The organism is Streptomyces sp. NPDC031379 (assembly GCF_055569615.1).
The window spans coordinates 57672-173014 of sequence record NZ_JBVIIT010000024.1 but is presented as its reverse complement, the minus strand read 5'-3'; the positions used below and the strand labels follow the sequence as shown (position 1 = coordinate 173014).

The 115343-nt window shown below is 71.7% G+C and carries 103 protein-coding genes and 1 riboswitch (1 of these 104 only partly in view); of the genes, 81 read left to right on the top strand and 22 right to left on the bottom strand.

The genetic code is table 11. From position 1 onward, the window contains the following. The first annotated feature begins 10 nt into the window (after positions 1–10). The 8 genes from ruvC (at position 11) to relA (ending at position 9270) form a co-directional block, all read left to right on the top strand. A complete protein-coding gene (gene ruvC, locus ACZ5CW_RS31135) occupies positions 11–550 on the top strand; it encodes a crossover junction endodeoxyribonuclease RuvC (protein ID WP_468607225.1) in 540 nt (179 codons plus the stop codon). Then, a complete protein-coding gene (gene ruvA, locus ACZ5CW_RS31130; protein ID WP_468607223.1) occupies positions 547–1152 on the top strand; it encodes a Holliday junction branch migration protein RuvA in 606 nt (201 codons plus the stop codon). Before ruvC ends, ruvA begins: the two co-directional genes overlap by 4 nt. A 27-nt stretch (positions 1153–1179) precedes the next feature. Next, positions 1180–2250, top strand: coding sequence for a Holliday junction branch migration DNA helicase RuvB (gene ruvB, locus ACZ5CW_RS31125; RefSeq protein ID WP_468607221.1), 1071 nt, complete (start codon positions 1180–1182; stop codon positions 2248–2250). Positions 2251–2440: 190 nt separating this feature from the next. Further along, complete coding sequence (gene yajC, locus ACZ5CW_RS31120) at positions 2441–2962, top strand: preprotein translocase subunit YajC (RefSeq protein WP_468607219.1); 522 nt, start codon at positions 2441–2443, stop codon at positions 2960–2962. A 142-nt stretch (positions 2963–3104) separates the two neighbouring features. Then, positions 3105–4892 (top strand): protein translocase subunit SecD, encoded by a 1788-nt coding sequence (secD, locus tag ACZ5CW_RS31115; protein ID WP_468607217.1) that lies wholly within the window; start codon positions 3105–3107, stop codon positions 4890–4892. A 3-nt stretch (positions 4893–4895) separates the two neighbouring features. After that, complete coding sequence (gene secF, locus ACZ5CW_RS31110; protein WP_468607215.1) at positions 4896–6005, top strand: protein translocase subunit SecF; 1110 nt, start codon at positions 4896–4898, stop codon at positions 6003–6005. Beyond that, positions 6002–6541, top strand: a complete 540-nt coding sequence (locus tag ACZ5CW_RS31105; protein WP_468607213.1) for an adenine phosphoribosyltransferase — start codon at positions 6002–6004, stop codon at positions 6539–6541. Before secF ends, ACZ5CW_RS31105 begins: the two co-directional genes overlap by 4 nt. Before the next feature lie 191 nt (positions 6542–6732). Continuing rightward, the gene (relA, locus tag ACZ5CW_RS31100) at positions 6733–9270 is read left to right on the top strand and encodes a GTP pyrophosphokinase (RefSeq protein ID WP_468607211.1); all 2538 of its coding nucleotides are present in this window, start codon (positions 6733–6735) and stop codon (positions 9268–9270) included. Positions 9271–9350: 80 nt separating this feature from the next. On the opposite strand, the gene ACZ5CW_RS31095 is transcribed toward relA, so the two are convergent. Continuing rightward, a complete protein-coding gene (locus tag ACZ5CW_RS31095; protein ID WP_468607209.1) occupies positions 9351–10580 on the bottom strand; it encodes a DUF349 domain-containing protein in 1230 nt (409 codons plus the stop codon). Between the two features lie 155 nt (positions 10581–10735). After that, complete coding sequence (locus ACZ5CW_RS31090; protein ID WP_468607207.1) at positions 10736–11566, bottom strand: peptidylprolyl isomerase; 831 nt, start codon at positions 11564–11566, stop codon at positions 10736–10738. Between the two features lie 168 nt (positions 11567–11734). Here ACZ5CW_RS31090 and ACZ5CW_RS31085 point away from each other — a divergent pair, with 168 nt between their 5' ends. The 5 genes from ACZ5CW_RS31085 to rpsD all read left to right on the top strand — a co-directional run bounded on the left by ACZ5CW_RS31085 (position 11735) and on the right by rpsD (position 17104). Further along, a complete protein-coding gene (locus ACZ5CW_RS31085) occupies positions 11735–12448 on the top strand; it encodes an MBL fold metallo-hydrolase (RefSeq protein ID WP_468607205.1) in 714 nt (237 codons plus the stop codon). A 13-nt stretch (positions 12449–12461) separates the two neighbouring features. Then, a complete protein-coding gene (gene hisS / locus ACZ5CW_RS31080; RefSeq protein ID WP_468607203.1) occupies positions 12462–13724 on the top strand; it encodes a histidine--tRNA ligase in 1263 nt (420 codons plus the stop codon). A 379-nt stretch (positions 13725–14103) separates the two neighbouring features. Beyond that, the gene (locus ACZ5CW_RS31075; protein ID WP_468607201.1) at positions 14104–14760 is read left to right on the top strand and encodes a vitamin K epoxide reductase family protein; all 657 of its coding nucleotides are present in this window, start codon (positions 14104–14106) and stop codon (positions 14758–14760) included. Positions 14761–14831: 71 nt separating this feature from the next. Then, entirely contained in the window at positions 14832–16187 is a 1356-nt protein-coding gene (locus ACZ5CW_RS31070) for a replication-associated recombination protein A (protein WP_468607199.1), read from the top strand. Between the two features lie 302 nt (positions 16188–16489). Next, positions 16490–17104, top strand: coding sequence for a 30S ribosomal protein S4 (gene rpsD / locus ACZ5CW_RS31065; protein WP_018570215.1), 615 nt, complete (start codon positions 16490–16492; stop codon positions 17102–17104). A gap of 21 nt (positions 17105–17125) precedes the next feature. Here the strand turns inward: rpsD and ACZ5CW_RS31060 are convergent, their stop codons facing one another. Beyond that, on the bottom strand, positions 17126–19306 hold the full coding sequence (locus ACZ5CW_RS31060; protein WP_468607197.1) for an ATP-binding protein: 2181 nt from the start codon (positions 19304–19306) through the stop codon (positions 17126–17128). Positions 19307–19460: 154 nt separating this feature from the next. On the opposite strand from ACZ5CW_RS31060, the gene ACZ5CW_RS31055 reads away from it, so the two are divergent. From ACZ5CW_RS31055 to nusB, 13 genes are all read left to right on the top strand, one after another. Continuing rightward, positions 19461–19916 carry a DUF948 domain-containing protein gene (locus ACZ5CW_RS31055; RefSeq protein WP_468607195.1) on the top strand — a complete coding sequence of 152 codons (456 nt, stop codon included), beginning with the start codon at positions 19461–19463 and terminating at the stop codon, positions 19914–19916. Positions 19917–19930: 14 nt separating this feature from the next. Next, positions 19931–20278, top strand: a complete 348-nt coding sequence (locus ACZ5CW_RS31050) for a hypothetical protein (RefSeq protein WP_468607193.1) — start codon at positions 19931–19933, stop codon at positions 20276–20278. After that, positions 20278–22950, top strand: a complete 2673-nt coding sequence (gene alaS / locus ACZ5CW_RS31045; RefSeq protein ID WP_468607191.1) for an alanine--tRNA ligase — start codon at positions 20278–20280, stop codon at positions 22948–22950. Before ACZ5CW_RS31050 ends, alaS begins: the two co-directional genes overlap by 1 nt. Positions 22951–22963: 13 nt before the next feature. Beyond that, a complete protein-coding gene (gene ruvX / locus ACZ5CW_RS31040; protein ID WP_468607189.1) occupies positions 22964–23428 on the top strand; it encodes a Holliday junction resolvase RuvX in 465 nt (154 codons plus the stop codon). Positions 23429–23550: 122 nt separating this feature from the next. Further along, complete coding sequence (gene mltG, locus ACZ5CW_RS31035) at positions 23551–25209, top strand: endolytic transglycosylase MltG (RefSeq protein WP_468607187.1); 1659 nt, start codon at positions 23551–23553, stop codon at positions 25207–25209. Continuing rightward, on the top strand, positions 25209–26036 hold the full coding sequence (locus tag ACZ5CW_RS31030; protein WP_468607185.1) for a shikimate dehydrogenase: 828 nt from the start codon (positions 25209–25211) through the stop codon (positions 26034–26036). The genes mltG and ACZ5CW_RS31030 overlap by 1 nt, the downstream gene beginning before the upstream one ends. A gap of 165 nt (positions 26037–26201) precedes the next feature. After that, complete coding sequence (gene aroC / locus ACZ5CW_RS31025) at positions 26202–27386, top strand: chorismate synthase (RefSeq protein ID WP_468607183.1); 1185 nt, start codon at positions 26202–26204, stop codon at positions 27384–27386. A 32-nt stretch (positions 27387–27418) separates the two neighbouring features. Further along, positions 27419–27901 carry a shikimate kinase gene (locus ACZ5CW_RS31020; RefSeq protein ID WP_468607255.1) on the top strand — a complete coding sequence of 161 codons (483 nt, stop codon included), beginning with the start codon at positions 27419–27421 and terminating at the stop codon, positions 27899–27901. Continuing rightward, positions 27898–28989, top strand: coding sequence for a 3-dehydroquinate synthase (gene aroB, locus ACZ5CW_RS31015; protein WP_468607181.1), 1092 nt, complete (start codon positions 27898–27900; stop codon positions 28987–28989). Before ACZ5CW_RS31020 ends, aroB begins: the two co-directional genes overlap by 4 nt. Positions 28990–29212: 223 nt before the next feature. Then, positions 29213–30121, top strand: coding sequence for a Pro-rich N-terminal domain-containing protein (locus tag ACZ5CW_RS31010; RefSeq protein ID WP_468607179.1), 909 nt, complete (start codon positions 29213–29215; stop codon positions 30119–30121). Positions 30122–30212: 91 nt separating this feature from the next. Beyond that, positions 30213–31319, top strand: coding sequence for an aminopeptidase P family protein (locus ACZ5CW_RS31005; protein WP_468607177.1), 1107 nt, complete (start codon positions 30213–30215; stop codon positions 31317–31319). Positions 31320–31364: 45 nt separating this feature from the next. Continuing rightward, a complete protein-coding gene (efp, locus tag ACZ5CW_RS31000; RefSeq protein WP_030048852.1) occupies positions 31365–31931 on the top strand; it encodes an elongation factor P in 567 nt (188 codons plus the stop codon). Positions 31932–31933: 2 nt separating this feature from the next. Beyond that, a complete protein-coding gene (nusB, locus tag ACZ5CW_RS30995; RefSeq protein ID WP_468607175.1) occupies positions 31934–32368 on the top strand; it encodes a transcription antitermination factor NusB in 435 nt (144 codons plus the stop codon). 107 nt (positions 32369–32475) lie between these two features. Here nusB and ACZ5CW_RS30990 read toward each other — a convergent pair whose 3' ends face one another. The 3 genes from ACZ5CW_RS30990 to bldD all read right to left on the bottom strand — a co-directional run bounded on the left by ACZ5CW_RS30990 (position 32476) and on the right by bldD (position 36963). After that, complete coding sequence (locus ACZ5CW_RS30990) at positions 32476–33171, bottom strand: hypothetical protein (protein WP_468607173.1); 696 nt, start codon at positions 33169–33171, stop codon at positions 32476–32478. After that, complete coding sequence (locus tag ACZ5CW_RS30985; RefSeq protein ID WP_468607171.1) at positions 33171–36290, bottom strand: CHAT domain-containing protein; 3120 nt, start codon at positions 36288–36290, stop codon at positions 33171–33173. The genes ACZ5CW_RS30990 and ACZ5CW_RS30985 overlap by 1 nt, the downstream gene beginning before the upstream one ends. A 169-nt stretch (positions 36291–36459) precedes the next feature. Next, a complete protein-coding gene (gene bldD / locus ACZ5CW_RS30980) occupies positions 36460–36963 on the bottom strand; it encodes a transcriptional regulator BldD (protein ID WP_014671524.1) in 504 nt (167 codons plus the stop codon). A 252-nt stretch (positions 36964–37215) separates the two neighbouring features. On the opposite strand from bldD, the gene pyrR reads away from it, so the two are divergent. The 14 genes from pyrR to ACZ5CW_RS30910 all read left to right on the top strand — a co-directional run bounded on the left by pyrR (position 37216) and on the right by ACZ5CW_RS30910 (position 53847). Then, the gene (gene pyrR, locus ACZ5CW_RS30975) at positions 37216–37788 is read left to right on the top strand and encodes a bifunctional pyr operon transcriptional regulator/uracil phosphoribosyltransferase PyrR (protein WP_468607169.1); all 573 of its coding nucleotides are present in this window, start codon (positions 37216–37218) and stop codon (positions 37786–37788) included. 91 nt (positions 37789–37879) lie between these two features. Continuing rightward, on the top strand, positions 37880–38860 hold the full coding sequence (locus ACZ5CW_RS30970) for an aspartate carbamoyltransferase catalytic subunit (protein WP_468607167.1): 981 nt from the start codon (positions 37880–37882) through the stop codon (positions 38858–38860). Between the two features lie 5 nt (positions 38861–38865). Then, entirely contained in the window at positions 38866–40152 is a 1287-nt protein-coding gene (locus tag ACZ5CW_RS30965) for a dihydroorotase (protein ID WP_468607165.1), read from the top strand. Further along, complete coding sequence (locus ACZ5CW_RS30960) at positions 40149–40709, top strand: PH-like domain-containing protein (RefSeq protein WP_468607163.1); 561 nt, start codon at positions 40149–40151, stop codon at positions 40707–40709. The genes ACZ5CW_RS30965 and ACZ5CW_RS30960 overlap by 4 nt, the downstream gene beginning before the upstream one ends. After that, on the top strand, positions 40706–41848 hold the full coding sequence (gene carA / locus ACZ5CW_RS30955; RefSeq protein WP_468607161.1) for a glutamine-hydrolyzing carbamoyl-phosphate synthase small subunit: 1143 nt from the start codon (positions 40706–40708) through the stop codon (positions 41846–41848). The genes ACZ5CW_RS30960 and carA overlap by 4 nt, the downstream gene beginning before the upstream one ends. Further along, positions 41841–45149: a carbamoyl-phosphate synthase large subunit gene (gene carB, locus ACZ5CW_RS30950; RefSeq protein WP_468607159.1), complete on the top strand. Its 3309-nt coding sequence runs from the start codon at positions 41841–41843 to the stop codon at positions 45147–45149. The genes carA and carB overlap by 8 nt, the downstream gene beginning before the upstream one ends. A gap of 54 nt (positions 45150–45203) precedes the next feature. After that, positions 45204–46310: a quinone-dependent dihydroorotate dehydrogenase gene (locus ACZ5CW_RS30945; RefSeq protein ID WP_468607157.1), complete on the top strand. Its 1107-nt coding sequence runs from the start codon at positions 45204–45206 to the stop codon at positions 46308–46310. Next, positions 46307–47152 (top strand): orotidine-5'-phosphate decarboxylase, encoded by an 846-nt coding sequence (gene pyrF, locus ACZ5CW_RS30940; protein WP_468607155.1) that lies wholly within the window; start codon positions 46307–46309, stop codon positions 47150–47152. Before ACZ5CW_RS30945 ends, pyrF begins: the two co-directional genes overlap by 4 nt. Before the next feature lie 268 nt (positions 47153–47420). Continuing rightward, positions 47421–47744 carry an integration host factor gene (locus ACZ5CW_RS30935; protein WP_003977346.1) on the top strand — a complete coding sequence of 108 codons (324 nt, stop codon included), beginning with the start codon at positions 47421–47423 and terminating at the stop codon, positions 47742–47744. 60 nt (positions 47745–47804) lie between these two features. Then, a complete protein-coding gene (gene gmk, locus ACZ5CW_RS30930; protein WP_468607153.1) occupies positions 47805–48398 on the top strand; it encodes a guanylate kinase in 594 nt (197 codons plus the stop codon). Between the two features lie 65 nt (positions 48399–48463). Next, positions 48464–48736, top strand: coding sequence for a DNA-directed RNA polymerase subunit omega (gene rpoZ, locus ACZ5CW_RS30925; RefSeq protein ID WP_005319902.1), 273 nt, complete (start codon positions 48464–48466; stop codon positions 48734–48736). Positions 48737–48867: 131 nt separating this feature from the next. Then, positions 48868–50073, top strand: coding sequence for a bifunctional phosphopantothenoylcysteine decarboxylase/phosphopantothenate--cysteine ligase CoaBC (coaBC, locus tag ACZ5CW_RS30920; RefSeq protein WP_468607151.1), 1206 nt, complete (start codon positions 48868–48870; stop codon positions 50071–50073). A gap of 282 nt (positions 50074–50355) precedes the next feature. Beyond that, complete coding sequence (gene metK / locus ACZ5CW_RS30915) at positions 50356–51564, top strand: methionine adenosyltransferase (RefSeq protein ID WP_468607149.1); 1209 nt, start codon at positions 50356–50358, stop codon at positions 51562–51564. 135 nt (positions 51565–51699) lie between these two features. Continuing rightward, positions 51700–53847, top strand: coding sequence for a primosomal protein N' (locus tag ACZ5CW_RS30910; RefSeq protein ID WP_468607147.1), 2148 nt, complete (start codon positions 51700–51702; stop codon positions 53845–53847). 299 nt (positions 53848–54146) lie between these two features. Here ACZ5CW_RS30910 and ACZ5CW_RS30905 read toward each other — a convergent pair whose 3' ends face one another. Then, positions 54147–54689, bottom strand: coding sequence for a hypothetical protein (locus ACZ5CW_RS30905; RefSeq protein WP_468607145.1), 543 nt, complete (start codon positions 54687–54689; stop codon positions 54147–54149). A 275-nt stretch (positions 54690–54964) separates the two neighbouring features. On the opposite strand from ACZ5CW_RS30905, the gene fmt reads away from it, so the two are divergent. The 14 genes from fmt to ACZ5CW_RS30835 all read left to right on the top strand — a co-directional run bounded on the left by fmt (position 54965) and on the right by ACZ5CW_RS30835 (position 70756). Then, the gene (gene fmt / locus ACZ5CW_RS30900; RefSeq protein WP_468607143.1) at positions 54965–55897 is read left to right on the top strand and encodes a methionyl-tRNA formyltransferase; all 933 of its coding nucleotides are present in this window, start codon (positions 54965–54967) and stop codon (positions 55895–55897) included. A gap of 423 nt (positions 55898–56320) precedes the next feature. Continuing rightward, positions 56321–57739, top strand: a complete 1419-nt coding sequence (locus tag ACZ5CW_RS30895; protein WP_468607141.1) for an RsmB/NOP family class I SAM-dependent RNA methyltransferase — start codon at positions 56321–56323, stop codon at positions 57737–57739. 154 nt (positions 57740–57893) lie between these two features. Then, entirely contained in the window at positions 57894–58580 is a 687-nt protein-coding gene (rpe, locus tag ACZ5CW_RS30890; RefSeq protein WP_468607139.1) for a ribulose-phosphate 3-epimerase, read from the top strand. A gap of 90 nt (positions 58581–58670) precedes the next feature. Beyond that, positions 58671–59714 (top strand): sugar-binding transcriptional regulator, encoded by a 1044-nt coding sequence (locus tag ACZ5CW_RS30885; RefSeq protein ID WP_468607137.1) that lies wholly within the window; start codon positions 58671–58673, stop codon positions 59712–59714. A 74-nt stretch (positions 59715–59788) separates the two neighbouring features. Further along, complete coding sequence (locus ACZ5CW_RS30880; RefSeq protein WP_468607253.1) at positions 59789–60214, top strand: guanyl-specific ribonuclease; 426 nt, start codon at positions 59789–59791, stop codon at positions 60212–60214. After that, on the top strand, positions 60211–60540 hold the full coding sequence (locus tag ACZ5CW_RS30875; RefSeq protein ID WP_468607135.1) for a barstar family protein: 330 nt from the start codon (positions 60211–60213) through the stop codon (positions 60538–60540). Before ACZ5CW_RS30880 ends, ACZ5CW_RS30875 begins: the two co-directional genes overlap by 4 nt. 132 nt (positions 60541–60672) lie before the next feature. Then, entirely contained in the window at positions 60673–62115 is a 1443-nt protein-coding gene (locus ACZ5CW_RS30870) for a GuaB1 family IMP dehydrogenase-related protein (RefSeq protein ID WP_468607133.1), read from the top strand. A gap of 367 nt (positions 62116–62482) precedes the next feature. After that, positions 62483–63970 carry an amino acid permease gene (locus tag ACZ5CW_RS30865; protein ID WP_468607131.1) on the top strand — a complete coding sequence of 496 codons (1488 nt, stop codon included), beginning with the start codon at positions 62483–62485 and terminating at the stop codon, positions 63968–63970. A 27-nt stretch (positions 63971–63997) separates the two neighbouring features. Then, on the top strand, positions 63998–64450 hold the full coding sequence (locus ACZ5CW_RS30860) for an Lrp/AsnC family transcriptional regulator (protein ID WP_067046378.1): 453 nt from the start codon (positions 63998–64000) through the stop codon (positions 64448–64450). Positions 64451–64559: 109 nt separating this feature from the next. Further along, positions 64560–67058 carry a sensor histidine kinase gene (locus ACZ5CW_RS30855; RefSeq protein ID WP_468607129.1) on the top strand — a complete coding sequence of 833 codons (2499 nt, stop codon included), beginning with the start codon at positions 64560–64562 and terminating at the stop codon, positions 67056–67058. After that, positions 67048–67485, top strand: coding sequence for a roadblock/LC7 domain-containing protein (locus ACZ5CW_RS30850; RefSeq protein ID WP_468607127.1), 438 nt, complete (start codon positions 67048–67050; stop codon positions 67483–67485). The genes ACZ5CW_RS30855 and ACZ5CW_RS30850 overlap by 11 nt, the downstream gene beginning before the upstream one ends. A 7-nt stretch (positions 67486–67492) precedes the next feature. After that, the gene (locus tag ACZ5CW_RS30845) at positions 67493–67873 is read left to right on the top strand and encodes a DUF742 domain-containing protein (protein ID WP_468607125.1); all 381 of its coding nucleotides are present in this window, start codon (positions 67493–67495) and stop codon (positions 67871–67873) included. Positions 67874–68206: 333 nt separating this feature from the next. Beyond that, positions 68207–68995 (top strand): carbon-nitrogen hydrolase family protein, encoded by a 789-nt coding sequence (locus ACZ5CW_RS30840; protein WP_468607123.1) that lies wholly within the window; start codon positions 68207–68209, stop codon positions 68993–68995. A 63-nt stretch (positions 68996–69058) separates the two neighbouring features. Beyond that, positions 69059–70756 carry a flavin monoamine oxidase family protein gene (locus ACZ5CW_RS30835; protein WP_468607121.1) on the top strand — a complete coding sequence of 566 codons (1698 nt, stop codon included), beginning with the start codon at positions 69059–69061 and terminating at the stop codon, positions 70754–70756. 35 nt (positions 70757–70791) lie between these two features. Here the strand turns inward: ACZ5CW_RS30835 and ACZ5CW_RS30830 are convergent, their stop codons facing one another. Next, positions 70792–71724 (bottom strand): LLM class F420-dependent oxidoreductase, encoded by a 933-nt coding sequence (locus ACZ5CW_RS30830; protein WP_468607119.1) that lies wholly within the window; start codon positions 71722–71724, stop codon positions 70792–70794. Between the two features lie 94 nt (positions 71725–71818). Continuing rightward, positions 71819–72505, bottom strand: a complete 687-nt coding sequence (locus ACZ5CW_RS30825) for a DUF5995 family protein (protein ID WP_468607117.1) — start codon at positions 72503–72505, stop codon at positions 71819–71821. Positions 72506–72675: 170 nt separating this feature from the next. On the opposite strand from ACZ5CW_RS30825, the gene ACZ5CW_RS30820 reads away from it, so the two are divergent. Then, positions 72676–73803 (top strand): glycoside hydrolase family 6 protein, encoded by a 1128-nt coding sequence (locus ACZ5CW_RS30820; protein WP_468607251.1) that lies wholly within the window; start codon positions 72676–72678, stop codon positions 73801–73803. Here ACZ5CW_RS30820 and ACZ5CW_RS30815 read toward each other — a convergent pair. After that, entirely contained in the window at positions 73770–75161 is a 1392-nt protein-coding gene (locus ACZ5CW_RS30815) for a uracil-xanthine permease family protein (RefSeq protein WP_468607115.1), read from the bottom strand. The two genes, ACZ5CW_RS30820 and ACZ5CW_RS30815, sit on opposite strands and share 34 nt — an antisense overlap. Before the next feature lie 131 nt (positions 75162–75292). On the opposite strand from ACZ5CW_RS30815, the gene ACZ5CW_RS30810 reads away from it, so the two are divergent. Together ACZ5CW_RS30810 and ACZ5CW_RS30805 are read left to right on the top strand one after the other, a co-directional pair. Then, entirely contained in the window at positions 75293–76549 is a 1257-nt protein-coding gene (locus ACZ5CW_RS30810; protein WP_468607113.1) for an alginate lyase family protein, read from the top strand. A 99-nt stretch (positions 76550–76648) separates the two neighbouring features. Then, positions 76649–77107: an acyl-CoA thioesterase gene (locus ACZ5CW_RS30805; RefSeq protein WP_468607111.1), complete on the top strand. Its 459-nt coding sequence runs from the start codon at positions 76649–76651 to the stop codon at positions 77105–77107. On the opposite strand, the gene ACZ5CW_RS30800 is transcribed toward ACZ5CW_RS30805, so the two are convergent. Further along, positions 77067–78281, bottom strand: coding sequence for an MFS transporter (locus ACZ5CW_RS30800; protein WP_468607109.1), 1215 nt, complete (start codon positions 78279–78281; stop codon positions 77067–77069). The genes ACZ5CW_RS30805 and ACZ5CW_RS30800 overlap by 41 nt on opposite strands. A gap of 165 nt (positions 78282–78446) precedes the next feature. Here ACZ5CW_RS30800 and ACZ5CW_RS30795 point away from each other — a divergent pair, with 165 nt between their 5' ends. Continuing rightward, positions 78447–79658 (top strand): ROK family transcriptional regulator, encoded by a 1212-nt coding sequence (locus ACZ5CW_RS30795; RefSeq protein ID WP_468607107.1) that lies wholly within the window; start codon positions 78447–78449, stop codon positions 79656–79658. A gap of 143 nt (positions 79659–79801) precedes the next feature. Next, positions 79802–80491: a class I SAM-dependent methyltransferase gene (locus ACZ5CW_RS30790; protein WP_468607105.1), complete on the top strand. Its 690-nt coding sequence runs from the start codon at positions 79802–79804 to the stop codon at positions 80489–80491. Between the two features lie 61 nt (positions 80492–80552). On the opposite strand, the gene ACZ5CW_RS30785 is transcribed toward ACZ5CW_RS30790, so the two are convergent. Together ACZ5CW_RS30785 and ACZ5CW_RS30780 are read right to left on the bottom strand one after the other, a co-directional pair. Further along, positions 80553–81305 (bottom strand): SDR family oxidoreductase, encoded by a 753-nt coding sequence (locus ACZ5CW_RS30785; RefSeq protein WP_468607103.1) that lies wholly within the window; start codon positions 81303–81305, stop codon positions 80553–80555. A 104-nt stretch (positions 81306–81409) separates the two neighbouring features. Then, a complete protein-coding gene (locus ACZ5CW_RS30780; protein WP_468607101.1) occupies positions 81410–82300 on the bottom strand; it encodes an RNA polymerase sigma-70 factor in 891 nt (296 codons plus the stop codon). Positions 82301–82581: 281 nt separating this feature from the next. Next, a riboswitch (FMN riboswitch) is annotated at positions 82582–82712 on the top strand. A 161-nt stretch (positions 82713–82873) separates the two neighbouring features. Here ACZ5CW_RS30780 and ACZ5CW_RS30775 point away from each other — a divergent pair. The 9 genes from ACZ5CW_RS30775 to ACZ5CW_RS30735 all read left to right on the top strand — a co-directional run bounded on the left by ACZ5CW_RS30775 (position 82874) and on the right by ACZ5CW_RS30735 (position 90232). Continuing rightward, positions 82874–83479 (top strand): riboflavin synthase, encoded by a 606-nt coding sequence (locus ACZ5CW_RS30775; RefSeq protein ID WP_468607099.1) that lies wholly within the window; start codon positions 82874–82876, stop codon positions 83477–83479. Beyond that, on the top strand, positions 83476–84117 hold the full coding sequence (locus ACZ5CW_RS30770) for a nicotinamide mononucleotide transporter family protein (protein ID WP_468607097.1): 642 nt from the start codon (positions 83476–83478) through the stop codon (positions 84115–84117). Before ACZ5CW_RS30775 ends, ACZ5CW_RS30770 begins: the two co-directional genes overlap by 4 nt. After that, complete coding sequence (locus ACZ5CW_RS30765; protein ID WP_468607095.1) at positions 84114–85421, top strand: bifunctional 3,4-dihydroxy-2-butanone-4-phosphate synthase/GTP cyclohydrolase II; 1308 nt, start codon at positions 84114–84116, stop codon at positions 85419–85421. The genes ACZ5CW_RS30770 and ACZ5CW_RS30765 overlap by 4 nt, the downstream gene beginning before the upstream one ends. A 30-nt stretch (positions 85422–85451) precedes the next feature. Further along, a complete protein-coding gene (gene ribH, locus ACZ5CW_RS30760; RefSeq protein ID WP_468607093.1) occupies positions 85452–85937 on the top strand; it encodes a 6,7-dimethyl-8-ribityllumazine synthase in 486 nt (161 codons plus the stop codon). Between the two features lie 33 nt (positions 85938–85970). After that, on the top strand, positions 85971–86243 hold the full coding sequence (locus ACZ5CW_RS30755) for a phosphoribosyl-ATP diphosphatase (RefSeq protein ID WP_392200296.1): 273 nt from the start codon (positions 85971–85973) through the stop codon (positions 86241–86243). A gap of 49 nt (positions 86244–86292) precedes the next feature. Continuing rightward, the gene (hisG, locus tag ACZ5CW_RS30750; protein WP_468607091.1) at positions 86293–87141 is read left to right on the top strand and encodes an ATP phosphoribosyltransferase; all 849 of its coding nucleotides are present in this window, start codon (positions 86293–86295) and stop codon (positions 87139–87141) included. 15 nt (positions 87142–87156) lie between these two features. Further along, positions 87157–87609: a PH domain-containing protein gene (locus ACZ5CW_RS30745; RefSeq protein WP_468607089.1), complete on the top strand. Its 453-nt coding sequence runs from the start codon at positions 87157–87159 to the stop codon at positions 87607–87609. Between the two features lie 203 nt (positions 87610–87812). Further along, on the top strand, positions 87813–89147 hold the full coding sequence (locus ACZ5CW_RS30740) for a hemolysin family protein (protein ID WP_468607087.1): 1335 nt from the start codon (positions 87813–87815) through the stop codon (positions 89145–89147). Next, complete coding sequence (locus ACZ5CW_RS30735; protein WP_468607085.1) at positions 89144–90232, top strand: hemolysin family protein; 1089 nt, start codon at positions 89144–89146, stop codon at positions 90230–90232. Before ACZ5CW_RS30740 ends, ACZ5CW_RS30735 begins: the two co-directional genes overlap by 4 nt. A 76-nt stretch (positions 90233–90308) precedes the next feature. Here ACZ5CW_RS30735 and ACZ5CW_RS30730 read toward each other — a convergent pair whose 3' ends face one another. After that, positions 90309–92171: an AAA family ATPase gene (locus tag ACZ5CW_RS30730; protein WP_468607083.1), complete on the bottom strand. Its 1863-nt coding sequence runs from the start codon at positions 92169–92171 to the stop codon at positions 90309–90311. Between the two features lie 430 nt (positions 92172–92601). Further along, complete coding sequence (locus tag ACZ5CW_RS30725; protein WP_468607249.1) at positions 92602–93222, bottom strand: uridine kinase family protein; 621 nt, start codon at positions 93220–93222, stop codon at positions 92602–92604. Positions 93223–93492: 270 nt separating this feature from the next. Here ACZ5CW_RS30725 and ACZ5CW_RS30720 point away from each other — a divergent pair, with 270 nt between their 5' ends. The 5 genes from ACZ5CW_RS30720 to ACZ5CW_RS30700 all read left to right on the top strand — a co-directional run bounded on the left by ACZ5CW_RS30720 (position 93493) and on the right by ACZ5CW_RS30700 (position 98649). Next, a complete protein-coding gene (locus ACZ5CW_RS30720; protein WP_468607081.1) occupies positions 93493–94449 on the top strand; it encodes a hypothetical protein in 957 nt (318 codons plus the stop codon). Between the two features lie 43 nt (positions 94450–94492). Beyond that, the gene (locus tag ACZ5CW_RS30715; RefSeq protein WP_468607079.1) at positions 94493–96034 is read left to right on the top strand and encodes an amino acid permease; all 1542 of its coding nucleotides are present in this window, start codon (positions 94493–94495) and stop codon (positions 96032–96034) included. A 225-nt stretch (positions 96035–96259) separates the two neighbouring features. Continuing rightward, positions 96260–97630 (top strand): peptidase C39 family protein, encoded by a 1371-nt coding sequence (locus ACZ5CW_RS30710; RefSeq protein ID WP_468607077.1) that lies wholly within the window; start codon positions 96260–96262, stop codon positions 97628–97630. 107 nt (positions 97631–97737) lie between these two features. After that, on the top strand, positions 97738–97878 hold the full coding sequence (locus ACZ5CW_RS30705; RefSeq protein ID WP_362161557.1) for an SCO1431 family membrane protein: 141 nt from the start codon (positions 97738–97740) through the stop codon (positions 97876–97878). A gap of 78 nt (positions 97879–97956) precedes the next feature. Continuing rightward, positions 97957–98649: a TetR/AcrR family transcriptional regulator gene (locus ACZ5CW_RS30700; protein WP_468607075.1), complete on the top strand. Its 693-nt coding sequence runs from the start codon at positions 97957–97959 to the stop codon at positions 98647–98649. Between the two features lie 59 nt (positions 98650–98708). Here ACZ5CW_RS30700 and ACZ5CW_RS30695 read toward each other — a convergent pair whose 3' ends face one another. Continuing rightward, positions 98709–99962, bottom strand: coding sequence for a glycoside hydrolase family 18 protein (locus ACZ5CW_RS30695; protein ID WP_468607073.1), 1254 nt, complete (start codon positions 99960–99962; stop codon positions 98709–98711). Positions 99963–100296: 334 nt separating this feature from the next. Between ACZ5CW_RS30695 and ACZ5CW_RS30690 the strand changes: the two genes are divergently transcribed. From ACZ5CW_RS30690 to ACZ5CW_RS30680, 3 genes are all read left to right on the top strand, one after another. Beyond that, positions 100297–101469 carry an acyl-CoA dehydrogenase family protein gene (locus tag ACZ5CW_RS30690; protein WP_468607071.1) on the top strand — a complete coding sequence of 391 codons (1173 nt, stop codon included), beginning with the start codon at positions 100297–100299 and terminating at the stop codon, positions 101467–101469. A 348-nt stretch (positions 101470–101817) separates the two neighbouring features. Next, complete coding sequence (locus ACZ5CW_RS30685) at positions 101818–102918, top strand: Rv3169 family protein (protein WP_468607069.1); 1101 nt, start codon at positions 101818–101820, stop codon at positions 102916–102918. A 59-nt stretch (positions 102919–102977) separates the two neighbouring features. Further along, positions 102978–104072 (top strand): phosphotransferase family protein, encoded by a 1095-nt coding sequence (locus ACZ5CW_RS30680; protein WP_468607067.1) that lies wholly within the window; start codon positions 102978–102980, stop codon positions 104070–104072. 22 nt (positions 104073–104094) lie between these two features. On the opposite strand, the gene ACZ5CW_RS30675 is transcribed toward ACZ5CW_RS30680, so the two are convergent. After that, the gene (locus ACZ5CW_RS30675) at positions 104095–104529 is read right to left on the bottom strand and encodes a hypothetical protein (RefSeq protein ID WP_468607065.1); all 435 of its coding nucleotides are present in this window, start codon (positions 104527–104529) and stop codon (positions 104095–104097) included. 244 nt (positions 104530–104773) lie between these two features. Between ACZ5CW_RS30675 and ACZ5CW_RS30670 the strand changes: the two genes are divergently transcribed. The 4 genes from ACZ5CW_RS30670 to fxsA all read left to right on the top strand — a co-directional run bounded on the left by ACZ5CW_RS30670 (position 104774) and on the right by fxsA (position 108872). Continuing rightward, on the top strand, positions 104774–105214 hold the full coding sequence (locus ACZ5CW_RS30670; protein ID WP_100825104.1) for an Lrp/AsnC family transcriptional regulator: 441 nt from the start codon (positions 104774–104776) through the stop codon (positions 105212–105214). 75 nt (positions 105215–105289) lie between these two features. After that, positions 105290–106903 carry an amidohydrolase gene (locus ACZ5CW_RS30665; RefSeq protein ID WP_468607063.1) on the top strand — a complete coding sequence of 538 codons (1614 nt, stop codon included), beginning with the start codon at positions 105290–105292 and terminating at the stop codon, positions 106901–106903. 537 nt (positions 106904–107440) lie between these two features. Then, a complete protein-coding gene (locus ACZ5CW_RS30660) occupies positions 107441–108271 on the top strand; it encodes a polyprenol monophosphomannose synthase (protein ID WP_468607061.1) in 831 nt (276 codons plus the stop codon). A 46-nt stretch (positions 108272–108317) separates the two neighbouring features. Beyond that, positions 108318–108872, top strand: coding sequence for an FxsA family membrane protein (gene fxsA, locus ACZ5CW_RS30655; protein WP_468607059.1), 555 nt, complete (start codon positions 108318–108320; stop codon positions 108870–108872). An 80-nt stretch (positions 108873–108952) separates the two neighbouring features. Here fxsA and ACZ5CW_RS30650 read toward each other — a convergent pair whose 3' ends face one another. The 4 genes from ACZ5CW_RS30650 to yczE all read right to left on the bottom strand — a co-directional run bounded on the left by ACZ5CW_RS30650 (position 108953) and on the right by yczE (position 112332). Next, complete coding sequence (locus tag ACZ5CW_RS30650; RefSeq protein ID WP_003977404.1) at positions 108953–109327, bottom strand: RNA polymerase-binding protein RbpA; 375 nt, start codon at positions 109325–109327, stop codon at positions 108953–108955. A gap of 266 nt (positions 109328–109593) precedes the next feature. Next, a complete protein-coding gene (locus ACZ5CW_RS30645; RefSeq protein WP_468607247.1) occupies positions 109594–110958 on the bottom strand; it encodes an MFS transporter in 1365 nt (454 codons plus the stop codon). Continuing rightward, positions 110906–111673 (bottom strand): glycerophosphodiester phosphodiesterase, encoded by a 768-nt coding sequence (locus tag ACZ5CW_RS30640; RefSeq protein ID WP_468607245.1) that lies wholly within the window; start codon positions 111671–111673, stop codon positions 110906–110908. Before ACZ5CW_RS30640 ends, ACZ5CW_RS30645 begins: the two co-directional genes overlap by 53 nt. Before the next feature lie 5 nt (positions 111674–111678). Continuing rightward, on the bottom strand, positions 111679–112332 hold the full coding sequence (gene yczE / locus ACZ5CW_RS30635) for a membrane protein YczE (protein ID WP_468607057.1): 654 nt from the start codon (positions 112330–112332) through the stop codon (positions 111679–111681). 102 nt (positions 112333–112434) lie between these two features. On the opposite strand from yczE, the gene ACZ5CW_RS30630 reads away from it, so the two are divergent. Further along, positions 112435–113943: an SCO1417 family PLP biosynthesis transcription factor gene (locus ACZ5CW_RS30630; protein WP_468607055.1), complete on the top strand. Its 1509-nt coding sequence runs from the start codon at positions 112435–112437 to the stop codon at positions 113941–113943. Positions 113944–114054: 111 nt separating this feature from the next. On the opposite strand, the gene ACZ5CW_RS30625 is transcribed toward ACZ5CW_RS30630, so the two are convergent. Then, positions 114055–115343: the 3' portion of an ATP-binding cassette domain-containing protein gene (locus ACZ5CW_RS30625; protein WP_468607053.1), read on the bottom strand. 343 nt of this gene lie beyond the right edge of the window; the window shows 1289 of its 1632 coding nt (coding positions 344–1632); its start codon lies off the right edge, out of view; it ends in the stop codon at positions 114055–114057.

Sequence of the window (115343 nt, the reverse complement as noted above, 5' to 3'; positions counted from 1 at the left end):
GGAGGGGCGCGTGCGCGTACTGGGGGTGGACCCTGGGCTGACACGCTGCGGCGTCGGTGTCGTCGAGGGGGTCGCGGGGCGCCCGCTCACCATGGTCGGCGTCGGGGTCGTACGCACCCCCGCGGACGCCGACCTCAGTCACCGCCTGCTCGCCGTCGAACAGGGCATCGAGCAGTGGCTGGACGAGCACCGGCCCGAGTTCGTCGCCGTCGAGCGCGTCTTCAGCCAGCACAACGTCCGCACCGTCATGGGCACCGCCCAGGCCAGCGCCGTCGCCATGCTGTGCGCCGCCCGGCGCGGCATCCCCGTCGCCCTGCACACCCCCAGCGAGGTCAAGGCCGCCGTCACCGGCAGCGGCCGCGCCGACAAGGCGCAGGTCGGAGCCATGGTCACCCGGCTCCTCCGGCTCGCCGCGCCGCCCAAGCCGGCCGACGCCGCCGACGCCCTCGCGCTCGCCATCTGCCACATCTGGCGCGCCCCCGCCCAGAACCGGCTCCAGCAGGCCGTCGCCCTGCACACCGCCCACGCAACGAAAGGCCGTACGGCATGATCGCCTTCGTCAGCGGCACGGTCGCCGCGCTCGCCCCCGACGCCGCGGTCGTCGAGGTCGGCGGCGTCGGCATGGCCGTCCAGTGCACGCCGAACACGCTGTCGACGCTCCGGATCGGCCAGCCCGCCAAGCTGCACACCTCCCTCGTCGTCCGCGAGGACTCGCTCACCCTGTACGGCTTCGCCGACGACGACGAACGCCAGGTCTTCGAGCTGCTGCAGACCGCGAGCGGCGTCGGACCGCGCCTGGCCCAGGCCATGCTGGCCGTGCACACCCCGGACGCGCTGCGGCGCGCCGTCGCCACGGGTGACGAGAAGGCCCTCACCGCCGTGCCCGGTATCGGCAAGAAGGGCGCCCAGAAGCTGCTGCTGGAGCTGAAGGACCGCCTCGGCGAGCCCCTCGGCGCCCCCGCGGTCGGCGCCCCGGTCAGCCAGGGCTGGCGCGACCAGCTGCACGCCGCCCTCATCGGCCTCGGCTACGCCACCCGCGAGGCGGACGAGGCCGTCACCGCCGTGGCGCCCCAGGCCGAGGCCGCCGGCGGCACACCGCAGGTGGGGCAGTTGCTGAAGGCCGCCCTGCAGACCCTGAACCGCGCCCGCTGACCTGCGCCACCCCGCTAGGAGAACCTCGTGAACTGGGACGACACGACCGACACCTCCGCCGCCGAGCGGCTCGTCGGTGCGTCCGCCGACCGGGAGGACCAGGCCGTCGAGGCCGCCCTGCGCCCCAAGGACCTCGGCGAGTTCATCGGCCAGGAGAAGGTCCGCGAACAGCTCGACCTCGTCCTGCGGGCCGCACGCGCGCGAGGGGCCACCGCCGACCACGTACTGCTCTCCGGCGCGCCCGGCCTCGGCAAGACCACCCTGTCGATGATCATCGCGGCCGAGATGGGCGCCCCCATCCGCATCACCTCCGGCCCCGCCATCCAGCACGCCGGCGACCTCGCCGCGATCCTCTCCTCCCTCCAGGAGGGCGAGGTCCTCTTCCTCGACGAGATCCACCGCATGTCGAGGCCCGCCGAGGAGATGCTGTACATGGCGATGGAGGACTTCCGCGTCGACGTCATCGTCGGCAAGGGCCCCGGCGCCACCGCCATCCCGCTGGAGCTGCCCCCGTTCACCCTGGTCGGCGCCACCACGCGCGCGGGGCTGCTGCCGCCCCCGCTGCGCGACCGCTTCGGCTTCACCGCGCACATGGAGTTCTACGAGCCGCACGAGCTGGAGCGCGTCGTACACCGCTCGGCACACCTGCTCGACGTCGAGATCGACCCGCAGGGCGCCGCGGAGATCGCCGGCCGCTCCCGCGGCACGCCCCGCATCGCCAACCGCCTGCTGCGCCGCGTCCGCGACTACGCCCAGGTCAAGGCCGACGGCCTGATCACCCGTGACATCGCCGCCGCCGCCCTCGCCGTGTACGAGGTCGACACGCGCGGGCTGGACCGGCTCGACCGCGCCGTGCTGCAGGCCCTGCTGAAGCTGTTCGGCGGCGGCCCGGTCGGCCTGTCCACCCTCGCCGTCGCGGTGGGGGAGGAGCGGGAGACCGTGGAGGAGGTCGCCGAACCGTTCCTCGTCCGGGAGGGACTGCTGGCCCGCACTCCGCGCGGCCGGGTCGCCACGCCCGCCGCCTGGGCACATCTCGGCATGACCCCGCCCCGCTCGGCGTCGGCGGGAAACGGACAACAGGACCTCTTCGGGACGTGACGGCGACGTGATCATCCTGTGACGGCGAGGCCATTGGCCGGGGCAGGAACTCAGGTGCCATGCTGAGCGTTGTTCCATGCGCGCGGACTCGCTTAGACTCCGCCGATGCCGCCTTTGCGGGCGGCGCCGATACACACCCCCATCCCAAAGGCCGCTCTCCGTCGCGGTCGCGCGAAGGAAACCCCGTCCCGTGAATGCCTTTACCCTTCTCCCCTTCATCGTGCTCATCGCGGCCATGTTCCTGATGACGCGCTCGGCCAAGAAGAAGCAGCAGCAGGCTGCCACCATGCGGAACGAGATGCAGCCCGGCTCCGGTGTCCGCACGATCGGGGGGATGTACGCGACGGTCAAGGAGGTCAACGAGGACACGGTCCTCCTCGACGCCGCGCCGGGCGTCGACCTCCTCTTCGCCAAGAACGCGATCGGCGCCGTGCTCAGCGACGACGAGTACAACCGCATCGTGCACGGCATCGAGCACGACCTGAAGTCCGACGCCGACGTCGTCCCGGACGACGCCTCCTCCCTCACCGAGACCGACGAGACCGACGGGCCTGCCGCCGCTGCCGCCGCCTCCGACGACAAGATCGACCTCGGTAAGAAGGACGCCGCCGAGCGCGGGACCGACGCGGTCCAGGCCGCCGAGGACAAGGCCGAAGCGGCCCAGGCGAAGGACGAGTCGAAGAAGACCGACGGCGACTCCGACGCGAAGTAGTCGCGCCCCGGGGTGCACGGCGGCGGGATGATGACGCCCTGCGCACCCCGGGCGCGTCTGTTTCCCGCACGGGAACCCGACACCATGTCATGGCCGACCGCGCCGACCGGGCGCGGGGCGGCCCGAGAGGGAGTACGAGAAGGTGGCAGCACCTAAGAGGGGCCGAAACGCGGGCGCCCAGAGCAAGCCAGGGCGCTCGCTGGCCCTCATCCTGATCGCCATCGTGGCGCTCACCGGAGGGATGTTCGCCTCCGGGCACAAGACTCCGCGTCTCGGCATCGACCTCGCCGGTGGTACGAGCATCACGCTCAAGGCGGTGGCCGACCAGGGGTCCGCGATCAACAAGGCCAACATGGACACCGCGGTCGACATCATGAACCGCCGTGTCAACGGCCTCGGCGTCTCCGAGGCGGAGGTGCAGACCCAGGGGAAAGACAACATCATCGTCAACATCCCCAAGGGCACCAACTCCAAGGAGGCCCAGCAGCAGGTCGGCACCACCGCCAAGCTCTACTTCCGCCCCGTCCTGGCCAGTGAGCCCAGCGGCGCCGCCTCGCCGACCCCCTCGCCGAGCGCGTCCTCCAGCGGAAGCTCCTCGCCGAAGCCGGGATCGAGCCCGTCGGCGAGCGCCTCCTCCGGGCAGAAGGCGTCCTCCTCCGGCTCCGCGTCCCCCACGGCCACGGCGACCTCCCAGGGCCGCGCCGTCACCGACGCGCTGAAGGCCGACTCGACCCCGTCGCCGAGCGGCTCCGCCTCCGGTGGCGCCAAGCCGTCGGGCACCCCCTCGGCCTCCGCCGGCAGCGGCGCCGACGCCTCCAAGCTCCAGGCCCAGTACGCGGCCCTGAACTGCGCCAAGCCCGCCGACCGCAACAACGCCGGCAAGAAGGCGAAGCCCGGCGAGTCCACCGTGGCCTGCGGCGAGATCGACGGGGCGTGGTACAAGTACGTGCTCGGCCCGGCCGCAGTGGACGGAACCGAGGTGAAGAAGGCGCAGGCCGTCTTCGACACGCAGGGCGCCGCCGGCTGGCAGGTCCAGATGACCTTCACCAAGAGCGGTGCCAAGAAGTTCGCGGACATCACCGGCGAGCTGGCCAAGAACCAGCGGCCGCAGAACGAGTTCGGCATCGTCCTGGACGGCGAGGTCGTCTCCAGCCCGTTCGTGCAGCAGGCCATCACCGGCGGCCAGGCGGAGATCTCCGGCAGCTTCAAGCAGGAGGAGGCGCAGAGCCTCGCCAACATGCTGTCCTACGGTGCGCTGCCGCTGTCCTTCAAGGAGGACACCGTCACCACGGTGACCGCCGCGCTCGGCGGTGAGCAGCTGCGCGCCGGTCTGCTGGCCGGTGCCATCGGTCTCGCGCTGGTCGTGATCTACCTGGTGATCTACTACCGCGGCCTGTCGATCGTGGCCATGGCCTCCCTGCTGGTCTCCGCGATCCTCACCTACCTGATCATGACGCTCCTCGGCCCGGCCATCAATTTCGCGCTGAACCTGCCGGCCGTCTGCGGTGCCATCGTCGCGATCGGTATCACGGCGGACTCGTTCATCGTGTACTTCGAACGCATCCGGGACGAGATCCGCGAGGGCCGCACGCTGCGCCCCGCCGTCGAGCGGGCCTGGCCGCGCGCCCGGCGCACCATCCTGGTCTCCGACTTCGTGTCGTTCCTCGCCGCCGCGGTGCTGTTCATCGTCACCGTGGGCAAGGTGCAGGGCTTCGCCTTCACGCTGGGCCTGACCACCGTCCTCGACGTCGTCGTCGTCTTCTTCTTCACCAAGCCGCTGATGACGATCCTCGCGCGCCGCAAGTTCTTCGCGAACGGCCACAAGTGGTCCGGACTCGACCCGAAGAGCCTCGGCGCCAAGCCGCCGCTGCGCCGCACCCGCCGTCCCGCCGGTCCCGCCGCCGGCCCCGTCGACCCGAAGGAGGCCTGAGCGATGTCGAAACTCGGCAACCTGGGCGCACGGCTGCACCGCGGCGAGATCTCTTACGACTTCGTCGGCAAGCGCAAGATCTGGTACGGCATCTCCATCCTGATCACCATCACGGCCATCGTCGGCCTGGCGGTGCGCGGCCTGAACATGGGCATCGAGTTCCGGGGCGGCGCGGTCTTCACGACGCCGACCAAGATGAGCACCTCGGTGGCGCAGGCGGAGAGGTACGCCACGGAGGCCTCCGGCCATGAGGCGATCGTGCAGAAGCTGGGCAACGGCAGCCTGCGCATCCAGATCGCCGGCATCGAGACCGATCAGTCCGACAGGATCAAGCAGGAGCTGGCCAAGGACCTGAACCTCGACCCCGAGAAGCTCGCCGCCGACCTGGTCGGCCCGAGCTGGGGCGAGCAGGTCGCCAAGAAGGCCTGGCAGGGCCTGGCGATCTTCATGGTCCTCGTGGTGATCTACCTGGCGATCGCCTTCGAGTGGCGCATGGCCATCGCGGCACTGGTCGCGCTGATCCACGACATCACCATCACGACCGGTATCTACGCCCTGGTCGGCTTCGAGGTCACGCCCGGTACGGTCATCGGTCTGCTGACCATCCTCGGTTACTCGCTCTACGACACGGTCGTCGTCTTCGACAGCCTCAAGGAGCAGACGAAGGACATCACCAAGCAGACCCGGTTCACCTACGGCGAGATCGCCAACCGGTCGATCAACGGCACCCTGGTCCGCTCGATCAACACCACGGTCGTCGCCCTGCTGCCGGTCGCCGGTCTGCTCTTCATCGGTGGCGGCTTCCTCGGGGCCGGCACGCTGAACGACATCTCGCTGTCGCTCTTCGTCGGCCTCGCGGCCGGTGCGTACTCCTCGATCTTCATCGCCACCCCGCTCGTCGCCGACCTCAAGGAGCGCGAGCCGGCGATGAAGGCGCTCAGGAAGCGGGTCCTGGCCAAGCGCGCCCAGGCCGCCTCCGAGGAGGACCTCGCGGAGGCACGGGCCGCCGCCGCTGACGAGGACGACGACGGCGCCCCCGCGGTCGTGGGCCCGCGCAACCAGCCCGCGTCCCGCAGCCGGGGCCGCGGCCGACCTTCGGGGAAGCGCCGATGACCGACATCCAGGAGCTGCTGCTCAGCCGTATCCGCGACGTCGCCGACTACCCGGAGCCGGGCGTGATGTTCAAGGACATCACCCCGCTCCTGGCGGACCCGGCCGCGTTCACGGCGCTCACGGACACCCTGTCCGGGATCGCCGCGAGCACCGGAGCGACCAAGGTCGTCGGCCTGGAGGCCCGTGGGTTCATCCTCGGCGCCCCGGTCGCCGTCCGTGCGGGCCTGGGCTTCATCCCGGTCCGCAAGGCGGGCAAGCTGCCGGGCGCGACCCTGCGGCAGGCCTACGACCTCGAGTACGGCTCTGCGGAGATCGAGGTGCACGCCGAGGACCTGACCTCCGGCGACCGCATCCTGATCGTCGACGACGTGCTGGCCACGGGCGGGACCGCCGAGGCGGCGATCCAGCTCATCCACCGGGCCGGCGCCGAGGTCGCGGGTGTCGCGGTACTGATGGAACTGGGTTTCCTGGCCGGCCGGCCCCGTCTGGAGGCGGCTCTGAACGGAGCGCCGCTGCAGGCGCTGCTGCAGGTCTGAGATCCGTACACCCCGGTCCGTGGAAGACCGGCTCCTCGAGGCGGGCACCGGAGGAATCCGGTCCCCGCCTCTGGTGTTTCCCCAGTACACGGTCCTCACATCGGCCTGGAGGCGATGACCAGGCCCAGGATCGCTACCATGGGGTTTCCGGAGCCTGACCGGGGGACCCGGATCGCGCACGAGGAGCCCTCTTGCCAGACGAGGCCCAGCACCTGACCGCCGCCAAGCCCGAGTCCGCCTCGGCAGCCGCGGCCAAGCCCGCGCCGAACGCGTCGCACGCGACGAACGACACTCGCGGGCCGGTCGAGCACGCCCAGTCCGCGCCGGTCGAGAAGGGCGCCGAGGCCTCGCGACCCAAGCCAGCCCCGCCCGAGCGTCCGGCGCAGCCGCCCGTGGTGCGCCAGCCCACCGCCCAGCCGGCCCGCAGCGGCTCCTCCAACCGCGTCCGCGCCCGCCTCGCCCGCCTGGGCGTCCAGCGCGCGAACCCCTACAACCCGGTCCTGGAGCCCCTGCTGCGGATAGTCCGCAGCAACGACCCCAAGATCGAGAACTCCACGCTGCGCCAGATCGAGCGCGCCTACCAGGTCGCCGAGCGCTGGCATCGCGGCCAGAAGCGCAAGAGCGGCGACCCGTACATCACGCACCCGCTCGCGGTCACCACCATCCTCGCCGAGCTGGGCATGGACCCGGCCACCCTCATGGCGGGGCTGCTGCACGACACCGTCGAGGACACCGAGTACGGCCTGGAGGACCTGCGCCGCGACTTCGGCGACGTCGTCGCCCTCCTAGTCGACGGCGTGACCAAGCTCGACAAGGTCAAGTTCGGCGAGGCCGCCCAGGCCGAGACCGTGCGCAAGATGGTCGTCGCCATGGCCAAGGACCCCCGTGTCCTGGTCATCAAGCTCGCCGACCGGCTGCACAACATGCGCACCATGCGCTACCTCAAGCGCGAGAAGCAGGAGAAGAAGGCGCGCGAGACCCTCGAGATCTACGCGCCGCTCGCCCACCGCCTGGGCATGAACACCATCAAGTGGGAGCTGGAGGACCTCGCCTTCGCGATCCTCTACCCCAAGATGTACGACGAGATCGTGCGCCTGGTCGCCGAGCGCGCCCCCAAGCGCGACGAGTACCTCGCCATAGTGACCGACGAGGTCCAGTCCGACCTGCGGGCGGCCCGGATCAAGGCGACGGTCACCGGCCGCCCGAAGCACTACTACTCCGTTTACCAGAAGATGATCGTCCGCGGCCGTGACTTCGCGGAGATCTACGACCTGGTGGGCATCCGCGTCCTGGTCGACACGGTCCGCGACTGCTACGCGGCCCTCGGCACGGTGCACGCGCGATGGAATCCGGTCCCCGGCCGGTTCAAGGACTACATCGCGATGCCCAAGTTCAACATGTACCAGTCGCTGCACACGACGGTCATCGGGCCCAACGGCAAGCCGGTCGAACTGCAGATCCGCACCTTCGACATGCACCGCCGCGCCGAGTACGGCATCGCCGCGCACTGGAAGTACAAGCAGGAGGCCGTCGCCGGTGCCTCCAAGGTGCGCACCGACGTGCCGAAGGCGTCCGGCAAGGACAAGGACGCCATCAACGACATGGCGTGGCTCAGGCAGCTGCTGGACTGGCAGAAGGAGACCGAGGACCCCAGCGAGTTCCTGGAGTCCCTGCGCTTCGACCTCTCCCGCAACGAGGTCTTCGTCTTCACACCCAAGGGTGACGTCATCGCGCTCCCGGCCGGCGCGACGCCGGTGGACTTCGCGTACGCCGTGCACACCGAGGTCGGCCACCGCACCATAGGAGCGCGGGTCAACGGCAGGCTCGTACCGCTCGAGTCCACCCTGGACAACGGCGACCTGGTGGAGGTCTTCACCTCCAAGGCAGCCGGAGCCGGCCCCTCCCGCGACTGGCTCGGGTTCGTCAAGTCGCCGCGCGCCCGCAACAAGATCCGGGCCTGGTTCTCCAAGGAGCGCCGGGACGAGGCGATCGAGCACGGCAAGGACGCCATCGTCCGCGCCATGCGCAAGCAGAACCTGCCGATCCAGCGCATCCTCACCGGCGACTCGCTGGTCACGCTCGCGCACGAGATGCGCTACTCGGACATCTCCGCCCTGTACGCGGCGATCGGCGAGGGCCACGTCTCGGCACCGAACATCGTGCAGAAGCTCGTCCAGGCCCTCGGCGGCGAGGAGGCCGCCACCGAGGAGATCGACGAGGCGGTCCCGCCGTCCCGCAGCCGCGGCCGCAAGCGGCGTTCCAGCGCCGACCCCGGTGTCGTCGTCAAGGGCGTCGACGACGTGTGGGTCAAGCTGGCCCGCTGTTGTACGCCCGTGCCCGGCGACCCGATCATCGGCTTCGTCACCCGCGGCAGCGGCGTATCGGTTCACCGCAGCGACTGCGTCAACGTCGACTCCCTGTCCCGCGAGCCGGAGCGCATCCTCGACGTCGAGTGGGCGCCCACCCAGTCCTCGGTCTTCCTGGTCGCCATCCAGGTCGAGGCGCTGGACCGCTCCCGGCTGCTGTCGGACGTCACACGGGTCCTGTCCGACCAGCACGTCAACATCCTCTCGGCGGCCGTGCAGACGTCCCGCGACCGGGTGGCCACCTCCCGGTTCACCTTCGAGATGGGCGACCCCAAGCACCTCGGCCACGTCCTGAAGGCCGTACGGGGCGTCGAGGGCGTCTACGACGTCTACCGCGTGACCTCGGGCCGCAGCCGGTCGTAGCACGGCTTCGCGGAGGACCGCGACACGACAGAGGGCCCCGTACGCGCGTACGGGGCCCTCTGCGGCAAGCTACGGGGTAATCAGCCGCCGAACTCCTGCAGGCCCTTCAGGGCCTGGTCCAGCAGCGCCTGACGGCCCTCCAGCTCCCGCTCGAGCTTGTCGGCCTTGGCGTTGTTGCCCTGGGTACGCGCCTGCTCGATCTGCGCCCTCAGCTTGTCCACGGCGGCCTGCAGCTGACCGGTCAGACCCTCCGCACGCGCGCGTGCCTCCGGGTTCGTGCGGCGCCACTCGGCCTCCTCGGCCTCCTGGATCGCCCGCTCGACCGCGTGCATCCGGCCCTCGACCTTGGGACGCGCGTCCCGCGGGACGTGACCGATGGCCTCCCAGCGCTCGTTGATCGAACGGAAGGCGGCCCGGGCGCCCTTCAGCTCCGTGATCGGCAGGAGCTTCTCGGCCTCCTCGGCCAGCTCCTCCTTGAGCTTCAGGTTCTCGGCCTGCTCGGCGTCCCGCTCGGCGAACACCGAGCTACGGGCGGCGAAGAAGACGTCCTGGGCGCCGCGGAAGCGGTTCCACAGGTCGTCCTCGTGCTCGCGCTGGGCGCGGCCCGCGGCCTTCCAGTCCGCCATCAGCTCGCGGTAACGGGCGGCCGTCGGGCCCCAGTCCGTGGAGCCGGACAGCGCCTCGGCCTCGGCCACCAGCCGCTCCTTGGTCCTGCGGGCCTCCTCGCGCTGGGCGTCCAGCTGCGCGAAGTGCGCCTTGCGGCGCTTGGAGAACGCCGACCGGGCGTGCGAGAACCGGTGCCACAGCTCGTCGTCGGACTTGCGGTCCAGCCGCGGCAGCCCCTTCCAGGTGTCCACCAGAGCCCGCAGCCGCTCACCGGCGGCCCGCCACTGGTCGGACTGCGCCAGCTGCTCCGCCTCCGAGACCAGCGCCTCCTTGGCCTTGCGGGCCTCGTCGGACTGCTTGGCCCGCTGCTGCTTGCGCTCTTCGCGGCGCGCCTCGACGGTCTCCACGAGCTTGTCCAGCCGCCCCCGCAGCGCGGCCAGGTCGCCGACCGCGTGGTGCGCCTCCACCTGCTCGCGCAGGTGGTCGATCGCGACCTGGGCGTCCTTCGCCGACAGATCGGTGGTCTGCACGCGCTTCTCGAGGAGGCCGATCTCGACAACCAGGCCCTCGTACTTGCGCTCGAAGTAGGCAAGCGCCTCCTCAGGGGAGCCGGCCGCCCAGGAACCGACGACCTGCTCGCCGTCGGCCGTACGCACGTACACGGTCCCCGTCTCGTCGACGCGGCCCCACGGGTCGCTGCTCACAGCGCCTCCTCCACATGATGCCTGCGGGGGGCCTCAGCACCCCCGGGCATCGTCCACAGTTTCGTCACGGCCAACATAGGCGACCAGCGGGTTACCTGTCCGCATCCAGCGCGACCGAAATTCCACAGTCGGCCGTTCTCGGGTTTGCGACCACGTCAGGACTTGGTGACGGTCGCCTTGTCGATCACGACCGTCGCGTTCGGAGCGGTGTTGCCGGTCGACGGATCGGCGGCCTGGGCGCCGGCCGCCGCGATCTTCTTGAGCACCTTCATCCCGGCGTCCGAGACCGTGCCGAACGGGGTGTACGACGGCGGCAGCGGACTGTCCTTGTACACCAGGAAGAACTGGCTGCCCCCGGTGTGCTTCTGACCCGTGTTCGCCATCGCGACGGTGCCGGCCGGGTAGGTGTTGGCCTTGAGGCTCTTGTCCTTCAGGTTCTCGTCCGGGATCGTGTAGCCGGGTCCGCCCATCCCGGTGCCCTGGGGATCGCCGCACTGCAGCACGAAGATCCCCTCGACGGTGAGCCGGTGGCACTTGGTGTGGTCGAAGTAGCCCTTGCCCGCGAGGAAGTCGAACGAGTTCACCGTGTGCGGGGCCGCCGACGTCTTCAGCGCGATGTCGATGTCACCGCACGTCGTCGCGAGCTTCATCGTGTACTTCGCCGACGTGTCGATGGCCATCGCCGGCTCCTTCTTCCAGCTCAGCTTCTTCGCCGAGCCGGCCGCCGGCTTCTCGCACGGGTCCGGCGCCTTGCTGGTGGGCGCGGCGCTGGGCGTGGTCTCGGCGCTGGCGTTGGTCTTCTTGTCGTCGTCCTTCAGCACGCCGGTCGTGTACAGCGCGACGCTGCCGATCACGACCACGCCCAGTACCGACGCGATCACGGAGTTGCGCAGGTGGGCCTTGCGCCGTGCCTGGGTGCGCCGCTGCTGCTGCCGCAAGAACTTCTCCCGGGCGAGCTGACGCCGCCGCTGCTCCTGGCTGACCACCGGGTTCTCTCCTATGCCTGTCGTGTGTCGGGCGGTACGCGTGCGTCCTCGTGAGCCGACCGCTGCGTGTAGCCCCGTACCGTATATGGGTTGGCTGAGGAAACGGCAGCGCCGGTAGGCTCTGACTGCTGCTGAAGCCGCCTGTAATCGACACAACGAAGGACGATCGTGCTCATTGCCGGGTTCCCCGCCGGGGCCTGGGGGACGAACTGTTATCTCGTCGCCCCCGCCGCCGGTGAGGAGTGCGTGATCATCGACCCCGGCCACCAGGCCGCCGAAGGCGTCGAGGAAGCGCTGAAGAAGCATCGGCTCAAGCCCGTCGCCGTCGTCCTCACCCACGGCCACATCGACCACGTGGCCTCGGTCGTCCCGGTCTGCGGGGCACACGACGTACCGGCCTGGATCCACCCCGAGGACCGGTACATGCTGAGCGACCCCGAGAGGGCGCTCGGCCGGTCCATCGGCATGCCTCTGATGGGCGAGCTGACCGTGGGCGAGCCGGACGACGTCAAGGAGCTGACCGACGGCGCCACGCTGGACCTGGCCGGCCTCACGTTCTCCGTCGCGCACGCGCCGGGCCATACCAAGGGGTCGGTGACCTTCCAGATGCCCGAGACGACCGACATCCCGTCGGTGTTCTTCTCCGGGGATCTGCTGTTCGCCGGCTCCGTCGGACGCACCGATCTGCCGGGCGGATCCATGGCGGACATGCTCGAGTCGCTGGCCCGCGTGTGCCTGCCGCTCGACGACTCCACCGTGGTGCTGTCCGGCCACGGCCCCCAGACGACCATCGGCCAGGAGCGCGCCACCAACCAGTACCTGCGGCAGGTGGCCGCCGGCCAGGGAGCGGACGCGTACACCGCTCCGCGACGAGGAATGTGACGAGAGACTTTCCGTGAGCACCTTCAAGGCCCCCAAGGGCACCTACGACCTGATCCCGCCGGACTCGGCCCAGTACCTGGCGGTCCGCGAGGCGATCGCGGCCCCCCTGCGCAACTCCGGCTACGGCTACATCGAGACCCCCGGCTTCGAGAACGTCGAACTGTTCGCGCGCGGTGTCGGCGAGTCCACCGACATCGTGACCAAGGAGATGTACGCCTTCGAGACCAAGGGCGGCGACAGGCTGGCCCTGCGCCCCGAGGGCACCGCGTCCGTGCTGCGCGCGGCCCTGGAGGCCAACCTGCACAAGGCGGGCAACCTCCCGGTCAAGCTCTGGTACTCCGGCTCGTACTACCGCTACGAGCGCCCTCAGAAGGGCCGCTACCGGCACTTCTCCCAGGTCGGCGCCGAGGCGATCGGCGCGGAGGACCCGGCGCTGGACGCCGAGCTGATCATCCTGGCCGACCAGGCGTACCGCTCGCTGGGCCTCAGGAACTTCCGCATCCTGCTGAACAGCCTGGGCGACAAGGAGTGCCGGCCGGTGTACCGGGCCGCGCTCCAGGACTTCCTGCGCGGCCTGGACCTGGACGAGGACACGCTGCGCCGCTCGGAGATCAACCCCCTGCGCGTCCTCGACGACAAGCGCGAGTCGGTCCAGAAGCAGCTCACCGGCGCCCCGCTGCTGCGTGACTACCTCTGCGACGCCTGCAAGGCGTACCACGAGGAGGTCCGCGAGCTGATCACGGCGGCGGGCGTGGCCTTCGAGGACGACCCCAAGCTGGTGCGCGGACTGGACTACTACACCCGCACCACCTTCGAGTTCGTGCACGACGGCCTGGGCTCCCAGTCCGCGGTGGGCGGCGGCGGCCGCTACGACGGCCTGTCCGAGATGATCGGCGGCCCCGCGCTGCCGTCCGTCGGCTGGGCCCTGGGCGTCGACCGCACCGTGCTCGCGCTGGAGGCCGAGGGTGTCGAGCTGGACATCCCGGCCGCGACCAGTGTCTTCGCGGTCCCGCTCGGCGAGGAGGCCCGGCGCGTGCTGTTCGCGAAGGTCACCGAGCTGCGCAAGGTCGGCATCGCGGCGGACTTCTCGTACGGCGCCAAGGGCCTGAAGGGCGCCATGAAGAACGCCAACCGCAGCGGCGCCCGCTTCACGCTCGTCGCCGGCGAGCGCGACCTCGCCGAGGGCGTCGTCCAGCTCAAGGACATGGAGTCCGGCGAGCAGACGGCGATCGGCGTGAACGAGATCGTGGCGGAGCTGGAGTCCCGGCTCGGCTAGCGCGGAGCAGCGGGAAGGGCGCCGGGGAACCCCGGCGCCCTTTTCCATGGCCGAGCGGCCCGGCCCGGGTCAACACGGCGGGTGCGGATTCGACCGGCCGGACGATGCCCGTACGGGATCTCCACACGCGCGTGCCCGGCGCGGGGGAGCGAGACCCGTCCGCCGCGGTCACGTGCGCGTACCGCTCGCGTGGTCCCCGTACGTACGCGCCGCATTCGCCCGCCTGTGCTGCCATGCCCGCGAGCATCGGCCGGAACCGAACGATCCGTGACCGCGGTGCGTACCTCCTTATGTCCACCGAACGGTGGAGACACAGGCCCGTGCGGCACAATGGCCCCTGCCCGAAGATGGTCCAACTCTCAAGTGACGGATCGGCGTGATGAGCAAGACGACAGTCAAAGACGTCTCCACGGAGCCCGGGCCCGAGCGTGCCGCCGACGCACCCCGCGCGCTGAGCGGCAGCCGTGCCTTCGCCATCCTGCTGATGATCACCGGCGCGGCCGGACTGCTCGCCTCCTGGGTCATCACGATCGACAAGTTCAAGATCCTCGAGGCCAAGGTCGCGGGCAAGACCTTCACCCCCGGCTGCAGCCTCAACCCGGTCGTCTCCTGCGGCAGTGTCATGGAGAGCAAGCAGGCCGCCGCGTTCGGCTTCCCGAACCCGATGCTCGGCCTGGTCTGCTACGGCATCGTCATCTGCGTCGGCATGAGCCTGCTGGCCCGCGCCCGCTTCCCGCGCTGGTACTGGCTCACCTTCAACTTCGGCACGCTCTTCGGCGTCGGCTTCTGCACCTGGCTGCAGTTCCAGTCCCTGTACCGGATCAACGCGCTGTGCCTGTGGTGCTCGCTGGCCTGGGTCGCCACGATCACCATGTTCTGGTACGTCACCTCGTTCAATGTCCGCAACGGCTTCCTGCCGGCCCCGCGCCCGCTGAAGTCCTTCTTCGGCGAGTTCACCTGGGTGCTGCCGGTCCTGCACGTCGGCATCATCGGCATGCTGGTGCTGACCCGCTGGTGGGACTTCTGGACCAGCTGACGGCGGGGCGGCAGCAGGGTGCCACCGGCACCCCGGACCGGATTGTCAGTGCGGTGTTCTAGGGTTTCAGCGTGGAACCCGACCTCTTCACCGCCGCAGCGGAAGAACGCCAGGAGAAGGACCCGGCAGCCAGTCCCCTGGCGGTGCGGATGCGCCCGCGCACGCTCGACGAGGTCGTGGGCCAGCAGCATCTGCTCAAGCCCGGATCGCCACTGCGCCGGCTGGTCGGCGAGGGCGACGGCGGCCCCGCCGGACCCTCCTCGGTGATCCTCTGGGGGCCGCCCGGCACCGGCAAGACGACCCTCGCGTACGTCGTCTCCAAGGCCACCGACAAGCGGTTCGTGGAGCTGTCCGCGATCACCGCGGGCGTCAAGGAGGTCCGCGCGGTCATCGACGGCGCCCGCCGTGCCGCCGGCGGCTTCGGCAAGGAAACCGTCCTCTTCCTGGACGAGATCCACCGCTTCAGCAAGGCCCAGCAGGACTCCCTGCTCCCGGCCGTCGAGAACCGCTGGGTGACCCTGATCGCGGCCACCACGGAGAACCCGTACTTCTCGGTGATCTCCCCGCTGCTCTCCCGCTCCCTCCTGCTCACCCTCGAACCCCTCACCGACGACGACGTCCGCGGCCTGCTCAGGCGGGCGCTGAGCGACGAGCGCGGCCTGAAGGACGCCGTCGGCCTCCCCGGGGACACCGAGGAGCACCTGCTCCGCATCGCCGGCGGCGACGCCCGCCGTGCCCTGACCGCGCTGGAGGCCGCCGCCGGGGCCGCCCTGGACCTGGGCGAGAGGGAGATCAGCCTCCGGACGCTGGAGCAGACCGTCGACCGCGCCGCGGTGAAGTACGACCGCGACGGCGACCAGCACTACGACGTCGCCAGTGCCCTCATCAAGTCCATCCGCGGCTCCGACGTCGACGCGGCCCTGCACTACCTGGCCCGCATGATCGAGGCCGGCGAGGACCCCCGGTTCATCGCCCGCCGCCTGATGATCTCGGCCAGCGAGGACATCGGCCTGGCCGACCCGAACGCCCTGCCGATCGCGGTCGCCGCCGCCCAGGCCGTCGCCATGATCGGCTTCCCCGAGGCCGCGCTCACCCTCAGCCACGCCACCATCGCCCTGGCCCTCGCCCCCAAGTCCAACTCCGCGACCACCGCGATCGGCGCCGCGCTGGAGGACGTACGCAAGGGCCTGGCCGGCCCGGTCCCGCCCCACCTGCGCGACGGCCACTACAAGGGCGCCGCCAAGCTCGGCCACGCGCAGGGCTACGTGTACCCGCACGACCTGCCCGAGGGCATCGCCCAGCAGCAGTACGCGCCGGACGCCCTCAAGGACCGCGAGTACTACGCGCCGACCCGGCACGGCACCGAGGCCCGGTTCGCCGACGCGGTCGAATGGACCCGTAAGCACCTCGGTCGCAAGCGCTCCTGAGCACCCTGTAGAATTCCCCGGAGTGCTGAGTCCCGTGCCGTCAGAGCGGGACAACCAGCCGGAGATCCAGTCCCTCGCGGACTGGCTCCAGGAGCGTCGCGCACCGTCGAACGGTGTCGCGGGCAGCCCACCACCACCCGAAGTCCCGGGAACGGTCGGTGGGCCACTCGCGTGCTGCACGTATGTGCCCAGACCAGGGAAGCGGCTGCCCGGCAGGTCCCCTGCGGACCCGGCGGGTCTTCCCGGCTGCGGATGCGACCTCCCTAACCCTGACAAGCCGGAAACTAGGAAATGAGATAAGAGTGGCGAACCAGTCCCGCCCCAAGGTCAAGAAGTCGCGTGCCCTCGGCATCGCGCTGACCCCGAAGGCCGTCAAGTACTTCGAGGCCCGCCCCTACCCGCCGGGTGAGCACGGCCGTGGCCGCAAGCAGAACTCGGACTACAAGGTCCGTCTGCTGGAGAAGCAGCGTCTGCGCGCGCAGTACGACGTGTCCGAGCGCCAGCTCGTCCGCGCCTACGAGCGTGCCTCCAAGGTCCAGGGCAAGACCGGTGAGGCCCTGATCATCGAGCTGGAGCGCCGTCTCGACGCGCTGGTCCTGCGTTCGGGCATCGCCCGCACGATCTACCAGGCCCGCCAGATGGTCGTCCACGGCCACATCCAGGTCAACGGCCAGAAGGTCGACAAGCCGTCCTTCCGTGTCCGTCCGGACGACGTCGTGCAGGTCCGCGACCGCTCCAAGGAGAAGACGCTCTTCACGATCGCCCGTGAGGGTGGCTTCGCCCCCGAGGGTGAGACCCCGCGCTACCTGCAGGTGAACCTCAAGGCCCTGGCGTTCCGCCTGGACCGCGAGCCGAACCGCAAGGAGATCCCGGTGATCTGCGACGAGCAGCTCGTCGTCGAGTACTACGCCCGCTGATCCCGGTCACGGCGTAACACCTCAGCCCGCCGTCTCCCCGCCCTTCCGGGTGGGCGAGGCGGCGGGTTCGCGTTTCCCGGCCTCCGCACGGCCCTGCGGCAGCGGGCCGCGCGGAGCCGGCAGCGCATCCAGCGGCCCCGCTCCGTCATGTCCCAGCGCCCGGGCCACGGCCGCGTCCCGGTGCAGCCGTGCCCCCTCGCGCACGCACTCCTCGTACCGCGCGTCCCCGAGGGCCCGGCGCGCGCTCGCCTCGCACTGCTCGTGCGGGCCGTTGTAGTACGCCGAGCCGAACAGCGGCAGCCCCACCGACGGCCACAGCCGGCCCGCCGCGCCCTGGAGCACCGCGGCCTCCGCCGGATCGCCCTGGGCCACCGTCACCAGTGCCAGCAGCTCGATCGACAGCACGGAGCCCAGCAGGTCGCGGAAGACGTGCGCGTTGCCCAGGCAGTCCGCGAGCAGCTCCCGCGCCCGCTCCGGGTCGCCGTCCAGCCAGGCGGCGTACGCCAGGACATAGAGGGCGTAGGACCGCGCCCAGCGCTCCCCGTGGTCCTCGCACACCCGGCGCACGTCCTCGCACAACCGCACCGCGTCCGGCAGGTCCCCCTGGAAGGCCCGGACCATCGCCAGCTCGACCTGGCCCATCAGGACATTGCTGTTGAGTTCGCCGATCTCCTGATAGCGGTCCAGCGCCGACCGCAGCAGCGTTTCTGCGCGGGCCATGTCATCCGTGACCAGGGCCAGACACCCGGTGCGGTGCTCCGCGTACGCCACCGCCGTCGCGTCGGCCGACCGCTCCGCCTGCTCCCGGCACTCGCGCAGCGCCTGCAGCGCGGGCACGGTGTCGCCCTGCAGGATCGCGACATAGCCGAGCACCCACAGCGCCTTCAGCCGGGACTGCTCGTACTCCGAATCCAGCTCCACGCTGCGCTCCAGCCAGCGCCGCCCCTCCGCCAGCCGCCCGCAGCCCACCCAGCAGAACCACAGTGACCCGGCCAGATACTGGCCGAGGTGCGCCTCCTCCGGCTCGGTCAGGCAGAACTCCAGCGCCGCCCGCAGATTCGGCAGCTCCGCCTCGACCCGGGCGGCCACCTCGCGCTGCCGGGGCGAGAACCAGTCCAGCTCGCACCAGGTCGCCAGGCCCAGGTACCAGTCGCGGTGCCGTCTGCGCAGCCGGCCCGCGTCCCCGGTCGCCTCCAGCCAGTCGGCGCCGTAGGCGCGCACGGTGTCCAGCATCCGGTAGCGGGGGCCCGTCGGGCCCTCCTCACGGGAGACGACCGACTGGGCGAGCAGCTCCGACAGCACGTCCAGGACGTCCTCGGCGGGCAGCCCGTCCCCGCTGCACACGTACTCGGCCGCCTCCAGGTCGAAGGTCTGCGCGAACACCGAGAGCCGTGCCCACAGCAGCCGTTCGGCCGGTGTGCACAGCTCGTGGCTCCAGCCGATCGCCGTGCGCAGCGTCTGGTGCCGGGGCAGAGCGTCCCGGTCGCCGCCGGTCAGCAGCCGGAACCGGTCGTCGAGCCGCTGCAGCAGCTGCGCCGGGGACAGGGCCCGCAGCCGCCCGGCCGCCAGCTCCAGCGCCAGCGGAATGCCCTCCAGGCGACGGCACAGTTCCCGCACCTCGGGGCCGTCGGCCGCCGTGAGCCCCTGTCCCCGGGCCCGGTCCACGAACAGCTCCACCGCCTCGTCCTCGGCCAGCGGCGCCAGCGGGAAGAGCCGCTCGCCGGCCAGCCCCAGCGGACGCCGGCCCGTGGCCAGCACGCGCAGCTCCGGCAGCCTCCGCAGCAGCTCCGCCGTCAGCTCGGCACAGGCCTCCACCAGATGCTCGAATCCGTCCAGCACCAGCAGGGCCGGGCGGCCGGCCAGGTGCTCCAGCAGAGTCTCCCTGGGCATGCGGGCGGTGTGGTCCGTCAGCCCCAGCGCCTCCACGACCGCGTACTCCACGAACTGCGGATCGCGCACCGGTGCCAGCTCCACCCGGCCCCGACTCAGGCCGTTCGCCGTGGCACCGGAGACCCGGCGTGCCGCGGCGCGCACGGCGAGCCGGGACTTGCCGACGCCGCCGACCCCGGTCACGGTCACCAGCCGGGACCGGTCGAGCGCCGTCGCCAGCTCGGCCAGCTCGGCCGAACGCCCGACGAAAGCGGTGAGTTCGAGGGGCGGATCGCCGTCCGTCCAGGGGCCGGGGCTCTGTGAACCTCGCATGGGACACGGAGCGTACTGAAGTGTGTTCATTCCGTACAATCGCTTCCGGTAACTCCGACCCCCGGCACCCGGTAATCCGGTACGGAGCCCCGGCCCCGGCGCGATAGGCTCGGGGCACGACTTTTTCGATGCTCAGGCACGTTTCAGGGAGCGGGTGCGCACAGTGTCCGGTGGAGAGGTGGCCGGGATCCTGGTGGCCGTCTTCTGGGCGATCCTGGTCTCCTTCCTCGCCGTCGCACTGGTGAGGCTGGCCCAGACGCTCAAGGCGACCACCAAGCTCGTGGCGGATGTGACCGATCAGGCGGTCCCGCTGCTCGCCGACGCCTCCACGGCCGTGCGCTCCGCACAGACCCAGATCGACCGGGTCGACGCGATCGCCACCGACGTCCAGGAGGTCACGTCGAACGCCTCCGCGTTGTCGACCACCGTCGCCTCCACCTTCGGCGGCCCGCTGGTCAAGGTCGCGGCCTTCGGGTACGGCGTGCGCCGGGCGCTGGGCGGCCGCAAGGAGGACGCGCCCGCGAAGTCTCCCCGGCGTACGGTGATCGTGGGCCGGACGGTACCGGCCGCGCGGCGGAGCAAGCGGGACCGCGGAAACACCGGAAAGTAGGAGAGCCAGCTCAGATGTTCCGCCGTTCGTTCTGGTTCACCACGGGTGTCGCCGCCGGTGTGTGGGCCACCACCAAGGTCAATCGCAAGCTGAAGCAACTGACCCCGGAGAGCCTGGCCGCCACGGCGGCGAACAAGGCCCTGGAGACCGGTCAGCGGCTGAAGGACCGCGCGGTCGGCTTCGCGCTCGACGTCCGCGACAACATGGCGCAGCGGGAGGCGGAGCTGGAGGAGGCGCTGGGCATCCAGGACAGCCCCGAACTCCCCGCGCCCCGGCGGTACGCCGCCATAGAGAACAACCGCAGCAACCCGAAGTACATCGAGAACACGACGTACTCGTACAACCGGAATGAGGACCACTGATGGAGTCGGCTGAGATCCGCCGCCGCTGGCTGAGCTTCTACGAGGAGCGCGGGCACACCGTCGTCCCTTCGGCGTCGCTCATCGCGGACGATCCGACTCTGCTCCTCGTCCCCGCCGGCATGGTCCCCTTCAAGCCCTACTTCCTGGGTGAGGTCAAGCCGCCCTTCGCGCGCGCCACCAGCGTGCAGAAGTGCGTGCGCACGCCCGACATCGAAGAGGTCGGCAAGACCACGCGCCACGGCACGTTCTTCCAGATGTGCGGCAACTTCTCCTTCGGCGACTACTTCAAGGAAGGCGCCATCAAGCTCGCCTGGGAGCTGCTCACCACGCCCCGGGACAAGGGTGGTTACGGCCTCGAGCCGGAGAAGCTCTGGATCACCGTCTACAAGGACGACGACGAGGCCGAGCGCATCTGGCACGAGGTCGTCGGCGTGCCGAAGGAGCGCATCCAGCGCCTCGGCATGAAGGACAACTACTGGTCCATGGGCGTCCCCGGCCCCTGCGGACCCTGCTCCGAGATCAACTACGACCGCGGCCCCGAGTTCGGCGTCGAGGGCGGCCCCGCCGTCAACGACGAGCGGTACGTGGAGATCTGGAACCTCGTCTTCATGCAGTACGAGCGGGGCGAGGGCATCGGCAAGGACAACTTCGAGATCCTCGGGGAACTGCCGAGCAAGAACATCGACACGGGCCTCGGCCTCGAGCGGCTCGCCATGATTCTGCAGGGCGTGCAGAACATGTACGAGATCGACACCTCCATGGCCGTCATCGAGAAGGCCACCGAGCTGACCGGCGTCCGCTACGGCGACGCCCACGACTCCGACGTGTCCCTGCGCGTGGTCACCGACCACATGCGCACCGCCACCATGCTCATCGGTGACGGTGTCACCCCGGGCAACGAGGGCCGTGGCTACGTGCTGCGCCGCATCATGCGCCGCGCCATTCGCAACATGCGCCTGCTCGGCGCCACCGGTCCGGTCGTCCACGACCTGATCGACACCGTGATCGGCATGATGGGCCAGCAGTACCCCGAGCTGATCACCGACCGCGAGCGCATCGAGAAGGTCGCCGTCGCCGAGGAGAACGCCTTCCTCAAGACGCTCAAGGCCGGCACCAACATCCTCGACACCGCCGTCATCGAGACCAAGGCCTCCGGCGGCACCGTCCTCGCCGGCGACAAGGCCTTCCTGCTCCACGACACCTGGGGCTTCCCGATCGACCTCACCCTCGAGATGGCCGCCGAGCAGGGGCTGGCCGTGGACGAGGAGGGCTTCCGCCGCCTGATGAAGGAGCAGCGGGAGCGCGCCAAGGCCGACGCCCAGGCCAAGAAGACCGGCCACGCCGACATGGGCGCCTACCGTGAGATCGCCGACGCCGCCGGTGCGACCGACTTCATCGGCTACACCGACACCGAGGGCGAGACCACGATCGTCGGCATCCTCGTCGACGGCGTCTCCTCCCCGGCCGCCACCGAGGGCGACGAGGTCGAGATCGTCCTGGACCGCACCCCGTTCTACGCCGAGGGCGGCGGCCAGATCGGCGACACCGGCCGGATCAAGGTCGACACCGGTGCCGTCATCGAGATCCGCGACTGCCAGAAGCCGGTCCCGGGCGTGTACGTCCACAAGGGCGTCGTGCAGGTCGGCGAGGTGACCGTCGGTGCCAAGGCCCAAGCCTCGATCGACGCCCGCCGCCGCACGGCCATCGCCCGCGCCCACTCGGCCACCCACCTGACCCACCAGGCCCTGCGTGACGCTCTCGGCCCGACGGCCGCCCAGGCCGGTTCCGAGAACCAGCCCGGTCGCTTCCGCTTCGACTTCGGCTCCCCGTCCGCCGTGCCGACGGCCGTGATGACCGACGTCGAGCAGAAGATCAACGAGGTGCTCGCCCGGGATCTGGACGTGCGCGCCGAGGTCATGGGCATCGACGAGGCCAAGAAGCAGGGCGCCATCGCCGAGTTCGGCGAGAAGTACGGCGAACGGGTCCGCGTGGTCACCATCGGCGACTTCTCCAAGGAGCTGTGCGGCGGCACGCACGTGCACAACACCGCCCAGCTGGGCCTGGTGAAGCTGCTCGGGGAGTCCTCCATCGGCTCGGGTGTCCGCCGTATCGAGGCCCTCGTCGGCGTGGACGCCTACAACTTCCTCGCCCGCGAGCACACGGTCGTCGCCCAGCTCCAGGAGCTGATCAAGGGCCGCCCGGAGGAGCTTCCGGAGAAGGTCTCCGCCATGCTCGGCAAGCTGAAGGACGCCGAGAAGGAGATCGAGAAGTTCCGCGCGGAGAAGGTGCTGCAGGCCGCCGCCGGTCTCGCCGGGTCCGCCAAGGACATCCACGGCGTCGCCGTCGTCACCGGCCAGGTGCCGGACGGCACGACGCCGGACGACCTGCGCAAGCTGGTGCTCGACGTGCGCGGCCGCATCCAGGGCGGACGCGCCGTCGTGGTCGCCCTGTTCACGGTCAACAACGGCAAGCCGCTGACGGTCATCGCCACCAACGAGGCCGCCCGCGAGCGCGGCCTCAAGGCCGGTGAGCTGGTCCGCGCCGCCGCCAAGACCCTCGGCGGCGGCGGTGGCGGCAAGCCGGACGTCGCCCAGGGCGGCGGCCAGAACCCGGCCGCCGTCGGTGAGGCCGTCGAGGCCGTCGAGCGTCTCGTCGCCGAGACCGCCAAGTAGGAACGGTCAGATCATGCGCAGAGGACGTCGACTCGCGATCGACGTCGGGGACGCCCGGATCGGGGTCGCCTCGTGCGACCCCGACGGGATCCTCGCCACCCCGGTGGAGACCGTCCCCGGCCGGGACATCCCCGCCGCCCACCGCCGGCTCGGGCAGCTGGTGGAGGAGTACGAACCGATCGAGGTCGTCGTCGGTCTCCCTCGCTCCCTCAAGGGGGGCGAGGGCCCGGCCGCGGTCAAGGTCCGCGCCTTCGTCCAGGAGCTGGCCAAGGGCATCGCACCGGTGCCGGTCCGGCTGGTCGACGAACGGATGACGACCGTGACGGCGAGTCAAGGACTGCGCGCCTCGGGGGTGAAATCCAAGAAGGGCCGCTCGGTCATCGACCAGGCGGCGGCCGTCATCATCCTGCAGCAGGCCCTGGAATCCGAACGGGTGTCAGGCAAAGCACCCGGCGAGGGCGTCGAAGTGGTCATCTGATCGCGATACGGTAACGTTCCGCGCGATGCGGCGGTGTTCGAACAGCCGCCGCACAACAAGAGGCGGAACGGAAGCCGGCCCACCGGCCGCGCGACCGTCGGCCTCGCGGCTCTAGGGGATCGATGACTGAGTATGGCCGGGGCCCAGGCTCCGAACCGTGGCATCCGGAGGACCCGTTGTACGGGGACGGCGGATGGGAAGGGCAGCAGGCGCACGTCGGCCAGCAGTCTGCCTACGGCGGCCAGCCGCAGCAGCCCTACCCGCAGCAGCCGCAGCACGGCGACTGGAACCAGCAGCAGCAGTCCGGCTACGACGGACAGCAGTACCCGTACTACGAGGGGCAGCCCCAGCCCACCTACGACCAGCAGTTCGCCGGCCACACCCAGCAGCAGTTCCACCAGGGCACGTGGGAGGCGAACCACGGCCCCGTTCCCTACGCAGCCGACCCCGGTGATCCGTACAACCAGCAGCCTGTGGCGTACGGCGGTGAACAGCCGGACCTGTACGGCACCGAGGACGCTTATCCGCCGCCGATGCCGCCCGGCCGGCGACCCGAGCCGGAACCGCAGCCGGAGCCCGCGGCGGACGAGGAGGAACACGCCTTCTTCGCGGGTGGCGGCGGCGATGACGACGGCGAGGAGCACGAGCTGCAGAGCCGGCGCGAGAGGCGCGCCAAGGGCCGCAAACCCGTCAAGGGCAAGAAAGGGCGCACCGGCTGCGCCTGCATGGTGGTCGTCCTGGTGTTCGGTGGCGGCCTGGGCGGAGTCGGGTACTTCGGCTACAAGTTCTACCAAAATCGTTTCGGCGCGGCCCCGGACTACGCCGGCAGCGGAAACGGCCAAGAGGTCACCGTCACCATCAGCAAGGGGGACGGCGGCTGGGCGATCGGCCAGAAGCTGAAGGAGGCGGGTGTCGTCGAGAGCGCGGCCGCGTTCGTCTCCGCGCTGCAGGCGAACCCCAAGGGCAAGTCGCTCCAGGACGGCGTCTACACCCTGGAGAAGGAGATGTCCGCCGCGAGTGCGGTGGACCTGATGCTCAGCCCGAAGAGCCGCAGCAACCTGATCATCGCCGAGGGCCGGCGCAACACGGAGATCTACGGCCTGATCGACAAGCGCCTCGCCGTGTCGGCGGGCACCACCGCGCGCGTGGCGAAGAAGGAGTACAAGCACCTCGGCCTGCCCGCCTGGGCGCTGAACCACGCGAACCTCAAGGACCCGCTGGAAGGCTTCCTGTACCCCTCCAGCTACCCGGTCACCAAGGGCCAGAAGCCCGAGGCCGTCCTCAAGGGCATGGTCTCCCAGGCCACCGCCAAGTACCAGGAACTGGGGCTGGAGAAGAAGGCCGAGGCGCTCGGCCTCGACGGCCCCTGGCAGCTGCTCACCGTGGCGAGCCTCGTGCAGGCCGAGGGCACGAGCCACGACGACTTCCGCAAGATGGCCGAGGTCGTCTACAACCGTCTGGAGCCCGGCAACCCGCAGACCGCCGGGCGGCTGGAGTTCGACTCCACGTACAACTACGTGAAGAACCAGAGCAAGCTGGACCTGAGCATCGCCGAGCTGCGCAGGTACGACAACCCGTACAACACGTACTTCTCCCGAGGCCTGCCGCCGGGTCCCATCGACAATCCCGGCGAGGAAGCGCTCCGGGGCGCGCTCGACCCGACGGACGACGGCTGGTACTACTTCATCTCGATGGACGGCAAGACCAGCAAGTTCACCAGGACGCTCGAAGATCACAACAAGCTGGTCGAGGAGTGGAACGCGTCGAGGAACAAGAACTGATGACAGTGACCCGCCGGGCCGCCGTGCTCGGTTCGCCCATCGCCCACTCCCTCTCCCCGGTGCTGCACCGGGCCGCGTACGACGAACTCGGGCTCACGGACTGGTCGTACGACCGCTTCGAGGTCGACGAGGCCGGACTGCCCGCCTTCTTCGACAAGCTCGGGCCGGAGTGGGCGGGGCTGTCGCTGACCATGCCGCTCAAGCGGGCGGTCATCCCGCTGCTGGACGAGATCAGCGACACGGCCGCCTCCGTCGACGCGGTCAACACGGTCGTCCTCACCGAGGACGGCCGCCGTCTGGGCGACAACACCGACATCCCGGGCATGGTGGCCGCCCTGCGCGAGCACGGCATCGAGGAGGTCGGCTCCGCCGCGATCCTCGGCGCCGGTGCCACCGCCTCCTCCGCGCTCGCCGCGCTGTCCCGGGTCTGTACCGGGGAGGTCGTCGCCTACGTCCGCAGCGAGGCCCGCGCCGCCGAGATGCGCCGCTGGGGCGAGCGGCTGGACGTGGACGTGCGTACGGCGGACTGGGCGGACGCGGCCGAGGCCCTGCGTGCCCCGCTGGTCGTCGCCACGACGCCGGCCGGTACGACCGACGCCCTCGCCGCCGCCGTGCCCGAACGCCCCGCCACCCTCTTCGACGTGCTCTACGACCCCTGGCCCACCGAGCTGGCCGCCCACTGGTCCATGTTCGGCGGCGCCGTGGTCAGCGGCCTCGACCTCCTGGTCCACCAGGCCGTCCTGCAGGTCGAGCAGATCACCGGACGCTCCCCGGCCCCGCTGGAGGCCATGCGCCATGCCGGGGAGAAGGCGCTCGCCGCCCGCTGAATCGCCACCGGGGCGTCCGCCTGCTGGACCGGCGGCCGGACACCGGCCCCGGACGTGGGAGGATCGGAGGTGGCGTACCGGGGTCGCGCACCCGGTGACGCCGTCGCCGTACGCGGGGACACGCGTACGCAGGGCAGTACCGGGCGCGAACACTGAGGAGCACCGTTGAGCAGGCTGCGTTGGCTGACCGCGGGGGAGTCCCACGGTCCGGCACTGGTCGCAACGCTGGAGGGCCTTCCCGCCGGCGTGCCGATCACCACGGAGATGGTGGCGGACCACCTGGCACGGCGGCGGCTCGGTTATGGCCGCGGTGCGCGCATGAAGTTCGAGCGCGACGAGGTCACCTTCCTGGGTGGCGTGCGGCACGGACTCACGCTCGGTTCCCCGGTCGCGATCATGGTGGGCAACACCGAGTGGCCCAAGTGGGACCAGGTCATGGCGGCCGACCCGATCGACCCCGAGGTGCTGGCCGGGCTCGCCCGCAACGCGCCGCTGACCCGGCCGCGGCCCGGCCACGCCGACCTGGCCGGCATGCAGAAGTACGGCTTCGACGAGGCCCGCCCGATCCTGGAGCGTGCCTCCGCCCGTGAGACCGCCGCCCGCGTGGCCCTCGGCGCCGTCGCCCGCTCCTACCTGAAGGAGACGGCCGGCATCGAGATCGTCTCCCACGTCGTCGAGCTGTGCTCCGTGAAGGCCCCGCAGGGCGTGTACCCCACGCCGGCCGACGTCGAGAAGCTGGACGCCGACCCGCTGCGCTGTCTGGACGCGGACGCCTCGAAGGCGATGGTCGCGGAGGTCGATCAGGCCCACAAGGACGGCGACACGCTCGGCGGTGTCGTCGAGGTGCTGGCGTACGGCGTCCCGGTCGGCCTCGGTTCGCACGTGCACTGGGACCGCAAGCTGGACGCCCGTCTCGCCGGTGCCCTGATGGGCATCCAGGCGATCAAGGGCGTCGAGATCGGCGACGGTTTCGAGCTGGCCCGGGTGCCCGGCTCCAAGGCGCACGACGAGATCGTGAGCACGCCCGAGGGCATCCGGCGCGTCTCCGGTCGCGCCGGCGGCACCGAGGGCGGCCTGAGCACCGGCGAGCTGCTGCGCGTGCGCGCCGCGATGAAGCCGATCGCGACCGTGCCGCGCGCCCTGAGGACCGTGGACGTCGCCACCGGCGAGGCCGCCCAGGCCCACCACCAGCGCTCCGACGTCTCCGCCGTCCCGGCCGCCGGTATCGTCGCCGAGGCCATGGTCGCGCTCGTCCTGGCCGACGCGGTCGCGGAGAAGTTCGGCGGCGACTCCGTCCCCGAGACCCGCCGCAACGTCCGGTCCTACCTCGACAACCTCCAGATCCGGTGAGCGCCGTGCCCGCCGTCGTACTCGTCGGCCCGATGGGCGTCGGCAAGTCCACCGTCGGCCGGCTCCTGGCCGAGCGGCTCGGGACCGGCTACCGGGACACCGACGAGGACATCGTCGCCGCCGAGGGCCGCACCATCGCCGACATCTTCGTGGACGAGGGCGAGCCCGCCTTCCGCGCGATCGAGAAGAGCGCGGTGTGCACCGCGCTCGCCGAGCACGAGGGCGTCCTCGCGCTCGGCGGCGGCGCGGTCCTCGACCCGGACACGCGCGCGCTGCTCGCCGGGCACCGGGTGGTCTACCTCTCGATGGACGTCGAGGAGGCCGTCAAGCGCACCGGTCTCAACGCGGCCCGCCCGCTGCTCGCGGTCAATCCGCGCAAGCAGTGGCGCGAACTGATGGAGGCCCGGCGGCACCTGTACGAGGAGGTCGCCGGCGCGGTCGTGGCGACCGACGGCCGTACGCCCGAAGAGGTCACGCAAGCAGCGCTGGACGCACTGGAGTTGAACGAAGCATGAGCGAGGCAGTCACCCGGATCCAGGTCGCCGGCACCGCGGGCACCGACCCGTACGAGGTGCTGGTCGGCCGGCAGCTCCTGGGCGAGCTGGGCGGGTTGATCGGTCCGAAGGCCAAGCGCGTCGCGGTGATCCACCCGGAGGCCCTGGCGGAGACCGGGGACGCGCTGCGTGCCGACCTGGCGGAGCAGGGCTACGAGGCCGTGGCGATCCAGGTGCCGAACGCGGAGGAGGCCAAGACCGCCGAGGTCGCCGCCTACTGCTGGAAGGCGCTCGGGCAGTCCGGCTTCACCCGCACCGACGTCATCGTCGGCGTCGGCGGCGGCGCGACCACGGACCTGGCCGGTTTCGTGGCCGCGACCTGGCTGCGCGGGGTGCGCTGGATCGCCGTCCCGACCACCGTGCTCGCCATGGTGGACGCGGCGGTCGGCGGCAAGACCGGCATCAACACCGCCGAGGGCAAGAACCTGGTGGGCGCCTTCCACCCGCCGGCCGGCGTCCTGTGCGACCTGGCCGCGCTGGACTCGCTCGCGGTCAACGACTACGTCTCCGGGCTCGCCGAGGTCATCAAGGCCGGCTTCATCGCCGACCCGGTGATCCTGGACCTCATCGAGGCCGACCCCGAGGCGGCCCGCACCCCGGCGGGTCCGCACACGGCCGAGCTGATCGAGCGGTCGATCCGGGTCAAGGCCGAGGTGGTCTCCTCGGACCTGAAGGAGTCCGGTCTGCGGGAGATCCTCAACTACGGCCACACGCTGGGCCATGCCATCGAGAAGAACGAGCGCTACAAGTGGCGGCACGGCGCCGCCGTCGCGGTGGGCATGCACTTCGCCGCCGAACTCGGCCGTCTGGCGGGCCGGTTGGACGACGCGACGGCGGACCGCCACCGTACGGTCCTCGAATCCGTCGGCCTGCCCCTGCACTACCGCTACGACCAGTGGCCCAAGCTGCTGGAGACGATGAAGGTCGACAAGAAGTCCCGCGGCGACCTGCTGCGCTTCATCGTCCTCGACGGCCTGGCCAAGCCGACCGTTCTGGAGGGCCCCGACCCGGCCGTCCTGCTCGCCGCCTACGGAGAAGTGGGCCAGTAAGGCCTCGCCCGGCTGCGGACGTCCCCTGCCGTACCGCCCGATGCGCCGGGCGGACCGGGCACTTCGAGCCGCCCCCGGCCGTTTCACCAAACGACGGCCGGGGACGGTACCGTTCGGTGGGCAGCGCGCAGGTCCGAAGGGCCGAGCAGGATCGGGCTGTCGAATCCGACTCGGGCGCCCCGGAGGCGGACGAGCCGAAGACGACGAGACGGAGTGGCAACGGATGCAGCACGCAGTGGGGTCGCCGCTGCCGCCGCCCCACCAGCCGGGGCAGGGACCGCACGCCGGCTGGGCGTCGGCCGGGCACCAGCCGGGGACCTCCCAGGGCCCCGCACCCGCGCCGGCCGGGCACCATCCGGGAGCCTCCCAGGGCCCCGCCCCCGTTCCCCCGCCGCCGGGCTTCCCGGCCCCGCCCGCCTCCGTGCCGCCACCGGCATCCCCGCAGCCCCCGGCCGCGCGGCACGCCCCCGCCCAACCGGCCCCTGATACCACCGGCCATGTGCCGCTGCCACCCGGCGGTCCCGTCGGCGCGCCCGCGGCACCGCCCGCCGCGGTCACGGTCCCCGACCCGACGGCCACCACCCTGGCGGTCCTGCTGATCGGTCCGGCGGGCGCGGGCAAGACGAGCGTCGCCAAGTACTGGGCGGACCACCGGCGCGTGCCCACGGCCCACATCAGCCTGGACGACGTCCGCGAATGGGTCCGCTCGGGCTTCGCCGACCCCCAGTCCGGCTGGAACGACAACTCCGAGGCGCAGTACCGCCTCGCCCGCCGCACCTGCGGCTTCGCCGCCCGGAACTTCCTGGCCAACGGCATCTCCTGCATCCTGGACGACGCCGTCTTCCCGGACCGCCCGGTCGTGGGCCTCGGCGGCTGGAAGCGCCACGTGGGCCCCGGCCTGCTCCCGGTCGTCCTGCTCCCGGGCCTGGACATCGTCCTGGAGCGCAACGCCGAACGTTCCGGCAACCGCCGCCTCACCGACGAGGAGGTGGCCCGTATCCACGGCCGCATGGCCGGCTGGTACGGCTCGGGCCTCCCGATCATCGACAACTCCCAGCTGGACGTCCCCGGGACGGCGCGGGTCCTGGACGAGGTCCTGGCGAGGGCGATAGCGAGCCCGCCGAACTGGTGATCGCGGCCGGGAAGCCGCCGCCTCACCCCCCGCAGCCCCACTCGGCCCCCGCCAACCGGCACAAACGGGACAAAACTCCTACGCTCATCTCATGTCAGAGGTGTACGCGAACCGCCGATCCCGGCTGAGGGAACACTTCAACGCGGCCGGTACTGCGGCAGCGCTCGTCACCCGCCCCGCCAATGTGCGCTACCTCGCCGCCGCGGCCCCGCAGGGCTCCGTCCTGCTCCTCGGCCGACACGAGGACCTGCTCGTCTGTGTCGGTCCGCCCGAAGACCGTCCCTACGAAGGCCGGCCGGACGAGAACCTGCGGTTGCACATCCTGGCCTCGCCCGACGGCGACCCCGCGGTCGCCGCGGCCGGCCTCGCCGCGGCCCAGGGCGCCGAGGCCCTCGCGGTGGAGGAGCACCATCTCACCGTGGCCCGCCACAGAGCCCTCGGCCCGGTCGCCCCCGGACTCCGCCTCGCCGACCTCGGCGCGGCCGTCGAGCAGCTCAGGGTCGTCAAGGACGAGGAGGAGATCTCCTGCCTGCGCATCGGCGCGGAGATCGCCGACCAGGCCCTCGGCGAGCTGCTGGAGTCCATCCTGGTCGGCCGCACCGAACGGCACCTCGCACTGGAGCTGGAGCGGCGCCTGGTCGACCACGGCGCCGACGGGCCGGCCTTCCCCACCTCCGTGGCCACCGGACCGCACTCCGGCCGCCGCGGCCACCGCCCCACCGACCGGCGCGTGGAGGAGGGCGACTTCCTGTGCGTCTGCCTCGGCGCCACCTACCGCGGCTACCGCTGCGAGATCGGCCGCACCTTCGTCATCGGCACCTCGCCCGCCGACTGGCAGATCGAGCTGTACGATCTCGTCTTCGCCGCCCAGCGCGCCGGACGCGAGTCCCTGGCGCCCGGTGCCGCATACCGGGACGTGGACCGCGCCGCACGCCACGTACTGGACTCCGCGGGCTATGCGGAGGCACTGCCCCCGCTGACCGGACACGGTGTCGGACTCGAAATCGACGAGGACCCGCAGCTGGCCCCCGCGGCCATGGGTAAACTGGACGCTTGCGTGCCGGTCACCGTCGAACCGGGGGTCCACCTCCCGGGCCGGGGCGGTGTCCGGATCGATGACACGCTCGTCGTACGCCCCGAGGCGGACGGCGGACCCGAGCTACTCACCATCACGACCAAGGAGCTGCTCGCGCTGTAGCGCGTGACCCCGGGGTCGTACGTCAGTCCAGGAGATTCCGCAACCGTGGCTTCCACGAACGACCTCAAGAACGGCATGGTGCTCAAGCTCGAAGGCGGCCAGCTCTGGTCCGTCGTCGAGTTCCAGCACGTCAAGCCCGGCAAGGGCCCGGCCTTCGTGCGCACCAAGCTCAAGAACGTGCTCTCCGGCAAGGTCGTCGACAAGACCTTCAACGCCGGTGTCAAGGTCGAGACGGCCACTGTCGACAAGCGCGACATGCAGTTCTCGTACATGGACGGCGACTACTTCGTCTTCATGGACATGGAGACCTACGACCAGCTGATGGTCGACCGCAAGGCCGTCGGCGACGCCGCCAACTTCCTCATCGAGGGCTTCACGGCCACGGTCGCGCAGCACGAGGGCGAGGTGCTCTTCGTCGAGCTGCCGGCCGCCGTCGAGCTGGTCATCCAGGAGACCGAGCCGGGCGTCCAGGGCGACCGCTCCACCGGTGGCACCAAGCCCGCCACCCTGGAGACCGGCCACCAGATCCAGGTCCCGCTCTTCATCACCACCGGTGAGAAGATCAAGGTCGACACCCGCACGAGCGACTACCTCGGCCGGGTGAACAGCTAACCGTGGCTGCCCGCAACACGGCTCGCAAGCGCGCCTTCCAGATCCTCTTCGAGGGCGACCAGCGCGGCGCCGACGTCCTGACGGTCCTCGCGGACTGGATCCGGCTGTCCCGGTCCGACACCCGGCAGCCGCCGGTCAGCGAGTACACGATGCAGCTGGTCGAGGGCTACGCGGAGCACGCGAAGCGCATCGACGAGCTGATCGCGCAGTACGCCGTGGGCTGGACGCTCGACCGGATGCCGGTCGTCGACCGCAACGTCCTGCGGCTGGGCGCGTACGAGCTGATCTGGGTCGACGAGACCCCGGACGCCGTCGTCCTGGACGAGATGGTGCAGCTGGCGAAGGAGTTCTCGACCGACGAGTCGCCCTCGTTCGTCAACGGCCTGCTCGGCCGGCTGAAGGAACTGAAGCCTTCGCTGCGCCGCGACGAGGCGTAAACCCGGTTCGGTGTCGACGGCAGGGCCCGCGGATGGTTTCCGCGGGCCCTGCGCGTCTACCGGGTCTACTGGCCCGCTCCCGAGGGCAGCTCCCCGGCCAGACCGCCTCACACGGCCGGCAGAGCCCGCACCGGCAGCTCGATCGTGTGCAGACGCGGAGGCAGCTCGGCCCGGGTGCGCAGCAACTTCAGTCGGCTCAGCGAAGCCGCCACGACGACCTCCGCCAGCACGGGGACGTCGGCGGGCGCGCTCACCACGACAGCCAGCAGGAAGTCGCCGCCGAGCGGATGACCGCGAAGATCACGCAACAGCCACGCGGGATCACCGCCGCCCCGGCCGTACGCGGTGATGTACCGCTCCGGCACCGAGCCGTCCTTCGCGTACTCCACCGAGGGCTCCACGACCCCCAGAGGCACCGCCAGGGCAATCCGGAGGCTGTTGCCGCCGGCCGCGCTCGCCGTGTCGGGGGACAGGGCCAGCGCCACCGGCTGCCGTTCGCTGCCCGGAGCGCTCAGCCGGATGCCGATCTGCGCCTCCTTGAACGCCGCCGAGTCACCGGCCGCCGTGGGGCGGAACGTGCACACGAACGCCAGGAGGAAGTGGTCGTCGCCGGGTGAGGACGAGGACAGCAGGGCCGGGCTCACTCCCAGTTCGGGCAGCTGGTCGAAGGTCAGCCGGGTGACGTACGGGTCGGTGACGGTCAGCCGGCGGCGGATGCGCTCCTCGGTGGTGTTTCCCTGGAGTGTCGCGGCGACGACGAGGTCGACGTCGTGCGCGGCGAGCGGCGGCAGTACGAGAGGCATCAGACGGTCCTCCGTGCGGAGCGGCTCCAGCCGCCGTGGTAGGTGAAGGTGCCCCAGTCGCGGTACTGGGGGAAACGCTCGCGGGTGACGGTCTGCGCGTGGCGGAAGGCCCGCAGCGTGTCGTGGTGATCGGCGAGGTGCCGGTACAGCTCGCCGAAGAAGTACGTGGCCGCGTCGGTCCGCACCGGCCACAGACAGCCGACCACCGCACCGGCCCCGGCCAGCAGGAACGCGGCGGGCAGCCCGCGCGGGTTGTCGGCGAGGTCGAACCTGCCCAGCGCGGACTCGCAGGCGCTGAGGGTGACCAGGTCCACGCCGCGCAGATCGGCGGCGAGGACGTCATGACCGAACAGCCGTCCGTCCCCGCCGTCCGCGGGCGGGTTGAGGTACAGACACTGGAACCAGGAGGCGTCCTGACTGTGCGCGCCGTGCGCCGCCACATGGACGTACCGGGCACCCGCCGCGTGGTCCAGCAGCGAGGCCGGCGTGGCGTCCCGGCCGACGAGGGTCCTCCCGCCGGCGAGGGCGGCGACGGCCGCGGCGTGCTCGTCCAGCACCGGCTCCGGCCGCAGGCCCCAGGGCGTGCCGCCCAGCGCGGCACCCAGGGACACCAGTCCCGCACCGGTGCGCGGCTCGGGGTCCGGGGGTCCGGTGACGCAGACCAGGCTCGGCACGGTGGTCACGGTCCAGTCGTCGGCCAGGGGCCGCCCCGCCAGCCGCAGGAGCGGGAAGGGCAGGAAGTGGAAGGGGCCGTGGGCCCACAGACACAGATGCCGCTTCCCCTCGCCGCGCAGGCGCGTGAGCACCTCGTCCAGAGTGCCGAAGAGGCCGCTGAAGTCCAGATCCTCCTCGCCCACCCGCGTGACCTCCCGGTGCAGCGGGTCGGCCCGGGCGACCGTGCGCACCGAGGCCACGACCTGGGCGAAGGGATGCATGGTCTGCCGGTAGCCGTCCTTGCTCACCTGGATCACCGCGCCGGGCACGCCGCCGAACGGCAGCACACGTATGTCCCGCACGCCCTCCGCGGTGATCGTCAGCAGATGCAGCGCGGCGGCGGGGCCGCCGTCCGGTCCGGCCGGCTCCATCTGAGCCGGTTGCTGTGCGATCCACAGCGAGACCAGCACGGTGTCGGCCGGCAGAGCGGCCACGACATCGCTCAGTTCCGGGTACCAGGAGGGATCCTGCGCGGGGCCCAGGGCGTACAGGCTCCGGGAGAGCTGACGGTCGAAGGATCGCCGGAGATTGCCGAGCAGCTCGTTCTCGGCGTTTCCGGGAGCGTGTTCCTGGGGGCCTGCGTAGCAGAGCATCTCCAGGTCTTCGCCGATCTCGTCCAGGCGTGGCGGGAGGGCCTCGCCGAGCCTGCTCTCGAGTTCGTCGACGCGGCGTCGCAGATCCACGAGAACCGGGGCGGGCCGCCGAGGTCCGGGAGCCTCCAGCGCGCGGGAGAAGTCGAGTCCCTTGGCCGCCGAATGCAGCATCAGCAGCGCGGATGCCGACTGCTGTCCCTCGGCCGTACGGCTGCCGAGCTTCTGCGCGGCCGCGACGAGGGCGAAGGCGGACGGCTCGTACAGCCCCGCCTGCAGTCGCGGGGCCACCCCCATACGAAGCAGCAGGGCCGCGCGCGTGACCTCGTCCGCGGTGCCCGCCTCGGCGCAGTCCACCATCAGCTCGAGTTCCCGCAGTGTCTGGCTCTGCAGCCCGAGGCCGGCGTAGTGACGCGCGGCGAACGCGTGCCGGTCGATCGCCTCCGACGCCCTGCCCTCCCGCCGGTACTCGGTGGCCGCCGCGGCCGAGGCGCCGGCCTGCAGGCACATGACGGCGACCACGGCTTCGGATCCCACGTCCGGAAGGTCGGGCAGCCGGTCCATCAGGGCACAGGCGGCCCGGGCGTGTCCCCCCTGGTACAGGTGCGCCGCCAGATGCAGTGCGGCGGCGGTGTCGGGGTGCGGCGCCGCGATCGTCTCGGCGAACGTGCGCTCGATCTCCGCCGCGGTGTCCTCGGCCGGGCAGGGCGTCGGGTCGCCGGGCAGCACGTGGACGTGGCTGAGCCACAGCTCCCAGAGCTGCTCGCGTTCCCTGGGCGCGGGCAGCTCGTCGCGGACGGCGGTCACCAGTTCCCGCAGCAGGTCGCGTCGACCGGTTTCCCGCAGCAGACACAGGGCCTGGCCCACCACGGCCCAGGACTCCCTTTCGCCCCACGTCGGCACCATCTCGGACAGCGGCACCGGCAGCAGCTCGTGGAGCGTGCCCGGCGCGGGTTCGGCGTCGTAGTGCGCGAGGACCCTCCGCAGCCGGATCGCGTTCACCGGATCCCGGGCCGGGTCGATCAGTCCGGCGGCGGTTCTGTAGTTCGCCAGCCAGGAGTCCATCGTCCAGTTCCCGGCCTCGGGATCGCTCATGAGGACGGCGAGTGCTTCGTTCACGGCGTTCAGGCAGCGGGCGCGCTCGTGCCCGCGGCTCAGGCCCGCCGCTCCGTACAGGTAGGGCAGCGCCTCCAGGGCGGCGTCCACGGGGTGGGGCAGGGCGTCGATGGCGTCCGGGTCCTCGTCGTCGCCGGTGCCGGCGGTGAACAGGCGACCGCGTAACTGGCCGCGGATCTGCCGCTCCCGGAGCGCGAGGGCGTCGTCCAGCACGGGCGCCGCGATGTGGGGATGGACCCGGAGGATGCCCGCCGCGTACATGGTCTCCGCCAGTTCCTGCAGTTCGCCCGCCTGTCGCAGGGTGTCGATCTGCTCGTCGGCGACGGCACAGGCCAGCCGCAGCCGGCTGCCGCTCGGCCGTCCCACGAGGTCGAGCCGTACGGACTCCACGAGCAGGTCGGCGGCCTGCCACCAGGGGGAGGAGATGCCGCGCCCCCACCGGTCCTCGGACAGGGCCATGAGGAGCCGGGCCACCAGATAGCCCGTGGCGGCGACACCGGCCCGGACGTGGTGCAGACCGAATCCGACCAGCCGCCGCGTCCCGTCCTCGTCCAGCGGCCAGGCGGCGGTCCGTATGTGCTGCTCCGCGGCCTCCTCGCTCAGATGGCCCGCGTGGATGTCCTGGATGAGACGCACCAAGACGTCCAGTGCCTCGTCCTGCGGGTCGCTCGCCGGCATGACCACCCCCCACTCCGTCATCGGTGCAGCTCGCAGGATCGTGGCACAGGCGAGGGCGTGGGCATGGGGGATTCGCCGAGGACCGGCAGGCGTCCGGCGAACCGCCGAGGTGGCCCGGACAATGCGCCAGGGGCGGAGCCAGATGGCTCCGCCCCTGGTAGGGACGTTTCTGCGGAATATGTCCGGTGTCTCAGGCCTCTTCGTGCGTGGCCACCGCGCGGCGCGCGTCCGCGTCCAGGACGCCCCAGCTGATCAGCTGCTCGGTGAGGACCGAGGGGGACTGGTCGTAGATGACGGCGAGCGTGCGCAGGTCGTCCTGGCGGATCGAGAGCACCTTGCCGTTGTAGTCACCGCGCTGGGACTGGATCGTCGCCGCGTAACGCTGGAGGGGACCCGCCTTCTCGGCCGGCACCGTGGCCAGCCGCTCCAGGTCCAGGACCAGCTTCGGCGGCGGCTCGGCGGCGCCGCCAGGCGTGGTGCCCGGCAGCAGCTCCTGCACGGGGACGCCATAGAAATCGGCCAGCTCGGCAAGACGCTGCACGGTCACGGCACGGTCGCCGCGCTCGTACGAACCGACCACCACGGCCTTCCAGCGCCCCTGGGACTTCTCCTCGACACCGTGGAGGGAAAGGCCCTGCTGGGTGCGGATGGCCCGGAGCTTGGCCCCGAGCTGTTTGGCGTATTCGCTGGACATATGGCTCCCCGGACACTGTGTCGACGCGGCCGGCTGTTTTCCCGCCGCGCGGCTGGTAACTCACTGTGAGGTTACGCAGCGTGACTCTGGTGCGTCAAGCCGAATGGTCCACACCGACTCTTCCGTGGTAGTGACGCCGGACTGGGCCAGGGGGGTGATCGAGGGGCTCCCACCGACCTGCTACCGTGGATGGCGCAAATCCGACGTCCTTTAAGGTCCGTCCCGTGAGGCGGAGAAGGAGGTCCGTTTCTTATGGACACGCACGCGAATGCGCATGCGACCGATGCGCGGCCCGTACTCGAGGGCCCCGACATCGCGCGGGTACTGACCCGCATCGCCCACGAGATCGTCGAGCGCGCCAAGGGCGCCGACGACGTGGTGCTCCTCGGTATTCCGACCCGGGGTGTCTTCCTCGCCCAGCGGCTCGCCGCCAAGCTGGAACAGATCACCGACCGCAAGGTCCCGGTCGGCTCGCTCGACATCACCATGTACCGCGACGACCTGCGCATGCACCCGCCGCGTGCGCTGGCCCGCACCGAGATCCCCGGTGACGGCATCGACGGCAAGCTGGTCGTCCTCGTCGACGACGTGCTCTTCTCCGGCCGCACCATCCGCGCCGCCCTCGACGCCCTGAACGACATCGGGCGCCCGCGCGCGGTGCAGCTCGCGGTCCTGGTCGACCGCGGCCACCGTGAACTGCCCATCCGTGCCGACTACGTCGGCAAGAACCTCCCCACGTCGCTGCGGGAGACGGTCAAGGTCCAGCTCGCCGAGGAGGACGGTCGCGACACCGTGCTGCTCGGCGCGAAGCCGGCCGGCCAGTAGCAAGTCAGGCGCACGGCCCGCTTCGGTGTGCCCGCACATGCGCCGGTTTGCCCCAATCCTCCCGAATGAACTGCCTTACGGAGCCTGACAGATGCAGCGTCATCTCATCTCGGCCGCCGACCTCACCCGCGACGACGCCGTCCTGATCCTCGACACCGCCGAGGAGATGGCCCGGGTCGCCGACCGGCCGATCAAGAAGCTGCCGACCCTGCGCGGCCGCACGATCGTCAACCTCTTCTTCGAGGACTCCACCCGCACCCGGATCTCCTTCGAGGCCGCCGAGAAGCGGCTGTCCGCGGACGTCATCAACTTCTCCGCCAAGGGGTCCTCGGTGTCAAAGGGCGAGTCCCTGAAGGACACCGCCCAGACCCTGGAGGCGATGGGCGTCGACGCCGTCGTCATCCGGCACGGTGCCTCCGGCGCCCCGTACCGCCTGGCCAACTCCGGCTGGATCGACGCCGCCGTCATCAACGCCGGCGACGGTACCCACCAGCACCCCACCCAGGCCCTGCTGGACGCCTTCACCATGCGCCGCCGGCTGATCGGCCGCGACGCCGGCCTCGGCCAGGACCTGGCCGGCAGGCGGATCACCATCGTCGGCGACGTCCTGCACAGCCGGGTCGCCCGCTCCAACGTCGACCTGCTGCACACCCTGGGCGCCGAAGTCACCCTGGTCGCCCCGCCCACCCTCGTCCCGGTCGGCGTCGGGAACTGGCCGTGCGAGGTGTCCTACGACCTCGACAGCACGCTGCCCAAGTCCGACGCCGTGATGATGCTCCGCGTCCAGCGCGAGCGGATGAACGCCGCCTTCTTCCCCACCGAGCGCGAGTACTCGCGGCGCTACGGCCTCGACGGCGACCGCATGGCCAGGCTGCCCGAGCACGCCATCGTGATGCACCCCGGCCCGATGGTCCGTGGCATGGAGATCACCGCCGAGGTCGCCGACTCCGACCGCTGCACCGCCATCGAGCAGGTCGCCAACGGCGTCTCCATCCGGATGGCCGTCCTGTACCTGCTGCTCGGCGGCAACGAGCCCGCCGTCACCCACGCCCGTACCACCGAGGAGAAGTAAGACCCATGAGCAAGATCCTGATCCGTGGTGCGAAGGTGCTCGGCGGCGAGCCGCAGGACGTGCTGATCGACGGCGAGCGGATCGCCGAGGTCGGCTCCGGCCTGAGCGCGCAGGGCGCCGAGGTCGTCGAGGCCGCCGGCAAGGTGCTGCTGCCGGGTCTGGTCGACCTGCACACCCACCTGCGCGAGCCCGGCCGTGAGGACTCCGAGACCGTGCTCACCGGTACGCGGGCGGCGGCGAGCGGTGGCTACACCGCCGTGTTCGCCATGGCCAACACCTTCCCGGTCGCCGACACCGCCGGTGTCGTCGAGCAGGTCTGGCGACTGGGCCGGGAGCACGGCTACTGCGACGTCCAGCCCATCGGCGCCGTCACCGTCGGCCTGGAGGGCAAGAAGCTCGCCGAGCTGGGTGCCATGCACGAGTCCGCCGCCGGCGTCACCGTCTTTTCGGACGACGGCAAGTGCGTGGACGACGCCGTGATCATGCGCCGCGCGCTGGAGTACGTGAAGGCCTTCGGCGGTGTCGTCGCCCAGCACGCGCAGGAGCCGCGGCTGACCGAGGGCGCCCAGATGAACGAGGGCGTCGTCTCCGCCGAGCTGGGACTGGGCGGCTGGCCGGCGGTCGCCGAGGAGTCGATCATCGCCCGGGACGTGCTGCTCGCCGAGCACGTCGGCTCCCGCGTCCACATCTGCCACCTGTCGACCGCCGGCAGCGTCGAGATCGTCCGCTGGGCCAAGTCCCGCGGCATCAAGGTCACCGCCGAGGTCACCCCGCACCACCTCCTGCTCACCGACGAGCTGGTGCGCACGTACAACCCCGTCTACAAGGTCAACCCGCCGCTGCGCACCGAGCGCGATGTGCTGGCCCTGCGCGAGGCGCTCGCCGACGGCACGATCGACATCGTCGCCACCGACCACGCCCCGCACCCGCACGAGGACAAGGACTGCGAGTGGGCCGCGGCCGCGATGGGCATGGTCGGCCTGGAGACCGCGCTGTCGGTGGTCCAGGAGACCATGGTCGACACGGGCCTGCTGGACTGGGCCGGCGTCGCCGACCGTATGTCCGTCAAGCCCGCGCAGATCGGACAGGCCACCGGCCACGGCCGTCCCGTCTCGGCTGGTGAGCCCGCCAACCTCACCCTCGTCGACACGGAATACCGTGGCCAGGTGGACCCCGCGGGCTTCGCCTCGCGCAGCCGCAACACTCCCTACCAGGGGCGTGAGCTGCCGGGCCGTGTGACGCACACGTGGCTGCGGGGCAAGGCCACGCTCGTCGACGGGAAGCTCACGTGACACCTGTAATCCTGCTGGCCGAGGCCAAGAAGTCGGCCGAGGTCACCGACTGGGGAGCCCGCATCGGTTGGCTCGTCGGACTCGCCCTCTTCGTCGCGCTCGTCTACTGGCTGATGCGCGAGGGCTGGAAGTGGCGCGGCACGCTGCAGAGCGACCTGCCCGCGCTGCCCAGCGCGCCGGAGGAGACCGGTCCGGCGAAACTGAGCATGAGCGGCCGCTACCACGGCTCCACCACCGCCGGGCAGTGGCTGGACCGCATCGTGGCCCACGGCCTGGGCACCCGCAGCCGGGTCGAGCTGACCCTGACGGACCAGGGCCTGGAGGTCGAACGCCCCGGAGCCACCGACTTCTTCGTCCCCACCGCCGCACTGCGCGAGGCCCGGCTCGACAAGGCCATCGCCGGCAAGGTCCTCCCCGAGGGCGGACTGCTGGTGGTGACCTGGGCGCACGGCGACAAACTGATCGACTCGGGCTTCCGCTCCGACCACGCGGCCGAGCACACCGAGTGGGTCGACACCCTGAACAAGATGATCAACGACACGGAAGGCGCACGATGACGACCTCCACCAGGGGAGCTGCCAAGGTTCCCGCCGTACTCGTCCTGGAGGACGGCCGCCTCTTCCGCGGCCGTGCCTACGGGGCCGTGGGGGAGACCTTCGGCGAGGCCGTGTTCTCCACCGGCATGACCGGATACCAGGAGACCCTGACCGACCCGTCGTACGACCGCCAGATCGTCGTCGCGACCGCCCCGCAGATCGGCAACACCGGCTGGAACGACGAGGACGACGAGTCCGGGCGCATCTGGGTCTCCGGCTACGTCGTGCGCGACCCCGCGCGCGTGCCGTCCAACTGGCGGGCCAAGCGCTCCCTGGACGACGAGCTGGCCGCCCAGGGCGTCGTGGGCATCTCCGGCATCGACACCCGCGCCCTCACCCGCCACCTGCGCGAGCGCGGCTCGATGCGGGCCGGCATCTTCTCCGGCGAGGGGATCGCGCCCGAGGCCGAGCTGGTCGAGCGGGTGCAGGCCCAGCCGCACATGAAGGGCGCGAGCCTCTACGAGGAGGTCGCGACGAAGGAGGCGTACGTCGTCCCGGCGATCGGCGAGAAGCGCTTCACCGTCGCCGCCGTCGACCTCGGCATCAAGGGCATGACCCCGCACCGCATGGCCGAGCGCGGCATCGAGGTGCACGTCCTGCCCGCCACCGCCACGGCCGACGAGATCTACGCCGTCAACCCCGACGGTGTCTTCTTCTCCAACGGCCCCGGCGACCCCGCCACGGCCGACGGCCCGGTCGCGCTCATGAGCGCCGTCCTGGAGCGCAGGACGCCCCTGTTCGGCATCTGCTTCGGCAACCAGATCCTCGGCCGCGCGCTCGGCTTCGGCACCTACAAGCTGAAGTACGGCCACCGGGGCATCAACCAGCCGGTGCAGGACCGTACGACCGGCAAGGTCGAGGTCACCGCGCACAACCACGGCTTCGCCGTGGACGCGCCGCTCGACAAGGTCAGCGACACGAAGTTCGGCCGCGCCGAGGTCTCGCACGTCTGCCTGAACGACAACGTCGTGGAGGGGCTGCAGCTGCTCGACCAGCCGGCCTTCTCCGTCCAGTACCACCCCGAAGCGGCCGCGGGCCCGCACGACGCCGCCTACCTGTTCGACCGCTTCGTTTCCCTGATGGAGGGCCAGCGTGCCTAAGCGCACCGATATCCAGTCCGTCCTGGTCATCGGCTCCGGCCCGATCGTCATCGGCCAGGCCGCCGAGTTCGACTACTCCGGCACCCAGGCGTGCCGCATCCTGCGCGCCGAGGGCCTGCGCGTGGTCCTCGTCAACTCCAACCCGGCGACGATCATGACCGACCCGGAGATCGCCGACGCCACCTACGTCGAGCCGATCACCCCCGAGTTCGTCGAGAAGATCATCGCCAAGGAGCGCCCCGACGCCCTGCTGCCCACCCTGGGCGGCCAGACGGCCCTGAACACCGCCATCTCGCTGCACGAGAACGGTGTCCTGGAGAAGTACGGCGTCGAGCTGATCGGCGCCAAGCCCGAGGCCATCCACAAGGGCGAGGACCGCGACCTGTTCAAGGGCGTCGTGGAGGCCGTCAACGCCAAGATCGGGCACGGCGAGTCCGCCCGCTCGGTCATCTGCCACTCCATGGACGACGTCCTCAAGGGCGTCGAGCAGCTCGGCGGCTACCCGGTCGTGGTCCGCCCCTCCTTCACCATGGGCGGCGCCGGCTCCGGCTTCGCGCACGACGAGGAGGAGCTGCGCCGCATCGCCGGCCAGGGCCTCACCCTCTCGCCGACCACCGAGGTGCTCCTGGAGGAGTCCATCCTCGGCTGGAAGGAGTACGAGCTGGAGCTGATGCGCGACAAGCACGACAACGTCGTGGTCGTCTGCTCCATCGAGAACTTCGACCCCATGGGCGTGCACACCGGCGACTCGATCACCGTGGCCCCGGCGATGACGCTGACCGACCGCGAGTACCAGGTGCTGCGCGACGTCGGCATCGCGATCATCCGCGAGGTCGGCGTCGACACCGGCGGCTGCAACATCCAGTTCGCGGTGAACCCCGAGGACGGTCGCGTGATCGTCATCGAGATGAACCCGCGCGTGTCGCGCTCCTCGGCGCTCGCCTCCAAGGCGACCGGCTTCCCGATCGCCAAGATCGCCGCCAAGCTGGCCGTCGGCTACACCCTGGACGAGATCCCGAACGACATCACGCGGGAGACCCCGGCCTCCTTCGAGCCCACGCTCGACTACGTGGTCGTCAAGGCCCCGCGGTTCGCCTTCGAGAAGTTCCCGCAGGCCGACAGCACCCTCACCACCACGATGAAGTCGGTCGGCGAGGCCATGGCCATCGGCCGCAACTTCACCGAGGCCTTCCAGAAGGCGCTGCGCTCGCTGGAGAAGAAGGGCAGCCAGTTCACCTTCGTCGGCGAGAGTGGCGACAAGGACGCGCTGCTGCGCGAGGCCGTGCGCCCCACCGACGGCCGGATCAACACGGTCATGCAGGCCATCCGCGCGGGTGCCACGCCGGAGGAGGTCTTCGAGTTCACGAAGATCGACCCGTGGTTCGTGGACCAGCTCTTCCTGATCAAGGAGATCGCGGACGAGCTGGCCGAGGCGCCCGAGCTGACCGCCGACCTGCTCGCCGAAGCCAAGCGGCACGGCTTCTCCGACCAGCAGATCGGTGAGATCCGCGGGCTGCGCGAGGACGTCGTCCGCGAGGTCCGGCACGCCCTCGGCATCCGCCCGGTCTACAAGACGGTCGACACCTGCGCCGCCGAGTTCGCCGCGAAGACGCCGTACTTCTACTCCTCCTACGACGAGGAGACCGAGGTCGCGCCCCGCGAGAAGCCCGCGGTGATCATCCTGGGCTCCGGCCCCAACCGCATCGGCCAGGGCATCGAGTTCGACTACTCCTGCGTCCACGCCTCCTTCGCGCTGTCCGACGCCGGGTACGAGACCGTGATGGTCAACTGCAACCCGGAGACCGTCTCCACGGACTACGACACCTCCGACCGCCTGTACTTCGAGCCGCTGACGCTGGAAGACGTGCTGGAGATCGTCCACGCGGAGTCCCTCGCCGGCCCGATCGCCGGTGTGGTGGTCCAGCTGGGCGGCCAGACCCCGCTCGGCCTGTCGCAGGCCCTGAAGGACAACGGCGTGCCGATCGTCGGCACCTCGCCCGAGGCGATCCACGCCGCCGAGGACCGCGGCGCCTTCGGCCGCGTCCTCGCGGAGGCGGGCCTGCCGGCCCCGAAGCACGGCACGGCCACCACCTTCGAGGAGGCCAAGGCCATCGCCGACGAGATCGGCTACCCGGTCCTCGTCCGGCCCTCCTACGTCCTCGGCGGGCGCGGCATGGAGATCGTCTACGACGAGACCCGCCTCGCCTCCTACATCGCGGAGTCGACGGAGATCAGCCCGTCCCGGCCGGTCCTCGTCGACCGCTTCCTGGACGACGCCATCGAGATCGACGTCGACGCCCTGTACGACGGCGAGGAGCTGTACCTCGGCGGCGTCATGGAGCACATCGAGGAGGCCGGCATCCACTCCGGCGACTCGGCGTGCGCCCTGCCCCCGATCACCCTCGGCGGCTTCGACATCAAGCGCCTGCGCGCCTCCACCGAGGCCATCGCCAAGGGCGTCGGCGTGCGCGGCCTGATCAACATCCAGTTCGCGATGGCGGGCGACATCCTCTACGTCCTGGAGGCCAACCCGCGCGCCTCCCGTACGGTCCCCTTCACCTCGAAGGCGACCGCGGTGCCGCTCGCGAAGGCCGCCGCCCGGATCTCGCTCGGCGCGACCATCGCCGAGCTGCGGGCGGAAGGTCTGCTTCCGGCGACCGGCGACGGCGGCGAGCTGCCGCTGGACGCGCCGATCTCCGTCAAGGAGGCCGTCATGCCGTGGTCGCGCTTCCGCGACATCCAGGGCCGCGGCGTCGACACCATCCTCGGCCCGGAGATGCGCTCCACGGGCGAGGTCATGGGCATCGACTCCGTCTTCGGCACGGCGTACGCCAAGTCGCAGGCGGGTGCCTACGGCCCGCTGCCCACCAAGGGCCGCGCGTTCATCTCGGTCGCCAACCGCGACAAGCGCTCGATGATCTTCCCGGCCCGCGAGCTGGTCGCCCACGGCTTCGAGCTGCTCGCCACCTCGGGCACGGCCGAGGTCCTCAAGCGCAACGGCATCAACGCCACGGTCGTGCGCAAGCAGTCCGAGGGCACCGGCCCGAACGGCGAGCGGACCATCGTCCAGCTCATCCACGACGGCGAGGTCGACCTCATCGTCAACACCCCGTACGGCACCGGCGGCCGCCTCGACGGCTACGACATCCGTACGGCGGCCGTGGCGCGGTCCGTGCCCTGCCTGACGACCGTCCAGGCACTCGCCGCGGCCGTCCAGGGCATCGACGCCCTCAACCACGGTGACGTGGGCGTCCGCTCGCTCCAGGAACACGCGGAACACCTGACCGCGGCCCGCGACTAGCAGCCCTGAGGGGGACACCGGAAACGGTGTCCCCCTCTTCATGAGGACAGAGTGATGTACAAGCTTTTCTTCCGTCTGGTCTTCACCCGGATGGACCCCGAGAAGGCCCACTACATGGCCTTCCGCTGGATCCGCCTCGCCGCCCGCGTCCCCGTGCTGCGCACGTTCGTCGCGGCCGCGCTCGCGCCCCGCTACAAGGAACTGCGCACCGAGGCCTTCGGCCTGCGCATGCACGGCCCGTTCGGGCTCGCCGCCGGCTTCGACAAGAACGCCGTGGCCATCGACGGTATGTCGATGCTCGGCTTCGACCACGTCGAGATCGGCACGGTGACCGGGGAGCCGCAGCCCGGCAACCCCAAGAAGCGGCTGTTCCGCCTCGTCGCGGACCGCGCGCTGATCAACCGCATGGGCTTCAACAACGACGGCTCGCTGGCCGTGGCGGCCCGCCTCGCGTCCCGTGAGCCGGTCTTCAGGACCGTCGTCGGCGTCAACATCGGCAAGACCAAGGTCGTCCCGGAGGAGGAGGCCGTCGGCGACTACGTGAAGTCCGCCGAGCGGCTGGCCCCGCACGCCGACTACCTGGTCGTGAACGTCTCCTCGCCGAACACGCCCGGCCTGCGCAACCTCCAGGCCACACAGGCGCTGCGCCCGCTGCTCGGCGCCGTGCGCGAGGCCGCCGACCGTACGGTCCCGGGCCGGCGCGTCCCGCTGCTGGTGAAGATCGCCCCCGACCTCGCCGACGAGGACGTCGACGCCGTCGCCGACCTGGCCGTGGAGCTGGGCCTGGACGGCATCATCGCCACCAACACCACCATCGCGCGCGAGGGCCTCGGCCTCGGCTCCGCCCCCTCGCTCGTCAAGGAGACCGGCGGCCTGTCCGGCGCGCCCCTGAAGGAGCGGTCCCTGGAGGTCCTGCGCCGCCTGTACGCGCGCGTGGGCGACCGGGTCACCCTGGTGGGCGTCGGCGGCATCGAGACCGCCGAGGACGCCTGGACGCGCATCCTGGCCGGTGCCACGCTGGTGCAGGGGTACAGCGCTTTCATCTACGAGGGCCCGTTCTGGTCCCGCGCGATCCACAAGGGCCTCGCCGCGCGTCTGCGCACCAGCCCGTACACCACCCTCGCCGACGCGGTCGGCGCCGACGTGAGGAAGTCCGCATGACTGTTCTGGAGCCCTTCGGCGCCCGGCTGCGCCGGGCCATGGACGAGCGCGGCCCGCTGTGCGTCGGCATCGACCCGCACGCCTCCCTGCTCGCCGAGTGGGGCCTGAACGACGACGTGGCCGGTCTGGAGCGGTTCAGCCGCACGGTCGTCGAGGCGGTGGCCGACCGGGTGGCCGTCATGAAGCCGCAGAGCGCCTTCTTCGAGCGGTTCGGCTCGCGCGGCATCGCCGTCCTGGAGCAGGTGGTCCAGGAGGCGCGCGCGGCCGGCACCCTCGTCGTGATGGACGCCAAGCGCGGCGACATCGGCTCGACCATGGCCGGGTACGCCGAGGCCTACCTGCACAAGGACGCCCCGCTGTTCTCCGACGCCCTCACCGTCTCGCCCTACCTCGGTTACGGCTCGCTCAGCCCTGCCGTCGCGCTGGCCCGCGAGAGCGGCGCCGGGCTGTTCGTGCTGGCCCTGACCTCCAACCCGGAGGGCCCCGAGGTCCAGCACGCGGTGCGTGCCGACGGCCGGGGCGTGGGCGCGACCATGCTGGCCCACCTGGCCGCCGAGAACGCGGGGGAGGAGCCGCTGGGCTCCTTCGGGGCGGTCGTCGGCGCCACGGTCGGTGACCTGTCGTCGTACGACCTCGACATCAACGGCCCGCTCCTCGCGCCCGGCGTCGGCGCGCAGGGGGCGACGGCGGCGGATCTCCCGACGGTCTTCGGGGCGGCGGTGCGCAACGTCGTGCCGAACGTCAGCCGGGGTGTCCTTCGTCACGGTCCCGACGTCTGGGCGCTGCGGACGGCCACCGAGCGCTTCGCGGAGGAGATCCGCACCGCCGTCGGCGGTGCCTGAGTCCTCCGATGAGTGCTCGGCGGGGCGATGCCGGGGCGACTTGAGTGTGAATACATCCTCAAATCGAGGGCAGTATGTCTGAAATGTCCGGCCTGACGGAGGCTGACCAGGACTTTTCCGCTGTTCTCGCTGACTCTGGCGGACTTGCCCGCTAGTCTCCGAGCAGAGTGAACGGGCGAAGCGTGTTGCTCGTAGCTCCCCAGGTGTGGGGCGACTAGGTTCCTCACCGGTCCGTATCCGACAGTTCGACATCCGAGGTGACGTAGGCGTGGCTCTTCCGCCCCTTACCCCTGAACAGCGCGCAGCCGCGCTCGAAAAGGCCGCCGCGGCTCGCCGGGAGCGGGCCGAGGTCAAGAATCGACTCAAGCACTCCGGCGCCTCCCTGCACGAGGTCATCAAGCAGGGCCAGGAGAACGACGTCATCGGCAAGATGAAGGTCTCCGCACTGCTCGAGTCCCTGCCGGGCGTGGGCAAGGTCCGCGCCAAGCAGATCATGGAGCGTCTGGGCATCTCCGAAAGCCGCCGTGTGCGGGGCCTCGGTTCCAACCAGATCGCGTCCCTGGAGCGTGAGTTCGGCAGCACCGGCTCCTGAGTCCGGCTCCCGCCGGACCGGGAGTCCCGGGCACTCCGGGATTGCTGGAATAATCGCTGCATGGCTGTAACACCCCGGGGGACGACCCCCGTGCCCCCGGACGCACGTCCGCGGCTGACCGTGCTCTCCGGCCCCTCGGGGGTCGGCAAGAGCACGGTCGTCGCCCATATGCGCAAGGAACACCCCGAGGTCTGGCTCTCGGTGTCGGCGACCACCCGCAAGCCGCGCCCCGGCGAGCAGCACGGAGTCCACTACTTCTTCGTCACCGACGAGGAGATGGACAAGCTGATCGCCAACGGCGAGCTGCTGGAGTGGGCGGAGTTCGCCGGCAACCGCTACGGCACGCCCCGCGCCGCCGTGCTGGACCGGCTGGAGAACGGTGAGCCCGTCCTGCTGGAGATCGATCTCCAGGGGGCCCGGCAGGTCCGCGAGTCCATGTCCGACGCCCAGCTGGTGTTCCTGGCTCCGCCCTCCTGGGAGGAGCTGGTGCGCAGGCTCACCGGGCGGGGCACCGAGCCGCCCGAGGTCATCGAGCGCCGCCTGGAGGCGGCCAGGACCGAGCTGGCGGCCGAGCCGGAGTTCGACACGACCCTGGTCAACACCTCCGTCGAGGACGTGGCTCGCGAGCTGCTAGCCTTGATGGACGTTGTGTGATCCTGACCGCCGCATGCGCGCCGGTCGCACCGACTGAATCTTTCCCACCCATCGGAAGGTAGAGCGTGTCCTCTTCCATCACCGCGCCCGAGGGCATCATCAACCCGCCGATCGACGAGCTTCTCGAGGCCACCGACTCGAAGTACAGCCTCGTGATCTACGCGGCCAAGCGTGCCCGCCAGATCAACGCGTACTACTCGCAGCTCGGCGAGGGCCTCCTCGAGTACGTCGGTCCGCTCGTCGACACCCACGTGCACGAGAAGCCGCTCTCGATCGCCCTGCGCGAGATCAACGCCGGTCTGCTGACCTCCGAGGCCATCGAGGGCCCGGCGCAGTAGTACGTTCAGATCGCAGTTGCTTTGTCCACAGGCCCGGCAGTCACACTGCCGGGCCTGTGGTGTGTGATGGTCTCGTACAGAGCCTCGTACGTAGCCTCGTACGGTGCCGAGCCGGGGAGAGATGGCGAGAGATGGCGGACAAGCCGAGGGTTGTGCTGGGGGTCAGCGGCGGGATCGCCGCCTACAAGGCCTGTGAGCTGCTGAGAAGGCTCACGGAGTCGGGCCATGACGTGCGTGTGGTGCCCACCGCCTCCGCGCTGCACTTCGTCGGCGCCGCCACCTGGTCGGCCCTGTCCGGCAACCCCGTCTCCACCGAGGTCTGGGACGACGTCCACGAGGTCCCGCACGTCCGCATCGGCCAGCACGCCGACCTGGTCGTCGTGGCCCCGGCGACGGCCGACATGCTCGCCAAGGCCGCGCACGGCCTCGCCGACGACCTGCTGACCAACACGCTCCTCACCGCCCGCTGCCCGGTCGTCTTCGCGCCCGCCATGCACACCGAGATGTGGGAGCACCCCGCCACCCAGGAGAACGTGGCCACGCTGCGCCGCCGCGGCGCCGTCGTCATCGAGCCCGCCGTCGGCCGCCTCACCGGTGTCGACACCGGCAAGGGCCGGCTGCCCGACCCGGTGGAGATCTTCGAGGTGTGCCGCCGGGTGCTGGCCCGGGGCGTCACGGAGCCCGACCTCCAGGGACGCCATGTCGTCGTCTCGGCGGGCGGCACGCGTGAGCCCCTGGACCCGGTCCGCTTCCTCGGCAACCGCTCCTCCGGCAAGCAGGGCTACGCCCTGGCCCGCACCGCCGCGGCCCGCGGCGCCCGGGTGACGCTGATCGCGGCCAACACCGGTCTGCCCGATCCGGCCGGCGTCGACGTCGTGCAGGTCGGCACGGCCGTCCAGCTGCGCGAGGCCGTCCTGAAGGCGGCGGCGGACGCCGACGCGGTGGTCATGGCCGCCGCCGTCGCCGACTTCCGCCCCGCGGCCTACGCGACCGGGAAGATCAAGAAGAAGGACGGCCAGGACCCGGACCCGGTCGCCCTGGTGCGGAATCCGGACATCCTCGCGGAGATCTCGGCCGACCGCGCCCGCCCCGGCCAGGTGATCGTCGGATTCGCCGCCGAGACCGACGACGTCCTCGCCAACGGCCGCGCCAAGCTCGCCCGCAAGGGATGCGACCTGCTCGTGGTCAACGAGGTGGGGGAACGCAAGACCTTCGGCTCCGAGGAGAACGAGGCGGTCGTGCTGGGCGCCGACGCCGGTGAGACCCTCGTGCCGCACGGACCGAAGGAGGCCCTCGCGGACATCGTCTGGGACCTCGTGGCCGACCGGCTGGGCTGACCCGCTCCGCCGTCCGGGTTCGCCCGGTTCGGCCGTCCGGACCGATTTGTTTCAGCCGTTCGACGTCTTTTTTCCAGCGCACAATGTCGCGTGGCCGCCCTGGCCAAGGCCGCTCGGCATTGTGCAGAATGCTCGTGCCGCAGGTCACAGCGCTCCCGAGAGGCGAGACAGTGGCCCATCGGCCGAGTGCGACCGATAAACTGTTCACGGTCGACGGCGGGCGCAGCCCTCGCGTCGTCCGCAATTGATCAGCCAGCAGCCGCTGCAACCACAGGGAGCGTTGTGTCCCGTCGCCTGTTCACCTCGGAGTCCGTGACCGAGGGTCACCCCGACAAGATCGCTGACCAGATCAGCGACACCATTCTCGACGCGCTTCTGCGCGAGGACCCGACGTCCCGCGTCGCCGTCGAGACGCTGATCACCACCGGCCTGGTGCACGTGGCCGGCGAGGTGACGACGAAGGCCTACGCGGACATCGCGACCCTCGTCCGCAGCAAGATCCTCGAGATCGGCTACGACTCCTCCAAGAAGGGCTTCGACGGCGCCTCCTGCGGCGTGTCGGTGTCCATCGGCGCACAGTCCCCGGACATCGCACAGGGTGTCGACACGGCGTACGAGAACCGGGTCGAGGGCGACGACGACGAGCTGGACAAGCAGGGCGCGGGCGACCAGGGCCTGATGTTCGGCTACGCGTCCGACGAGACGCCCACCCTGATGCCGCTGCCGATCTTCCTGGCGCACCGCCTGTCCAAGCGCCTCTCCGAGGTCCGCAAGAACGGCACCATCCCCTACCTGCGCCCGGACGGCAAGACGCAGGTCACCATCGAGTACGACGGCGACAAGGCCGTCCGCCTCGACACGGTGGTCGTCTCCTCCCAGCACGCCTCCGACATCGACCTGGAGTCGCTGCTGGCCCCCGACATCCGGGAGTTCGTCGTCGAGCCGGAGCTGAAGGCGCTCCTGGACGAGGGCATCAAGCTGGACACCGAGGGCTACCGCCTGCTGGTCAACCCCACCGGCCGCTTCGAGATCGGCGGCCCGATGGGCGACGCCGGCCTCACCGGCCGCAAGATCATCATCGACACCTACGGCGGTTTCGCCCGCCACGGCGGCGGCGCCTTCTCCGGCAAGGACCCGTCCAAGGTGGACCGCTCGGCCGCCTACGCCATGCGCTGGGTCGCCAAGAACGTCGTGGCGGCCGGCCTGGCCTCCCGCTGCGAGGTCCAGGTCGCCTACGCGATCGGCAAGGCCGAGCCGGTCGGCCTGTTCGTGGAGACCTTCGGCACCGCCAAGGTCGACACCGAGAAGATCGAGAAGGCGATCGACGAGGTCTTCGACCTCCGCCCGGCCGCGATCATCCGCGACCTCGACCTGCTCCGCCCGATCTACGCCCAGACGGCGGCGTACGGCCACTTCGGTCGCGAGCTGCCCGACTTCACCTGGGAGCGCACCGACCGCGTGGACGCCCTGCGCACGGCCGTGGGCCTGTAACCCCGGCTCCTCCTCTCACCGAGGCCCGGCTTCCCCTGGGAGGCCGGGCCTCGGCGTGTCCGCGGGCCGCGAGCCCCGGGGGCGGGCGCGGGCCGACGGACGGTGTTGTCGGTGGAGTTTGGTAAGAATGCAAGCGTGAGCAGCGGGAACGGAGCGGAGGACGGCGGGGGCGAGGGTGCGCCGCCGGAGCAGCTCGCGCTCATCCGGGAGAGCGTGCGCCAGGCGAAGGCGCCGCGCGCCAAACCGCGGACCTGGCGCGGGGCCGCGCTCGCCAAGGATCTGCCCGTGGCCCGGGTCCTGGTCGACAAGGGCGTGCTGCACCTCGACCGGTACTTCGACTACGCGGTGCCCGAGGAGCTGGACGAGCAGGCGCAGCCCGGAGTGCGGGTACGGGTGCGGTTCGGGGCGGGGCGTGGCCGTGTGCGCGAGGGCCGCCGGGAGGGCGGCGGGCTCATCGACGGCTTCCTCGTCGAGCGGCGGGCCGAGACGGACTACTCCGGACCGCTGGCCGCACTGGCCCAGGTCGTCTCTCCGGAGCCGGTGCTGAGCGAGGAGCTGCTCGGGCTCGCGCGGGCCGTCGCCGACCGGTACGCGGGGAGCCTTGCCGATGTCCTGCAGCTGGCGGTGCCCCCGCGCAGCGCGCGTGCCGAGCAGCGGCCGTCGCCCGCGCCGCTGCCCCCGCCGCAGGCCCCGGAAGCCGGGTCCTGGGCGCGCTACGAGCACGGGGCCGCCTTCATCGAGGCGCTCGCCTCCTCAGGAGCACCCCGCGCCGTGTGGAACGCGCTGCCCGGCCCGCAGTGGAGCGAGGAACTCGCCCGGGCCGTCGCCGCGACCCTCGCCTCGGGGCGCGGTGCTCTCGTCGTCGTACCCGACGGGCGGGCCGCCGCACGGGTCGACGACGCGCTCACCGCGCTGCTCGGTCCGGGCCGGCACGCGCTGCTCACCGCGGACGCCGGTCCCGAGAAGCGGTACGGGCAGTGGCTCGCGGTGCGGCGGGGGTCCGTACGGGCCGTGGTCGGCACGCGCGCGGCCATGTTCGCTCCCGTGCAGGACCTGGGACTCGTCGCCATCTGGGACGACGGTGACGACAGCCACAGCGAGCAGCACGCCCCGCAGCCGCACGCGCGGGACGTGCTGCTGCTGCGCGCCGCGCTGGACAGGTGCGCCTTCCTGCTGGGCGGCTTCGGCTGCACCGTGGAGGCCGCCCAGCTCGTCGAGAGCGGCTGGGCCCGGCCGCTGGTCGCCGGGCGGGAGCAGGTGCGGGGGGCCGCGCCCCTGGTCCGGACCGTGGGGGACGAGGACCTCGCCCGCGACGAGGCCGCCCGTGCCGCCCGGCTGCCCACGCTCGCCTGGCAGGTGGCTCGCGAGGGGCTGCGGCACGGTCCGGTCCTGGTGCAGGTGCCCCGGCGTGGTTACGCGCCCCGTATGGCCTGCGCCCAGTGTCGGGCGCCCGCGCGCTGCCGGCACTGTTCGGGGCCGCTCGAAGGGCAGGACGGGGGCGTCCTGAGGTGCGGGTGGTGCGGGCGCGAGGAGAGCGCCTGGCACTGCCCGGAGTGCGGCGGCTTCCGGCTCCGCGCCCAGATCGTGGGCGCGCGGCGGACCGCCGAGGAACTGGGGCGGGCCTTTCCCGCCGTGCCGGTGCGCACCTCGGGGCGGGAGCATGTGCTCGACACCGTGCCGGGCACGCCCGCGCTGGTCGTGAGCACCCCGGGGGCCGAACCGGTCGCCGAGGGCGGCTACGCGGCGGCGCTGCTGCTGGACGGCTGGGCCATGCTCGTCCGGCCCGACCTGCGGGCCGGTGAGGACGCGCTGCGCCGGTGGATCGCGGCGGGGGCACTCGTCCGGCCGCAGGGGCAGGGGGGGACGGTGGTCGTGGTGGCCGAGCCGACCCTGCGGCCCGTGCAGGCCCTCGTGCGGTGGGATCCCGTCGGGCACGCGGTGCGGGAGCTGGGCGAGCGGGCCGAGCTGGGCTTCCCGCCGGTGTCGCGGATGGCAGCCGTGTCCGGCCCGCCCTCGGCCGTCGCCGAATTCCTGACGGCCGTCGAACTGCCGCCGGATGCCGAGGTGTTGGGGCCCGTGCCGGTGCCGCCCACGCTGCCGGGCCGGCCGCGCAGGCCCGGCGCGCCGCCGCCGGGCGAGGACTGGGAGCGAGCGCTCGTACGCGTACCGCCGGGCAGCGGGGCCGTGTTGGCCTCCGCCCTGAAGACCGCGCAGGCCGCTCGCCTGGCGCGGGGGAGCGAAGAGGTGGTGCGGGTACGGATCGATCCGCCGGACATCGGCTGACGTCGCACTGCCCGGGGCACGCCTTGCCGGTGGGCACGCGTCGCGTGGGGCGCGGACCGGCGTCGCGGCGGCGTCGTTCGTGGTGGTGGGCGCGTCGCCGTGGTGGTGGGCGTGTTGCCGTGGAGGCGGGTCGCGGTGGGGGATGCGGCGCCGCTGTCCTCGCTGTGCGTGCCGCCGACGCGGCCTGGTGCGCGCTGCGCCGGTGTGGGCGGAGGCGGAGGGGATACGGCGCGGCCCGGGACGCTGTGTGCCCTCCCGGAGGGCTCTGGATGCCCCTCGGGAGGGCAGGCTCGGGGCCGTCAGCCGTTGCGCGGGCCCGGGAAGGCCGTCGGCCGGACCTCGTCGCGCAGGGCCGGGCTGCCGGCGGTCGGCTGGGTGGGCATGGAACGGGCCGCGGGGACCGTCGGCACCGTGGGCAGGCCGGTGTTCACATTGATCGTGCGGCTGCCGGACGACTCCGTCGTCCGCTCCGACTCGGCGGCCGCCTGGGCCGCGGCCCGCCGGGCGCCGTAACGGCGGTGCACCGCCTGCTTGGTGACTCCGAGCGCGGAGCCCACCGCGTCCCATGAGAAGCCGAGCGAACGGTCGAAGTCCACGGCGGCCGTGACCAGGGTCTCGACACTGTCCCGGAGTTCCTGGGCGAGGCGCACTGTCGGGGCGGGGGCGCGTCCGTAGACGACGAAGCCCGTGGACGGGCCGGAGCGGCGCGGGCGGTAGACGTTGCCCAACTGGGCTGTGAGCGTGCGCAGCGCGTCCACCTGGCGGCGGACCCGCTCGATGTCCCGCACCAGCAAGTGCAGGCTGGCCCGGGCCTGGGCGTCGTGGGTTGCGTGGTCGGCCATGAACAAGCCTCTCGAACCGGCGTTGAAAGGAATTGGGCCGCGAAAGCGGCCCGATGTGGTCAACTCTTCCTTGACCAACGCGCTTGCGCTCCGCTGGTCACGGGGTGGGGGCGTACGGGCATATGCGTACGCCGCCCCGCGGATCGCGCGCCGCCCACCTATGGGCCGGGACGGGTGAACTCGTAGGGAGCGTGCGCCGTCTGCGGCTTTCCGGCCGTGGTCATAGACTGGTGCGCTGCCCGTCCGACCCCCGCCCGAGAGGCCCGATCCCGCCCATGAAGCTCGTCTTCGCCGGTACCCCCGAGGTCGCCGTTCCCGCCCTGGACGCCCTGATCGCCTCCGGGCGGCACGAGGTGGCCGCCGTCGTCACGCGGCCCGACGCGCCGGCCGGGCGCGGGCGCAGGCTGGTCGCGTCGCCCGTGGCCGAGCGGGCGGAGGAGGCCGGGATCGAGGTGCTGAAGCCGGTCCGGCCGCGGGACCCCGAGTTCCTGGAGCGGCTCGAGGAGATCGCGCCCGACTGCTGCCCCGTCGTCGCCTACGGCGCTCTGCTGCCCAGGGCGGCCCTGGACATCCCCGCCCACGGCTGGGTCAATCTGCACTTCTCGCTGCTGCCCGCCTGGCGGGGGGCCGCGCCGGTGCAGCACGCCATCATGGCGGGCGACGAGATCACCGGCGCCTCCACCTTCCTCATCGAGGAAGGACTCGACTCCGGACCCGTCTACGGGACCGTGACCGAGGAGGTCCGGCCCTCCGACACCAGCGGTGACCTGCTCACCCGGCTCGCCTTCGCCGGTGCCGGGCTGCTCGCCGCGACCATGGACGGCGTCGCGGACGGCACCCTGAAGGCCGTGCCGCAGCCGTCCGAGGGCATCACCCTCGCGCCGAAGATCACGGTCGAGGACGCCCAGGTGCACTGGTCGACGCCCGCGCTGCGGGTCGACCGGGTCGTGCGCGGCTGCACCCCGGCGCCCGGCGCCTGGACCGTGTTCCGCGGGGAGCGGCTCAAGCTCATCCAGGTCACGCCCGTGCCCGAGCGGACCGACCTCGCACCGGGACAGCTCGCGGTGGGCAAGAACAGCGTGCACGTGGGCACCGGCTCGTACGCCGTCGAGCTGCTCTGGGTGCAGGCCCAGGGCAAGAAGCCGATGCGCGCGGCCGACTGGGCCCGGGGCGTCCGGATCGCGGAGACCGAGACGCTCGGCGCCTGAGCCCGCGGGCACCGGGGCCGGCCGAGCCGTGGGGCCTGCCGAGCCCGTTCCGCGGCGCGAGCCGTTCCGGTTGTCCCACGGGTGGTCGAGCCCGGGGGCGGGCGGTGGTGTCGCTTCGGCCCCGAGGCTGGGGGAGGCGAGCCCGGTCTGTGGTGGGTCCTCGTTCCGGTCGTCCGGGGTGGTCGAGCATCGGTCGGGGGATGATCGGCCGTCGGCCGGTGGAAGGGCCGGGCCCCGGTCGAGGACTGGTCGAACTCCGGTCGTTCGGGGCGGACGAGCCTCGGTCGCGGGGCGGCAGGCCTTCGGCCGGTGCGGTGGAGCCTTCCGCCGGTGCGGTGGACGCGCCCCGGGCCGCCGGGGCCGACGGCCGCCGACGTAGGCTGGGAAGCGCACCCTCTTCTTCACATCCGGAGCACCTTTTTCGTGAGCGAGCAGTCCCGGCGGCCCCGTAGGCCCGCCAAGCCCTACCGCCGTCCCCAGAAGGACCCCGTCCGCATCCTGGCCTTCGAGGCGCTGCGCGCGGTCGACGAGCGGGACGCCTACGCCAACCTCGTGCTGCCGCCGCTGCTCAGGAAGGCGCGCGAGAAGGGCGACTTCGACGCCCGGGACGCCGCCCTCGCCACCGAGCTGGTGTACGGCACACTGCGCCGGCAGGGCACGTACGACGCCGTCATCGCCGCCTGCGTGGACCGGCCGCTGCGCGAGGTCGACCCGCCGGTGCTCGATGTGCTGAGCCTGGGTGCGCATCAGCTGCTCGGGACGCGGATCCCGACGCATGCCGCCGTGTCCGCCTCCGTCGAGCTGGCGCGGGTGGTGCTCGGGGACGGACGGGCCAAGTTCGTCAACGCCGTGCTCAGGAAGGTGGCGCAGGACGACCTCGACGGGTGGATCGAGAAGGTCGCGCCGCCCTACGACGACGACCCCGAGGACCACCTCGCCGTCGTGCACTCGCACCCCCGCTGGGTCGTCTCCGCGCTCTGGGACTCCCTCGGCGGCGGGCGCGCCGGTATCGAGGACCTGCTGGAGGCCGACAACGAGCGGCCCGAGGTGACGCTCGTCGCGCGGCCGGGCCGGGCCACCGCCGAGGAACTGCTGCGCGAGGAGTCCGCCGTACCGGGGCGCTGGTCACCCTACGCCGTGCGGCTCGCCGAGGGCGGTGAGCCGGGCGCGGTCGAGGCCGTGCGCGAGGGACGCGCCGGGGTGCAGGACGAGGGCAGTCAGCTGGTCGCCCTCGCGCTGGCGAACGCCCCGATCGACGGGCCCGACGAGAAGTGGCTCGACGGGTGCGCCGGGCCCGGCGGCAAGGCCGCCCTGCTGGCCGCCCTCGCCGCCGAGCGCGGGGCCGCGCTGCTCGCATCGGAGAAGCAGCCGCACCGGGCCGGCCTGGTGGCCAAGGCGCTGACCGGGAACCCGGGGCCGTATCAGGTCATCGCCGCCGACGGGACCCGGCCGCCGTGGCGGCCCGGCACCTTCGACCGCGTGCTGATGGACGTGCCCTGCACCGGGCTCGGTGCCCTGCGTCGGCGCCCCGAGGCCCGCTGGCGGCGGCGCCCCGAGGACCTGGACAACTTCGCACCCCTCCAGCGTTCGCTGCTGCGCACCGCGCTCGACTCCGTGCGGGTCGGCGGGGTCGTCGGCTACGCGACCTGCTCGCCGCATCTCGCCGAGACCCGGGCGGTCGTCGCCGACGTGCTCAAGCAGCACCCCGACACCGAGCTGATCGACGCCCGCCCGCTGCTGCCCGGCATGCCCGCGCTCGGCGACGGCCCGGACGTGCAGCTGTGGCCCCATCTCCACGGAACCGACGCGATGTACCTGGCGCTCATCCGCCGGACCGGCTGATCTCCACGGCGCCCCCGGCGAGCGTCCCACGCGCCGGCCGGGGTACGCCCACGGCTGTCCACAGGCGGCCCTACGCGGTCGTACAAGTAGGATGAACGGTCTCGCCTGTGGAGCAGTGCGAACATCAGTGCTCCGGACATGGCAGGCTTGGGTCATGGCCGTGCAGATCAACCCCAGCATCCTGTCCGCCGACTTCGCCCGCCTCGCGGAGGAGGCCAAGGCGGTCCAAGGCGCCGACTGGCTCCATGTCGACGTCATGGACAACCACTTCGTCCCGAACCTGACGCTCGGCGTGCCGGTCGTGGAGTCCCTGGCCCGTGCGACGGACACCCCGCTGGACTGCCATCTGATGATCGAGGACCCCGACCGCTGGGCTCCCCAGTACATCGAGGCGGGGGCCTCGTCCGTCACCTTCCACGTGGAGGCCGCGGCCGCTCCCGTGCGGCTCGCCCGGGAGATCCGCGCCAAGGGTGCCCGCGCCTCGATGGCGCTCAGGCCGGCGACCCCGATCGAGCCGTTCGAGGACCTGCTGCCGGAACTCGACATGCTGCTGATCATGACGGTCGAGCCGGGCTTCGGCGGCCAGGCGTTCCTCGACATCATGCTGCCGAAGATCCGCCGCACCCGGGAGCTGATCGACAAGCACGGTCTCCAGCTCTGGTTGCAGGTCGACGGCGGTGTCTCGGCCTCGACGATCGAGCGGTGCGCGGACGCGGGAGCGGACGTGTTCGTCGCCGGCTCGGCCGTGTACGGGGCCGAGGACCCGGCCGAGGCGGTCCGTGCACTGCGCAGCCAGGCGGAGGCGTCCACCGCCAAGGCGTCGTGGGCATGCGACCACTGAGCCACAGGTAAATGAACGGTTAAGTGAACGGCGCCCATCAGGGCGGATCAGTTGCGCCGAATCTGCAAGGATGAACGGCGAATCCAGAGTGTGAACAGCAGTGAGGAGATCGCCGTGTCGGGTATGTCGGCGGGCCGGTCAGCCATGCGGATGGGACCCGCTGAGCTGGTGCAGGCGGCGGCCATGGCCCGCCGCTTCTACCTCGAGGGCAAGTCCAAGATCCAGATCGCGGAGGAGTTCGGCGTCAGCCGCTTCAAGGTGGCCCGGGTTCTGGAGACGGCTCTCGAACGGGATCTCGTACGCATCGAGATCCGTGTGCCGGCCGAGCTGGACGCCGAGCGCTCCGACGCGCTCCGCGCCCGCTACGGCCTGAGGCACGCCGTCGTGGTCGAGTCCCCGGCCGAGGCCGAGGAGACACCCGACCCCGAGAACCTCGGCGAGGTCGCCGCCGACCTGCTCGGCGAACTCGTCAACGAGGGGGACGTGCTCGGGCTGGCCTGGGGCCGGTCCACCATCCACATGGCGGCGGCGCTCGACCGGCTGCCGCCGTGCACGGTGGTGCAGCTGACGGGCGTGTACGACGCCGGGACCGCCGAGCGTGGCTCGGTGGAGGCCGTGCGCCGCGCCGCCCAGGTGTCGGGCGGTGACGCACACCCCATCTACGCGCCGATGCTGCTGCCGGACGCGGCCACCGCGGCGGCGCTGCGCCACCAGACCGGGATCGCCCGGGCCTTCGAGTACTTCGACAAGGTCACGGTCGCCTGCGTCTCCATCGGTTCCTGGGAGCCGGGCATCTCGACGGTGCACGACATGCTCAGCGACGAGGAGCGCGCGCACTACGCCTCGCTCGGTGTCGCCGCCGAGATGTCCGCGCACCTCTTCGACGCCGAGGGGCGCCGGATCGGGCGCGACCTGGGGGAGCGGTGCATCACGGTCAAGGCCGACCAGCTGCGCCGTGTCCCTGAGGTCGTGGCGATCGCCGGCGGTCAGCGCAAGGCGGCCGCTATCGACGCGGTGCTGCGCTCGGGGCTGGTCACCAGCCTGGTGACCGACACCTCCGCCGCCGACTACCTGATGACGGCGGGGCCGGCGCCGAAGCCCGCGCTGAGCCGCGCGGACCCCGACGGCTCCTGAGAGGTCCTTCCCCCGGGTGCTTCCTGCGGGTCGTGACGGCGCCTGGGCGGGACGGCCGTGGCAGCATCGTCGGCATGCTGCTGCGGCTCGTCCCCCGCGTCCCTCGTGTCCCTCGCGTGCTCGCGGGACTGCTGGTCTGTCTCTCCGTCCTGCTGACCGGCTGCTCGTCCCCCACGGGCACCGCCAGCGCCTCGAGCGTGTCCACCCCGGCGTGGGCGAAGGGCATGCCCACCGTCGAGGAGTCCCGGCTCCCCGCCGAGGCCCGCGACACGCTCGCCCTCATCGACCAGGGAGGCCCCTATCCGTATTCCAGGGACGGGATCGTCTTCGGGAACCTCGAGGGCCGTCTGCCGGGGCACCCGCGCGGCTACTACCACGAGTACACCGTCAAGACCCCCGGCGTCCAAGGCCGCGGGGCCCGGCGCATCGTCACCGGGCAGGGCGGGGAGTTCTTCTACACCGATGATCACTACACGTCGTTCCGGGCGGTGCTGAGATGAGCGAAGACCTGGCGGGCCGTTTCCTGGTCGCGCTGGACCTCGACGGGGTCGGGGACAAGGCCGGTCTGATGGACCGGGTCGCCCGGGCCCTCCAACTGCCCGACTGGTTCGGCCGCAACTGGGACGCGCTGGCCGATTCGCTCTCCGACCACACCGTCTGGCCCGAGGGCGCCGTCGAGCAGGGGCTGCTGATCGTCGTGCGCGGCTGGCAGGCGTACGCAGAGGCGCACCCGGAGGAGTGGCGGATCGCGCAGGACGTGTTCACCGAGGCGGCGGATCGCACTTCCTCCCTCGCCGTCGTCCTGTCCCTTGGAGGTTCCTCCTAGGTGATCGGCGGGCACCCTGGATGTTCTGTCGGGGCATGACACCGGCCCCGACATGGGAGAATTAAGTACGTGCTCTTTCCCCCTGGCACACCTGTCCGGGGGTCACCTCTGATCGACTGGGATGTGCAGCACGTGCGTTTCCTCAATGACATCCAGCCCGCGTACGACCTGACGTACGACGACGTGTTCATGGTGCCGAGCCGCTCCGCGGTGGGCTCGCGTCAGGGCGTGGACCTCAGCTCGCCGGACGGCACGGGCACCACGATCCCGCTCGTCGTCGCCAACATGACCGCCATCGCCGGCCGCCGCATGGCCGAGACGATGGCCCGCCGCGGCGGCCTGGTGGTCATCCCGCAGGACATCCCGATCGACGTGGTCACCGATGTCGTCTCCTGGGTGAAGAGCCGCCACCTGGTGCTCGACACCCCGATCGTGCTGGCCCCGCACCAGACGGTCGCCGACGCCCTGGCGTTGCTGCCCAAGCGGGCGCACAACGCCGGCGTGGTCGTGGACGACGACCACCGGCCCGTCGGTGTCGTCACCGACGCGGACCTCACCGGCGTCGACCGCTTCACCCAGCTCGAAGTGGTCATGTCGAAGGACCTGCTGCTCCTCGACGCCGACATCGACCCGCGCGAGGCCTTCAACACCCTCGACACGCACAACCGGCGCTACGCCCCTGCCGTGGACAAGGACGGCAGGCTCGCCGGCATCCTCACCCGCAAGGGCGCCCTGCGCGCCACGCTGTACACCCCGGCCGTCGACGCGCGGGGCAAGCTGCGCGTCGCCGCGGCCGTCGGCATCAACGGCGACGTCGCGGGCAAGGCCAAGCAGCTGCTCGACGCGGGCGTGGACACGCTCGTCATCGACACCGCGCACGGCCACCAGGAGTCGATGATCAGCGCCGTCAAGGTGGTGCGCGCCCTCGACCCGGAGGTGCCGATCGTCGCGGGCAACATCGTCTCCGCCGAGGGCGTCAAGGACCTGATCGACGCCGGCGCGGACATCATCAAGGTCGGTGTGGGCCCCGGTGCCATGTGCACCACCCGCATGATGACCGGCGTGGGCCGGCCGCAGTTCTCCGCGGTCCTGGAGTGTGCCGCCGAGGCGAAGAAGTACGGCAAGCACGTGTGGGCCGACGGCGGTGTCCGCCACCCGCGCGACGTGGCCATGGCTCTCGCGGCCGGCGCGTCCAACGTGATGGTCGGATCCTGGTTCGCGGGCACGTACGAGTCGCCGGGCGACCTCCAGCACGACGCCAACGGCCGTGCCTACAAGGAGTCGTTCGGCATGGCCTCCGCGCGTGCCGTGGCCAACCGCACGTCGGAGGAGTCGGCGTACGACCGCGCCCGCAAGGCGCTGTTCGAGGAGGGCATCTCCACCTCCCGCATGTTCCTCGACCCGGCCCGCCCGGGCGTCGAGGACCTGATCGACTCGATCATCGCGGGCGTCCGCTCCTCCTGCACCTACGCCGGTGCCGGCTCCCTCGAGGAGTTCGCCGAGAAGGCCATAGTCGGCATCCAGAGCGCGGCCGGCTACGCCGAGGGCAAGCCGCTGCACGCCAGCTGGAGCTGAGCCGACTCCCTTCCCCACGGCCCCCGTTCTCCCGACACCCGGGATGAGCGGGGGCCGTCGGCATACCCGGGGCCCGACGGTGGCCCGGAGGCTGCAGTGCGCGGTCCCTGGACAGCCGGGCAACGGCCCCAGGGGGACCGCTGTGCAACGGTCGACAGTCCGTGCGCAACGATTTGGCATTCCGGTGCGATGAACGCAATGATCATGCGGGCATGCGCAAGGTTGCTGCATTACGCCCGTGAACCGGACCCCCGTAGGGTGCTGCGCTGTACGTGGTGTGGCGGGGACTCCGCTCGGCGGGTTCCTGCCCTGGGCAGTGCCGCCGGTCCCCGCCCGCAAATGACCGGCAGCGATAAGGAGCCAGCGCGTGCTCGACCATGGCGCACCCCCGCAGAACCAGAGAACGGCCGCCCCCGCGTCCCCGGGCGTCGCCGCGCGCCTCATGCGTCGCAAGCCCGTGGAACACCTGGTCGCGGAGGGCGGCCAGGGTGAGGGAGGGTCGCTGAGGCGGTCCCTCGGGCTGTGGCAGCTGACCATGATCAGCATCGGTGCCACCCTCGGCACCGGCATCTTCGTCGTCCTCGGCGACGCCGTTCCGGAGGCCGGCCCCGCGGTCACCCTGGCCTTCGTGATCGCCGGCCTCACGGCTCTCTTCTCGGCCCTGTCGTACGCCGAGCTGGCGGGCAGCATCCCGGTCGCCGGCTCCTCCTACTCGTATGCGTACGCAACGCTGGGCGAGCTGGTCGCCTGGGTCTGCGGCTGGTGTCTCGTCCTGGAGTACGGCGTGTCGGTGGCCGCCGTCGCCGTCGGCTGGGGCGAGTACCTCAACGAGCTGCTCGACGGCACCATCGGTGTCACCATCCCGAGCGCCCTGTCCTCGGCCCCGGGCGAGGGCGGCATCATCAACCTGCCCGCCCTGATCGTCGTCCTGCTGGCGATGGTGTTCCTGCTGGGCGGCGCGCGTGAGTCCGCCCGCGCCAACACGATCATGGTCTGCGTGAAGATCGCCGCCCTCGTGCTGTTCTGCGCGGTCGGCTTCATGGGCTTCAAGTCCGGCAACTACGCCGACTTCATGCCGCTCGGCATGACGGGCGTCAGCGCCGCCGGTGCCACGCTGTTCTTCTCGTACATCGGCTTCGACGCCGCCTCCACCGCCGGTGAGGAGGCGAAGAACCCGAAGCGGGACCTGCCGCGGGCGATCATGCTGTCGCTGATCATCGTGACCGCGCTGTACGTGCTCGTCGCGGGTGTCGCCGTCGGCGCCTGGAACTGGAAGAAGTTCGACGGTTCGGAGGCGACCCTCGCCGCGATCATGAACGACGTCAGCGGCCAGACCTTCTGGGGCACCCTGCTCGCGCTGGGCGCGGTCATCTCCATCGCCAGCGTGGTGCTCACCGTGCTCTACGGCCAGACCCGCATCCTCTTCGCGATGTCCCGTGACGGCCTGGTGCCGAAGTCGCTCGGCAAGATCCACCCGAAGACCGGCGCTCCCCGTCTCAACACGGTGATCGTGTCCCTCTTCTGCGGCGTGCTCGCCGCCCTCATACCGCTGGGCAAGCTCGTCGACGCCACCAGCATCGGCACGCTGTTCGCCTTCGGTCTGGTCAACGTCGCGGTGATCGTGCTGCGGTACAAGCGCCCGGAGCTGGAGCGCACGTTCAAGGTGCCGTTCGGCCCGGTCCTGCCGGTGCTGGGCTTCCTGTTCTGTGCCTACAACATGTTCAGCCTCGACACCATCACCTGGGTCGTCTTCGGATGCTGGATGGCCGTGGGGCTCGTGTTCTACTTCGTATACGGCTATCGCCGTTCCCGTCTCGCGACCGATGAGGCTCTCGCGGTGGCGGCAGAGAAGTGACCGAACCGAAGAAGTGAACCACCCCCTGTGCTGAACGATCTCGACGAACGCATCGTGCACGCCCTCGCCGAGGACGCCCGCCGCTCCTACGCGGACATCGGGCAACTGGTCGGCCTGTCCGCGCCCGCCGTGAAGCGGCGCGTGGACAGGCTGCGCGCCACCGGAGCCATCACCGGATTCACCGTCCGGGTCGACCCGGCGGCGCTCGGCTGGGAGACCGAGGGGTTCATCGAGATCCACTGCCGGCGCAACACCTCGCCGGAGACCATCCAGCGAGGTCTGGAGCGCTACCAGGAGGTCGTGGCCGCGTCGACCGTCACCGGCGACGCGGACGCGATCGCCCAGGTCTTCGCCTCCGACATGCGCCACTTCGAGCGCGTGCTGGAGCGCATCGCCGGCGAGCCGTTCGTGGAACGCACCAAGTCGGTGCTGGTCCTCTCACCGCTGCTGCGCCGGTTCTCGTCCGGGGCGCCGGGCTAGGCAGCAGGCGCGTGACCCAGGGTTACCGCAGGTCACCATTGCGGCGCCGGTGTCCATCCCGTAGGTTGTGCCGCACTTTCTACTGACTGGTAACACCGGCAGGTACCTCATGCGCTGGCCCCTCGGCCGTCCCACCACCGTCCGTTCGCGGATCGTGGCGCTCGCGCTCGCACCGGCCCTGGCCCTGCTGGCCCTGTGGAGCTTCGCCATGGTGTCCGTCACCGCCGAACTGCGGGCGCTGATCCGGCTCCAGGGGGTGTACGAGGACTTCGGCACCCCCGTGGACACCGCGATCGGGCAGATCCAGATCGAGCGCCGGATGTCCGCCGCCTACCTGGGCGCCCGCCTCGACACCGGCACCGCCGGGCAGTTGCTCGGGCAGCAGCGCCGTACCGACCGGGCCGTCGACGCCATGCGGCAGGCGATCCGGGGCGGTGACCGCGACCGGCTCACCGAGCGGCAGCGGCAGGCCCTGGAGACCATGGTCACGGCCACCGGCCGGCTGGAGGGACTGCGCGAGCGCGTGCTCTCCCGGGACATCAGCTGGGACCGGGCCGTCGACGAGTACAGCGCGCTCGTGGAGCCCGGCTTCGACGTGCAGTCCACGCTCACCGCCCTGCAGGCCGGACAGCTCGCCCGTGAGGCGCAGGTCGTCACCGAGCTGGTCCGGGTGCGGGAGTTCGTGTCCCGGGAGGACGCCCTCGTCGCGGGCGCCCGGGCGGCCGGCACGCTCACCGACCGGCAGTACGACAGCCTGACCGCGACCGTCGAGGACCGGCGCGTCTTCGAGCGGACGTACGTACCGGACCTGCCCGCCGACTCGCGGGCCCTGTTCGAGCGCTTCCGGCAGGACGACCTGCACCGCTCGCTGGTGCGGGGCGAGGACGCGCTGCTGCGGGCCGGCGCCGCCGGGGCCGGGCGGGCCGTCGCCGCCGACACCTGGCGCTCGACCACCGACCGGGCCGTCAAGCGGTACATGCGGCTGTGCACCGAGTCCGCCGAGAACTCCGCCGCGCGCGGGCGGGCCTTCGCCTACCGGGAGCTGACGAAGGCGGCCGTCGTCGGAGCGGCCGGGCTGGCCGCCGCGGCCCTGTCGCTGTGGTTCGCCGTACGCGGCGCCCGGCGCGTCTCGCGCCGTCTGGAGACCCTGCGGGACGCGGCCGATGTGCTGACACAGCGTCAGCTGCCCGACGTCATGCGCCGGTTGAGTGCCGGTGAGGAGGTCGACGCGGTCACCGAGGCGCCTCCGCTCGCCGCCGACGAGGTGCGCGACGACGAGATCGGGCAGGTCGGCCGGTCCTTCAACACCGCGCGCCTCGCCGCCATGGAGGCCGCCGTCAAGCAGGCCACCCTGCGCCGGGGCCTGTTCGCGGTGCTGCTCAACATCGCCCGGCGCAACCAGGCGCTGGTGCACCGGCAGTTGAAACTCGTCGACACGCTGGAACGGCGTACCGAGGATCCGGACGTCCTGCGCGAGCTGTTCCGCATCGACCACCTGACCACGCGCATGCGCCGGCACGCGGAGAGCCTGATCATCCTCTCCGGGGCCACGCCCGGCCGCCGCTGGCGCCGGCCGGTGCCCGTCGCGGACGTCGTGGCCTCCGCCGTCGGCGAGATCGAGGACTACGCGCGCGTGGTGGTGCCGCCGATGCGGGAGGCGGGCGTGGCGGCGGACGCGGTCGCCGACGTCGTCCACCTCGTCGCCGAACTGCTCGAGAACGCGACCGTGTTCTCGCCGCCGCACACCCAGGTCACCCTGCGCACCGGGTGGGTCGGCAGCGGATTCGTCCTGGAGATCGACGACCGGGGCCTGGGCCTCGACGCCGGCCAGCGGGCGGAGGCCCACCGCACGCTCACCGACCCCGACGCCTTCGACCCGACCCGCCACGACCGGCTCGGCCTGTACGTCGTCGGCCGCCTCGCCGCCCGCCACGGCATCGAGGTGACCCTGCGCGACTCGCCCTACGGCGGCACGACGGCGGTGGTACTGCTGCCGGAGAGCGTGCTGGCGGTGGCAGAGCCGGCGGGGGCACCGCAGGGGGTACGGCACGAGGGGAGCGGTGCACCGGAGCCGGGGAGGGGCGCACCGCCGGCGGCGGCCGGCGTACGGGAAGCGTCCGAGGCACCGGGGCCGCGGCCCGTCGAAGGGGCCGTCGCGTTGCGGGAGTTGCCGTCGAGGAAGCGGACCGGTGCCGTTTCCGCGGATCAGGACCCCGCGCGGCAGTCGCCCCTGGGTCACCGGCCCCCCGGAAAACTGCCCGCGACCGCCCCCGCCCTGCCCACCCGGACCCGTCAGGCCTCCCTCGCCCGGGAACTGCGTGACGAACCGGCACCGCCCGGGACCACGCCCGAACGCGAGGTCGACGCCGAGGAGATGCGCGCGATCTTCGGCGCCTTCCAGCGCGGCCTGGACCGCGGCCGCAAGGGCCTGCCGGCGGCCACCGGTGCCGATGACGCGGCCACCCGCACCGTCGAAGCGGCCACCCGCACCGATGACGCGGCCACCCGCACCGTCGAAGCGGCCACCCGCACCGACGACGCGGCCGCCCCCACCGACCGCACGATCACCCACGCCGACGAAAGGACCGACACCGACGATGCCCGGTGATGACCAGAACCCCGAGCGGGACGACGCGCTCGCCGGCGCGCCCGGTACGGATCTCGGCTGGCTGCTGGACGACCTGGTGGCGCGTACCGACCACGTCCGCCAGGCCGTGCTGCTCACCGCCGACGGCCTGCCGCTCAGCAGCTCGGCCGGCATGCGCCGGCGGGACATCGAGCACCTGGCCGCCGTCTGCTCCGGCTTCCACGGTCTGGCCAGGTCGGCGGGGGAGCGGTTCGAGGCGGGGCAGGTACGGCAGACCATGGTGATGCTGGACGACGCCTACCTCTTCATCACCCCGGCGGGACACGGCAGCCGGCTCGCCGTGCTCAGCGAGGCCCGTACCGACGTCGGCCAGCTCGCCCACGAGATGGCCCTGCTCGTCCGCCGACTCGGCCGCCACCTCGACGCCGCCGCCCGCTCGGCCCCCTGATGCCGCGGTGAGCGACGAGCACTGGTACGAGGACGAGACGGGGTCGATGGTGCGCCCGTACACGGTGACCCGGGGCCGCACCCGGCCCGAGGGACGGCAGACCATCGACCTGATGTCCCAGGTCACCGCGGTGGACGCCGACGGGCCGGGGCCCGCCGTCGACCACGCCCGTGCCACGCTGCTCGACCTGATCCGGCGCGGCCCCCGCCCCGTGGTGGAGCTGGCCGCGGACGCCGACCTGCCGCTGACCGTCGTCCGTGTCCTCCTCGGCGACCTGGCCGAGGCACGTCTGATCCGCATCGACGAGCCCCGCCGGCTGATGCCCGGCGGCCCGGCCGCCGACCCGGGGCTGCTACGGGAGATCGTGGAGCGGCTACGGCTGATCTAGGCCTCTCCGGTACCGGAGGCGCCTGCATCAGCCGTAACCACCCCACGACCTCCTCCCGGCGCCCATCAGCCGTGACCCCCACGACCTCCCCGCAGCGCCCCCGAGGAGCAGGTGGGACAGGTTGCTGCGGAAGGTCCGGAAACCCACCCGTCCCACCCGCGCCCCGGAGGGACGGGCACCGCTTTCGGGTGCGCGCAACGAATCGCCGTCCGGAGCCCCCCGCACGCAACGATCCGCGCACCGGCGCGCAACGGGTCCTTCTTGTCCGGCCGAGCGCGCCGACCGTACCTTCTTTCTGGCCCCCCAAAACCCCCGTTCCGGTGAGGATCACGCATGCGCACCGCCCTGCTCCAGAGCTCCGGCCGCCCCGGCTCCGTCGCCGAGAACCTCAAGGTCCTCGACGAGGCCGCGGGCCGTGCCGCCGCCGCGGGCGCCGCGCTGCTGGCCGCCCCGGAGATGTTCCTGACCGGGTACGCGATCGGCGACGGCATCGCCCGCCTCGCCGAGCCCGCCGACGGTGACTCCGCCGACGCGATCGCCGACACCGCCACCCGGCACGGCGTCGCGATCGCCTACGGCTACCCGGAGCGCGACGGCGAGACCGTCTACAACTCCGCCCAGCTGATCTCCGCCGACGGCACCCGGCTCGCGAACTACCGCAAGACCCACCTCTTCGGCTGCTTCGAGCGCGACCACTTCACGCCGGGCGAGCAGCCGGTCGTCCAGGCCGAGCTGAACGGCCAAACCGTGGGCCTGATGATCTGCTACGACGTCGAGTTCCCGGAGAACGTCCGCGCCCACGCCCTGGCCGGCACCGACCTCCTCGTCGTGCCGACCGCGCAGATGCACCCCTTCCAGTTCGTCGCCGAGTCGATGATCCCGGTGCGCGCCTTCGAGAACCAGATGTACGTCGCCTACGTCAACCGGGTCGGGCAGGAAGGCGAGTTCGAGTTCATCGGCCTCTCCGTCCTGGCCGGTCCCGACGGCGTCGCCCGCACCCGCGCCGGCCGCGCCGAACAGCTCGTGATCGCCGACGCCGACCCCGCCTTCCTGGCGGCCTCCCGCGAGGCCAACCCGTACCTGGAGGACCGCCGCCCCGGTCTGTACGGGTCCCTGGCCTGAGCCGCCGTAGGCCCCGGAAAAAGCCTCCCCCCTGTTTCACCTCGCGCAAGGAGTCCGTACCCCATGACGTCCACGGTGCCCAACGCCGTCGAGCACACCGACGAGCAGCAGCCGCCGATCACCATGTTCGGCCCGGACTTCCCCTACGCCTACGACGACTTCCTCGCGCACCCGGCGGGCCTCGGTCAGATCCCCGCGACCGAGCACGGCACCGAGGTCGCGGTCATCGGCGGCGGTCTGTCCGGCATCGTGGCCGCCTACGAGCTGATGAAGATGGGCCTCAAGCCCGTCGTCTACGAGGCCGACCAGATCGGCGGCCGGCTGCGCACGGTCGGCTTCGAGGGCTGCGACGATTCGCTGACCGCCGAGATGGGCGCGATGCGCTTCCCGCCGTCCTCCACCGCCCTCCAGCACTACATCGACCTGGTGGGACTCGAGACCCGCTCCTTCCCCAACCCGCTGGCCGAGGCGACGCCCTCGACCGTCGTCGACCTCAAGGGCGAGTCGCACTACGCCGAGACGATCGACGACCTGCCCCAGGTGTACCGGGACGTCGCCGACGCCTGGAACAAGTGCCTGGAGGAGGGCGCCGACTTCTCCGACATGAACCGCGCCATGCGCGAACGGGACGTCCCGCGCATCCGCGAGATCTGGGCGAAGCTGGTCGAGAAGCTGGACAACCAGACCTTCTACGGCTTCCTCTGCGACTCCGAGGCCTTCAGGTCCTTCCGGCACCGCGAGATCTTCGGCCAGGTCGGCTTCGGCACCGGCGGCTGGGACACCGACTTCCCGAACTCCATCCTGGAGATCCTGCGCGTCGTCTACACCGAGGCCGACGACCACCACCGCGGCATCGTCGGCGGCTCCCAGCAGCTGCCGCTGCGCCTGTGGGAGCGCGAGCCGGAGAAGATCGTCCACTGGCCCTACGGCACCTCGCTGAAGACCCTGCACGTCGACGGCGAGCCCCGGCCGGCCGTGACCCGGCTGCACCGCACCGCGGGCAACCAGATCACCGTGACCGACGCGAACGGCGACATCCGCACCTACAAGGCGGCGATCTTCACCGCCCAGTCGTGGATGCTGCTGTCCAAGATCGCCTGCGACGACTCGCTCTTCCCGATCGACCACTGGACCGCGATCGAGCGCACCCACTACATGGAGTCCTCGAAGCTCTTCGTACCCGTGGACCGGCCCTTCTGGCTGGACAAGGACGAGGAGACCGGCCGGGACGTCATGTCGATGACGCTGACGGACCGCATGACCCGCGGCACCTACCTGCTGGACGAGGGGCCGGACAAGCCCGCCGTGATCTGCCTGTCCTACACCTGGTGCGACGACAGCCTGAAGTGGCTGCCGCTGTCCGCGAACGAGCGGATGGAGGTCATGCTGAAGTCGCTCGGCGAGATCTACCCGAAGGTCGACATCAGGAAGCACATCATCGGCAACCCGGTGACCGTCTCCTGGGAGAACGAGCCCTACTTCATGGGCGCGTTCAAGGCCAACCTGCCGGGTCACTACCGCTACCAGCGGCGCCTGTTCACGCACTTCATGCAGGACCGGCTGCCCGAGGACAAGCGGGGCATCTTCCTCGCCGGCGACGACATCTCCTGGACGGCCGGCTGGGCCGAGGGCGCCGTCCAGACCGCGCTGAACGCGGTCTGGGGGGTCATGCGCCACTTCGGTGGCGAGACCGACGCGGTCAACCCGGGCCCGGGTGACGTCTACGACGAGATCGCGCCCGTGGAGCTTCCCGAGGACTGACCGGGAGCCGAGAACCAGGGCGCGGGCGGCCGGCCTCAGACTCCGGCCGCCCGCGCCTTCTCCAACACCTCGGCGGCGATGTCCTTCAGTTCCTCCGCGTCCCGCGCGAGGCTCTGGAGGTCCACCATGATCTCCTCGAAGCCGATCTGCGCGTGCGCGACCAGATCCTCGATGGTCTGGTCCACACGCGCCTGGAAGAGCCGCCGGCCGACGCCCTCGTGCGCCCTGGGCAGGCGGAAGCTGTTCACCCGCAGGACCGTGCGGATCGGCTCCACGCGGCCCCGCTCCTGCGCCAGTTCCCGCAACTGGCGCCAGTGGGCTGCGATCGCCTCCGGTTCTCCGATGTTCACCGGCAGCCACCCGTCGGCGTGGTCCACGAGCCGCCGCCAGGCCCGCCTGTTGCCCGCGGCGAGCATGATCGGAATCGGCCGGGCCGGCTTGGGCCCCACGACCGCCGGAGAGATCTTGGTGAGGGGTCCGTCGTGGACGACCGGATCCGGCCCCCACACCTTCCGGCACACCTCGATGACCTCGTCCAGCACCGCGCCGCGCTCCTCGAAGGGCCGGACGCCCGAAGCCGCGTACTCGTCCAGGGACCAGCCCGTGCCGAAGCCCGCGATCACCCGGCCGCCGCTCGCCGCGTCCAGTGAGGCCAGGGCCTTGGCCAGCTGGAACGGCACGTGCAGCGGCGCCACCAGGACACTGGTGCCCAGCCGGACCCGCTCCGTGGCCGCCGCCGCCAGCGTGAGCGTGACCAGCGGGTCCGCCGTGTTCCGGTACTGGTCGGGCCAGGCCATGCCCTCGATGCCGTACAGGTCCTGCGTGGCCGGCTCGGGGAACAGGGCCCGCTCGAAGACCCACACGCTCTCGTAGCCGATCCGTTCGGCGGCGCGCGCCACGTCGGGCACGTCCCTGCCGAGGGCGTACTGCTGCATCTGGGGAAGACCGAGACCGAGCCTGGTCGCCATACGGCTGCTCCTTAGCAATCGGGTACGCGGCGGCAACGTCCCGCGATCATCCGCGGTTTCCGAAGGGCGCGCCGAGCGCAGAGATCAGGCCATGTCAGCAGGCCAGGGGCGTCAGCAGCATCCGGCCGGCGAAGCCCACCGCCGCGTCCAGCCGCTCGGTGAACTCCTCGGCCACGTCCTCGAACCGGCGCAGGGTCCACAGGGCCCGGGCCGCCGCCCAGGTCGCGTCCCGGGCCCGCTCCAGGCTCCAGGAGCCCAGCAGATGGGTGAGCGGGTCGGCGATCTGGAGCAGGTCGGGGCCCGGCATCAGATCCTCGCGGATGCGCTCCTCCAGCGAGACGAGGAGGTCGCCCACGCGATCGAACTCGTCCTCGAGTTCGGCCGGATCGCAGCCGAGCGTACGACAGGTGTCCACCACGGCGAGCGCCAGATCGTGTCCGATGTGCGCGTTGATGCCCGCCAGCGCGAACTGCAGTGGCCGTACGCCGGGATGGCGGCGCAGCTGGAACAGCGGCCGCCAGCAGGCGGGCGGACGGCGGTCCGCGGTCGCCGCGTCGACCGCCGCCAGGTACCGCTCGGCGAACCGTACGTCCAGCGTGATCGCCGCTCGCGGGTCGGTGAACCCGCCGCTGTCCAGGCGCCGGTCGATCTCCTCGGTGACGGCGAGGTAGACGCGGTTGAACACGGCGACCCCGTCCCGTTCGGGCAGTGCTGCGTCCAGCGTCCGCATCCGGGAGACGACCGCGTCGACGGGAGTGGTGAAGTGTTCCGACCGGGCCATGGGGGAAGGGTCCCAGCCCTAGGCTGACCGGCGTGCCGACCGGCCCGGTGCTTCGCCGGAACGGGGGAACGCCGGCGGACGCGAGGGGGGGCAGGACGGTGTCAGGCTTACGTGCCCGGCGCCTGGCCGAGCGGCGGGCCGCGCGCAGGCGTGCCGTACGGCGGGCGCTGATGGTCGTGGCGGCCTCGGTCGTGACCGGGATCGGCGCCGTCACCGGGGTGCTCTCGGCGCTCGGCGACGGCCACGGCTCCCGCCCCGCCCGGCCCGAGGTGAGGCACGCCCCGGCTCCGGCGCTCCCGCCCTCCCCGGTCCCGAGTGCGCCGCCGGTCACGAGCGCGCCGGCCACGGGGACGCCGCCGCCCTCGAAGCCGGTGACGAAGACCCCCGTTCCGGCCCGCACCGGGAGGGGGCGGCGGTCCGCCCCGGTGTCCCCGCTCCTTTACCGCCACCCCGTCTCCCAGGCCCAGGGCTGGGTCCGGGCCCATCCCGACGACCCGCGCACCGCCGTCATCGCGTCCCGGATCGCCGGGCGGCCGGCCGCGGTGTGGTTCACCGACCCCGGCACGGACACCGTCGCCGGCCGGGTGCGCGCGGTCACCGCGGGCGCGGCGGTGCGGGGCCGGGTCCCGGTGCTCGTGCCGTACGTGATCCCGGACCGCGACTGCGGCGGCGCCTCCCGGGGAGGCGCCCGCGATCTCGCCGCCTACGACGCCTGGGTCGACGCCTTCGCCCGGGGACTGGGCTCGGGCGAGGTGATCGTGATCCTGGAGCCGGACTCGATCGCGCAGTCGGACTGCCTCGCGGAGGCCGACCGCGCAGCCCGGTTCGCCTCGCTCGCCCGCGCCGGCCGGGTCCTGCGGGCCGCGAACCCGAAGACGCGGGTCTACTTCGACGCGGGCCACTCCGGCTGGAATCCGCCCGACCGGCAGGCGGCTCTGCTGAGGGAGGCGGGCGCCGCGTCCTTCGACGGCATCTTCAGCAACGTGTCCAACTTCCGCACCACGACCGACGAGATCGCATACGACCGTCAGGTCCTCGACGCCCTCGGCGGGCCGCCGGGCCTCGGCGCGGTGATCGACACCAGCCGCAACGGCAACGGCGCCCCGCCGGACGGCCGGTGGTGCGACCCGGCCGGCCGGAGGATCGGCCGGGCGCCGACCCTGGCCACCGGCGAGGCGCGGATCGACGCCTACCTGTGGGTCAAGCTGCCGGGGGAGTCCGACGGCTGCAAGGGCCCGGCCGGGACGTTCACCCCCGCCTACGCCTACGACTTGGCGCGCGGAGTCCCCGCGTCGTAGCTGGACGTGCCCTCGTCCAGCAGCGGCTCCTGCTTCTTCAGGTGGGCCGGGGCGAAGGCGCGCAGCGCGTGGTAGCCGGTGATGACGACCAGGGTGCCGAGGGCGATGCCGCTGAGCGAGAAGGTCTCGGTGAACTTCATGGTGACGTTGCCGACGCCGATGATGATGCCCGCGGCGGCCGGCACCAGGTTCAGCGGGTTGCGCAGGTCCACCTTGGCGTTGATCCAGATCTGGGCGCCGAGCAGGCCGATCATGCCGTAGAGGATCACGGTGATGCCGCCGAGGACGCCGCCCGGGATCGCGGCCACGACCGCGCCGAACTTCGGGCAGATGCCGAAGAGCAGGGCGAAGCCGGCGGCGGCCCAGTAGGCGGCGGTGGAGTAGACGCGGGTCGCGGCCATCACGCCGATGTTCTCGGAGTAGGTGGTGTTGGGCGGGCCGCCCACCGCGGTCGACAGCATCGAGCCGACGCCGTCCGCCGAGATCGCCGTACCGAGCTGGTCGTCCAGCGGGTCGCCGGTCATCTCGCCGACCGCCTTGACGTGGCCGGCGTTCTCCGCGACCAGCGCGATCACGACGGGCAGCGCGACGAGGATCGCCGACCACTGGAAGGACGGCCCGTGGAAGGAGGGCAGGCCGATCCAGTCGGCCTTGGACACGCCGGAGAGGTCGAGGCGCCAGTGGTCGGTGACCTGGCCGCTCGGGCTCATGGAGTGGATCTTGCCGAAGATCCGGTCGAAGGCCCAGGAGATGCCGTACCCGAAGACCAGGCCGAGGAAGATCGCGATGCGGGACCAGAAGCCGCGCAGACAGACCACGGCCAGCCCCGTGAACAGCATGACCAGCAGCGCGGTCCACTGGTCCTGCGGCCAGTAGGTGGACGCGGTCACCGGGGCCAGATTGAAGCCGATCAGCATGACGACCGCGCCGGTGACGATCGGCGGCATCGCGGCATGGATGATCCGGGCGCCGAAGCGCTGCACCGCGAGTCCCACCAGGAACAGCACGGCACCGACGACGAGGACCGCGCCGGTCACGGTCGCGCTCGTGCCGCCCTGCGCGCGGATGACCGCGGCCACGCCGACGAACGACAGCGAGCAGCCGAGGTAGCTCGGCACCCGGCCGCGGGTGGCGAGCAGGAAGATCACGGTCGCGACGCCCGACATCATGATCGCCAGGTTGGGGTCCAGGCCCATGAGGACGGGCGCCACGAAGGAGGCGCCGAACATCGCGACCACGTGCTGGGCGCCGAGGCCCACGGTACGGGGCCAGGAGAGCCGTTCGTCGGGGCGTACCACCGCTCCGGGCGCGGGCGTGCGCCCGTCACCGTGCAGCTTCCAGCGCACGCCGAGGTCCATGGTGGGGTTTCGCTTTCTCTGTACGTGAAGACGGTCCGAACCATTGTCAGGGGTATCCGGCGGCTCTACGCTCACACGGTCCTATTCGTGAACTCTGTTCATATAGCTGAACGAGATGATCGGAGTGCCTGATGAGTGGAAGATCCCGGGCGGCCGTGCTGCTGGCCGCGGTGGTGACCTTCACGGCCGTGCTCGTCCCCTCCGCCGAGGCGGCACCCAGGGCCCCGCGGACGGCCGTCCTCGACGGCGCCCGCCTCCAGCAGACCCGGGCCCGCCTGGACCACGACCCCCGACTCCGGCGCGCGCTGGGGGAGTTGACCACCCGTGCCGACGCCTGGCTGGAGCAGGGTCCCTGGACGGTCGTCGACAAGCCGAAGCCCGCCCCCGGCGGCGACGTCCACGACTACCTGAGCCAGGCGCCCTACTGGTGGCCCGCGACCAGCCCCACCGCCGACAACCCCTGGGGCTGCCCGTACGTCCAGCGCGACGGCGAGCGCAATCCGGAGGTCGACAGCGGGACGGACCGCCAGGACGCCGAGAAGGTCTTCGACTCCGCCTACGACCTCTCGCTCGCCTGGTACTACACGGGCAGGCGGGACTACGCCGACAAGGCCGGGCGGATCCTGCGCACCTGGTTCCTGGACCCGGCCACCCGGATGAACCCGAACCTGGACCACGCCCAGTTCATCCCCTGCAGGTACGACGGCCGGGCCATCGGCATCATCGACTTCTCGCAGTCGTACACCAGCGTCCTCGACGCCCAGGCGATCCTCGCCACCGGCGCACCCGGCTGGACCGCGCGGGACCGGACCGCCATGGGCAGGTGGAACTCCGACTTCCTCGGCTGGCTGAAGAACAGCGACTTCGGCAGGCAGGAGGGCGCCGCCGCCAACAACCACGGCACCTTCTACGACATGCAGCTCGCCGCCCTCGCCTACGCCACGGGCGACACCGCCCTGGCCCGGCGGACCGTGCTGGACGCGCGCGGCAGGCGGATCGACCCGCAGATCGCGGCCGACGGCGGCCAGCCGCAGGAACTGGCCCGCACCCGCAGCTGGCACTACTCGGCCTTCGACCTGGTCGCCTACACCCGGCTCGCGGCCATCGGCCGGCACGTGGGCGTGGACCTCTGGGGGTATCGGGGTCCGGACGGGCAGAGCCTGTTCAAGGCGGTCGACTACCTCCTGCCGGCCGCGACCGGTGCCGCCGCCTGGCCGCACCCGGAGCTGGAGTTCCACCGCTACGCGGCGAGTGACGTCGTGCACGCGGCCGCGGACGCCGGGGACGCGGCGGCACGGGCGGCCGTGCCGAGGCTCCAGGCGCCGCCCGGGGGAGACCTGTGGGCGTTGCGGCCCGCCGCCGAGCAGCTGGACTCGATAGCGGGCTGACCAGCCGCCTTCCCCGCCGGGGCTCCTGAGCGGTCGCTTAGTATGGAGTGTGCCCGGGGGTGTGCCCGCCCCGTCGCCCACCGTTCAGGAGCCCCGCCCGTGACCGCCGAAGCCCCGACCGCACCCGCTGTCTCCCACGGCCGGCTGATCCCCGTCACCGTCCACTTCGACGACCTCGACGCGCTCGGGCTCCTCCACAACGCCCGCTACCCGCTCATGGTCGAGCGCGCCTGGACCGAGCTGTGGAACGAGCACGGCATCCGCTTCGACGGCGACTGGGTGGCGGCCGGCGACGCCTGCAACGCGGTCAAGGAACTGCGGATCAGCTACGAGGCGCCGGTGACCCGCCCCGGCACCTACGCCGTCCACCTCTGGCTGGAACGGCTCGGCACCACGGGCCTGACCTACGGCTTCCGCTTCTGCTCGGCCGACGGGACGCAGACCTACGCGCAGGGCGCCCGGGTGCTGGTCCGGCTGGACGCGACGACCCTGCGGCCCGCGCCCTGGACCGACGCCTTCAGGGCCGCGGGTCGGGCACTGCTGCGGCCGGCCGACTGATCTCCTTGCGGCCGCCGCGTTCGGCGGTGCGCAGCACCCCCGCGAACACCGCGAGCCCGCACGCCAGCGCCGCCACGACACAGAACGACACCATCAGGCTGGTCGCCTGTGCCACGCCGCCGATCAGGCTCGGCGCGATCAGCCCGGAGGTGTAGGTGATGGTCGCCACGCCCGCGATGGCCTGACTGGGGTTGGGCCCGGCGTGCCCGGCCGCCGCGAAGCACAGCGGTACGACCACCGCGATGCCGAGACCCATCAGCGCGAACCCGCCCATCGCCACGGCCGGATGTCCGGCGAGGACGATCAGCACACCGCCCAGCCCGGCCATGACTCCGCCGGCCCGGACCGTGCGGACCGCGCCGAATCGGTTCACCACCGCGTCCCCGGCGATCCGGGCCACGGCCATCGTCAGCATGAACCCGGTGGTCGAGGCCGCCGCCAGACCGGCCGAACTGTCCAGCCGGTCCCGCAGGAACACCGCCGACCAGTCCAGACTCGCGCCCTCGGCGAACACCGCGCAGAAGCCGACCGCGCCGATCAGCACCGCGGAGCGGGGCGGGAGGGCGAAGCGCGGGGGCGGCTCCTCGTCCTCGGCGGGCTGCACATCGAGCACCCAGGTGCAGGCCAGCAGTCCGAGGAGGGTGAGGGTGGCGGCGGCGAACGCGTGGTGCAGGCGGGCGTCGGAACCGAGGTGCGCGGCGAGCGTGCCTGCCGCCGAGCCGATGAGCGCCCCCGCGCTCCACATGCCGTGCAGACCCGACATGATCGACTTCTCGAGGCTCCGCTCGATCTCGACCCCCAGCGCGTTCATCGCGACGTCGGCCATGCCGGAGGTGGCGCCGTAGGCGAACATCGCCAGGCACAGGGTGTACAGGTTCGGCGCGAGGGACGGCAGGGTCAGCGACAGCGTCCACAGCGCGAGCAGCCCGCGCAGGGCCGCGCGACTGCCGAAACGGTGACTGATCCGGCCCGCCAGCGGCATCGCGCACGAGGCGCCGAACGCCGTGAAGGCCAGCGCGAACCCCAACTGGCCCGCGCTGAGCGAGGCGTGGTCCTGGACCCACGGCACGCGGGTCGCGAAGGAGCCGGTCACGGCGCCGTGCACGGCGAACACGGCCGCCACGGCGTACCGGGCGCGCCGCACCTCGTCGCGCGCATAGCCCACGTCACTCATGTTCCAGCCCCTCCCCAGGAGTTTCCCGGTACGCCTCTGCGGTTCGCGCCGTAAACTATCAGGGACCCTGCCTGATAGATAGATGGTTTTACGGCCGCAGGGTGCCCCCGGCGCCGTCCCGGTCCTCGGCCGGTCCGGTCGCAGCGATCTGGGAGGATTCCCGTCATGCCCGCATCACCCAGTACCGCCCGGGCCATCAACGACCGCCTGGCCCTGCGGCTGTTGCAGCAGGAAGGCCCGCTGACGGCAGGACAGTTGAAGCAGCTGACGGGGCTGTCCCGGCCGAGCGTCGCCGACCTCGTCGAACGGCTCACGGCCTCCGGCCTGATCACGGTCGTCGGCGAGTCCGGCGAACAGCGCCGCGGCCCGAACGCCCGGCTGTACGGCATCGTCGCCGACCGCGCCCACCTCGCCGCCCTCGACGTCCGTACCGAAGGCGTCTTCGTGCTGGTCTCCGACCTGGTCGGACGGGTGCTCGCCGAGGCGTCCGTGCCGATCGGCGACGAGGCCGGGACCGGACCGGCCGTGGAGCAGGCGGTGGCCGCGGTGGAGCGGACGGCGAAGGAGGCCGGGGCGGAGCGGCTGCACACCGTCGGTATCGGCGCCCCCGGGCTCATCGACCCGGCCACCGGCGACCTGCGCGACTCGGCCGGACTGCCCGCCTGGCACCGCAGCCTGGCCGCCGCCCTGCAGCAACGGCTGCCCGGCGCCCGGGTCACCGTGGAGAACGAGACCAACCTGGCCGCCCTGGCCGAACAGCGCGAGGGCGTCGCCCGGGACCGGGACACCTTCGTCCTGCTCTGGCTCGGGCACGGCGTCGGCGCCGCCGTCGTCCTCGACGGCACGCTCCGTCGCGGGGCCTCGGGCGGCACGGGAGAGATCGGCTTCCTGCCGGTCCCGGGAACCAGCTCACTGCCCTCGGCGACCGACTGCGACGGCGGCTTCCACTCGCTGACCGGGTCGGCGGCCATCGGCGCCCTGGCCCGGCAGACCGGGCTGCCCGCGGAGCGGTTGTTGGACGGGCCGGGTGCCGCGGAGGTGGTCCGGCGCGCGGTGGCCGCCGCGTCCACCGCGCCGGGGTCCGGCGGCGCGAGCCCCGCCGCCCGCTTTCTCGACGCCCTCGCCGACCGCGTCGCCGTCGGGGTCGCCTCCGTGGTCGCCGTCCTGGATCCGGGGTGCGTGGTGCTGGGCGGGGAGGTGGGGCAGGCCGGGGGAGCGGTGCTCGCGCGGTTGGTGGAGGAGCGGCTGCACCGCATGTCCCCGCTGCCCACCGAGGTGCGGGCCGGCAGCCTCGGCGGCACCGCCGTACTGCGCGGAGCCCTGCTGACGGCCCGGGAACGGGCCCAGGACGAACTCTTCGCCCCGCCGGAACGTTAGGCGGGCCGTCAGGCGGGCCGGCCTCGGATTTCCGCGGCGCGTTGCTCTTCGTGCGGCCCGAATTCCTTGCTACGGTTCCTCAGCCGGTCTCTTGTCGAGACAAGCACCTGACCACGAAAACATTCACGTGACGGAGCTTCTCGGTGCGGGAAATCTCATACGAAGAGCAAACAGTCAAGTCCGGCAATCCGCTGGCACGTTTCGCCCACCGCACTCGCATGACCATGTCGGTCGATCTCGTCGCCGGTCTGTGCGCGCAGCGCGGCACGGTCGTCGATTTCGGCGCGGGGCCGGGCCTCTTTTTGCATGCGCTGGGCGAGGTGCGCCCCGACCTCACGCTCGTCGGCCACGATCCGTACATGGAGTCCACGTTTCCCGAGGTGCGGTACGTGGAGTCGCTGGACGGCGTCGCGCCGCACAGCGTGGACGTGATGACGGCGTTCGAGGTGTGCGAGCACCTTTACGACAAAGAACTCGATGTTCTGCTGGAAGATGCGTCACGCATTCTCAGGCCGAACGGCGCACTCGTGATTTCCGTGCCGATCATGTACGGTCTGGCGATCGTGCCGAAGGTGTCGAACTGGATGATTCGCAGCCGCTCACTCAGGACGGAATACACGCCTTCGGAAGTTCTGAGAGCGATGGCCGGAATTCCGGTGAGCCGGCCGGACAATCCGCGCACGACGCACAAGGGATTCGACTTCCGTGAACTCCGGGAGCTGGTGAGGGAGCGGTTCAGCATCGACACCGAGCAGCTGAGTCCGGTGCGGCGGATGCCCTGGTGGCTGAGTTCGCAGTACTTCATGGCCTGCCGGCCGAAGGCAGGGATCTGAGGGCGGTCCGCGGCCGGGCTCCGCGATGAGCCGGGCTCCGGCCGCGCGCCGCCCAGGCGGCTCAGTCCCGCCCGCCCCCGAACCGCCGCTCCAGGTACTCCTCGAAGGTCACCTTGCCCACCGCCTGTTGCGGTGCCAGATGGCCGCCCGCGCGGAAGGCGCGGTACGTGCTCCCGAACAGGGGCACGCCGACCAGCGGCCGGCGCCGGCCCGTCGCCCGCAGGCAGGCGCGGGCCAGTGAATCGAACGACCGTACTTCCGGGCCGCCCATGTCCGGCACCCGCCCCGCCGGTGCCGCGAGAGCCAACTCGGCCAGCCGGTCGGCGACTTCGGACACCTCCACCGGCTGGTCCGGTACCCCCGCCGGGAGCAGCACGACCGGCGGCTTGGCCAGTGTCTGGAACAGGGTCACCAGCAGGTCGTGGAACTGCGTCGCCCGCAGCACGGTCCAGCCGAGCCCCGACTCCTCGATCCGCCGCTCCACCGCGAGCTTGCTCCGGTAGTAGCCGAGCGGCACCCGGTCCACGCCGACGATGGAGATGTACACGAGGTGGCCGACCCCGGCCCGCCGCGCCGCCGCGATCAGCTGGTCCGCGGCCCGCTCGTCCCCGCCCCGCGGACTGCTCGCGCAGTGCACGACCGTCTCCACGCCCGCCAGCGCCGCGTCCAGCCCGGGACCGCCCTCGCGCAGGTCGACGGCGTAGGGCTGGGCGTGCCGGCTGAGCACCCGCGCCTCGTGCCCGTCCGCCCGCAGCCGCTCCGTGACGAGCCTGCCGAGCGTTCCGGTCCCGCCGGTCACCAGGATCGTGGTCATGCTGTTCTCCGTCCCTTCGAGCGCCGGGCGCCCCGGCCGGAGCGCCCTTCGTCAGCTGAGACCGGACAGCCGCCCGGAAATGTGACAGCCCCGGCGGACGTCCCTCACGGGCGTGCCAGCTGCCGCCGTACGAAGTCCAGCTTGTCCGGGTTCATCACGCACCGCATGTGCGCGATCAGCCCGTCCCGCAGCTCGAAGGCGACGACCCCCAGCAGCGTGCCGTCCGCCCATCCGGCCAGCGCGCTCGCCCCGTTCACCTCCACCACCGTGAAGTCCATGCCACCCGTGAACCGCTGCGCGCCGCCCACCAGGAAACGCAGCACCTTGTCCCGGCCCTCGATCGGCCGCAGAGCCGCCGAGACCTTGCCGCCGCCGTCGCCCCACCAGGTCACGTCCGCCGCCAGCAGCTTCTCCAGACCGGCCAGGTCGCCCTCCCGGGCGGCCGTGATGAACGACGTGACCAACTCCTCCCGCCGCTCGGGGGCCGGATCGAACCGCCCCTCGCGGGCGGCCACCCGCGCTGCCGCCCGCCGGTACAGCTGACGGCAGTTCGCCTCGCTCAGGTCCAGGACGTCCGCGATCTCCCGGTGGCCGTAGCCGAACGCCTCGCGCAGCACGTACACCGCCCGCTCGGTCGGCGTCAGCCGCTCCAGCAGGACCAGCATCGCGAGGGAGACCTGGTCCCGCCGCTCGGCCGACTCCAGCGGTCCCAGCGTGCCGTCGGAGGTGAGCACCGGCTCCGGCAGCCAGGGCCCGACGTACTCCTCGCGCCGGGCCCGGGCCGAGGTCAGCCGGTTCAGGCAGAGGTTGGTGACGGTCCGGGCGAGCCAGGCGCCGAGGTGCTCGATGTCCGCGCGGTCGGCGCCGCTGAACCGCAGATACGCGTCCTGCACGGCGTCCTCCGCCTCCTGTGCGGAGCCGAGCAGGCGATAGGCCAGGCCGTACAGCCGGGGACGATGGGACTCGAACTCGTCGGCGGGCGGCGGCAGCGTCATGCGCTCACCCTGCCAGAGGGCCGTCGGCGGCGTGCCGGGCCCCCTGGCGGCCCGGCGGCGGGCAAGGGCCGTCGTCACCGCCGCCGGGCCCGCCCGCACCCTAAAAGGACTAGACCAGCGTGGTCAATGGGTCCGGATCAAGGTCAACGCTCTTTCCTCGCTCGCCAGTTGACGCGGTCGGCTCCGCGGCGCAAGCCCGGCGGTACACACTGTGAGCGAGCCCACACCCGTCACCTGTCTGGGTGAGCGTCGGGCGTGGCACACTGGCCCTGTACCAGAAGCAGCGCACTCCGGGGTCGGTGAAAGTCCGAACCGGCGGTTATAGTCCGCGACCCGGTCGCTTCCAGCGGCCGGTTGACCAGGTGGAATTCCTGGACCGACGGTTAAAGTCCGGATGGGAGGCAGTGCGCGGCGGGCGGGCATGCGTCACGTGTGCGCGCCGCCGTATCTGGACTCGTCCGCATGCGGACGCGTCCCTTTCGGCGACGCCTGAGGTGTGTGCTCATCCGTAGATTCTGTCGTCATCGACAGGCCCCGGAGTCCGTGCCCTAGTGAGGCAGGAGGACCCGGGAAGTGTTCACCGGAATCGTCGAAGAGCTGGGTGAGGTCACCGCCGTCGAGAACCTCGGCGACGCCTCCCGTTTCCGGCTCCGCGGACCCGTGGTGACCGAGGGCGCGCAGCACGGCGACTCCATCGCCGTGAACGGGGTCTGTCTCACCGTGGTCGACCACGAGGGCGACGAGTTCACCGCCGACGTCATGGCCGAGACGCTGAACCGTTCCAGTCTGGGCGCGCTCGCCGTCGGCTCCCGCGTCAACCTGGAGCGCCCCACCGCCGTGGGCGCGCGCCTGGGCGGGCACATCGTGCAGGGCCACGTCGACGGCACCGGACAGGTCCTGGAGCGCAAGCCGTCCGAGAACTGGGAGATCGTCAAGGTCTCGCTCCCCGCGGACCTCGCCCGCTACGTCGTGGAGAAGGGCTCCATCACGGTCGACGGCATCAGCCTCACCGTCGTCGAGGCCGGCCGGGACCACTTCACCGTCAGCCTCATCCCGACCACCCTCGCCCTGACCACGCTCGGCCACAAGCAGCCCGGCGACCCGGTCAACCTCGAGGTCGACGTCATCGCCAAGTACGTGGAGCGGCTGCTCGCGGCCGGTCAGGGGGCCGGCCGGTGAACTGGCTGAACTCCGAGGCGTTCACCCTCTTCGGCCAGCACATCATCTGGTCGGACATGGTCGGCAACATCCTCGGCCTGATCACCCTGGCCCTCGGCTGGCGCCGTTCGCTGCTGACCTGGCCCGTGCAGTTCCTGTCCGGCCTCGTCCTCTTCTCCGCCTTCTACGGCCACCTGACCGGCAGCGCCGGCAAGCAGGCCGTCGTCATGGCCGTCGCGCTGTACGGCTGGTGGCAGTGGCAGCGCAACAAGGACCGGTCCGAGGACGGCCACATCACCCCCCGCTTCGCCACCTGGCGCGAGCGTGCGGTGATGCTCGGCGCGGCCGCCGCCGGCACCGTCGCGGTGGCCCTGCTCTTCAAGGCCCATCCGTCTCTGTCCTGGGACCCCTGGCCCGACGCCTACATCTTCGTCGGCACCATCGTCGCCATGTACGCCCAGGCCAAGGGCATGGTCGAGTTCTGGTTCGCCTGGCTGCTCGTCGACCTCGTCGGCGTGCCCCTCAACTTCGCCAACGGCTACGCCTTCTCCGGCTTCGTCTACGTCATCTACGGCGCACTCGTCCTGTGGGGCATGCGCGACTGGTGGCTGCGCTCCCGCAGGGGCCCGCAGCCCGTCCTGGAAGGAGCGCCGGCATGACCTCGGCACCGCCGCGGTACCACACGGACACCATCGAGAGCTTCGGACTCGACCCCGTCGAGCAGGCCATCGCCGACATCGCGGCGGGCCGCCCCATCGTGGTCGTCGACGACGAGGACCGGGAGAACGAGGGCGACCTCGTCATCGCCGCCGAGAAGGCGACCCCCGAGATCATCGCGTTCATGATGAGCGAGTGCCGAGGCCTGATCTGCGCCCCCATGGAGGGCGAGGAGCTGGACCGGCTCCGGCTGCCGCAGATGGTCCAGGACAACACCGAGTCGATGCAGACCGCGTTCACCGTCTCGGTGGACGCCTCGGCCGCGCACGGCGTGAGCACCGGCATCTCCGCCGCCGACCGCGCGACCACGCTGCAGCTCCTCGCGAGCGGCACGGCTGAGCCGACGGACTTCGTCCGGCCCGGCCACGTCTTCCCGCTGCGCGCCAAGCCCGGCGGGGTGCTCGTCCGCAACGGCCACACCGAGGCCGCCGTCGACCTCGCCCGGCTCGCGGGCCTGCGCCCGGCCGGCGCCATCGTGGAGATCGCCGGCGAGGACGGCCGGATGCTCCGGCTGCCCGAGCTGATCCCGTTCGCCCGCAAGCACGGCCTGACGATCATCTCCATCGAGGACCTGATCGCCTACCGCCGGAGCAGCGAGCCCACCGTCCGCCGCGAGGCCGAGACCCGCCTGCCCACCGCCCACGGCACCTTCACCGCCTACGGCTACCGGTCCACCGTCGACGGCGTCGAGCACGTCGCCCTCGTGCACGGCGAGATCGGCGACGGCGCGGACGTCCTGGTCCGCATGCACTCCGAATGCCTCACCGGCGACGTCTTCGGCTCCCTGCGCTGCGACTGCGGTCCCCAGCTGGACACCGCCCTGCGGCGCATCCAGGAGGAGGGCCGGGGCATCGTCGTCTACCTGCGCGGACACGAGGGGCGTGGCATCGGCCTGCTGTCCAAGCTGCGCGCCTACCAGCTTCAGGAGCAGGGCCACGACACCCTCGACGCCAACCTCGAACTCGGCCTGCCCGCCGACGCCCGCGACTACGGCGCCGGGGCGCGGATCCTCGCCGACCTCGGCGTCCGCAGTGTCCGGCTCATGACCAACAATCCCGACAAGACGGACGCGCTGCTGCGGCACGGCCTGCGGGTCACCGACCGCGTGCCGATGCCGGTCCAGGCCGACGAGCACAATCTGCGGTACCTGCGCACCAAGCGGGACCGGATGGGGCACGACCTGCCCTGGCTGGACACGCAGGCCGCGACGGCGGCCGCGTCCACGGCCACCTGTGGCAACCAGTAAGCAGTAAGCACAAAGGCACTTAGGAGAGACGTGAGCGGCAAGGGTGCACCGGAGCTGTCCGTACGCAACGTGAGCGACCTCAGGGTCGCCGTCGTCGCGGCCCAGTGGCACGAGAAGGTGATGGACGGCCTGGTGAACGGCGCCCTGCGCGCCCTGCACGACCTGGGGATCGACGAGCCGACCCTGATCCGGGTCCCCGGCAGCTTCGAGCTGCCGGTCGCGGCCAAGGTCCTCGCGGGCCGCGGCTACGACGCGGTGGTCGCCCTCGGTGTCGTCATCCGGGGCGGCACCCCCCACTTCGACTACGTGTGCCAGGGCGTGACCACGGGCCTCACCCAGGTCTCCGTCGAGACCGGCGTCCCCGTCGGCTTCGGCGTCCTCACCTGCGACACCGAGGAGCAGGCCCTGGACCGGGCCGGCATCGAGGGTTCCAACGAGGACAAGGGACACGAGGCGGTGACCGCCGCGGTGGCGACGGCGGCCACGCTCCGCTCAGTATCTGAACCCTGGCACTGAGGCACCGGCCGGACCGCGTAGGGTGGGACCACCATGTCCAAGAAGACGTTCGAGCAGCTCTTCACCGAGCTGCAGCACAAGGCCGCCCACGGCGATCCCGCCACCTCCCGCACCGCTGAGCTGGTCGGCAAGGGTGTCCATGCCATCGGCAAGAAGGTCGTCGAAGAGGCCGCCGAGGTCTGGATGGCCGCCGAGTACGAGGGTACGGAGGCGGCCGCCGAGGAGATCTCGCAGCTGCTGTACCACGTCCAGGTGATGATGGTCGCCCGCGGGATCTCCCTGGACGACGTCTACGCCCACCTGTAAACCCCACCAGCTCGCACTCACACCACTCAACGCGAAGGAAGCCGACCTCATGCTGCGCATCGCCGTCCCCAACAAGGGTTCACTGTCCGGCCCTGCGGCGGAGATGCTGCATGAGGCCGGCTACCAGCAGCGCCGCGAGTCCAAGGAACTGCGGATCGTCGACCCGGAGAACGAGGTCGAGTTCTTCTACCTCCGCCCCCGCGACATCGCGATCTACGTCTCCTCCGGCCGCCTCGACATCGGCATCACCGGCCGTGACCTGCTGATCGACTCCGGCGCCGACGCCGAGGAGATCCTGCCGCTCGGCTTCGCCCGCTCCACCTTCCGCTTCGCCGCCAAGCCGGGCACCGCGAACGGCATCGAGGACCTCAAGGGCAAGACGGTCGCCACCTCCTACGAGGGGATCGTCGCGGGCCACCTCGCCGACAGCGGCATCGACGCCTCCGTCGTGCACCTCGACGGCGCCGTCGAGACCGCGATCGAGCTGGGCGTCGCCGAGGTCATCGCCGACGTCGTCGAGACCGGCACCAGCCTGCGCAACGCGGGCCTGGAGGTCTTCGGCGAGCCGATCATGAAGTCCGAGGCGATCGTCGTCCGCCGCACCGGCGCCGACGCCGAGGAGCCGAAGGTCCAGCAGTTCCTGCGCCGCCTCCAGGGCGTGCTCGTCGCCCGGACGTACGTGATGATGGACTACGACTGCCGTGTCGAGCAGCTGGAGAAGGCCGTCGCCCTCACCCCCGGCCTGGAGTCGCCGACCGTCTCCCCGCTGCACAACGAGGGCTGGGTCGCGGTCCGCGCCATGGTCCCGGCCAAGGAGGCGCAGCGGATCATGGACGACCTCTACGCCATCGGCGCCCGCGCCATCCTGACCACGGCCATCCACGCCTGCCGCCTGTAAGGGGTCCGCACCGAGATGTCCGACGTCCCCACCCTTCCCGTCACCTTCCGGCCGGGCCGCACCCGGGCCGTCCTGCTCACCGCCGGCGTCGTGATCCTCCTGGTCATCTCCGGGATCGCGATGCTGCTGGAGCTGGGCCCGGGAGAGCGACTCAGCTTCGTCGTCACCGGGGCGCTCATCTTCTGGGTACTGGCCCAGCTGGCCCGGGTGAAGGTCGTCGCCGACGAGTCCGGCGTCACCGTCGTCAACATCGCCAGCAGGCGGCGCCTGGACTGGGCGGAGATCGTCCAGGTGAACCTCCGTCCGGGCGATCCCTGGGTGTTCCTCAACCTCAGCGACGGCACCAGTCTGCCCGCGCTCGGCATCCAGCCGGGCATCGCCAGGGAGCGCGCCATCGCCGATGCGCGGGCCCTGCGGGCGCTCGCCGAAGCCCGTTCGACCGCCCGTCAGGCGCAAGATCAGGGATGACTCCGGGGCGCCCACCCTGCCCGTGCGGCCCATGTCTTGATTAATCTGGTGGCGGAGGCCTTTTCGCTGCGCCTCCGCCCCTGCGTGCCGCCCGGTGCACAGGGGTTCCTGCTACCCGAGGAGTGACTCCCTCCAGCGATGGACGGATCGTCCTGTAGTACCTGCGCCGCCCCGACCCGACATCACGGGGAGGCGGTGGCATCGTGACCATCCCCCTGCTGCTCCTCGGAGCGGCCTTTCTGCTCATTCTGGCCAACGGCTTCTTCGTGGCGGCCGAGTTCGGCCTGGTGACGGTCGAGCGCCCGGACGCCGAGAAGGCCGCCGCCGACGGCGACCGGCGCGCCCGTACGGTCGTGGAGTCGCTGAAGGAGCTGTCCTTCCAGCTCTCCGGCACCCAGCTCGGCATCACCATCACCTCCCTGGTCGTCGGCATGCTCGCCGAACCGGCTCTGGCCGGGCTGCTGCACGGCCCGTTCGCCGCGCTCGGCATCCCCGAGGGCGCCGCCTCCGGGGTCGCCGTGGTCGTCGGCATGCTGCTGGCGTCCGCGATCCAGATGGTGATCGGCGAACTCGTGCCCAAGAACTGGGCGGTGTCCAAGCCCTTGCAGGTCGCGCGGTTCGTCGCCGGCCCGCAGCACCACTTCTCCCGCCTGTTCCGGCCGGTGATCGCCGCGCTCAACACGGTCGCCAACCGGCTGGTCCGCGCGCTCGGCGTCGAACCCGCCGAGGAACTGGCCTCCGCCCGCACCCCCGGCGAACTGGTGTCCCTGGCCCGGCACTCCGCACAGGCCGGCGCCCTGGAACAGGACACGGCCGACCTCTTCGTGCGGACCCTCTCCCTGGGCGAGCTGACCGCGCAGCACGTGATGACCCCCCGTGTGAAGGTCAGCGCGCTGCAGGACTCGGCCACCGCCGAGGACGTCGTCAACCTCACCCGGGCCACCGGCCTGTCCCGCTTCCCCGTCTACCGGGAGAAGATCGACGAGATCGTCGGGATGGCCCATCTCAAGGACGCGCTGGCGATCCCCGCGCACGACCGGCTGCGCACCCCGGTCGGCCGTATCGCCCGCAGGGCGCTCCTCGTCCCCGAGACGCTTCCCGTCCAGCCGCTCCTGGCCCGGCTGCGCAGCGAGCAGCCCATCGCGGTCGTCGTGGACGAGTACGGCGGCACGGCCGGCGTGGTCACCCTGGAGGACATCGTCGAGGAACTCGTCGGCGAGGTCCGCGACGAGCACGACGCCAAGGACATGCCCGAGCTGGCCGCCGCCCCGCCCGAGGACGGCAGGCCGGCCTGGGACGTGGACGGCAGCTGCCGTGTCGACATCCTCCAGCGCATAGGCCTCGACGTGCCCGAGGGGCCGTACGAGACCGTCGCCGGCCTGGTCGCCGACCTGCTCGGCCGCATCCCGGCCCCCGGCGACCGGGCCGAACTGCCCGGCTGGCGGGTCTCGGTCCGCCAGGTCGGCCACTACCGCGCCGAACGGGTCCGCCTGGTCCGGACGGCCGCTGCGGTGAACGTCATGGAGGCGGCCCGATGAGCGTCCTCCAACTCGTCTTCGCAGGGCTGCTCGTGCTCGCCAACGGCTTCTTCGTCGGCGCCGAGTTCGCGCTCGTCTCCGTCCGCCGCAGCCAGATCGAACCCCTCGGCACGGCACGGGCCCGCCAGGTGCTGTACGGCCTCGAACGGCTGCCCCAGATGATGGCCGCGGCCCAGTTCGGCATCACCATCTGCTCGCTGACGCTCGGCGCGGTCGCCGAACCGACGGTGGCGCACCTGCTGGAACCGGTGTTCGAGGCGATCCACCTCCCGCACGGCGTGATCCATCCCCTGGGCTATGTCATCGCACTGGCCGCCGTGGTCTTCTTCCACCTCGTCATCGGCGAGATGGTCCCGAAGAACCTCGCCATGGCGGCGCCCGAGAAGGCGGCGCTGTGGCTCAGCCCGGGGCTGGTCTACTTCGCCCGCCTCTGCAAGCCGATCACCGTGTCCCTGGGCGCCTGCGCGCAGGGCATCCTGCGGCTCTTCCGTGTCGAGCCGAAGGACGAGGTCGAGGCCGTCGTCACCAGCGAGCAGCTGAACCGCCTGCTGGAGGACTCGGGTCAGGCGGGCCTCCTCGACCCCGAGGAGCAGGAGCGGCTGGAGGACGCCCTGGAGCTGGGTTCCCGCCCGGTGACGGACGTCCTGCTGCGCCGGGAGTCCCTGGTCACGGTGACCCCGTCGGTCACGCCGGGCGAGATCGTCGAGCTGACCGCCCGTACGGGCTTCTCCCGCTTCCCGGTCGCGGCGACGGAGAAGGGGCCCTTCATGGGGTACGTCCATGTGAAGGACGTCCTCGACCTGGAGGAGTCCCAGCGTGCGGTGCCCCAGCACGTCTGGCGCCCCATGACCACGCTCCGCGCCGAGCTGCCGCTGGACGACGCGCTCACCGTGATGCGCCGAGCTGCCACGCACCTGGCCCAGGTGGCCGACGCCTCCGGCAGGGTGCTGGGCCTGGTCGCGCTGGAGGACGTACTGGAGCTGCTGGTGGGCGAGGTACGGGATCCGGCGCACCGGGAGAGGGCCGACGTGAAGCTGACGGAACCGAGGCCGAGCGGTGAGCCGGAGGAAGCGCTGGCCTCCTAGACCGTCCTCGCCCGCGGGGCGCGGAGGCTGCTCGCGCAGTTCCCCGCGCCCCGTCGGGGCGCTCCGCACCGCGTGCCTAGAGGGCCGACGGATCCTGCGGACCCCGCCCCGACAGCACCTCCCCGTACGCCTGCATCAGGTCCGGCAACCGCAACGTCGCCAGGTCCTCCCGCGTCAGCGCCCCGGCGTACGTCGACAACCGCAGGTCCCGATACGCACAGCTCTTCTCGTACAGCGTCCGGAGGAAGCGTCCGTTGCCCAGCTCGTCGATCCACCCCTGATCGACCACGTGCCCGGCGATCGACCGCAGCTCCTCCAGCGCCTCCGCGTCCCACCCGTCGCCGTTCTCCGAGGCCAGCACCTTGCCGATCTCGGTGAGTTCCTGGGGCCGGTAGGAAGGGAAGTCGACGCGGGTCGTGAAGCGGGAGGACAGCCCGGGATTCGCCGCCAGCAGCCGGTCCATGCCCTCCGGGTACCCGGCGAGGATCACCACCAGGTGGTCCCGGTTGTCCTCGGCCCGCTTGAGCAGCACCTGCAGCGCCTCGTCGCCGTACGCGTCCCCCTTGCCGTACCCGGAGTTGGACAGGGAGTACGCCTCGTCCACGAACAGCACCCCGCCGATCGCGGAGTCGATCAGCTCGTTGGCCTTCACGGCCGTCTGCCCAAGGTATTCGCCGACGAGATCGGCCCGCTGGGCTTCCACCAGATGATCCCCGCCGAGCAGGCCCAGCGCGTAGAACACCCGCCCGAGAATCCGCGCGACCGTGGTCTTCCCGGTCCCGGACGGCCCGGAGAAGACGAAGTGCCGTTTGGGCGGCTGCACCGGCAGCCCCTGCCCGGTCCGCAGCCGGGCCATGTTCAGCTGCGCGGACAACGCCTTGACCTGACGCTTGACCGGCTCGAGCCCCACCATCCGCTCCAGCTCGGCGAGCGCCTCCTCGAGCAGGCCCGGATCGGTCGGCCCCGCGGGGAGCGGGGAGGACGACACCCCCGTCTTCACGCGCACCCCCGGATCGCTCACCGACGGCAGGGGCCCGGACGGCAGATCCGGTTCCGGCAGCCGCAGGTCCCGGCCCTCCGTGCCGAAGAGCGGATCGAAACCGTCCGGCCCGTCCACGGTGTCCTGCCCGGCGCCGGTCAGCGTGATCGAGGCGAAGTCGGTCGCGTCGTCGAACCCGTCGCCCTCGGCGATCGCGGCGAGCCGTGCCGAGGTGTCCATGAAGGCCGGGTCGACCCGGTGCACCGCCCGGTACAGCGGGAGCGCGGCGGCGGAGCGGCCGGTGCCCTCGTGGGCGCGCGCCAGCCAGTACCGCAGCTCCTTGCGCTGCGGCTGCTCGCTGCGGCACCGCATCAGCGCCGCGGAGAGCAGGGGTTCGGCCTGCCCGTACGTCTCCAGCCGCACCCGGGCCATGCCGCCGAACAGGCCGGCCTCGATGCCGAGCAGGGGATCGTCCAGCAGCGGATCGGTGTGCCGGACGAGCTGGTCCCAGTCCTTGACCAGGTAGGCGCGGCAGGCGTGCAGGAAGCGGACGTGCGGATCGGTGTCGACCGGGGGCAGCCCGGCGAGGGCCCGGTCCAGCTCGGGCACGTGCCGGCCGTCCAGCCAGTGCGAGGCGTGCGCCAGCAACAGATCGCGCGGGCTCTCCAGCACCGGCTGCACCCACCAGCCCAGCCAGTACCAGGAGTTGAGGGCCCTGCGGTGCCGGGCGCGCTGTTCGCCGAAGCGCTCGCGGTGCCGGAACATTCTGAGCAGCGCGGTCGTCGTGTCGACCCGCAACGCGTGCAGCCCGAGCCAGGCGTCCGCCATGCCCGGGTCCATCCGCACCGCGGTGCGGAACTCCTCCTCGGCCTGCGGGTAGGCGCCCATCGTGTAGGCGTCCACACCCCGCAGCCAGGCGAGGTCGGCCGGGGCCTCGGGGCCCTGCGTGCCGAAGTCCATCACGTCCCCCCACAGACCGTGTCCCCGTGGTTCACCACCGGGCAGTCGTCCGACGGCCGCTGCGGTCGAACCGCTGTGCCGCGGACCGGAGTTGCAGGTGCGCGAGGCAGCCGCTCGAAGGTCGCACCGAGGGCATCGTACCCGCGGGTCGGCCGCGTGCCGAAGGGTGCCGCACGGCCCGTTTGACGAGGTGGAAGCAGATGGGGCGCACACGATGTGGTCACCGTGGGTGAGCGGATCGGTGCGCGGGGCGCCCGGAAAACGGGCCGAGGGCAGAACGAAGCCCCCGGTCACGGGGGAACAACCGGGGGCTTCGCGGCGGTGGGCGGCTCCGAATAGCCGCACATTCAGAACGTAAGACCTGTACGGGCCCCGGGTCAAGCGCAGTTGAGGCACTCGGAGAAGTTCGCCGACAAGGCTCTTCACCACTTCACCACATCGCCGTCGGCCCCTCACTCTGCGTAGCGACTTGGTCCGGTCCAGTGGGCGACCCCGGCCCCGGCAGCACCTCGTACCCCTCAGGCGTCTGCAGCACCAGCAGGTCGGCATGAGGGCGCGAGGGGTCGGCGGCGAAGTGCGCCCGCTCCGCCTCGACCCAGCCGTCCCAGAAATCCCGTTGCTCCGCCCCGTCCCGCGACCGTCCGCGACTCCAGGACTGCGCCGCGGGCAGCTCCATCCACAGCAGCTCCGCAAGATACGGCCGCAGCGCACGGCGGCCGGCGCCGACGCCCTCCATGAGCACCACGGGGGCGGGCGGCAGGGGGCGGGGCGCGCCGAACGCGCGGGCGCGCCAGTCGTAGGGGGTGTAGCGCGCGCTCTCGCCGCGGGCCAGGGGTTCGATCACCTGGGTCATGAGCCGGTCGGTCCACGCGAAGAGCTGCTCGTGGCTGGCGATGTCGTCGAGGCGGAGCACCGGTGCCCCGCCCAGCGCGGCGGCCAACCGCGTGGCGAAGGTGGACTTGCCGGAGCCGGCGTGCCCGTCTACGCCGATCAGCCGGACCGGTCCCACGGAGGGCGGAAGCCCGCGCAGCCGGGCGGCGAGGTCGTGAATGGTGTTTCCCGAGGTGTGGTGCCGGTGTGGGGGTTTTCCGGAAACAGTCTAGTAGTGCCCCGTCGCGCCGGGGTCACCCGTACTCCGCCCATCCACCGGGCCGGAAGAGGTCAGGATTTGAACCACCGGCTGCCGGCCAGTCAATCGCAGGGATAAGCGATCCGAATCCCCTGACCGATATGTCGAATTCGGCGTTCCGGGTGTGCCCACCGCTGAGTAAGGTGCCTCTTGCGCAACTGTGATGCGTCGAACGGGGACAGGCGGGTGGACATGGCCGCGGAGTTATTCGAAGGGCACTATGTATGGCATCCGGCGGCCGACGACCGTGTCCTGGCAAGCGTTTGCGTCGATGTGCGCGCCGGACGTTATCGATACGCGTACGAGGCGCTCGCCGAGACGCGTTCCGACTTCGCCCTGCGCGCCCACCGCTCGCTGGTGCTCGCCTCCGAGGCGGCCGGCACCGATCTGGTGGAGCGCTGGCTGGCCGAGGAGCCGACGCCCGAGGCGGCGCTGATGTGGGCGCGGGTCGCGGTGCAGCGCGCGCTGCGGGCCGCCGACGCGCGGGACGAGCGTGCCGAGGCGCTGGAACGGATAGCGCTGACCGCCTGCGACCGGGCCGCCGCCCTGGCCCCCGCCGATCCCACCCCCTGGGTCGCCAAGCTGGCCATGGCCCGGCTGCACCGGCTGCGCGACCCCGCCCCGCACGGGCTGCTCACCGCCCCGCCGGGGCCCTGGCGGCTGTTCGCGCACGTCCTGTCCCTGGATCCGTGGCACCGCGAGGCCCACCACCGCTTCCTGTCCTGCTTCTTCACGCGCCACGGCGGCTCGGTCAACGCCGCCTGGGACGTGGCCGCCTTCCTCAGCCAGCGGGCGCCCGCCGACTCCGCCCTCCGGCTGTTGCCCCTGGTGGCCCTGGTGGAGAGCTACAACCCGACCCAACTGCTCGCCGACCGGATCTGGGAACAGCCCCAGTGGCGCTCCACCGCGCTGTCGATCTACCACAACTGGCTGCCCGCGGTGGCCGGTTACCGCTTCACCCCGGTGCTCGACCTGGCCTACCTCGCGCACGCGCTGGTCATGGCCCAGCGCGAGTTCGAGGCCCGGGCGGTGTTCACGGCGATGGGTCCGTACGCCTCGCGCATGCCCTGGAGCGCCTTCGGTGACCCCGCCGAACAGCTCTCCCGGGCCCGGCGCGCCTGCGGACTGCCCGTCCCGGGACCCGCCTGACCCCGCTCGTCCCCCCTTTTCCCATCGAGAGAAAGGCCGATCCGTGTCGGAACGGACATCGACGCCCCGCGGGAAAGCCCACGCGGGCGAAGACGCGGTCGTGCTCGACGACGACGCGACCCTGCACGCGATGGGTTATCCGCGAAAACTCACCCGACGCTTCCATGCGTTCGACAATTTCGCGATCTCCTTCACCATCATCAATATTCTCTCGGGTATTTTCTCGTCCTTCGGATTCGGTATGAGCGCGGGTGGCCCCCGTATTCTCGTATTCGGCTGGATCGGCGTCTCGGTCATGGTGCTGCTCATCGGTGCGGCCATGGCGGAAGTCGCCTCGGCCTATCCGACGAGCGGTGCCCTGTATTTCTCCGCCGGTAAACTCGCCAAGCGGCACAAGGGCGCGTGGTCCTGGTTCACGGGCTGGTTGAACTTCGTGGGCCAGATCGGCGGGACCGCCGCCACCGGCTACGCGGCCGCCACCTTCATCCAGGCGTTCGTGCAGTTGCAGTGGCCCTCCTACCAGCCGACCGCGCACCAGACCGTGCTGATCACGGCTCTGATCATCGTGCTGCAGGGACTCGCGAACACCTTCACCGTCCAGCTCGTCGCCGTACTGAACCGCATTTCCGTGTGGTGGCTGCTGATCGGACTCGTCGTGATCGTGGGCGCACTCATAGTGATGCCCGATCATCACCAGTCGGCGTCCTTCGTCACCCATTTCGAGAACAACACCGGCTTCACGAGCGGACTTTACGGCGGCATGCTCGGCCTGCTGGTCACCAGCTGGACCTTCACCGGCTTCGACGGCAGCTTCCACATGTCCGAGGAAACGGTCGGCGCCACGGTCAACGCCCCCAAGGGGATCACCCGCGCCATCGGCTATTCGGCGATCACCGGCCTGATCCTGATGCTTGCACTGGTCTACAGCATTAACGACTACGCCAAGGTGGCGGGGGCGGGTACGCCGCCCGTCCAGATTCTCATCGACGGCCTCGGCCTCGGCGCCGCCAAGGTCATGCTTCTCATCGTCATCGGCGCGATGCTCTTCTGCGGCCTGGCCAACCTCACCAGCAACACCCGGCAGATCTTCGCCTTCTCCCGGGACGGCGCCATGCCCGGCTCCCGCTGGTGGCACTCGGTCTCGCTGCGCACCCGCACCCCCGTGAAGGCGGTGTGGCTCGCGGTGGGCTGCTCGCTGGCCCTCGTCGTCCCCGGCTGGTGGTCGCACACCGCGTTCACGGCCATCGTCAGCGTCAATGTGGTCGGGCTCTTCCTCGCCTACGCCGTACCGATCTTCCTGCGGCTCCGGCTCGGTGACGCGTTCCAGCCCGGGCCCTGGCACCTGGGCCGCTGGGGCCGGCCGGTGGGCTGGATCGCGGTGACCTGGATCCTGCTCAGCAGTGTCCTGTTCATGCTGCCGCAGGCCTCGCCGATCACCGTCGACTCCTTCAACTACGCGCCGATCGCGCTCGCCGTCGTCCTGCTCGTGGCCACGGTGTGGTGGTTCGCCACCGCCCGCCGCCGCTTCCAGGGCCCGGTCAGCTACGGCCGCCCCGACGAGGTCGCCGCGATGGACCTCGTCTGACCACCCGGCCACCCGGACCCCGCTCCACCCGGCCCCGGCGCACGGCACCCCGCCCGCGCCGGGGCCTTCGCGCGCCCCGGGGAAACCCCTTTCAGTGGCCGAGACCAATATTCATGGCGCGGCATGCGCCGAAGTGCTGGCAGGGGCATGCCGCCTGATCCATAGTTGGCGCACGACCGTGCACCGGACCAGCCCCGACTCGGACACCTGGGGGTATTCGCGCCCATGAGCAGAGCCGAACAGCCGTCCCGCAGAACCGTCCTGGCCGTCGCCGTCGCCGCGGCGGTGACCGGGGCGACGGCCCCCGCGGCCGTCGCCGCGCAAGGACCCGCCACCGACGCCGAGGCCCCGGGCCAGGCGCAGGCCCGCCCGATCGACTACCACGCCTGGACCACCCACCGCGAGTGGCGCTGCGGCACCGCCCAGGGCACCCGCGCCGTCTCCGGTCACCGCCCCGGCCTCGTGATCGGCGTCCCCGCGGGCCGTAGCGACTACACCGATCCGCACACCGGCGTCACCGCCCCCTGGGAGTACGCCACCTGGACCTCCCCGGAGCACCGGCTCGCCGTCCCCGCCACCGAGGTCATCGCCTCCTGGAGCGCGCACACCCCCGACGGCACCTGGCTCCAGGTCGAGCTGCGGGGCACGTACTCCGACGGCACCGGCACCCCCTGGTACGTGATGGGCCGCTGGGCGGCCGGCGACCAGGACATCAAGCGGACCTCGGTCGACGACCAGACCGACGGCAAGAGCACCATCTGGACCGACACCTTCTCCATCGACGACGCGAGCACCGGCCTGCGCCTGACGTCGTACCGGCTCCGCCTCACCCTCTACCGCAAGCCGGGCACGCGCCTGACCCCCACCGTCTGGCGGCTCGGCGCGATGGGCTCCGACATCCCCGACCGCTTCACCGTCCCGGCCTCCACGCCCGGTCTCGCCCTGGAACTGGCGGTCCCGCGGTACTCGCAGGAGATCCACAAGGGCCAGTACCCGCAGTACGACAACGGCGGCGAGGCCTGGTGCAGCCCGACCTCCTCGCAGATGATCATCGAGTACTGGGGCGGCCGGCTCACCGCCGGGCAGCTGTCCTGGGTGGACCCGTCCTACGCCGACCCGCAGGTCTGCCACGCCGCCCGCTTCACCTACGACCACCAGTACCAGGGCTGCGGCAACTGGCCCTTCAACGCCGCCTACGCGGGCACGTACGCGGGACTGCAGGGCGTGGTCACCCGGCTCGCCTCCCTCGCCGACCTGGAGACGCTGGTCGCGGCCGGCATCCCGGTCATAACGTCCCAGTCCTTCCTCAAGACCGAGCTGACCGGCGCGGGCTACGGCACCTCCGGCCACCTGATGACCGTGATCGGCTTCACGGCCGACGGCGATGTGATCGCCAACGACCCGGCCTCGCCGAGCGACGAGGCGGTACGGCGGGTCTATCTGCGCCGGGAGTTCGAGAACATCTGGCTGCGGACCAAGCGCTACAACGCCTCCGGCGGTGTGTCCTCGGGCACGGGAGGGGTCTGCTACCTCTACTTCCCGGCCCACCCGAGCCCGCGCCAGCGCAAGGCTCTCGCCGCGGTGGGTGTGCACTGACCCGGGCCGTGTGAGCAACGTCTCTGCCGCAAACGCCGTCGCGGGTGGCAAGGTGGACAAATGGGTGGGGGGATTCCACCACGTACGTCCGACCTCTGTGAGAAACGATGACCGCACACCCGGCCACCGCCACCCGCGTCCGCACCGGCGGCCCCCAGGAAGACGGGCCGAAGATCCTCGAGCACGTCATGGGCTGGGTGCTCGTCGTGGTGACCGCGATGCTCGTGACCCAGCTGGGTCTGCTCTGACCCGAGCCTCACCGGGCGGCATGTTCTGACATACTGCGGAGGTCCCACCGACCTCCCAGACCAGGGTCGAAATTGAATATGCCTCAGCAGCGTGCCGCCGCCCTTCCGCAGGCTCTCGACCCCGCTCGAGGCGGGGACGCCCCCGTCCGGGTGCGCGGCACCGAGCGCTCGGTGGCGCGTCGCGCCGAACTCATCGCCATCGGGCGGAAGCTGTTCGCCGACACGTCCTACGACGCGCTGTCCATGGACGACATCGCCCGCCAGGCGCATGTCGCCAAGGGGCTGATCTACTACTACTTCCGGTCCAAGCGCGGCTACTACCTGGCGATCATCCAGGACTCCGTCGCCGACCTGGTCTCCTCCGCCGCGAGCGGCCTCGAGCTGGCCGCCCGGGACCGCGTGCACCGCACCGTCGACGCCTATCTGCGCTACGCCGAGCACCACCAGGCCGCCTATCGCACGATCGTGAGCGGCGGAGTCGGCTTCGACACCGAGGTGCACGCCATCCGGGACGGTGTACGCGCGGCGATCGTCGCCACCATCGCCGAGGGGGCCTACGGCCGCGGCGACATCGCCCCGATCGCCCGTATGGGCCTGCTCTCCTGGGTGTGCAGCGTGGAGGGCGCCACCCTGGACTGGATAGCCCGCCCCGAGCTGTCCCGCGCCACCATGTGCGAGCTGCTGGTGAAGACGCTCGGCGGGGCCCTGCGCGCCGTCGAGGAGCTGGACCCGGCCTACCCGGCCCCGCCCCCGGCCCGCCGCGACGGCTGACACACGCGAGGGAGCGGAGGCTCGTGGTCCTCCGCTCCCCGGTCCTTCGGCGCTCAGGGTCAGTTGATGGCCTTGATCAGCTCACCGTTCGCGGTGTCGCCGCTCAGCTCCCAGAAGAAGGTGCCGCCGAGACCCTGCTGGTTCTTGTACGTCATCTTCGTGGCGATGGTCGCCGGAGTGTCGTAACTCCACCAGTTGTTCCCGCACTTGGCGTAGGCCGTGCCGCCGACCGTGCCGGTCGCCGGGCACTTGGTCTTGAGCACCTTGTAGTCGTCGATGCCCTGCTCGTAGGTGCCCGCCGCCGGTCCGGTCGCCGTGCCGCCCGGCGCCGCCTGGGTGACACCGGTCCAGCCGCGCCCGTAGAAGCCGATGCCCAGCAGCAGCTTGGAGGCGGGGATGCCGAGGCCCTTGAGCTTGGCGATCGTCGCCGAGCTGTGGAAGTCCGCCTTGGGGATGCCGGAGTACGAGTTGAGCGGGGAGTGCGGCGCGGTCGGGCCGGCGGCGTCCCAGGCACCGAAGTAGTCGTACGTCATCGGGTTGTACCAGTCGACGTACGGGGCGGCGCCCGCGTAGTTCGCCGCGTCGATCTTGCCGCCGCTGGTGGCGTCCGCGGTGATCGCGGCGGTGACCAGGCTGCCGGAGCCGAACTTCGCGCGCAGGGCTGCCATCAGGTTCTTGAAGGCCTCCCGCCCGCTGGTGTCGCAGGTGTTGCCGCAGGCGTTCGGGTACTCCCAGTCGATGTCGATGCCGTCGAAGACGCCCGCCCACTTGGAGTTCTTCACCAGGTCGTAGCAGGACTGGGCGAAGGCCGCCGGGTTCTTCGCGGCCTCCCCGAAGCCGCTGGACCAGGTCCAGCCGCCGAAGGACCACAGGACCTTCAGGCCCGGGTGCTTCTTCTTGAGCTTCAGCAGCTGGTTGAAGTTGCCGCGCAGCGGCTGGTCCCAGGTGTCGGCGACGCCGTCGACCGACTCGGCGGCCGTGTAGGCGCGGTCGGTGGCCGCGTAGGAGTCGCCCAGCGCGCACTTGCCGCCGGTGACATTGCCGAACGCGTAGTTGATGTGGGTCAGCTTGGCCGCGGAGCCCGAGGTCTCGATGTTCTTGACGTAGTACTTGCGGTCGTAGGTGCCCCATTCGGTGAAGTAGCCGACGACCTTCGAGCCGGCCTTGATCTGCTCGGCGGCGGGAGCGGTCGGAGCGGTCGCGGTCGCGGCCGCGGTGCCCGCGCCGGCCAGCAGCCCGGCGCCGAGGACGGCGGAACACGCGGCGGCGACGAGCGCCCGGAACCGGGCGCGGGGGCGGTGCGGAGAGTGCATCGGGGTGGCTCCTCGTGGGGGAGAGGGGAACGCGCGCCGATTGGCATGAACGCGGTAAAGCGTTGGTCATGCACAGTAGGAGGACTAGACCAGTAGGTCAATGGTTCGGACCAATTTCGACGCTGCGGGGCGGCGATGACCGGATTCCTGAAGTAAGCGGTCGTTAACTGGTGACGGAAGGCCGCTGATCGGGCATACTCACAGCGCACAGCCGCTGGTCAGCAGCTTCCGAGACCCGGGAGCGGGCGCCTGTGGCCGACCGGAACGATCAGGCGGAGCCGCCCTCACCCACGGGCCGGGCCGCCGGTGCCCGAACAGGGAGGAGAGCGACGCCATGTCCGACCGCGACCCGCAGCCGGTGGAGCGTCAACTGCCGACGGAAGAGGCGAGGGATCTGCTCGCGCTCGTCCGGGAGATCGCCCAGCGCGAGATCGCGCCGACGGCCGCCGAGGAGGAGGACGCGGGACGTTTCCCGCGCGAGGTCTTCACCCTGCTCTCCGAGTCCGGCCTGCTCGGCCTGCCGTACGACTCCGAGTACGGCGGCGGCGACCAGCCCTACGAGGTGTACCTCCAGGTGCTGGAGGAGCTGGCCGCGGCCCGGCTCACCGTGGGCCTCGGCGTCAGCGTGCACACGCTCGCCTCCTACGCGCTCGCCGCCTACGGCTCCAAGCAGCAGCAGGTCGAGCACCTGCCCGCGATGCTCGGCGGCGGCCTGCTCGGGGCGTACTGCCTCTCCGAACCGGCCTCCGGATCCGACGCCGCCTCCCTGCGCACCAAGGCCGTCCGGGACGGCGACGAGTGGGTGCTCACCGGTACGAAGGCCTGGATCACGCACGGCGGCATAGCCGACTTCTACACCGTGATGGCCCGCACCGGCGAGGACGGCCCGCGCGGGATCACCGCCTTCCTGGTGCCGGGTGACGCGCCGGGCCTCAGCGGTGCGGTGCCGGAGAAGAAGATGGGCATGAAGGGCTCACCCACCGCCCAGGTCCACCTCGACGGCGTCCGGGTCCCCGACGACCGGCGTCTCGGTGAGGAGGGCCAGGGCTTCTCCATCGCCCTGTCCGCCCTCGACTCGGGTCGGCTCGGCATCGCGGCCTGCGCCATCGGCCTCGCCCAGGCCGCGCTGGACGAGGCGGTCGCCTACGCCGGCGAGCGCCGGCAGTTCAGCCGGCCCATCGCGGACTTCCAGGGCCTGCGCTTCATGATCGCCGACATGGCGACCCAGATCGAGGCCGGCCGCGCGCTGTACCTCGCGGCCGCCCGGCTGCGCGACGCGGACAGGCCGTTCGCGAAGCAGGCGGCCATGGCCAAGCTGCACTGCACCGACACGGCCATGAAGGTCACCACGGACGCCGTGCAGATACTCGGCGGCTACGGCTACACCGCCGACTTCCCGGCCGAGCGCTACATGCGCGAGGCCAAGGTCCTGCAGATCGTCGAGGGCACCAACCAGATCCAGCGGATGGTCATCGCCCGTCACGTGGCGGGACCCGAGGGTCGCTGAACTGGCCCGCGAGGACCGTCGGGGCCGCCAGCCTGACCCACTCCGGGTCGTGGCGGCCCGGCAGCGTGCGGCCCCGGTCGGCCCAGACCCGCATCAGGTCGCGGTAGATGGGCGGATCCTGCGGCGCCGGGGGCGGCGGAACCGATTCTGCCGGGCGGGGGACGAAGATGCGGCGCTGACGCCCGGTGGCCGAGTACAAGGGGGTCATGCCGGGAGAACGCGGCGCGGGCCGGACAGGTTACCCCGCGGCCGAATCGCGCGTGAGTTCACGGACGCCGTCCGGTTCCCTCCCTGGCCTCCTCCGGCGATCTGACGTACCGTCAGCGCACCGTTCTCCAGGGGGTGTCCGTGGCCGACGACCGTCCCGTACCGCTCGACGAGTACCCGGTGCACCAGGTCCCGCTGTCCATGAAGCACGTGGCGACCGGCGACCGTAACGCCTACGACCGCTGCATCTTCCACGTCCTCGACCACACCGGCCGCGCCCTGCTCGTCCTCGGCCTCGGCGTCTACCCCAACCTCGGCGTGATCGACGCCTACGCCACGTGCCGCGTGGGGGACACCCTGCACGCCGTCCGTGCCTCGGACGCGCTCGGCGAGGACCGGATGCGGCTCGCCGTCGGCCCCCTGCGCATCGAGGTCCAGGAACCCTTGCGCCGGCTGCGCCTGCGCTGCGAGGACGAGCCGCTCGCGTACGACCTCACCTGGACGGCCGCCTTCCCGGCCCTGTGGGAGCCGCACCACCTCCAGCGCCGGGGCGACCGGCTCACCCTGGAGGGCCGCCGCTTCGTCCAGGCGGGGACCGTGCACGGTGCGATCCGGGCCGGCGGGGAGCGGTTCACCGTCTCCCCGCAGGGCTGGACCGGCACCCGGGACCGCAGCTGGGGCGTGCGGCCGGTGCCGGGGGAGGAGGGCGGACGGCTCGCCGAGGACCACCCGGCCGAGGGCTTCCACTGGATCTGGTGCCCGGTCGCCTTCGAGGACCGTTTCCTCATGGTCATCACACAGGAGGACGCCGACGGCCACCGCTCCCTCAACGACGCCACCGAGGTCCGCCCCGGCCACCGCGACCGTCAGCTGGGCTGGCCCCAGGCCGAGATCACCTACCGCTCGGGGACCCGCCACCCCGAACGGGCGGTCATCCACCTCGGCGATCCACGCAAGCCGCGGGAACTGGAGGTGGAGATCCTCGCCTCCTCCCCGCTGGCGGTCGGCGCGGGCTATCCGCCGGCCGACGACTGGCAGCACGGCACGTGGCAGGGGCGGGGCTGGGTGGACCGCCGCAGCTACGACATGACGGCGCCGCACCCCCTCGCCGCGTACGGCGTCACCGACCACTCCGCCCGCTTCCGGATGGACGGGCGGACGGGCCACGGGATCTTCGAGCACGGCACGTTCGGCCGGCACGATCCGAGCGGCTTCACCGGCTTCGGCTCGGTCGCGCCCTGAGGAACGCCTTCAGGCCCGGAGCACCCCCCGGACCGAGCCGCGCCCAGAAGGAGGACGAGATGGCCACGGCACCACGTCCCCGCACCACCACCCGCGACCCCGAGGAGCTGTCCCGGCGCCTCACCGCCTGGCTCGGCACCCGTCTGCCCGGCGCCAAGGCGACCGGCGTCACCGTCCCCTCCTCCAACGGCATGTCCAGCGAGACCCTGCTGTTCGACATCGAGCATCCCCGACCACCCGTCCGTGCCTGCGTGGTGCGCCTCGCGGCGGACCCGGCGGCCTACACCGTCTTCCCGGAGTACGACATGGTCCGCCAGTACCGCACCCTGCGGCTGGTGGCCGAGCGCACGGACGTGCCCGTACCCCGGGTGCTGTGGCTGGAGGAGGACCCGGGCCCGCTCGGGGCACCGTTCTTCGTCATGGAACGGATCGCCGGACGCGTGCCCCCCGACGTGCTGCCGTACACGTACGAGGGCAGTTGGCTGCACACGGCGAGCGACACCGAACGCGAGCACCTGGAGGCCGCGACCGTCGGGCTGCTGGCGCGTCTGCACGACCAAGTGCCCGCCGCCGAAGCCGGGTTCCTCGCCCTGCCCGGCGAGGGGGACGCCCTGCGCCGGCATGTGACGGCCCAACGGGCCTACTACGCCTGGGTGGTCGAGGGGCTGGCCCGCTCGCCCCTCATCGAGGCCGCGTTCGACCGGCTGGAACACCTGTGGCCCCGCGACCCGGGCGAGCCCGTCCTGAACTGGGGGGACGCGCGTCTCGGGAACGTCGTCTACGACGGCTTCGAGCCCGTCGCCGTCCTGGACTGGGAAATGGCGGCGCTCGCCCCGCGCGAGGTCGACCTCGGCTGGACGATCTATCTGCACCGTTTCTTCCACGACCTCACGGTCGGCTCGGGACAGCGGGGCCTGCCCGGCCTGCTGCGCCGCGACCGCGTCGAGGCCCGCTACGCCCGGCTGACCGGCCACACCCCACGGGACATGGACTTCCACACCCTCTACGCCGCGCTGCGGCACGCGATCGTCATGCTGCGCGTCGCCTACCGGCAGGTGCACTTCGGGGAGGTCGCCGTCCCGGCGGATCCGGACACCCTGATCCTGCACCACGGCAGCCTGCGCGCCATGGTGCAGGGCAGCTACTGGGAGTGAGCCGGGCCTGCCGCGGGAAGGCTCAGGCGGCCTGGCCGCGCATCTCCGGTACGCGCATCGGGCGCGAGCCCGGGCCACCGACGTGCGAGAAGGGCTGCGTCCGCCAGTCCAGGCCCTGGGGGAGCGTGAGCAGCAGGGCGGTGTCCTGCTCCTGCGGCGTGACGGACTCGTCGGCGGGACGGGCGTCGGCCGCCGCACGGCCCGTGCCCGCACAGACCGTCAGCCCGAACGGGTTCCACGGCGAGGCGCACAGCGCGTGCTCCGGCAGGACCTCCTCGTCCGCCAGCAGCGCGATCGGCTGCGCGCAGTCCGGGCAGATCACCCGGTACATCTCGAAGGTGTCGTAGGCGTCCAGTTCGTCGTCGAAGGCGTCGGGTTCGACGCCCTCCGGCTCGGGCTCGACGACCGGCTGCTGCCGCTTGGACGCGGATCGACCAGGGCGCTTAACACTCTGCATGGGATTCTCCCCCTAAGGCTGGGCCGTGAAGGCACTGCGGCCTCGACCACAGCAAGCACTTCCCGTCCGGTCTCGGCGGTAATCACGAGAACATCACGGAGCCTGTTCGAGATGTGTGGTCTTCGTCACATGCCGTGCGCAGGTGCCCAGAGGGAGACCGCTTCGGTGCTTTTTGTATCGAACCGGCTATGACCTGCGCTCTCGGCTATCCGAGGAGATCAAGCGCCCTGTAGGTTTTGGCGCCATGGAGGAGCTGGACCGTCAGATCGTGCAGCTGCTCGTCAAGGACGGGCGGATGAGCTACACAGACCTGGGCAAGGCCACGGGCCTGTCCACGTCGGCCGTGCACCAGCGGGTGCGCCGGCTCGAACAGCGGGGTGTCATCCGCGGCTACGCCGCGGTGGTCGACTCCGAGGCCGTGGGCCTGCCGCTCACCGCGTTCATCTCGGTGAAACCGTTCGACCCGAGCGCACCCGACGACATCGCGGACCGGCTCGCCGGCGTCCCCGAGATCGAGGCCTGCCACAGCGTCGCGGGCGACGAGAACTACATCCTCAAGGTGCGCGTGGCCACCCCGCACGAGCTGGAGGAGCTGCTGGCCCGCCTGCGCTCCCTGGCCGGGGTCTCCACGCGGACGACGGTGGTCCTCTCGACGCCGTACGAGGCACGTCCGCCGAAGATCTGAGCCCGGCCGTCCCACGGCGAGGCACGCGCCGCCCCGGTGCCCGGCGGATCCCGCGCACGCGAGAGACTGTCCGTCATGAGTGAGCAGTCCGCCGAGCCCAAGACCGTCCTCCTGCGCCGCGGGGAGGTGCACAGCCCCGCCGATCCCTTCGCCACCGCGATGGTGGTGGAGCGCGGTCAGGTCGCCTGGGTGGGTTCCGAGGGTGCCGCCGACGCCTTCGCCGACGGCGTGGACGAGGTGGTCGACCTCGACGGCGCCCTGGTCACGCCGGCCTTCACCGACGCCCATGTGCACACCACCGCCACGGGCCTCGCCCTGACCGGCCTCGACCTGTCCGGCGCCCCCTCCCTGGAGGCGGCCCTCGCCCTGGTCCGCGCGTTCGCCGCCGCCCGGCCCGACGACCGGGTCCTGCTGGGCCACGGCTGGGACGCCGCCCGCTGGCCCGGCGGCCGTCCGCCCATGCGGGCCGAACTGGACGAGGCCACCGGCGGCCGTCCGCTGTACCTCTCCCGGATCGACGTGCACTCGGCCGTGGTCACCACCGCCCTGCTGGACCTGATCCCCGGGGACGTGCCGCGCGAGGACGCCCCGCTCACCCGGGACGCCCACCACACCGTGCGCGAGGCCGCCCTCGCCGCCGTCACCCCCGCCCAGCGCGCCGAGGCCCAGCGCGCCGCCCTCGCGCACGCGGCCTCGCTCGGCATCGGCTCGGTGCACGAGTGCGGCGGCCCGCAGATCTCCTCCGAGGCCGACTTCACCGGCCTGCTGAAGCTCGCCGCCCAGGCCCCCGGTCCCCGCGTGGTCGGCTACTGGGCCGAACAGGGCGACGAAGGCGTGGCCAAGGCGCGCGAACTCGGTGCCGTGGGCGCCGCGGGCGACCTCTTCGCCGACGGCGCCCTCGGCTCGCACACCGCCTGCCTGCACGAGCCGTACGCCGACGCGGGCCACACCGGCACCGCCTACCTGGACGCCGCGGCCGTCGCCGCCCATGTCGTCGCCTGCACCGAGGCGGGCCTGCAGGCCGGTTTCCACGCCATCGGCGACGCCGCCGTGACCGCCGTCGTCGAAGGGGTGCGCGCCGCCGCCGAGAAGGTCGGCCTCGCCCGGGTCCGGGCCGCCCGGCACCGCGTCGAGCACGCCGAGATGCTCACCCCGAAGACCGTCGCCGGCTTCGCCGAGCTGGGTCTGATCGCCTCCGTGCAGCCCGCCTTCGACGCGCTGTGGGGCGGCGCGGACGGCATGTACGCCCAGCGCCTGGGTGCCGAGCGGGCGCGCACTCTCAACCCGTTCGCGGCTCTGCTGCGGGCCGGTGTGGCCCTCGCCTTCGGCTCCGACAGCCCGGTCACCCCGCTCGATCCCTGGGGCACGGTCCGGGCCGCCGCCTTTCATCACACGCCCGAGCACCGGATCTCCGTACGCGCCGCGTTCACCGCGCACACGCGGGGCGGCTGGCGGGCCGTCGGGCGGGACGACGCGGGCGTCCTCGTCCCCGGCGCCCCCGCCGACTACGCGGTCTGGCGCACCGACGAGCTGATCGTCCAGGCCCCCGACGACCGGGTGGCGCGCTGGTCGACCGACCCGCGCTCCGGCACCCCCGGCCTGCCCGATCTCACCCCGGGCCGGGACCTGCCGGTCTGCCTGCGCACCGTCGTGGGCGGACGGACGGTGTTCGTACGGCCGGGCGAGTGATCTCCCGGGGTGGCGTGGCGGTGATCATCCGCGGCCGCTCCGTCGCCCCACCTGCGCATCCTCTCGGGGCGCCGCCGGGGAGGCCGTGTCCATGCAGGTCAGGAGACTGTTGACAGTCGGCGGCCGGGGGCCGGTAGGTTCGGCCGAGTCCACCACCGGACGCCCGACCGGGGAGGGTTCGCGCAACTCGTCGCAGCGCCGCTGGGTCAGGGACGGTGTGCCGCACCGGAGCACCGTCGCTGGGAGCCAGGCTCAGCGCCCGCGCCGACGAGGGATCGTTCCGGCCGGTCGGCAAGGTGTGACCCGGGTGGGGCCCGGGTGCTCAGTAGACAACGGCTTTCGGTCGATCCGCAGCCAGCGGGTCCCAGGTCGGCCCGAAGGGCGCCGGGGCCCCCATCCGTCGCGGAACACAGGTGCCGAAACCGGTGTTCTTACCCCGTTCCCGGGGAATCGACACCACCTTACGAAGGAGTCGGCACGTCATCCCAGGCCGCGGCCACTATGGTGGATCCCTGCGTACAACATGAAGGGGCAGCAGTGAACGACGGCGACGGGACCCTCGCGGCCAAGGCCCAGGGGAGGCAGTTCGGTCCGCTCGGCACGGCCTTGGTGATCATCCCGACCTACAACGAGGCCGAGAACATCAAGATCATCGTCGGCCGGGTGCGCGAGGCCGTCCCGGAGGTGCACGTCCTCATCGCGGACGACAACAGCCCGGACGGCACCGGCAAGCTCGCCGACGAACTGGCCGCCGACGACGAGCACGTCCAGGTGCTGCACCGCAAGGGCAAGGAAGGCCTCGGCGCCGCCTACCTCGCGGGCTTCCGCTGGGGCATGGAGCACGGCTACGGCGTGCTGATCGAGATGGACGCCGACGGCTCCCACCAGCCCGAGGAACTGCCGCGTCTGCTCACCGCCCTCAAGGGCGCCGACCTGGTGCTCGGCTCCCGCTGGGTGCCCGGCGGCCGGGTGGTGAACTGGCCCAAGTCCCGCGAGTTCATCTCCCGCGGCGGCAGCCTCTACTCCCGCCTCGCCCTGGACCTGCCGCTGCGTGACATCACCGGCGGCTACCGCGCCTTCCGCCGCGAGACCCTGGAGGGGCTGGGGCTGGACGAGGTCGCCTCGCAGGGCTACTGCTTCCAGGTCGACCTGGCCCGCCGCGCGGTCAAGGCCGGCTATCACGTGGTCGAGGTGCCCATCACCTTCGTCGAGCGCGAACACGGCGACTCCAAGATGAGCAAGGACATCCTCGTCGAGGCGCTGTGGCGGGTCACCTCCTGGGGCGTGGGCGACCGCGTGGGCAAGATCACCGGCAAGGGGCAGCAGGCAGGGCGGCAGGGCCGGCGCGCGCCGCACAGCTCGGGCTGATCGACCCCTTATCCCGCGCTGAGCCGCTCCCAGGCACACTGGGGTCATGACGACTGGCGCTCCGACCTCTCCGTACACCGCCCGGCCCCGGCGCTCCCGGCTGCGCAGGTATCTGCCCCTGGGCTTCGCCGCGTGGCTGGTGCTGGAGATCTGGCTGCTGACCCTGGTCGCGGGCGCGGCGGGCGGCCTCACCGTGTTCCTGCTCCTCGTCGCCGGCCTGGTGGCCGGCTCGGTGGTCATCAAGCGGGCGGGCCGCCGCGCCTTCCAGAGTCTCAACGAGGCGCTGCAGCGGGGCGGTTCGCCCGAGCGCGGAGGCGGCAACGGCCTGATGATGCTCGGCGGCCTGCTGCTGATGATCCCCGGCCTGGTCTCCGACGCGGCCGGCCTGCTCCTGCTGCTTCCGCCGGTCCAGAAGGCCGTGAGCCGGTACACCGAGAACGCCCTGGACAAGAGGCTCCGCACCGCCGCCCCGGGCAGCCTGGGCGACGCCTTCCAGCAGGCCCGCATCCACCGCCCCGACGGCAAGGTGGTGCAGGGGCAGGTCGTCATCCGGGAGGAGCGCCCCGAGGCGGGGGAGCAGCGGCCGCCGCTGACGCGCTGACCGCGTCCGGTCCCCATACGAAGACCGCGGGCGCCGTACGTGCATCACGTACGGCGCCCGCGGTCTACTCGTATGCGGAGTTATGCGGACTTACGGCTGTCCCGAGGGTGAACCGCGATGTTCATCGCCCCCGAGCGCAGAACCGCCAGGCGCTCCTCGAGGACCTCTTCGAGTTCCTCACGGGTGCGCCGCTCCATCAGCATGTCCCAATGGGTACGCGCGGGCTTGGCCTTCTTCTCTTCAGGGCCGTCGCCGTCAACCAGGAGTGCCTGGGCCCCGCAGACCTTGCACTCCCACTCCGGCGGGATCTCCGCCTCGACCGAGAAGGGCATCTCGAACCGGTGCCCCTTCTCGCATGCGTACTCCACGGCCTGGCGCGGGGCCAGGTCGATACCGCGGTCCGTCTCGTAGCTGGTCACCACGAGGCGTGTACCGCGAAGAGCTCGCTCACTCATGAATCGTGCCTCCCGGGCTTGTCGCCCACAGGACAGGTGTCGCTGTCGTCGTCATCCGGTCAACGTCCGGTCGGCGGTAAAGATTCCCGTTCCGGGTCATGCGTCGCCGTCGTAGCCGCCCCTTGTTCTACCCACAGGCGCCCGGTTTGTCACATCTGCTAGCAGATGTCACCCAGCGTTTCGGCATCTTTGACGCGCAGTAACGGTACGCCTGGCAGGCCAAACGCGTACACTACCGCCCTTTCGTGTTGAACGCTAAATCGGTGCTAGATCTTTTCCGGAACCGGGTTGCCCGCCGCGCCGATCGCACGCCGCACCGGGACCCGGGCGAGCAGCGCGAAGCCGATGACGAAGAAGGCCACCAGCGAGATGATCGCGGCGCGATAGCTCCCGGTCAGCTGGTAGGTCACGCCGAACAGCAGCGGGCCGAGCCAGCTCATCCCGCGATCGCTCATCTCGTAGGCCGAGAAGTACTCGGCCTCCTTGCCCGGCGGCACCAGGTGGGAGTACAGCGACCTGGACAGCGCCTGGCTGCCGCCGAGGACCAGCCCGATCCCGCAGGCCAGCAGGAAGAACCACACCGGGGCCCGCGCGGGCAGGAAGTACCCGGCCGCCAGAGTCACCGTCCAGGCCACCAGGGAGCCCAGGATCGTCCGCTGCGCCCCGTACGTCCGGGCCAGCCGCCCCATCGCCAGCGCCCCGGCCACGGCGAGCACCTGCACCAGCAGCACGGCACCGATGAGCGTCGACTGCCCGAGCCCCAGCTCCTCGGAGCCGTAGACCGAGGCCTGCGAGATCACCGTCTGGATGCCGTCGTTGTAGACGAGGTACGCCAGCAGGAACGCCAGCGTCAGGGGATGCCGGCGCATGTCCCGGACCGTCGCGGCGAGCTGCCGCAGACCGGGCGCGGTCGCGCGCTCCACGCGCGCGTGCCGGTCGCGGAGCCTGCGCAGCGGTACGAGGGTGAAGGCGCCCCACCACAGACCCGCCGAGGCCAGGCAGACGCGGACCGCGGCCGTCTCGGACAGGCCGAAGGAGCCGTGCGCCGAGTACAGGACCAGATCGGCCACGAGAACCAGAGCCCCCGCCGCGTAGCCGAACGCCCAGCCCCGGGAGGAGACCGCGTCGCGCTGCTCGGGCGGGGCGATCTGCGGCAGGTAGGAGTTGTAGAGCATCATCGCGACGGACTGCGCCGCGTTCGCCACGACGAGCAGCGCCCCACCGAGCAGATACCGGTCGCCGTCGAGGAAGAACATGCCGGTGGTCGCGGCCGCCCCGGTGTACGCCGCCGCCGCGAGCAGCGGCTTCCTGCGGCCCGTACGGTCCGCCGCGCCGCCCACGAGGGGCATCACGACGACGGCGAGGATCACCGACAGGGACACCGAGTAGGCGAAGAGGGAGCCCGCCCGGACCGGGACGCCCAGCGGATGCACATAGCCGTCGGCGTCCGCGGCGTTCTCCGCGACCGAGGCCGGCGCTCTCGTCCGCCGCCCGTGTGCGCACGGTGTCGGTGCCCACCCGTGCCCTCGCTTCCCCGCCGAAGTGCCGTGCGAAGGCGCGGTCCCGGGGCCCGGGCGGTCAGACCCAGACGCCGCGGTCCTCCATGACCTTGCGCAACGTGTCGATGTGATCGGTCATGATGCCATCGACTCCCAGGTCGAGGAGCCGGTGCATCCGCTCCGGCTCGTTGATCGTCCACACGTGCACCTGCAGCCCGCGCGCGTGGGCGGCGCGGACGAAGCGGTGGTCGACCACCGGGACGCCCGACTGGGCCTCGGGCACCTGCGCCGCGACGGCCGACCGGCGCACCGCGGCCGGCAGCCCCCAGGAGCGCAGCCGCAGGCCGAGCACCCCGCGGGTGCCGAAGGAGGTGGCCAGTCGAGGCCCCGCCAGGCGCTGGGCCCGCAGGACGCGTGCCTCGGAGAAGGAGCCCACGCAGACCCGGTCCCAGGCGTTCGTGCGCTCGATCAGCTCGAGCAGGGGGCGCAGGGCGGGCTCCGCCTTGACGTCGACGTTCCAGCGGACGTCGGGGAAGGTCTCCAGCAACTCCTCGAACAGCGGCACCGGTTCGCGGCCGCCCACGCGCGCGTGCCGTACGTCCTCCCACGGCAGGTCGGCGATCCGGCCCGCGCCGTCGGTCACCCGGTCCAGGGTCGCGTCGTGGAAGGCGACGAGCCTGCCGTCCGCCGTCGCGTGCACATCGGTCTCGATGTACCGGTAGCCCAGCCCGACCGCGCGCCGGAACTGCGCCACGGTGTTCTCCAGCCCCTCGGCGGCCCCGCCCCGGTGAGCGAAGGCGAGGGGGCCCGGGTGGTCGAGGTACGGGTGGCGCGTGGACGGCGTCATGAGGGTCACGAACGCAGTATCGCTCGCTCCGGTGTCGCGGCGGCAACGACCGTGCCGCCACCCGATGCCGCGGGGACGGCGAACATCCGCAGGAACAGCTGGGCCAGCGGACCGATGGACACGGCGTACAGCACGGTGCCCACCCCGATGGTGCCGCCGAGCACGAACCCGGTGACCACCACCGCCACCTCGACCACCGTCCGCATCAGCCGGATCGAGCGGCCGGTGCGCCGGTGCAGGCCCGTCATCAGCCCGTCGCGCGGGCCCGGCCCGAAGCGCGCGGCGATGTACAGGCCGGTCGCCACGCCGTTCAGCACGATCCCGGCGAGCAGGAGCGGGATCCGTACGGCGAAGGAGTGGGCCTCCGGCACGAGCGCGAGCGTGCCGTCCATGGCGAGGCCGACGACGAAGACGTTGGAGACCGTCCCGAGCCCGGGGCGCTGGCGCAGCGGGATCCACAGGAGCAGCACCGCCGCGCCCACGACGATCGACACCGTGCCGATGGTCAGCCCGGTGAGTTCCGCGAGCCCCTGGTGCAGCACGTTCCACGGCTCGAGGCCGAGGCCCGCCTCCACGAGCAGCGCGGAACTCGCGCCGTACAGCGCGAGTCCGGCGTACAGCTGGATCAACCGTCGTCCGAGACGGTCCCGAGTGGACACGACATTCCCCCCTGGGTGGTGGCACTGGCCTGACGCATGACACTCTGTGGCTTGGGATGAATCGGCTTCCATGGCCAATTCGGGGAAGGTGGACTGATCGTCATGGCGCAGTGGACCTCGGCGGTGGGAGCCGCGCAGCTCGCCCGGCTCCTCACCTCCCAGCAGGAGCGGCCCGCCGGCCCCGGTACCCGCCGCCCGCCCGCCTACCGCGCGCTCGCCGACGGCATCCGGCTGCTGGTGCTGGAGGGCCGCGTCCCGGTGGCCGCCCGTCTGCCCGCCGAGCGGGAACTCGCCCTGGCCCTCTCCGTGAGCCGCACCACGGTCGCGGCCGCCTACGAGGCCCTGCGCAGCGAGGGCTTCCTGGAGTCCCGGCGCGGAGCGGGCAGCTGGACCGCCGTACCGGCGGGCAACCCGATCCCGGCCCGTGGCCTGGAACCCCTGCCCCCGGAGGCCCTGGGCTCGGTGATCGACCTGGGCTGCGCCTCGCTCCCGGCGCCCGAGCCGTGGCTCACCCGCGCCGTACAGGGCGCCCTGGAGGAGCTGCCTCCGTACGCCCACACGCACGGCGACTATCCGGCCGGGCTGCCCGCCCTGCGCTCGATGATCGCCGAGCGCTACACGGCCCGCGGGATCCCCACCATGCCGGAGCAGATCATGGTGACGACCGGCGCCATGGGCGCCATAGACGCGATCTGTCATCTCTTCGCGGGCCGCGGCGAGCGCATCGCCGTGGAGTCGCCGTCCTACGCCAACATCCTCCAGCTGATGCGGGAGGCCGGTGCGCGACTCGTGCCCGTCGCGATGGCCGAGGGCCTGTCCGGCTGGGACATGGACCGCTGGCGCCAGGTCCTGCGCGAGGCCGCGCCCCGCATCGCCTATGTCGTCGCCGACTTCCACAACCCCACCGGCGCCCTCGCCGACGAGGACCAGCGGCGCCGGCTGGTGGACGCGGCCCGCTCGGCGGGCACGGTCCTCGTCGCCGACGAGACGATGACCGAACTGTGGCTCGACGAGGACGTCAGCGAAGGCGGCATGCCCCGCCCGGTGTGCGGCTTCGATCCGGCCGGCTCCACGGTGATCACGGTCGGCTCGGCCAGCAAGGCGTTCTGGGCGGGCATGCGGATCGGCTGGGTGCGTGCGGCGCCGGACGTCATCCGCAGTCTGGTCGCCGCGCGCGCGTACGCCGACCTGGGCACGCCGGTGCTGGAACAGCTGGCCGTGAACTGGCTCTTCAGTACCGGGGGCTGGGAGCAGGCGGTCGAGCTGCGCCGCGCCCAGGCCCGGGAGAACCGTGACGCCCTCGTGGCCGCGATCCACCGCGAACTGCCCGACTGGGAGTTCGAGATCCCGCAGGGCGGCCTGACCCTCTGGGTCCGCGCCGGCGGCCTCTCCGGCTCCCGCCTCGCGGAAGCGGGCGAGCGGGTCGGTGTCCGCGTCCCCTCCGGCCCCCGCTTCGGCGTCGACGGCGCCTTCGAGGGCTACGTCCGGCTTCCGTTCACCGTCGGGGGAGCGGTGGCGGAGGAGGCGGCGGTACGGCTCGCCGCCGCGGCTCGCCTGGTGGAGACGGGGATGACGGGCGGCACGGAGCCTCCGCGCACGTTCGTGGCGTAGCCGGCCGCGTCTTCGGCCGCGGGCCGGTGGGGGCTGGCCGCGCAGTCCCCGCGCCCCTTCGGGGCGGCGTCCGGCTGTGGGTGGTCGTGCGGCCGGGGTGGTGCAGGGGGCCTAGGAGGTCTCGGCGGCCATGGCTTCCACGGGCACCGGTGCCGAGTCGGTCGCCGGCTTCGTCAGATCCGTGGGCTCCGCCGTGACCGCCGGCTCCGCGTCCGCCGGAGTGGTTCGCGGCGGCAGCAACTCCAGCACCGCCTGCCGGTCCACGTCGCTCGTCGCGTCGTCGTACGGATCAGGCGTCCGCGGCACCTGAAGCCGGTGCACCGGACCGGACCCCAGCCGGGCATACCCCCGCCCCGGCGTCACATGCCCCATCGGCGTCGTGTGCGGCGGCACCCCTAGCACCTCCTCCACCTGCCGCGGTGCCGCGGGCCCGAGCACGACACGCGCGCGTGTGTGCTGCCGTACCGCGTCGCTGAGCGCCTCCGCGCTGTCGAACTGCTCGGCCACGACCACGGTCACGTTCGCGGCGCGGCCGTGCCGCAACGGCACCTGGAGCAGCGCCTGCGGATCCTTGCGGCCGTCGGTCGCCGCGAGGTGGGCGAAGACGCTCGGGCGGTCCAGCAGGATCCACAGCGGACGCCGGGTGTCCGCCGGCGGCGGGTCGCCGGCCTGCCGGGCCAGATTGATCGCGATGAGCCGCCGCTCGGTCTCCTGCGCGGCCCACTCCAGGCTGGCCAGTGCCCCGGGGAGGGCGCACTCCACGGCCAGCACACCGTCCCGGCCGGTCAGGCACGCGTACTCACCCGTGCCGCCGCCGTCGACGATCAGTACGTCGCCGCACCGCAGGGCCTGCAGGGCGACGGACCGCAGCAGTGTCGAGGTACCGCTGCCGGGGTGACCCATGGCCAGCAGGTGCGGCTCGGTGGAGCGGACGCCGGTGCGCCAGACCACCGGCGGGATGTCGACCTGTTCCTCTCCGTAGGAGAGGGGAAGCGTGCGCTGGACCTCGCTCGGGTCGGTGAAGCCGAGGACGGTCTCGCCGGGCGCGGTGACGAAGTGCTGGGCGGCGATGTCGGTGGGCAGCGGGGCGAGGACGGTGACGGTGAGCTGGTTGCCCTCCTCGTCCCACGCGAAGTGGTACTCGCGCCCCCGGCCGGCCTTGGCGGTGAGCAGCTGCTCGATCCGGGCGCGGGCCGCGGGCTCGCCGTCCGCGAAGTAGGCGGGGTAGCGGATCACGAGATGGCAGACGCGTCCGCCGTCGTCGAACTCGTGCGCGGTGAAGGCCTTCTGCCACTCCCCGCCGTGCGCGTACAGCGGCGCCGGGTCCTCGGGGCCGGAGAAGTACGGCACCAGGGCCTCGTACAGCGCCTGGAGCCGTTCCGCCTGGGCTTCGTCGGGCC

What these genes read in the sequence shown, in the direction of transcription:
- ACZ5CW_RS30730 (WP_468607083.1), bottom strand. Translation starts at nt 92,171, where the DNA reads ATGGACTTCGGCACGCAGGGCCCCGAGGCCCCGGCCGACCTCGCCTGG.
- ruvX (WP_468607189.1), top strand. Translation starts at nt 22,964, where the DNA reads ATGCGCAGAGGACGTCGACTCGCGATCGACGTCGGGGACGCCCGGATC.
- ACZ5CW_RS30680 (WP_468607067.1), top strand. Translation starts at nt 102,978, where the DNA reads ATGGCCACGGCACCACGTCCCCGCACCACCACCCGCGACCCCGAGGAG.
- ACZ5CW_RS31050 (WP_468607193.1), top strand. Translation starts at nt 19,931, where the DNA reads ATGTTCCGCCGTTCGTTCTGGTTCACCACGGGTGTCGCCGCCGGTGTG.
- rpe (WP_468607139.1), top strand. Translation starts at nt 57,894, where the DNA reads ATGGCCGTGCAGATCAACCCCAGCATCCTGTCCGCCGACTTCGCCCGC.
- ACZ5CW_RS30985 (WP_468607171.1), bottom strand. Translation starts at nt 36,290, where the DNA reads ATGACGGAGTGGGGGGTGGTCATGCCGGCGAGCGACCCGCAGGACGAG.
- ACZ5CW_RS31105 (WP_468607213.1), top strand. Translation starts at nt 6,002, where the DNA reads ATGACCGACATCCAGGAGCTGCTGCTCAGCCGTATCCGCGACGTCGCC.
- ACZ5CW_RS30665 (WP_468607063.1), top strand. Translation starts at nt 105,290, where the DNA reads ATGAGTGAGCAGTCCGCCGAGCCCAAGACCGTCCTCCTGCGCCGCGGG.
- secF (WP_468607215.1), top strand. Translation starts at nt 4,896, where the DNA reads ATGTCGAAACTCGGCAACCTGGGCGCACGGCTGCACCGCGGCGAGATC.
- ACZ5CW_RS30810 (WP_468607113.1), top strand. Translation starts at nt 75,293, where the DNA reads ATGAGTGGAAGATCCCGGGCGGCCGTGCTGCTGGCCGCGGTGGTGACC.
- ACZ5CW_RS30780 (WP_468607101.1), bottom strand. Translation starts at nt 82,300, where the DNA reads ATGACGCTGCCGCCGCCCGCCGACGAGTTCGAGTCCCATCGTCCCCGG.
- ACZ5CW_RS30735 (WP_468607085.1), top strand. Translation starts at nt 89,144, where the DNA reads ATGAGCGTCCTCCAACTCGTCTTCGCAGGGCTGCTCGTGCTCGCCAAC.
- ACZ5CW_RS30855 (WP_468607129.1), top strand. Translation starts at nt 64,560, where the DNA reads ATGCGCTGGCCCCTCGGCCGTCCCACCACCGTCCGTTCGCGGATCGTG.
- ACZ5CW_RS30700 (WP_468607075.1), top strand. Translation starts at nt 97,957, where the DNA reads ATGCCTCAGCAGCGTGCCGCCGCCCTTCCGCAGGCTCTCGACCCCGCT.
- ACZ5CW_RS30820 (WP_468607251.1), top strand. Translation starts at nt 72,676, where the DNA reads ATGGTCGTGGCGGCCTCGGTCGTGACCGGGATCGGCGCCGTCACCGGG.
- aroB (WP_468607181.1), top strand. Translation starts at nt 27,898, where the DNA reads ATGAGCGAGGCAGTCACCCGGATCCAGGTCGCCGGCACCGCGGGCACC.
- hisG (WP_468607091.1), top strand. Translation starts at nt 86,293, where the DNA reads ATGCTGCGCATCGCCGTCCCCAACAAGGGTTCACTGTCCGGCCCTGCG.
- ACZ5CW_RS30875 (WP_468607135.1), top strand. Translation starts at nt 60,211, where the DNA reads ATGAGCGAAGACCTGGCGGGCCGTTTCCTGGTCGCGCTGGACCTCGAC.
- ACZ5CW_RS30965 (WP_468607165.1), top strand. Translation starts at nt 38,866, where the DNA reads ATGAGCAAGATCCTGATCCGTGGTGCGAAGGTGCTCGGCGGCGAGCCG.
- ACZ5CW_RS30785 (WP_468607103.1), bottom strand. Translation starts at nt 81,305, where the DNA reads ATGACCACGATCCTGGTGACCGGCGGGACCGGAACGCTCGGCAGGCTC.
- ACZ5CW_RS31030 (WP_468607185.1), top strand. Translation starts at nt 25,209, where the DNA reads ATGACAGTGACCCGCCGGGCCGCCGTGCTCGGTTCGCCCATCGCCCAC.
- ACZ5CW_RS31060 (WP_468607197.1), bottom strand. Translation starts at nt 19,306, where the DNA reads ATGCGAGGTTCACAGAGCCCCGGCCCCTGGACGGACGGCGATCCGCCC.
- fxsA (WP_468607059.1), top strand. Translation starts at nt 108,318, where the DNA reads ATGACGACTGGCGCTCCGACCTCTCCGTACACCGCCCGGCCCCGGCGC.
- ACZ5CW_RS30640 (WP_468607245.1), bottom strand. Translation starts at nt 111,673, where the DNA reads ATGACGCCGTCCACGCGCCACCCGTACCTCGACCACCCGGGCCCCCTC.
- ACZ5CW_RS31020 (WP_468607255.1), top strand. Translation starts at nt 27,419, where the DNA reads ATGGGCGTCGGCAAGTCCACCGTCGGCCGGCTCCTGGCCGAGCGGCTC.
- gmk (WP_468607153.1), top strand. Translation starts at nt 47,805, where the DNA reads ATGGCTGTAACACCCCGGGGGACGACCCCCGTGCCCCCGGACGCACGT.
- ACZ5CW_RS30825 (WP_468607117.1), bottom strand. Translation starts at nt 72,505, where the DNA reads ATGGCCCGGTCGGAACACTTCACCACTCCCGTCGACGCGGTCGTCTCC.
- pyrF (WP_468607155.1), top strand. Translation starts at nt 46,307, where the DNA reads ATGACTGTTCTGGAGCCCTTCGGCGCCCGGCTGCGCCGGGCCATGGAC.
- ACZ5CW_RS30695 (WP_468607073.1), bottom strand. Translation starts at nt 99,962, where the DNA reads ATGCACTCTCCGCACCGCCCCCGCGCCCGGTTCCGGGCGCTCGTCGCC.
- ACZ5CW_RS30990 (WP_468607173.1), bottom strand. Translation starts at nt 33,171, where the DNA reads ATGCCTCTCGTACTGCCGCCGCTCGCCGCGCACGACGTCGACCTCGTC.
- pyrR (WP_468607169.1), top strand. Translation starts at nt 37,216, where the DNA reads ATGGACACGCACGCGAATGCGCATGCGACCGATGCGCGGCCCGTACTC.
- ACZ5CW_RS30840 (WP_468607123.1), top strand. Translation starts at nt 68,207, where the DNA reads ATGCGCACCGCCCTGCTCCAGAGCTCCGGCCGCCCCGGCTCCGTCGCC.
- ACZ5CW_RS30755 (WP_392200296.1), top strand. Translation starts at nt 85,971, where the DNA reads ATGTCCAAGAAGACGTTCGAGCAGCTCTTCACCGAGCTGCAGCACAAG.
- fmt (WP_468607143.1), top strand. Translation starts at nt 54,965, where the DNA reads ATGAAGCTCGTCTTCGCCGGTACCCCCGAGGTCGCCGTTCCCGCCCTG.
- carA (WP_468607161.1), top strand. Translation starts at nt 40,706, where the DNA reads ATGACGACCTCCACCAGGGGAGCTGCCAAGGTTCCCGCCGTACTCGTC.
- ruvA (WP_468607223.1), top strand. Translation starts at nt 547, where the DNA reads ATGATCGCCTTCGTCAGCGGCACGGTCGCCGCGCTCGCCCCCGACGCC.
- ACZ5CW_RS30945 (WP_468607157.1), top strand. Translation starts at nt 45,204, where the DNA reads ATGTACAAGCTTTTCTTCCGTCTGGTCTTCACCCGGATGGACCCCGAG.
- ACZ5CW_RS31010 (WP_468607179.1), top strand. Translation starts at nt 29,213, where the DNA reads ATGCAGCACGCAGTGGGGTCGCCGCTGCCGCCGCCCCACCAGCCGGGG.
- ACZ5CW_RS31005 (WP_468607177.1), top strand. Translation starts at nt 30,213, where the DNA reads ATGTCAGAGGTGTACGCGAACCGCCGATCCCGGCTGAGGGAACACTTC.
- ACZ5CW_RS30815 (WP_468607115.1), bottom strand. Translation starts at nt 75,161, where the DNA reads ATGGACCTCGGCGTGCGCTGGAAGCTGCACGGTGACGGGCGCACGCCC.
- ACZ5CW_RS30720 (WP_468607081.1), top strand. Translation starts at nt 93,493, where the DNA reads ATGGCCGCGGAGTTATTCGAAGGGCACTATGTATGGCATCCGGCGGCC.
- alaS (WP_468607191.1), top strand. Translation starts at nt 20,278, where the DNA reads ATGGAGTCGGCTGAGATCCGCCGCCGCTGGCTGAGCTTCTACGAGGAG.
- ACZ5CW_RS30650 (WP_003977404.1), bottom strand. Translation starts at nt 109,327, where the DNA reads ATGAGTGAGCGAGCTCTTCGCGGTACACGCCTCGTGGTGACCAGCTAC.
- ACZ5CW_RS30745 (WP_468607089.1), top strand. Translation starts at nt 87,157, where the DNA reads ATGTCCGACGTCCCCACCCTTCCCGTCACCTTCCGGCCGGGCCGCACC.
- ACZ5CW_RS30835 (WP_468607121.1), top strand. Translation starts at nt 69,059, where the DNA reads ATGACGTCCACGGTGCCCAACGCCGTCGAGCACACCGACGAGCAGCAG.
- ACZ5CW_RS30710 (WP_468607077.1), top strand. Translation starts at nt 96,260, where the DNA reads ATGAGCAGAGCCGAACAGCCGTCCCGCAGAACCGTCCTGGCCGTCGCC.
- bldD (WP_014671524.1), bottom strand. Translation starts at nt 36,963, where the DNA reads ATGTCCAGCGAATACGCCAAACAGCTCGGGGCCAAGCTCCGGGCCATC.
- mltG (WP_468607187.1), top strand. Translation starts at nt 23,551, where the DNA reads ATGACTGAGTATGGCCGGGGCCCAGGCTCCGAACCGTGGCATCCGGAG.
- ACZ5CW_RS30670 (WP_100825104.1), top strand. Translation starts at nt 104,774, where the DNA reads ATGGAGGAGCTGGACCGTCAGATCGTGCAGCTGCTCGTCAAGGACGGG.
- ACZ5CW_RS30830 (WP_468607119.1), bottom strand. Translation starts at nt 71,724, where the DNA reads ATGGCGACCAGGCTCGGTCTCGGTCTTCCCCAGATGCAGCAGTACGCC.
- ACZ5CW_RS30705 (WP_362161557.1), top strand. Translation starts at nt 97,738, where the DNA reads ATGACCGCACACCCGGCCACCGCCACCCGCGTCCGCACCGGCGGCCCC.
- ACZ5CW_RS30690 (WP_468607071.1), top strand. Translation starts at nt 100,297, where the DNA reads ATGTCCGACCGCGACCCGCAGCCGGTGGAGCGTCAACTGCCGACGGAA.
- ACZ5CW_RS31075 (WP_468607201.1), top strand. Translation starts at nt 14,104, where the DNA reads ATGAGCAAGACGACAGTCAAAGACGTCTCCACGGAGCCCGGGCCCGAG.
- ACZ5CW_RS30800 (WP_468607109.1), bottom strand. Translation starts at nt 78,281, where the DNA reads ATGAGTGACGTGGGCTATGCGCGCGACGAGGTGCGGCGCGCCCGGTAC.
- ACZ5CW_RS30880 (WP_468607253.1), top strand. Translation starts at nt 59,789, where the DNA reads ATGCTGCTGCGGCTCGTCCCCCGCGTCCCTCGTGTCCCTCGCGTGCTC.
- ACZ5CW_RS30850 (WP_468607127.1), top strand. Translation starts at nt 67,048, where the DNA reads ATGCCCGGTGATGACCAGAACCCCGAGCGGGACGACGCGCTCGCCGGC.
- ACZ5CW_RS30675 (WP_468607065.1), bottom strand. Translation starts at nt 104,529, where the DNA reads ATGCAGAGTGTTAAGCGCCCTGGTCGATCCGCGTCCAAGCGGCAGCAG.
- ACZ5CW_RS30905 (WP_468607145.1), bottom strand. Translation starts at nt 54,689, where the DNA reads ATGGCCGACCACGCAACCCACGACGCCCAGGCCCGGGCCAGCCTGCAC.
- ACZ5CW_RS30795 (WP_468607107.1), top strand. Translation starts at nt 78,447, where the DNA reads ATGCCCGCATCACCCAGTACCGCCCGGGCCATCAACGACCGCCTGGCC.
- ACZ5CW_RS30970 (WP_468607167.1), top strand. Translation starts at nt 37,880, where the DNA reads ATGCAGCGTCATCTCATCTCGGCCGCCGACCTCACCCGCGACGACGCC.
- ACZ5CW_RS30630 (WP_468607055.1), top strand. Translation starts at nt 112,435, where the DNA reads ATGGCGCAGTGGACCTCGGCGGTGGGAGCCGCGCAGCTCGCCCGGCTC.
- ACZ5CW_RS30765 (WP_468607095.1), top strand. Translation starts at nt 84,114, where the DNA reads ATGACCTCGGCACCGCCGCGGTACCACACGGACACCATCGAGAGCTTC.
- coaBC (WP_468607151.1), top strand. Translation starts at nt 48,868, where the DNA reads ATGGCGGACAAGCCGAGGGTTGTGCTGGGGGTCAGCGGCGGGATCGCC.